Source organism: Pseudomonas zanjanensis (assembly GCF_014268745.2).
In the GTDB taxonomy this organism is placed as follows: Bacteria; Pseudomonadota; Gammaproteobacteria; order Pseudomonadales; family Pseudomonadaceae; genus Aquipseudomonas; species Aquipseudomonas zanjanensis.
This window is the reverse complement of record NZ_JABWRB020000002.1, coordinates 114,845-229,191: the sequence shown is the minus strand read 5'-3', so window position 1 is coordinate 229,191 and position 114,347 is coordinate 114,845. Positions and strand designations below refer to the sequence as shown.

The following is a 114,347-nucleotide window of genomic DNA, read 5'->3' as shown; positions in this document are numbered from 1 at the left end:
GCCCACGCCGGGCAGACCGATATCGTCGAGCGCATCAGCGTCGCCATCGTCGGCGCCGGCGCGACCGGGGTCGAACTGGCGGCAGAGCTGCACAATGCCGCCCACGAACTGCACGCCTATGGCCTGGACCGGATCAAACCGGAGAACATGCACATCACCCTGATCGAGGCCGGGCCACGGGTGTTGCCGGCACTGCCGGAACGCATCGGCGGACCGGTGCACAAGACGTTGGAAAAACTCGGCGTCAACGTGATGACCAACGCCGCTGTCAGCCAGGTGACCGCCGACAGCCTGATTACCGCGGACGGCAAAGTGATCGACGCGAGCTTGAAGGTCTGGGCGGCCGGGATTCGCGCGCCAGAATTCCTCAAGGATATCGACGGGCTGGAGACCAACCGGATCAACCAGCTGCAAGTGCTGCCGACGCTACAGACCACTCGCGACGAAAACATCTTTGCCTTCGGCGATTGCGCCGCCTGCCCGCAACCCGGCAGCGATCGTAACGTTCCGCCCCGCGCCCAGGCCGCGCACCAGCAAGCCTCGCTGCTGGCCAAATCGCTGAAACTGCGGATCGAAGGCAAGGCCCTGCCCGACTACAAATACACCGACTACGGCTCGCTGATCTCGCTGTCGCGCTTCTCGGCGGTGGGCAACCTGATGGGCAACCTGACCGGCAGCGTAATGCTCGAAGGCTGGCTGGCGCGGATGTTCTATGTGTCGTTGTACCGCATGCACCAGATGGCGCTGTACGGCATGTTCCGCACGGCCATGCTGATGCTGGGCAGCAAGATCGGACGCGGGACCGAGCCTCGGCTGAAGTTGCATTGAGGATAAAAAGCGAAGCGCCAACCGCTGGTGGTGGCGCTGAGTTTTAGAGGTGCATCGCCTGTTCCATCGTCTTCGCGAGCAAGCCCGCTCCCACAGGAGAGCGAGTACCACATGAGTACGCGATCTCCTGTGGGAGCGGGCTTGCTCGCGAAGACGCCAGTGCAGTCAATAGTTATCTAAACGATATCACTCGATCTGCGCAGCCAATCATTCAAACCTGAAACCGCTGCACCATCGTGCGCAGCGAATTCGCCAGTTGCGACAACTCATGGCTGGAAGCGCTGGTCTGATCCGCGCCGGAAGCCGAGCGCACCGACAAATCACGAATGTTCACCAGGTTGCGATCGACCTCGCGGGCCACTTGTGCTTGCTCCTCGGCAGCACTGGCGATGACCAGGTTGCGCTCATGGATCTCGCTGACCGACGCCGTAATGGTGTGCAGCGCTTCCCCTGCCCGCTCCGCCATCGCCAGGGTGCTTGCCGCACGACTGGAGCTGGCCTGCATGGAATCGAGTGCCTGGGTGGCACCGCTGCGCATGCCTTGGACCATCTGCTCGATTTCCTGGGTCGATTGCTGCGTGCGATAAGCCAGCGCCCGCACCTCGTCGGCCACCACCGCGAAGCCACGTCCACTCTCTCCCGCCCGGGCCGCTTCAATGGCCGCGTTGAGGGCCAGCAAGTTGGTCTGCTCGGCGATGGCGCGGATTACGTCCAGCACCTTGCCGATATCCTGCGACTGGTTGGCCAAGGATTGCACCAGGCCGCCGGTCACTTGCACATCGTTAGCCAGGGCGCCAATGGCCTCGACCGTGTCGCTGACCCGCTGCTGCCCCAGGGATGCCGACTCACTGGACTGACGCGTGGCATCGGAAGTGGAAACCGCATTGCGAGCAACCTCCTCCACAGCGGTGGTCATCTCGGTGACGGCGGTGGCAGCCTGTTCAATTTCGTTGTTCTGTTGCTGCAGGCTGTGGGTGCTGTCGAGCGTGACGGCGTTCAGCTCATCGGCTGCCGTGGCCAGTTGCGCGGCCGAGCCGCTGATGCCCTGCAACGTCTCGCGCAGATTCTGCTGCATGGCCGCCAACGCCTTGAGTAAACGGCTGACTTCGTCGTTGCCATGGGTTTCGATCGGTCGGGTCAAGTCACCCCGGGCGACGCTCTCCGCAGCATCCAGCGCCTCGCCCAGGGGCTTGACGATACTGCGCGTGAGCAACATGGCCAAGGCCACCGTGGCCAGGGCGGCAAGCACAATGAACAGGCTGACGATCATGCGGGAATTGGCGTAGTGCTCCTGGGACTTCTGGCTCTCGATGGACACCTGCTTGGAGAACAACTCCGCCAGATCGTTGAGCTGCTTGCCGGAACCGTCCACCACGGTCTTCATGTCCACCAGCAGCAACTTGATCAGATCATCCCGACGCCCCTGTTCCGCCAGGGTGAAGGATTGCGCGATACCGGTACGGTACGCAGCGAACGTCTGCTTGAACTGGTCGTAAAGGGCCTTGCCTTCAGGCGTCACGACGAGTTTTTCGTAAGCCGCGATTTTTTCGCCCAACTCCTTGTCGCGGGTGTCCATCTGGCCGCGGTACACCGGGATGTTCTTCGGATCCTGGTCCAGGGCCATACGCAGGGAGATCGTGCGGATCCGCAACATCCACTCGCGAATCTCGTCACCCCCGCGAATGCTAGGCAGCCATTGGGTTTCCACAGCGACTTCACTGTCACGAATGCTCGACATCTGCCCCAGCGCAAACACCCCGAGCAACGCCACCAACACGGCGATCAAGGCAAACCCCAGCGCGGCGCGGGGGGCGATATTCAACTGACGAAGAAACATAGGGGTGCCTTTTTTATTGTTGGCCCGAGGTGGGGCCGGGCCCCTGTCGGTGGGTTATCGGCAAGTTGTACGATGACTTAAGTCAATCCACTTTATTCCAGGCAAAAAAAAAAAATCCCCGTATCTTTCGATACGAGGATTTTTAATATGGTCGGGGTAAGGGGATTCGAACTCCTGACATCCTGCTCCCAAAGCAGGCGCGCTACCGGACTGCGCTATACCCCGGTAAAAAAAAGGCGACCTTTGCAAGTCGCCTTCCTCGATCAGTGCTTTTGGCCTCTGATCTTAAGATTCGATTCCAGCGAGCTGGTTTCAAAAATGGTGGGTCGTGTGGGATTCGAACCTACGACCAATTGGTTAAAAGCCAACTGCTCTACCAACTGAGCTAACGACCCAAATATGGTCGGGGTAAGGGGATTCGAACTCCTGACATCCTGCTCCCAAAGCAGGCGCGCTACCGGACTGCGCTATACCCCGATTGAAATGGCTCCGTGACCAGGACTCGAACCTGGGACCCAATGATTAACAGTCATTTGCTCTACCGACTGAGCTATCACGGAACTGATATTTCAAGTTACTGCAATTTGAAGCTACATCGTTGAATCTCGCTTCAACCTCTTTCACCGTCTGCATCGCTGCGTTCGTGTGTCTGAGGCGCGCTATTCTACAATTTTCAAAACCTCTGTCAACCCCTTAAATTGCTTTCAAGACAATGATTTGCAACTTATTTTGGATTCCTTCTCAGTGAGAAGTAACCCTTGGGGTGACGTACTGCGGGGCGCACTTTACAAGCCTTTTCCTTTGAGTTCAACGGCCTGATGAAAAAAATGGCCTCGCAAGGCAAGGCCATTTCAATCGCCAGCAGTCCCGGCTATCAGTTAAAGACGATTTCGTCGTTCTCCACCGTACCGGTCACGGTTTCGCCCGGCATGAAGCGACCCGACAGAATCAGCTGCGCCAGCGGGTTTTCGATCCAGCGCTGGATCGCCCGCTTCAGCGGCCGAGCGCCATAGACCGGGTCGTAACCCACCGCGATCAGCTTGTCCAACGCCTCATCGCTCAATTGCAGTTTCAGCTCGCGCTCGGTCAGGCGGCTGCGCAGGCGGCCCAACTGGATCTCGGTAATCCCGGCAATCTGATCCCTGGCCAACGGCTCGAAGATCACCACTTCGTCGACCCGGTTGATGAACTCCGGCCGGAAGTGGGTAGAGATTGCGTCCATCACCGCCGCGCGCTGCGCCTCGCGATCACCCACCAGCTCCTGGATCTGCGTCGAGCCCAGGTTGGAAGTCATCACGATCACCGTGTTGCGGAAGTCCACCGTGCGCCCGTGGCTGTCGGTCAGGCGACCATCCTCCAGCACTTGCAGCAGGATGTTGAACACATCCGGGTGCGCCTTCTCGACCTCATCGAGCAGGATCACCGAGTACGGCTTGCGACGCACGGCCTCGGTCAGGTAACCGCCCTCTTCATAACCGACATAACCCGGTGGTGCACCGATCAGCCGTGCCACGGAATGTTTCTCCATGAACTCGGACATGTCGATGCGCACCATCGCCTCCTCGGTATCGAAGAGGAACTCGGCCAGTGCCTTGCACAGCTCGGTTTTACCGACACCGGTCGGGCCGAGGAACATGAACGAGCCGCTCGGACGGTTAGGGTCCGACAACCCGGCTCGGGACCGGCGCACGGCGTTGGACACCGCCACCACCGCCTCTTCCTGACCGATCACGCGCTGGTGCAGCAGGCTTTCCATCTTCAGCAGCTTGTCGCGCTCGCCTTCGAGCATCTTCGAGACGGGAATGCCGGTCCACTTGGAAACCACTTCGGCGATCTCTTCCTCGGTCACCTTGCTGCGCAGCAACTGGTTTTCGCTCTTGCCGTGCTGGTCGACCATTTGCAGGCTGCGCTCCAGGTCCGGGATCACCCCGTACTGCAGCTCGGCCATGCGGTTGAGGTCGCCTTTGCGGCGAGCCGCTTCCAGTTCCTGGCGAGACTGTTCGATCTTCTGCTGAATCTGCGCAGACCCCTGAACCTCGGCTTTCTCCGAGTTCCAGATTTCCTCGAGGTCGGAATACTCACGCTCGTGACGCACGATTTCTTCCTGCAACCTCTCCAGACGTTTCTTCGCCGCTTCGTCGCTTTCTTTCTTCAGGGCCTGGGACTCGACCTTGAGTTGAATCAGGCGACGCTCCAAACGATCCAGCACTTCGGGCTTGGAGTCGATCTCCATGCGGATGCGGCTCGCGGCCTCGTCGATCAGGTCGATGGCCTTGTCCGGCAATTGCCGGTCGGTGATGTAGCGGTGGCTGAGCTTGGCCGCCGCGATGATCGCGCCGTCGGTGATCGCCACCTTGTGGTGAACTTCGTAGCGCTCTTTAAGGCCACGCAGGATGGCGATGGTGTCTTCTTCGCTCGGTTCCTCCACCAGCACTTTCTGGAAGCGCCGCTCGAGGGCCGCATCTTTCTCTATATATTGGCGGTACTCGTTGAGCGTGGTCGCGCCAACACAGTGCAACTCGCCACGGGCCAACGCTGGCTTGAGCATGTTGCCGGCGTCCATCGAGCCTTCGCCCTTGCCCGCACCGACCATGGTGTGCAGTTCGTCGATGAAAAGGATGATCTGCCCTTCCTGCTTGGACAGCTCATTGAGCAGGGACTTGAGCCGTTCTTCGAACTCGCCGCGGTACTTGGCACCGGCGATCAGAGCCCCCATGTCCAGGGACAACAGACGCTTGCCCTTGAGGCCGTCCGGCACTTCACCGTTGATGATGCGCTGGGCCAAGCCCTCGGCGATGGCGGTTTTACCCACGCCAGGCTCACCGATCAGCACCGGATTGTTCTTGGTACGGCGTTGCAGCACCTGGATCGTGCGGCGGATCTCATCGTCGCGACCGATCACCGGGTCGAGCTTGCCTTCCTCGGCACGCTTGGTCAGGTCGACGGTGTATTTGTCCAGCGCCTGGCGCGACTCTTCGTGGTTCGCGTCGTTGACCGCTTCGCCGCCACGCAGGTTGTTGATGGCGTTTTCCAGGGCTTTCTTGCTCACCCCTTGGCCAAGCAGCAACTTGCCGAGCTTGCTGTTCTCGTCCATGGCGGCGAGCAGCACCAGCTCGCTGGAAATGAACTGGTCGCCCTTCTGCTGGGCCAGGCGATCGGCCTGGTTGAGCAGCCGCGCCAAGTCCTGGGACATGTTCACGTCACCGGTCGGATTCTGGATCTTGGGCAACTGGTCGAGTTCTTTGGCCAACTCTTTGCGCAGGCTGTTGACGTCAAAGCCGACCTGCATCAACAGCGGCTTGATGGAGCCGCCCTGCTGTTCGAGCATGGCTTGCATCAAATGCGCCGGTTCGATACCGGGATGGTCCAGGCCGACGGCCAGGGACTGGGCATCGGACAGGGCCAATTGCAGTTTGCTGGTTAAACGATCAATACGCATGGGTCACCTTCCTAATGAGCAGGCCGGACCTAGAAAACATCCTGAATGAAGAAACCTGCCAGATACCGTTATAGATGTGGTCGATTCTGGAAGATTCAAGCCGGGCGCCCTTGATGCAGATCAGAGAAGTCTAGCGCTCGATCCAGATCAGCGAGGCGAAGCGACCGGTGCGCGGATTGCGCCGGTAGGAAAAGAAACGTGGGTCGGTCACGGTACAGAAACCGCCGCCGTAAACGGCCGTGACACCCCGTGCCGCCAGACGCAGCCGTGCCAATGCGTAGATGTCGGCCAGGAATTTTCCGGCGTTGGGGCTCGCGACGAAGGCTTGTGCCGCCTGGGGCAGCTGCGCGATGAAGGCTTCACGCACTTCCGGTCCGACTTCGAAGGCGTGCGGGCCGATGGCGGGGCCGAGCCAGGCCAGGATTTCATCCGCAGGCACGGCAAGGCTGTCGAGGGTGGCTTCCAGCACACCGTTCGCCAACCCGCGCCAACCGGCGTGGGCCGCCGCGACGCGGGTGCCGGCACGGTTGCAGAACAACACCGGCAAGCAATCGGCGGTCATCGCCGTGCACGCGATACCCGGCGTGGCGGTCCAACTGGCATCGGCGGTCGCCACCTGGGTCGGGTCAGCCTCGACCACGGCAATGCCGTGGACCTGCTGCAGCCAGGCCGGGGTGATGGCGAAGGGATCGGTGAGGCGGCGGCGGTTTTCGGCGACGGCCGTGGGGTCGTCGCCGACATGGTCGCCCAGGTTGAGGCTGTCGAACGGCGCCAGGCTGACGCCGCCCTCGCGGGTGGTGACGCAGGCCTTGACCCGGGCCGGCGCGGGCCAGTCGGGTGTCAGCCAGTCACTCATCCGATGAACGCCTCGCGGTCCTGCTTGAGCAACGTCAGCAACCAGACGAAATCATCCGGCAGTGGTGATTCCCAGCTCATGCGCTTGCCGGTCGTCGGGTGATCCAGCTCCAGGAAACGCGCGTGCAGCGCCTGGCGCGGGAAACTCTTCAGCGATTCGACCATGGTCTGGCTGGCGGCCGGCGGAATGCGGAAACGACCGCCGTAGGCCGGGTCGCCCACCAACGGGAAGTTGATGTGGGCCATGTGCACGCGAATCTGGTGGGTACGGCCGGTTTCCAGCTTGACCCGCACATGGGTGTGGGAACGGAAACGCTCCAGCACGCGGTAATGACTGACCGCCTGCTTGCCGCCTTCCATCACCGCCATGCGCTGGCGCTGCTGGCCGTGGCGACCGATCGGGGCGTTGATCTTGCCACCGGCGGTGACCACACCGATCACGATGCACTCATAGATGCGGCTGACGCTGCGGCTTTGCAGCTGTGTGACCAGCTGTGTCTGCGCCTGGATGGTCTTGGCCACCACCATCAGGCCGGTGGTGTCCTTGTCCAGGCGATGGACGATGCCGGCACGGGGCACATTGATGATGTCCGGCACGTGGTGCAACAAGGCGTTGAGCAGCGTGCCGTCGGCATGACCGGCCGCCGGGTGCACCACCAGGCCCGCGGGCTTGTTGATCACCAGGATGTCATCGTCTTCATAGACGATGTCCAGGGCAATGTCCTGGGCGACCCATTCTCCCTGGGCCTCCTGCTCGGCAGTCAGCTCGAGGATGGCACCGCCGTGGACGATGTCGCGCGGACGGATCACCGCCCCATCCACAGTCAGGCGGCCGTCCTTGATCCAGGCGGAAAGGCGCGAGCGAGAGTGCTCGGCAAAGAGTTGTGCGGCGACTTGATCGAGGCGTTGGCCGCCCAAATCGGACGGCACCTCTGCGCGAAGTTCTATTTTATCGGACATGCTCGGACTGGGCGTCGGCACAGCCTTTGGTTTCGGCTGCGCGCTTGTGGTTAAATACGGCGTCTTTTGCCCCGAGGCTTTCAACGGGGCGCTCATCATAACAGGACGGCCCCGCCCAAGACAGCGGCCGTCATAGGGACGCAAGCCGCCATGCAAGTGAAACACCTGCTGCTGATCGCCATCCTCGCATTGACTGCTGCTTGCTCGTCGAAGGAAGTCGTAGACGAAAACCTGAGCGAAGTCGAACTGTACCAACAGGCGCAGAACGACCTGGATAACAACAGCTACACCAGCGCCACCGCCAAGCTAAAGGCGCTGGAGTCGCGGTATCCGTTCGGTCGCTACGCCGATCAGGCCCAGTTGGAGCTGATCTACGCCAACTACAAGAACGCCGAGCCGGAAGCCGCCAAGTCCGCCGCCGAGCGCTTCATTCGCCTGCACCCACAGCACCCGAACGTCGATTACGCCTATTACCTCAAGGGCCTGACCTCCTTCGACCAGGACGTCGGCCTGCTGGCGCGCTTCCTGCCGCTGGACATGACCAAGCGTGACCCGGGCGCCGCGCGCGACTCCTACAACGAGTTCGCCCAGCTGACCAGCCGCTTCCCCAACAGCCGTTATTCGCCTGATGCCAAGCAGCGCATGATCTACCTGCGCAACCTGCTGGCTTCCTACGAAATCCACGTGGCCGACTACTACCTGACCCGTCAGGCCTACGTCGCCGCCGCCAACCGTGGCCGCTACGTGGTGGAAAACTTCCAGGAAACCCCTTCGGTGGGTGATGGCCTGGCGGTGATGACCGAAGCCTACCAGCGCCTGCACCTGGACGACCTGGCCGCCACCAGCCTGGAAACCCTCAAGCTGAACTACCCGGATCACCCTTCGCTGGTCGACGGCCAGTTCACCCCGCGCGTTGACGAAGCCGACAACCGTTCGTGGCTGAGCAAGGCCACCCTGGGCCTGATCGAGTCCCGTCCACCGCTGCCGCCGGGCGAAACCCGCGCCAACCAGGACGTACAGCGCCAGTTCCAGGATGCCAAGGAAGCCATCCCGAACGAACTCAAGCCCAAGGATGAAAATGGCGACGTGATCGAGGAAGAAGAGCCTGAGAGCGATTCCAGCGACCGCTCGTGGTTCAGCTACATGACCTTCGGCCTGTTCGACTGAGCCAAGGCACCTGCAAAAAGGGAGACCCGACGGTCTCCCTTTTTTGTGCCCGGGTTTTATTGCGCTGTGCGCCGTTCCTGTCCTTGGCTAAACTGCCTGATCTCTAGCCAAAAAGCCGCCCATCATGCTTCGTTTATTGATCTTGTTCGCAGTCGTTGCCTTCGCTATCTGGATCTTTCGCGGGGTGAAGAAGACCGGCGGCCGCGCGTCCCGCCCCACCCAGGAACAGGACGCACCGCCCATGGTCCGTTGCGCCCATTGCGGCGTACACCTGCCCCGTGACCGGGCACTGGCCCTCGAACAGCAATGGTATTGCAGCCAGGCTCATCTTGAGCAAGGCCCGGGCACTCGTGAGCGCTGAGGCTACAAGCCCACGCATCAAACAGGCGCAGCGCCTGCTGCGCCTCTACCACCTGTACCGCCTGAGTATCGGCATCACCCTGGTGCTGCTGATCTCCAGCAACATGGACAACCGCCTGCTGGAATACGCCAACGACGACCTGTTGCGCAGTGGCAGCTGGTTGTACCTGGTCTTGAATATCCTGCTGGTGGTGTTCCTGGAAAACACCCGCCGCCCTGCCCGGCTGTTCGGCCTGGCCCTGACCGACGTGCTGCTGCTCTCGTGGCTGTTCTTCGCCGCGGGCGGCGCCCCCAGCGCCATCGGCAACCTGATCATCGTCTCGGTGGCCATCGGCAATACGCTGCTGCGCGGCCGGATCGGCCTGTTGATCGCGGCCGTCGCCACCCTTGGCATCGTCGGTTCGAGTTTATTTCTTGGCTTGAGCGACTCGAACCGTCCCAGCAGTTACTTGCAAGCCGGCACCCTCGGGGCATTGTGTTTTGCCGCCGCGCTGCTGGTGCAGGGCCTGACCCGACGTTTGGAAGCCAGCGAAACCCTGGCCGAGCAGCGGGCCAGCGAAGTGGTCGGACTGGAAGCCCTCAATGCCCTGATCCTGCAACGCATGCGCACCGGCATCCTGGTGCTCGACCGCCAGCGTCGGGTCCAACTGGCCAACGAAAGCGCGCTGAACCTGCTGGGCATGCACGACCTGGTCGGCCAACCGATCGACGATTGCTCCAGCGCCCTGGTCGAGCGCCTGCAACTCTGGCTGAACAACCCCAGCCTGCGCCCGCCCAGCCTGACCATCAGCGGCACGGGCCTGACCCTGCAACCGAGCTTCATCGCCCTGGGCCACAACGACCAGCAGCAGATCCTGGTGTTTCTCGAAGACCTGGCCCAAGTGGCCCAACACGCCCAACAGCTCAAGCTCGCCTCCCTCGGGCGCCTGACCGCCGGTATCGCCCATGAAATCCGCAACCCCTTGGGCGCCATCAGCCACGCGGCGCAATTGCTGCGCGAATCCGAGGAACTGAACGACGCGGATCGGCGTCTGACGCAGATTATTCAAGATCACTCCCAACGAATGAATCGCGTCATTGAAAACGTCTTGCAGCTGTCTCGCCGCCAGCAAACCACACCCCAGCGCCTCGACCTGCGGACCTGGCTCGATCAGTTCGTCCGGCAGACCCGCGAAAGCATGGCCGACCACCAGCAATTGCACTTGAGCATCGACCCGGGCGACCACACCACGCTCATGGACCCCGACCAGCTCACCCAGGTGCTCGACAACCTGCTGCGCAACGCCTGGCGCCACAGCGCAATGGCCCACGAACAGGCCGAGGCCTGGCTGAAACTGTTCATCGACCCTCACAGCCAGCTGTCGACCCTGGACATCATCGACAACGGCCCCGGTGTCACGCCCGAGCAGCAGGCGCATCTGTTCGAACCCTTCTTTACCACCAGCAGCCAGGGCACCGGCCTTGGGCTCTATCTGTCCCGTGAGCTGTGCGAAAGCAACCAGGCCCGCCTAGACTTCAAACCACGCCAAGGCGGCGGCTGCTTTCGCATCACTTTTGCTCACGGACGGAAACAGATTTGAACAATCGCTCACGGCAACGAATCCTGATCGTCGATGACGAACCGGACATCCGCGAACTCCTGGACATCACCCTGGGCCGGATGAAACTCGACACCCGCAGCGCCAAGAACCTTGCCGAGGCCCAAGCCCTGCTGGCAGGGGATGCCTTCGACCTGTGCCTGACCGACATGCGCCTGCCCGACGGTACCGGCCTGGAACTGGTGCAGCACATCCAGCAACGTTATCCACAACTGCCCGTGGCGATGATCACCGCCTACGGCAGCCTGGAAACCGCCATCGACGCCCTCAAGGCCGGCGCCTTCGACTTCCTGACCAAACCGGTCGACCTGGGTCGGCTGCGGGAGCTGGTCACCAGCGCCCTGCGCCTGCCATCGGTCGCCATACCGACCAGCACCCTCGAACGCTGCCTGCTGGGCGACTCGCCCCCCATGCTCGGTGTGCGCAAGCAGATCGAGAAACTCGCTCGCAGCCAGGCCCCGGTGTACATCAGCGGAGAATCGGGCTGCGGCAAGGAACTGGTCGCCCGGTTGATCCACGAACAAGGCCCCCGTGCCAACCAGCGTTTTGTACCGGTCAACTGTGGGGCGATTCCCACGGAACTGATGGAAAGCGAGTTCTTCGGCCACCGAAAAGGCAGCTTCAGCGGCGCCATCGAAGACAAGCCTGGGCTGTTCCAGGCCGCCCATGGCGGAACCTTGTTCCTCGATGAGGTGGCCGACCTGCCCTTGGCGATGCAGGTCAAGCTGTTGCGAGCCATCCAGGAAAAGGCCGTGCGCGCCGTGGGCGGCCAGCAGGAAGAAGTGGTGGATGTGCGCATCCTCTGCGCCACCCACAAGGATCTCGACGCCGAAGTCGCCGCCGGGCGCTTTCGCCAGGATCTGTATTACCGGCTGAACGTCATCGAACTGCGCGTCCCGCCCTTGCGCGAACGCCGCGAAGACATCGAGCCCTTGGCCAACCACATGCTCCAGCGCCTGGCCAGCACCACCGGCAGCCCTGCGGCAAAGCTCCATCCGCGAGCCCTGGAAGCCCTGCAGAACTACCGTTTCCCGGGTAATGTGCGGGAATTGGAGAACATGCTTGAGCGGGCCTATACCTTGTGCGAACAGCAACTGATCGAAGCGGATGACCTGCGTCTGGCCGAGGGCAATGCGACTGAGGCGGGCAATCCCGATTTGATGCAGGTCGACAATCTCGAGGATTACCTGGAAGAGGTCGAGCGCAAGCTCATCCTCCAGGCGCTGGAGGAGACCCGCTGGAACCGCACGGCGGCGGCGCAGCGGTTGAAGTTGTCATTTCGGTCGATGCGGTATCGGTTGAAGAAGCTTGGGCTGGATTGAGCCACGGTTTCGAAGCCCACGTATTCCCCTGTGGCGAGGGAGCTTGCTCCCGCTGGGCTGCGCAGCAGCCCCAAAAGCAGCGACTCGATCACCTGATGCACCGAGGTCTCAGGTTGGGGGCCGCTTCGCGACCCAGCGGGAGCAAGCTCCCTCGCCACAGGTTCGGCGTTCGCCTTCGCAGCTCTTCTAGCCTTCCGCCACCGGCACCCGTTCGTCCAGCACTCGATTGGCCAGTAATGCACACAGTTCAATCAGCTGCTGTACCCCCAAGGCGACATGCCGTCGCGAGCCTTCAAGTTCGAAGGCCAGGTCGCTGATCGTGGCATTGGCGGAGGCCAGGGTTTCGCTGAGGTTGGTGAGGAGGCATTCGGTGTCGATGCCGTCCACTACCGTGAATAGCTGGTTTGAGGTGGGTTTCTTTTTGGGCTTCGGGTTTTGGGCCGAGGTAATAGTCGAGGGCGCGTTTGGCGGCTTCATCGAGCCCTTTCGTGTTATGGCTGGAGTCAGGAGAAGCGTTATTGGTTTCTGAAGGTGGTAGTGGTTTGTCACTCATTGCGGTACTCCAAAGAGGAAATGGATTACCAAGTTTTCGGGCCGCGACGCCCGGACGCTGAATTGGCAGCGACGGGGAAAGGTTAGCCAGGGTTCTTCCCACCCGGCAACCGCCAGAACTCGTCGGAAAATTCGGTTCGAATCGGGGTCTTGTCCGACCATTCTCACAAAGCTTGGTCGGCTGTGAGGGCGGTGTGTATATCCATTGCTGCGGTAACGGCGGCTTAGGGTTCCGCCCTTACGGCGGGTCACTTTTGAGAAGCGCAAAAGTAACCAAAACGCTTTTGCCCCACCACTCGGCACCTCGCCTAGGCTCGGTGTGCCCTCACTCCGGCATTGCTCCGTGGGCCGCCGCGAAGGGCCATCCATGGCCCAGAGTGTGTAAAAACTCCGAAGCCAACCCTTGCTATGATTTCCCCAGGACTTCATTGCAAGGGCTGCCCATGAAACGCTTCATCCAAGGTGAACACCGAGATCAAACTACCTTGCTCCCCGAGAGCTTGGACGACTACGTCAGCGATACCAATCCGGTGCGCGTTGTCGATGTCTTCGTGGATGAGCTCGACCTGATCAACTTGGGTTTTGAAAGCGCTGTCCCCGCTAAAACAGGCCGACCGGCTTATCATCCTGCAGTCATGCTGAAGATCTACATCTACGGCTATCTCAACCGTATCCAGTCAAGCCGGCGCCTTGAGCGCGAGGCGCAGCGCAACGTCGAGCTGATGTGGCTGACCGGTCGCCTGATGCCGGATTTCAAGACCATCGCCAACTTCCGCAAAGACAATGGGAAGGCCATTCGAGGAGTCTGTCGGCAGTTCGTCGTGTTGTGTCAACAACTGGGGCTCTTCTCGGAACACTTCGTTGCCATCGATGGCAGTAAATTCAAGGCGGTGAACAACCGCGACCGCAATTTTACCAGCGCCAAGCTGAAGCGTCGGATGGAAGACATCGAGTCAAGCATCGCCCGTTATCTGAAGGCCCTGGATGAGGCTGATCGGGAAGAGCCCAAGTCTTCAGGGCCCAAAGGCGGCCTGGAAGAAAAAATTGCCAAATTAAAGGAACAGATGAAGGCGCTCCAGGCGATTGAAATACAGCTTGAAGCATCGCCGGACAAACAGATCTCGCTGACCGACCCGGACGCGCGCTCGATGATGATGACGAGCGGTCATGGCATCGTGGGCTACAACGTGCAGACAGCAGTCGATACCAAACACCATTTAATCGTCGCGCACGAGGTGACCAATGTCGGTCACGACCGTGATCAGCTTAGCTCGATGGCCCAGCAAGCCCGTGAGGCGATGCAAATCGAATCGTTGTCGGTGGTGGCGGACCGAGGGTATTACAAAAGCGGAGAAATCCTGGCCTGTCACGAGGCAGGAATCACAGCTTATGTGCCGAAAACGCTGAGCTCGCGGGCCAAATTTGATGGCCGCTTCGGCAATGACGAGTTTGTTTACGACGCGGAAAAAAATGTGTACGTCTGCCCCGCCAAGCAAGTGCTGATCTGGCGCAACTTTTACGTCGACAAGGGCAAGAAGCTGGACGTTTACTGGCACTCCAACTGCAGAGCCTGCCCAACAAAGGCGCAATGCACACCGGCCAGAGAGAGAAAGATTCGGCGCTGGGAACACGAGGCGGTACTGGAGGAAATGCAGGCCCGCCTGAACAATGAGCCGCAGATGATGATCATCCGCAAGAGAACGGTCGAGCACCCCTTCGGGACGCTGAAGCAATGGATGGGGGCGACTCATTTTCTGACGCGACGGCTGGCTGGGGTGAGCACCGAAATGAGCTTGAATGTGCTCGCTTACAATTGGAAAAGAGTGATGGAAATCCTAGGTGCGCAAGGTCTGATGAAGGCGCTGACGGCCTGAAAGCCTGCGGTTTTGCCCCGTTAATCAAGCCTACTGAGCCTTGCTAGCGCTTGTAGGGGCCGTTTGGAGGTACAGGAGCGCTTTAGGTTTTTATCAGTTGGCCAACACCTGTCGGCACGACGTGCCGACGATGTTTTTATCGGTTTTTACACACTCTGGGCCCAGCGCGGCTATCCCGGCATCCATGCCGGGATGCCCACTCCACAATACCTACGTTCGGCCAGCGTGGTTTAACGGGGCGTCCGAGATCAAAGTCAAAAGCAGAGCAACAGCAACAGCAACAGCAACAGCAACAGCAACAGCAACAGCAACAGCAACAGCAACAGCAACAGCAACAGCAACAGCAACAGCAACAGAGGGATAGGCCCACATTGGTTCGAAGATGATTTACAAATTTTCTTGGCCACCTAAACCCTGTGGGAGCGAGCCTGCTCGCGAAGGCGATGTCATAGCCGATGAAGGTGCTGAATGTGCAGGCCTCTTCGCGAGCAGGCTCGCTCCCACAATTGGATCGGTGTACGAACGGAAGAATCAGGTCGGCTGTATGGCCGCCTCGCGAGCAAGCTTTGCTCCCACAGATCGGATGGGTGTACGAGCGGGAGAGCCAGGTCGGCTATAAGGCCGCCTCGGCCCGGCTTTTGATCTGGAGGCCCCTTTAACCACGATGGCCGAACGCAGGCATTGTGGAGTGGGCAACCCGGCATGGATGCCGGGTTAGCCGCGCTGGGCCATGGATGGCCCTTCGCGGCGGGCCCACGGAGCAATGCCGGAGTTGAGGGCATGCCGAGCCTAAGCGAGGCACCGAGTGGTGGGGCAAGCCTTTTTTGCTTACTTTTTTTGGCGTTTGAAAAAAAGTGAGCCGCCGTAAGGGCGGAACCCTAAGTAGCCGTTACCGCAGAAATGGATATGTACTCAATCAAACCGCCATCGCGAGCAGGCTCGCTCCCACAATTTGGATCGGATTATAAAACCTTACAACCGCCCCGCCGGCGCATACGGCGCAGGATCAATCACCGGCTCACGCCCCAACATCAAATCCGTAAACAACTGACACGAAGCCGGCGCCAACACCAACCCATTGCGATAATGCCCGCAGTTCAGCCAAAGCCCTGCAATCCCCGGCACCTCGCCGATATAGGGAATACCTTCAGGCGACCCAGGCCGCAGCCCAGCCCAATGCCCCACCACCTCGGCACCCGCCAACGCCGGAATCAGCTGCTGCGCCGAAGCCTTCAGGCTCTCCAACGCAACCTCGGTCGGGGTCTTGTCGAAGCCTTCACGCTCCAGCGTACTGCCGACCAGAATATGCCCATCACGCCGCGGGATTGCATAACGCCCCTTGGCCAGAACCATGCTCGACAGAAAATCCGACGCGCACTTGTACAAAATCATCTGGCCCTTGACCGGCTCGACCGGCAACTTCAAGCCCAAGCTCTTGAGCAACTCGCCACTCCAGGCACCGGCGGCCAGCACCACCTCATCGCCATGAATTTCACCGGCAGAACTGTGCACGCCCGCCACACGCCCACCGTCGCGAATGAACCCGCTGACTTCGCAATGCTCATGCAGCGTGACGTTCGGCATCGCCAGCAACGCAGCCTTGAGGGACTTCACCAACCGGGGATTACGCACGTTGGCCACGTCAGCCATGTAGATCGCCCGGGAAAAACCCGCGCCCAACACCGGCACCGCATCATGAACCGCCGAGATATCCACAGCCCGTAGCGGGCGCCCTTCCCGCTTGGCCCAGGCCAGCGCTTCGTCCTGGTCGTCCAGATCCAGCCAATAAAGCCCGGTCACATGCACTTGCGGGTCGATCCCGGTGGCCGCGAACAGACGCTCCCCCAACTGTGGATAAAAATCCTGTGACCAATGGGCCAGCGCCGTGACCGCCGGGCTATAGCGCCACGGGTACAACGGCGAAACGATACCGCCACCGGCCCAGGACGATTCCTGGCCGACATTGGAACGGTCCAGCAGCACCACACGTTGCCCTGCGGACGCCAGATTGAACGCCGTCAGCAGGCCGATGACTCCGCCACCGACAATCACCACTTGCTGTTGCCTGGTCATGTTCTGATTCGACTCACAAAACAAAGGGCGCAACGCGCGCCCGGATAAAAGAAACTCAGCGCCCCCAACAATCCTTGGCAGTCACCCCAGTAGCATTTTCCACGCTGCGTACGCCGGTATTGGTGATTTTGAAGTCACCGCATTTGTCCGTCGCCATGGACGAGCCGCTCTTGCGCACGGCGGTCAGGGTGAAGCTCTGGTCCGTTGGTACCAAGTTAATGGTGTAGAAATCGTTGCCGCTGCTCAGACCAGTCGCATCGGTGTAGCGGTTGTTCTTCGAATAGTAGCGCTCAAGAATTTGCGCCTGCTCCGACAAGAGCCCGGCAATTTCGGCCCGTCGGCCCTTCTTCATATACTCGGTCAGGCTCGGATAGCCGACGGTGATCACGATACCGATGATCGCGATCACGATCATGATTTCGATCAAGGTGAAACCGCGGTTGGATCTGCGCATGCCTTGCTCCCTCATTGTATTTGCCGCCACATGATACGGCGGCTGCCGCCGACGGTTTTGCCCAGCAGGTCGGTGATACCACCACCGGAGTCGTTCACGATCATATTGGTGGCCCCGTTGGCACTGACGACGGCGCTCAATGTCGGGATGCCGCCCGTGAACACCACACCAGCGGAAATGGTATCGAGGCTGGTGAGCGAACCATCGTTGTTGGTATCGAGTACCGCATAGTTGAGCATCTTACCGTTGAACGCATCCAATTCGATCAGTTTGCCGGTGCCGAAGCTGGCGCAAGGGTCAGTGGTGTCCACGGCGGCCGTGGTAAAGACCACACGCCCGAGCACCAGGCTGGCCGGGTTGATGACTCGCTCCCCGGTCAGCACGTTGTTGTACACCAAGGGCAGGTACCAGCCCTTTTGCGCAGGATACGTCACGTCGCTCTGGCTGGTGGTGACGAACTGCCCGGTGCTGCCGGAAAACACCCCGGTGATCGACTGGGCCTGCAGGCTCGACACGGTAATTTGCCCCGCGCCGCCCGTGGCGTCCCAGATCGAATAGAACGCCTGCAAATCCTTGTTGAGCTTGTCGGCTGCTTCGTTGAACTTGCCGGTTCCAAAAAACACCTGGGTGCCGCCCTGGGGATTGTCGGCCAGCAGAGGTTGCACAGTGATCGGCTGGGTCGCGCCGCCGGGGGCGGTGAACAACGGTTGCCCAGCAAACGCCAGGCCCCACGCGGTGGGTGAAGTGCCGCTGAGGTCAAACTTCCAGATCCGTCCCTTCAAGTCACCACCGTAGGCGGCCTGCACTATATTCTGCGAGTTGACCCGCAGCTTGACCGACGACAGGCCGTTATCGGTTTCGCTGCTGTTGATGACGATTTTGCGGATCAGCGAACCATCGCGGATATCCACCACGTACAACGCCGCCACACCCGTATTGCTGCCGTAGCCATTGGCGATGAACGCCGCCCAACGACCGTCCGCCAGGCGTGCGACTTCGGGGCGCGCGTAGGCATAGCCCAAGTCATTGAAGGCATTGGCCGTGTTGGCGACGGTTGGCGCACTGATTTGCCACAACGCCCGATACGCATTGCCGGCCGCCGCATCGAACAGTTGGACCGCATAGAACACCTTGCCCCCAGCCCCGGTGCCGCCCACGGCCACGGTCTTCCAGGCGCTCCCCGATTGCACGTCGAATACGCCGATCTGTCCATCCACGAGGAATTTGTGGCTCACGCCGTTGATGTAGTTGACGTCGGCAATGTCCTGCAACGAGGGCAGCACGTTCGAAGGCATGTAGGCGTAACGCCGCGTGCCGTTTGCGCTGTTGATGACACTGAAGAAACCATCGTTGCCATTCACCACCAGGCTGGTGCTCATGTTTGTCGCCTTGGTCGCCAGGTAGGCGCTGTAGCTGGTGTCGTTGAGCAGGTCCGCAGCGGTCTGGTCATTGGGCGATGCCAGCACCAACGGCGAATTGATGATGTCGCCCAATAATGCGCTGCGCACCTTCAGGCCGGTCTTGTTGACGCCCTTGCTCCACTCCACCAGGTCATTGCCGGTAATCCCCGTGGGCAGGTTCTGGCTGAGGCTGGTTTGCTGGGCCGGCGAAAAATTGCCGTAGGCCAGGGTCACCGGCACGTTGGTCGCGGTGTTCCAGGATTGATAGATCGGTGCCGTGGCACCCGGCACGATGGCGGTGTCGGTGGTCCATTGCACCGCTGCCGTATTGACCGTGCCCGCCGAGGTGAAGCCGAATGCCCGGATGGTCCCACGCCAGTCCTTGGGGTCATAGGTGGTCTGGTAGTAGCTGGACGTGCTGGACAACGTGGCGGCGTTAGTGGTGCCGCCGCCCCCGGAGCCAGCTTTGGAAGTGATATCACTCAGGGCTGACGACAGCGCCGAATTCAGGCCTTCGCTGTCGCTCGCCGGATAATACTTGCCCGCCCCGTAACGGGCTGCGTCGGACAACATCTGGTTGGTGACGGCAAATCCTACGGTATAGGTATTGAGATACTGCCGAGGAAAATCCACGCTGTTCCAGCTCTTGCCGGTGGTGTCGGTGCCGGTGGAGCGCATGTCGATGTCGAAGGCGAACTTGGCGATGTCGTCCAGGTAAAGCGTGTCGCCCTCCGCATTACCGAGAGGATCGGCGCCATCGTTGCTGCTGATGCCGTCCCAGTTCGGCAGCCGGGAAAGGCCCAGCGGGTCGTTGGTAGGAAACGTCCGGTCATAGGTGGGCAAGCCGTCGGTGACCACCACGCCGAAATTTTTCTGGCAACGGTACTGGATCGGGCTGGTGTAGGTGGCGGGCGTTCCATTGTAATAAGGCGCCATGCCCCTGAAGTAGCGGGTGACTTCGTAATAGCTCTCGGCCAAGGGGGTATTCGCAACCGCGCCCAGTCCATTGATGGCATTGATCAGGGCGCTGTAGTTGGCGTTGGCCTGGGTTTGGGTCACGCTGCCAGTGACCGGCGACAGGTCGCTGATGGCGCGAGCGATGTACCCGCCGGGGCCGGAGTTGCTGTAATTAGGTGGGTTGAAGGTAGCAAGTCCAATACGCAGGGCGCGGTTATTGGCGACCAAGTCATTGGAGACATCCCGCGCCACGTTGATTCGATAATCCGTGGGGATCGTACCTGTGGTGAAGTCGCGGCTCGAGCCGTTGGCCAGTGTCACCAGATACGCCAAGTATTTGCCGGTGTAACGGGTATCGCCGCCTCCCACAGGATCTGGCAAGCGCAGGCAGATTCGGCCGAGGCTGGGGCGATAGAAACCGTACCAGCCAGACGAGCAGCCGCCACGCAACAGGCTCAGCAACAGGATATTCGAGTCTTCCAGGTCCAGCTCATACCTGTCGTTGCAGTTGTTACTGGCGTTACATGCGTAAGTGCGCGTTTGCGTCGCCGCCGGATCGAACCCCGCCGCCCAAATGATGTTGTTCATGCTCCCCGAATCATCGATCAGCAGCATCACGTTCGGCGTGACGGCGGCCGCACTCAGCAAGGGCGAATCCGAAGGCGTGAACGCATAGGCCGGGGCCGCCAGGTAAAGGCTCAGCAACGCCCCCCACAACGCCTGCCACCTGCCGCGAAGCACCTTAGTATTTCGCATAGATGCTCTCCACCACGCTGCGCTGGTTATTGCCCACCACCGCTACCGCCGTGATCCGGTACAGCGTTGCCGACGTATTGACTGGCACATTGACCGCCGTGAGCGTCGTGCCGATGTTCTGCACGCCATAAAACCCTCCGGCGGCGGCAACCCAGAGTACTCCCGACCTTGAGTCGCGCCCCGCCACAGTCAGCGTCTTCGACTCGTCCGGTGGCGCGCACTGGGTCGCAGTGGTGCACATCGGCAATGAATACGTTTCGACCTGCACCGCGCTTTCCCCGACCCTCAGCGCCGCCTCGGCCATCTGGAAGGACTGGTTGCGCTGCATGACGCTGCTGGTCATTTTTTCCTGGAGGGTGGCGCTCTGCATCGACGACAGGCCGATCAGCGTCAGCAGCAACAGGAAAACCAGGCTGACCAGCAAGGCCATGCCACGCTGGCGATGCACGTGCCCCATCGAAGTCATCTCCTTCATAGCAGTCGGTTGCGCAAGGCGGCAACCACATTGAAGGTCTGCTCGCGCACCGTGTCCCTCGGATCAAAGAGCGTCAGGCTCAGGCGTACGCTGCGGATCAGCGCCGGGTCAGCCGGGTTGCTGGTGTAGCTCGACGCCGCGATGTCCGTCGCGCTGCCAGCCACGCCAAACATCACGTCGAACGCCCGCACATGGTCCACCAGCACGTACAGGGTCGGATTGCCGGTGCCGCTGCCCAGCATCAATTGGTTGTTATTGAAGCTGTAGATCAGTCGGCGAATCGGAAACGCCATCTGCCCCGTCGCTGGTAGCCGCGCATTGGAATAGGCCGTCGCCGAGGTACGGCAATCGGAGACGACGGTCCAGGTCGGCAAGCTACCGCCACTGCCTATGTCAGCGGTGACCAGGGTCAACCTCCGGTTGGCGTTATCCCAACGGATTGGCGTGGTCTGGCTGACAGCGAAACTGTTATCCGTTGAGGCATCGATGATGGTCGCCAAGCAACCGAACATCCCCACCATGCGAATTTCCTGGACCATTTTGCTCAAGGCAAACCGCGCGTCCTCCTGCATCACCGCGGCGGCATTCTGACTGACGTAGGTGTTTTTGGCGGCAATGAAAATCTGCACGACACCCAGGATGACGATCAGGCTGAGCACCAGCGCGATCATCAACTCGATCAGGCCAAAACCGCGACTGTGCCGGTTCATGGCGGCGTCCCCACCGGGTCAACGGCGACGCGGCTGGTCAGGACAAAGCTGCGTCGCGCCTCGGCCGCATCGGTGGTGTTGGCGGCCCGGGCGTCATCCCAGGAAATGGTGATGGTGTAGACCCGCTGGTTCAGCGCAACGGTGCCCGTGGCCGTGGCGCCGCCGAAGGCGACGATATTGGTCTGGAAATCATAAAGGTCCTGGTCGCGGGCTACGTTGAGATTCGGCGAGCTGGGCGGCGTGATGGTGTAGTCGGCGGCGGAATTGGCGCGAATGCGGTCCAGCAGGTCGTAGGCAATGAAACTGGCCTGGCTGGTCATGCGCGAGCTGTCGGTGTATTTGAGCGCATTGAGCTGGATCATCGCCGCCCCGAGCAAGCCGACGCCGAGAATCAGCACCGCCACCAGCACCTCGATCAGGGTCATGCCCCCCTGCGTCCTTTTACTGCAACCCTTCATCCGCAACTTCCCAATACGATTCGTCCATTGAGGCAAACACTCAGCGTCCTGCTCTGCGCCCCGCGTACATAATTGAAACTCACCGGCGTGGCCGGTGCCGATAGCCCGCCCAAATTGTTGAAATCAATGTTGGTCACGTCTGAGGTTAGCGTCAGAGTCGCGCCGCTGCTCATTGCTGGAACAACCCGCAATATATTGGGCGACGAGCCAGTACTGTCATACACCGTCAGGTCGCCGCTCCAGGCGCTGCCCTCGGCGGTGGGGCGAATTCGCGTGGTGATACCACGGTCGATCGCCGTCATCCGGGCAAAGTTCAGCGCCCGGCGCAAGTCGTCGATATCGGTGTCGGCCTTGGTGCTCTGCAGCGACCCGGTAAATGACGGCACCGCCATGGTGATCAGGATCAGCAGCACGCCAAGGGCCACCAGCACCTCGATCAGCGTGAAACCTTTTGTACGAAGATCCATCGGTGCCCTCCGTTGCCGTCGGCTATACCTGCTTCTACACGCTAGAACAAACCACCGCCTTTGTGTGCGGTTGTTTCGGTTTGCGGCGCCAGGAGCGCGTCGTTTTCGGACTCCAGGGAGGAGACGTCATGTATCAACAGGGCTTCAGCCTGATCGAACTGCTCATGGGACTGGCAATTGCCGCAATTGTTCTGTCGTGGGCCAGCGCGGGCTACAAAGAGCTGATCGAGTCTATCGAACGCGAGGATACCGCGCAGTTGCTGATCAGCGGGTTACGCAGCGCACGCAGCGAAGCCATCGCGCGCAACCGGACGGTCGTGCTCAGGGCGATAGACAACGATTGGGGCCGAGGCTGGCGCATCACCCTGGATGACAAGGAGAAGACCGTGCTGATGGAGCGCCGCGCAAACGTCCGGGTGGTTGGTAACCAGCCGATGAGACGCAGGGTGAGGTTCGGCAGCCAGGGGAAAGCCCTGCACCCCAGCGGCTCATTCCAGGCAGGCAGGTTGCATGTCTGCGCCAAAAGCGAGGCGATCAGCCATCATCAAGTGATATTGGCGCCCTCCGGCCGCGTCCGCCTGGAAAGCGTCGCAGTCGAAGAGCCCCTGTGCCAGAAAGGACTTAAAGCAAGGAGCGGACGCGCAACTCTTTCGGCATCGAAAACGTGATGTTCTCCTCGCGACCGGCCAACTCATCGGCACCGGTGGCACCCCAGGCCTGCAATTGCTGGATCACGCCGCGCACCAGGACTTCCGGCGCGGACGCACCTGCGGTGATGCCGATGCGCTCGACGCCCTCGAACCAGCTGCGCTGCATGTCCTCGGCACCGTCGATCAGGTAGGCCGGGGTGGACATGCGCTCGGCCAGCTCGCGCAAGCGGTTGGAGTTGGAGCTGTTCGGGCTGCCGACCACCAGCACCACATCGCATTCGTTGGCCAGTTGCTTGACCGCATCCTGGCGGTTCTGGGTGGCGTAGCAGATGTCATCCTTGCGCGGGCCGCCGATGGCCGGGAAGCGCGCACGCAGGGCGTCGATCACGCGGCTGGTGTCGTCCATGGACAGGGTCGTCTGGGTCACGAAGGCCAGGCTCTCGGGGTTGCGTACCCGCAAGGCCGCCACGTCTTCCTCGTCTTCGACCAGGTAGATCGCACCGCCGTTGCTGGCATCGTATTGGCCCATGGTGCCTTCGACTTCCGGGTGGCCTTCATGGCCGATCAGGATGCATTCGCGACCGTCACGGCTGTAGCGGGCCACTTCGATGTGCACCTTGGTCACCAATGGGCACGTCGCGTCGAACACCTTCAGGCCACGGCCGGCGGCTTCGCTGCGCACGGCCTGGGAAACCCCGTGGGCGCTGAAGATCACGATGACGTCGTCCGGCACCTGATCCAGTTCCTCGACAAAAATCGCCCCGCGACTGCGCAGGTCTTCGACGACGAATTTATTGTGGACCACTTCGTGGCGCACGTAGATCGGCGGCCCGAAGACTTCCAGGGCGCGGTTGACGATTTCGATCGCCCGGTCCACACCGGCGCAGAAGCCACGGGGGTTGGCGAGTTTGATTTGCATGCTGTGCCTCGTGTCTTGCGCGCAAGAATTGCCTGTTGATCGAACCAAGGGCTCGGAAAACAATGAAGATCCATGTGGGAGCGGGCTTGCTCGCGAAGAGGGCCTTACATTCAACATTAATGTTGGCTGACACTCCGCCTTCGCGAGCAAGCCCGCTCCCACACTAAACCGTATCCAGTCAGTTACAACGCCTTCACTTCGAGGATTTCCACCTCGAAGTTCAAGGTCTTGCCCGCCAGCGGATGGTTGAAGTCCACGGTCACCTGGGCGTCATCAAAAGCCTTCACCACGCCCGGCAATTCGGTATTGGCCGCGTCGTTGAAAATCACCAGCAGGCCCTCGGACAGCTCCATGTCCTGGAACTGGGAGCGTGGCATGGTCTGCATGTTTTGCGGGTTGGGCTGACCAAAGGCGTTTTCTGGTGGCACGACCACGGTGCGCTTGTCGCCGGCCTTGAAACCGAAGATCGCCGCTTCGAAGCCCGGCAGCAGGTTACCGTCACCGACCTTGAACACCGCCGGCGCCTTGTCGAAGGTGCTGTCGACGGTGTCGCCGTTTTCCAGGTGCAGGGCGAAGTGAAGCGTCACTTCGGTGTTTTGAGCGATACGCTGCTCAGTCATGGACGGCTTCTCCGGTTTTCTTGCTCTTGAACATATCCAGGGCGAGCATCACCGCGCCCACGCTGATGGCACTGTCGGCAAAGTTGAACGCCGGGAAATACCAGCGGTTCTGCCAATGCACCAGGATGAAATCGATGACGTGGCCCAGGGCGATGCGATCATAGAGATTGCCCAAGGCCCCACCGAGCACCAAGGCCAGCGCCACCGCCAGCCAAGTCTCATTGCGCCCCAGGCGCTTGAGCCAGACCACCAGCACGGCGCTGACCACAATGGCGATCAGGGCGAACAGCCAGCGCTGCCAGCCGGAGCTGTCGGCCAGGAAACTGAACGCCGCCCCGGTGTTGTAGGCCAGGGTCCAGCTGAAATAATCGGGAATGATCACGATCTGCTGGTACATCGTCAGCGAGTTCTCGAAGTGGTACTTGCTGGCCTGGTCGATGACCAGGACCAGCACGCTCAACCAGAGCCAGCCCAACCGCCCGAAGCGGCCCGCTGCGTTAGGCATAATGACGAACCTCGCCAGCACCACTGATGTTGTCCACGCAACGACCGCAGATTTCCGGATGCTCCGGGTTCACGCCGACGTCTTCGCGGCAGTGCCAGCAACGGGCGCACTTGGTGTGGTTCGACTTGACGATCTTCAGCTTCAGGCCGCTGACTTCAGTGGCCACCGCATCGGCCGGCGCCTGCACCAACGGCGCGACACTGGCGGTGGAGGTGATCAGCACGAAGCGCAGTTCGTTGCCCAGCTTCGCCAGGTCGGCGCCCAGGGCATCTTCGGCGTAGAGGGTCACTTCGGCCTGGAGGTTGCCGCCGACAGCCTTGGCTGCCCGCTGAATCTCCATTTCCTTGTTGACCGCAGCCTTGACTGCCATCACGCGATCCCAATACGCACGGTCCAGCTCGAAGCCTTGCGGCAGTTCGGTCAGGCCTTCATACCAGGTGTTGAGCATCACCGAGTCGTTGCGCTCGCCTGGCAGGTACTGCCACAGCTCGTCGGCGGTGAACGCCAGGATCGGCGCGATCCAGCGCACCAGGGCCTCGCTGATGTGGAACAGCGCGGTCTGGCACGAACGACGGGCCTTGCTGTTGGCGCCGGTGGTGTACTGGCGGTCCTTGATGATGTCGAGGTAGAAACCACCCAGCTCCTGCACGCAGAAGTTGTGGATCTTGGAATAGACGTTCCAGAAGCGGTATTCGCCGTAGTGCTCCTGCAATTCGCGTTGCAGCAACAGGGTACGGTCCACGGCCCACCGGTCCAGCGCGAGCATTTCTTCGGCCGGCAGCAGGTCGGTGGCCGGGTTGAAGCCGGTCAGGTTCGAAAGCAGGAAGCGCGCGGTGTTACGGATCCGCCGGTAGGCGTCCGCGCTGCGCTGCAGGATCTGCTCGGAAACGGCCATCTCGCCGGAATAGTCGGTGGACGCCACCCACAGGCGCATGATGTCGGCGCCCAGGGTGTCGTTGACCTTTTGCGGCGCGATCACGTTGCCCAGGGACTTGGACATCTTGCGGCCAGACTCATCGACGGTGAAGCCGTGGGTCAGCAGTTCGCGGTACGGCGCGTGATTGTCGATGGCGCAACCGGTCAGCAAGGACGAGTGGAACCAGCCACGGTGTTGGTCCGAGCCTTCCAGGTACAGGTCGGCGCGTGGGCCGGTCTCGTGGCCCATCGGGTGCGAACCGCGCAGCACGTGCCAGTGGGTGGTGCCGGAGTCGAACCAGACGTCCAGGGTGTCGCTGATCTTGTCGTACAGCGGTGCTTCGTCGCCCAGCAGCTCGGCGGCATCCATCTTGAACCAGGCCTCGATGCCTTCGGCTTCGACACGCTTGGCCACCGCTTCCATCAGTTCGACGGTACGCGGGTGCAACTCGCCGCTTTCCTTGTTCAGGAAGAACGGGATCGGCACGCCCCAGTTGCGCTGGCGGGAGATGCACCAGTCCGGACGGTTGGCGATCATCGAGTGCAGGCGCGCCTGGCCCCAGGCCGGCACGAACTGGGTTTCCTCGATGGCCTTGAGCGAACGCTGGCGCAGGGTGTCACCGCTGGTGGGCTGTTTGTCCATGCCGATGAACCACTGCGCGGTGGCGCGGTAGATCAGCGGGGTCTTGTGACGCCAGCAGTGCATGTAGCTGTGTTCGATGACCGTGGTGTGCAGCAGCGCACCCACTTCGGTCAGCTTGTCGACGATGGCCGGGTTGGCTTTCCAGATGAACTGGCCGCCAAAGAACTCCAGCGATGGCGCGTACACGCCATTGCTCTGCACCGGGTTGAGGATGTCGTCGTTGACCATGCCGTATTTCTTGCAGGTCACGAAGTCGTCGACGCCATAGGCCGGCGCGGAGTGAACCACGCCAGTGCCCGCGCCCAACTCCACGTAGTCGGCCAGGTACACTGGCGACAGGCGGTCATAGAACGGATGGCGGAAATTGATCAGCTCCAGCGCCGAACCCGGAGCGGTGGCGATCACCGAACCTTCGAGGTTGTAGCGGGCCAGGCAGGCTTCGACCAGTTCTTCGGCCAGCACCAGCAGCTTGTCGCCGACGTCGACCAAGGCGTAGTTGAATTCCGGGTGGACGTTCAGCGCCTGGTTGGCCGGGATGGTCCACGGGGTGGTGGTCCAGATCACGATCGATGCGGGCTTGGCCAGCTTGCCCAGGCCGAACGCGGCGGCGAGCTTGTCTTCATCGGCGATCGGGAACGCGACGTCGATGGTCGAGGACTTCTTGTTTTCGTACTCGACTTCCGCCTCGGCCAGGGCCGAACCGCAATCGAAGCACCAGTTCACCGGCTTGAGGCCCTTGAACACGAAGCCGCCCTCGACGATTTTCGCCAGGGCACGGATTTCACCGGCTTCGTTCTTGAAGTCCATGGTTTTGTACGGGTTGGCGAAGTCGCCCAGCACGCCGAGGCGGATGAATTCGGATTTCTGCCCTTCGATCTGCTCGGTGGCGTAGGCACGGCACAGCTCGCGGGTCTTGTCCGCGCCCAGGTTCTTGCCGTGGGTCACTTCGACCTTGTGCTCGATCGGCAGGCCATGGCAGTCCCAGCCCGGGACATACGGCGCATCAAAACCCGACAGGGTCTTGGAGCGGATGATCATGTCCTTGAGAATCTTGTTCAGCGCGTGACCGATGTGGATGGTGCCGTTGGCGTACGGAGGGCCGTCGTGCAGGACGAACTTCGGACGATCCTTGCCAATTTCGCGCAACTTTCCGTACAGGCCAATGCTGTCCCAACGCTGCAGAATCTGTGGTTCGCGCTGAGGCAGGCCGGCCTTCATTGGGAAGGCGGTGTCCGGAAGGTTTAGCGTGGCTTTATAGTCGGTCATTTAAGGCTCTTCATTAGCGATTGGCGCTGGTTGCGACAAGGGCACGGGCGGCGGCGATATCTGCATGGATCGCCGTCTTGAGCGCCTCCAGGGAGGCAAAACGCTGCTCTTCACGCAGCTTATGGTGGAAAACCACCGTCAAACGCCGGTCATACAGATCGCCGGCAAAATCCAGAACATGTACTTCAAGGTGGGCCTTGCCATCGCCCTGGACCGTGGGTCGCACGCCGATGTTGGCGACGCCGGGCCAGGTCTTGCCGTCGATCTCGACACTCACCAGGAACACCCCGGTCAGCGGCACACGACGGCGCTTGAGCTGCACGTTGGCCGTCGGCGTGCCCAATTGGCGCGCCAGTTTCTGCCCGTGCAGGATCCGCCCGGCAATCCGGTACGGCCGGCCGAGCAAGCGCTCGGCCAATTCGAAGTCAGCCGCCGCCAAGGCATTGCGGACCTGGGTGCTGCTGACGCGCAAGCCATCCATCTCGACGGTCTGCGCCGCTTCGACGGTGAACCCCTGGGCGATACCGGCCTGTTGCAGGTAATCGAAATCCCCGGACCGGTCGCAACCGAAACGGAAATCATCGCCGACTTCCAGATGTTTCACATCGAGACCGTCCACCAGGATGGTCTCGACGAATTCGGCGGCGCTGAGTTTGCTCAGGCGCTGGTTGAAGGCCAGGCACAGGACCCGGTCGACGCCTTCGGCGGCCAGCAGTTGCAGCTTGTCCCGCAACCGGGCCAAACGGGCCGGGGCCGTGTCCGGGGCGAAAAACTCCCGGGGCTGCGGCTCGAAGATCACCACGCAGCTGGGCACGCCCAATTCCAGCGCACGCTCGCGCAGCCGCGCCAGGATAGCCTGGTGGCCACGGTGAACACCGTCAAAGTTGCCAATAGTGGCGACACAGCCCCGATGCTGGGGGCGCAGGTTGTGGAGGCCTCGAACCAGCTGCATAACGCGCTTCTTGCTCATAAAGTGGCCGATTATAACCACACCCGGCGGCCGACGACAGGCAACACCGCACCCCAAAGTGATCGAACCGACAAAACCACTGCCCGGCCCGGGATTATCGAGGGCCCGCCCTCAGCTCAAGGCCTTGCGGTTGAAGTCGCGCAGACGGAACCCCATCAGCAGCAACATGCCGAAATACGCCACCACGCCGGCCACCACCAGGGCACCCAGGCGCAGGAAACGCTCGAGCATCTGCCCTTCGCCCCAGGCCGGCATGAAATGCATTGCCCCCAGCAACACCGCCGACATCACCGCCACGGCCACCAGCAGCTTGAGGCCGAACTTGGCCCAGCCCGGTTGTGGTTGATACATCTTCTGCTTGCGCAACTGATAGAACAGCAGCCCGGCGTTGAGGCAGGCACCGGCGCTGATCGCCAGGGCCAGGCCCGCGTGGGCCAATGGGCCGATGAGCAGCAGGTTGAACAGTTGCGTCATCACCAGGGTGAAAATGGCGATCTTCACCGGCGTGCGGATGTTCTGCTGGGCGTAGAACCCTGGGGCCAGCACCTTGATCACGATGATCCCGAGCAAGCCCACCGAGTAAGCGATCAGTGCCCGCTGAGTCATCAAGGCATCGAAGGCACTGAATTGGCCGTACTGGAACAACGAGACGGTCAACGGTTCGGCGAGGATCCCCAGCGCCAGCGCACACGGCAGCACCAGCACGAAACACAGGCGCAGGCCCCAATCGAGGATCCGCGAATATTCGTGGCGGTCCTGGCTGGCGTAGGTCTTGGCTAGGGTTGGCAGCAGGATCGTGCCCAAGGCCACGCCCAGCACACCGGATGGTAATTCCATCAAGCGATCGGCGTAGTACATCCACGACACCGAGCCGGCCACCAGGAACGAGGCAAAGATGGTGTTGATGATCAAGGAAATCTGGCTCACCGACACCCCGAGGATCGCCGGCAACATCTGCTTCATCACCCGCCACACGCCGCTGTCGCGCAGGTTCAGCCGCGGCAGCACCAGCATGCCGATCTTTTTCAGGTGCGGCAGTTGATACAACAGTTGCGCCAGGCCGCCGACCAGTACCGCCCAGCCCAGGGCCATTACCGGCGGATCGAAGTAAGGCGTCAGGAATACCGCGAACACGATCATGCTGACGTTGAGCAGGGTCGGCACAAAGGCCGGCACGGAAAAGCGGTTCCAGGTATTGAGGATCGCCCCGGCCAGGGACGACAGGGAAATCAGCAATATATAAGGAAAGGTCACCCGCAGCAGGTCAGCGGTGAGCTGGAATTTTTCCGGGGTATCGGTAAAGCCCGGCGCCGTGGCCCAGATCACCCAGGGCGCGGCGAGCATGCCGGCGGCCGTGACCAGCGCCAGCACCAAGGTCAGCAGGCCGGTGACGTAGGCAATGAATGTGCGAGTCGCCTCGTCGCCTTTCTGGCTTTTATATTCCGCCAGGATCGGCACGAAAGCCTGGGAGAACGCGCCTTCGGCGAAGATCCGCCGCAACAGGTTGGGCAGCTTGAAGGCGATGAAGAAGGCGTCGGTGGCCATCCCGGCGCCGAATATCCGTGCGATCAGCGTATCGCGAACGAACCCCAGGACGCGGGAAAGCATCGTGATAGAGCTGACGGCGGCCAACGATTTGAGCAGATTCATGAAAAGAGTTTTTGCCTGTCGATAAACAGCAGGCGAACAACGCGCCCACTTGTGCGATACTCCGCGCCGCTAAACAGTGCAGAGCCAAAGCCCGCGAGTTTACAGGTCGCACGCCGGAAAGAAATCCTTCGGTGCGCAGCACCTGCCATTCAGCGGAACGCGTCACCCGCCCTTGACAAGACTTCAACTCATCGGCATGATTCGCGGCCTATTTTGTTTGCTATTTCCCAAAAAGTCTTTCGAGGAGCTCGACGGTGGCCAACACACCTTCCGCCAAAAAACGTGCAAAACAGGCTGAGAAGCGTCGCAGCCACAACGCCAGCCTGCGTTCCATGGTCCGTACCTACATCAAGAACGTAGTCAAGGCCATCGACGCAAAAGACGCTGAAAAAGCTCAAGCTGCTTACGTTCTGGCTGTGCCAGTTATCGACCGCATGGCCGATAAAGGCATCATCCACAAGAACAAGGCTGCTCGCCATAAGAGCCGTTTGAATGGCCACGTAAAGGCCCTGAACGTTGCCGCTGCTGCCTAAGCGACGCGCTCGTTAAAAAACCGACCTCAGGGTCGGTTTTTTATTGCCTGCGATTTGCCCTCAACCAGACCACTGAACCCTGTGGGAGCGAGCTTGCTCGCGATGGCGGCGGATCAGCCAATGGAGAGGGGACGGTATCGCCGTCTTCGCGAGCAGGCTCGCTCCCACACTGGATCTGCAGCGGGCATGCATCTGGTGCCCACCACATCGATCAGGGAAGAATCAGAACCCTACTCGCCGAAATTGAACACCACCGGCTTCGGCGGAGGGCAACCTCCTGGTGGTGGGAAGTTCTGTACGCCCGCCTCGTCGTAGCCGGTGTAGCAGCCCACGATCTTGTCATCCTTGAAGGTCATGCGGCGCTCGACCACACCCGTTGGGTAGTAGTAGACCGTCTCGCCTTCGCGCTTGGCGTACGAATAGTCCTTGTGTTCGCGCCCATAGACCGTTATCAGCCGGAACCCCTGCCGAGCCTCGGAGGACTTCAACTGACCGCTGGGGTAGTACTCCTTGTGAGTCACACGATCATCAGGCCCCAGCAACACCTCCCGCACATTGCGCCCATCCTGGGTATGGCGGGCACTCTGCTCATTACCAAACAGGTAGTCACTCTCGGAATCGAAGTGGCCGTTATTGAACGCCCCGCGCTGCTTGCCGCACAGCTTGATGCGGGTGTACTTCCCATCCGGCACATGGCAATAGTTGCGGTCCGCGATCAACACCCCATTCGCGTCGAATGATTGCACGTTGCCAATGGGCTCATCCTTTTCGTACGTTGCCACCGTATCGGGCTGGCCATTGGGATGGTAGAGACGAAAGGCGCCCTCTCGCGAACCGTAACGCCAGGAGATATCCGACAGCAGCACGGCACCGTCGTCCGTGTAGGTCAGCGCCCGCCCTTCGATCTGGCCATTGGCGTAGTGGGCCGAATAGGTGAGCTTGCCATTCGCCGCATAGGTCTCTTTCAACCCATCCAACACACCCGCTCGGTAGTGCTCGACCCGCCGCAACACCCCGGCAGCATCCACTTCTCGCAACTCGCCGTGCATCTTGTCAGCGGCAAAGTCCACGGTCTGGACGCCGCCGCCCTCCACCTTCAAAGTCCAACGCCCCTCTCGGACGCCTTGCACGTAACGCCCCTCGCCCCACGGCATTTTCCAATCCCCGTGCTGTATGCCCGCCACGAAATCGCCGCGCTGGATCACCTCGCCCTGACGCACACGCTCGGAAGGCCCGTCAAAATCACCGTGCTTGTAAGTATCGAAGCCCGACATCAGCACCTCATCGTCGTACCCCTCGATCGTCCAGCGCCCCTCGTAGAAGTCATCGACGATCATGCCTTTGGAAACTGTCCCCCTATCACTGATAACCCACGGCCCCTGGCGCACCCCATCTACATAGGCGCCGGTAGACTCGTCGCCTGATGGGCCAAACTCCTTCCACTGACCCGACTTCTTGCCCTGGGCATACGAACCCAGCGCCCAGAGCTGCCTATCCCCCATGATCGCCCCCATCCCATCCTCAGAGCCTCGGTACAGCTGCGGACGGGTTTCCCAAGCCATCCGGCTGACGCTATACGCAGCCCCCACATCCTCATCCCCAGGCGACACGCGCTCATACGTCAGCGTGAGCCAGCGCCCTTCGCGCTGCTGGAAGGTCTTTTTGTAGGTGTCACGATGAGGGTCCTCTGCCGGCTGCCCCGCCGAGGCCGGGACACCGTCGACACCGAAGTAGCCCACCAGCGTACCGTCAGCGGGATTGAGCGTGTCGAATTCAACGATACCGGTCACAGGCACCACGGCGCCGTAAGCGTAAGGCGGCAACGCGCCCAGGGCCTTTTGGACAATGGCGGCATTGAGGACTTTGCGATTGGCAGCGATACGATCCAGCGCCGGCTGAAGCGTCTCGAGCCGGCGATACGTCCCGGTAGACGGCACGAACCGATAACCATGAAGGGCGTACTGCCCCTTCGCCCGGGACAGCACGACCAACGTCTGGAGATCACTGTCGAGGCTGGCATAGAACACCGACTCGACACTGGCATCGCCATACCGGTCGAGCACTTGCGGCGCGCCATCCGGCGAATCGCACAGGCATGAGTAGCCCACGACACCTTCGGCTTCGCGGATAAACGCCAGCGTCGCCCCACTCTCCTGGGAGCTTTTTATCAGGGGATGGGCCAGGGGCTTGGCGTTATAAAACGGCTCGGCCAGGGCTCCGACGGAAACAGAACAACTCAATACAAACAGCAGCAAAAACGAACGCATACGAATCCCTTCGCGCCAAAAGCACAACAACATCCATGGACATTAAAAAAGCGAGCCGATTGGCTTAATGCCCGTCAGTTAAGCGAAATAAAGCCGGGCAATCATCCCGTGGCTAGGGAGCTTGCTCCCGCTGGGCTGCGCAGCAGCCCCAAAACAGGGCCGCTTCGCGACCCAGCGGGAGCAAGCTCCCTCGCCACGGTCTGTGCGTTTCCTCGTGACATCCACTCAACTGATCGGCATTGGCCGACTGGCTCGCCCATCAGTCGATACTTAACGCCAAGGCAAGATCGGAATGGCGGTCACCGCATTTTGCGGACTGCCCTCGATCACCCGGTCGCTGTAGACCAGGTACACCAGCGTATTGCGCTTCTTATCGAGGAACCGCACCACTTGCATGGTCTTGAACACCAGCGAAGTGCGTTCGCGGAACACCTCTTCGCCGTCCTTGAGCTCACCCTTGAAGCTGATCGGCCCGACCTGGCGACAGGCGATGGACGCCTCGGCGCGATCCTCGGCCAGGCCCAGGCCGCCTTTTACACCCCCAGTCTTGGCTCGCGACAGGTAGCAGGTCACGCCATCCACCTTAGGATCGTCGAACGCCTCGACCACAATCCGGTCATTCGGCCCGACGAACTTGAACACGGTGGACACCTGACCGATTTCTTCGGCCGAAGCCAGCAGCGGCACTGCCAGCAGCAAGCCGATCAATCCTTTTGCCAAACCCATGATTTTTCCTTAGACGAGGATCAGGTTGTCACGGTGAACCAGTTCGGGCTCCGCCATGTAACCCAACAGACCGACAATCGCATCAGACGACTGACCGATGATTTTCTGCGCTTCCAGCGCGCTGTAGTTAGCCAGGCCGCGAGCGATCTCACGACCGTCCGGCGCCACGCAAACGACCATTTCGCCCCGGCGGAAACTGCCCTGGACCAACTTCACGCCCACCGGCAGCAGGCTCTTGTTGCCCTGGGACAGGGCCGATACGGCACCGGCGTCCAGCACCAGCGTGCCACGGGTTTGCAAGTGCCCAGCCAGCCACTGCTTGCGCGCCGCCAGCATGCCGCGCTCCGGGGAGAGCAAGGTGCCAATGCGTTCGCCCGACTTCAGACGATCCAGCACCCGCTCCAAGCGCCCGCCGACAATGATGGTGTGAGCGCCGGAGCGCGCCGCCAGACGCGCCGCACGCAACTTGGTCTGCATGCCGCCACGCCCCAGCGCACCGCCCGTGCCGCCCGCCACCGCATCCAGCGCCGGGTCGTCGGCACGGGCTTCGTAGATCAGCTTGGCATCGGGGTTGTTGCGCGGGTCGGCATCGAACATGCCGTCGCGATCCGTGAGGATCACCAGCAGGTCCGCCTCCACCAGGTTCGCCACCAGCGCGGCCAGGGTGTCGTTATCGCCGAAACGGATCTCGTCGGTGACCACCGTGTCGTTTTCGTTGATCACCGGGATGACTTTCAGCTCCACCAGCGCCCGCAAGGTACTGCGGGCATTGAGGTAGCGCTTGCGGTCGGACAGGTCGTCATGGGTCAGCAGGATCTGCGCCGTATGGCGGCCATGCTCGGCAAAGCTCGACTCCCAGGCCTGCACCAGGCCCATCTGGCCGATGGCGGCGGCAGCCTGCAGCTCATGCATCGCGCTGGGTCGCGACGTCCAGCCCAGGCGGCTCATACCGGCAGCCACCGCCCCGGAAGAGACCAATACCAGCTCGACGCCAGCCTCATGCAAGGCCACCATCTGCTCGACCCACACCGCCATCGCCTGGCGATCCAGGCCTTTGCCATCCGCTGTCAGCAGTGCACTGCCGATCTTCACGACCCAGCGCTGCGCACCCGTCACCTTGCTCCGCATCATCTTCAACCTTTGCCAGCGAACGGCGCGACCCAGCGCCGCCCATGGGATTATTCGTATTTGCGTTTTACAGATACCAAAACGCCGCTCGAATGAGCGGCGCCTTGGAAACCGGCTTGCCAGCGATGATAACACTGCGCCGAAACACTTGAACCTGTCCCCATGCCAGCCACTCGAGAATCCTTGTGGGAGCGAGCCTGCTCGCGATTGCATTGGGTCAGCAGCATGGATACCGACTGACACACCGCCATCGCGAGCAGGCTCGCTCCCACAGGTTTTGACCTCAAGCAGCTTGCATCAGCACACGATCAGTCGCGAACGTAGATGATTTCCGGGCCATCTTCGTCATCCACATCCTCTTCGTCCCAATCGTCGTCACCGATGTCATGGACCGACTTGACGCCACTGCGGCGCAAGGCACGCTGGTCGTCCAGCGCCTGCAGTTGGGCACGGGCCTCGTCTTCGATACGCTGATCGAGCTCGGCCAGTTCTTCCTTGTAGGCCGGGTCGTTGGCCAGGCGGTCGGCACGATCTTCCAGGTACCGCATGATGTCGTGGCACAGGCGTTCGGTGTTTTCCTTGGCAATGGCCGAGATCACGTAGACCGGACCTTCCCACTCCAGGCGATCGACGATTTCCTTGACCCGCTCCTCATGCTCTTCTTCAAGGATCTGGTCACACTTGTTCAGCACCAGCCAACGGTCGCGCTCGGCCAGGGCCGGGCTGAACTTGGTCAGCTCGTTGACGATGACTTCGGCAGCATCGGCAGCACTGGTTTCATCCAGCGGCGCCATGTCGACGAGGTGCAACAACAAACGGGTACGGGACAAGTGCTTGAGGAAACGAATCCCCAGGCCGGCGCCCTCGGAAGCCCCTTCGATCAATCCCGGAATGTCGGCGATCACGAAGCTCTTCCAGCGGTCGACACTGACCACGCCCAGGTTCGGCACCAGGGTGGTGAACGGGTAGTCGGCCACTTTCGGCTTGGCGGCGGATACCGAGCGAATGAAGGTACTTTTACCGGCGTTCGGCAGGCCCAGCAGGCCCACGTCGGCCAGCACCTTCATTTCCAGCTTCAGGTCACGCTGCTCGCCCGGCTTGCCAGGCGTAGTCTGGCGCGGCGCACGGTTGGTACTGGATTTGAAACGAGTGTTGCCCAGACCGTGCCAACCGCCATGGGCGACCAGCAGACGCTGGCCGGCCTTGGTCAAGTCGCCGATCACTTCCTGGGTGGCCGAATCGATCACCGTGGTGCCAACCGGCACACGCAGGATCAGGTCTTCGCCCTTCTTGCCGGTGCAGTCGGTGCTGCCGCCGTTGGAGCCACGCTCGGCATCGAAGTGCCGGGTGTAACGGTAGTCCACCAGGGTGTTGAGGTTTTCGTCGGCGAGCATGTAGATCGAGCCGCCATCACCCCCGTCACCGCCGTTCGGACCACCGTTTTCAATGAACTTTTCCCGACGGAAACTCATGCAACCATTGCCGCCGTCGCCGGCCTTCACTCGAATCGATACTTCATCAACAAACTTCATGACACACGCCTCTCGCCATACGGACGAGCCAAAAAAACAAGACATAAGACTCTTGCAAAAATGAGCGCAGCGACCCGATGAAACGCCCCAACCGCAGCGCCGGCAGCCCATACAAACAGTTTTGCAAGAGACTCACCCCACAAACGAAAAAGCCCCGTCGCAAGACAGGGCTTTTCCAGCGATCTCGCAATTAAGCTGCGACAACGCTCACGTAACGGCGGTTGAACGCGCCCTTTACTTCAAACTTGATCACGCCTTCGATTTTCGCGAAGAGGGTGTGATCCTTACCCATGCCAACACCGTAACCGGCGTGGAATTGGGTGCCGCGCTGACGCACGATGATGTTGCCCGGAATGATTTTCTGGCCGCCATACATCTTCACGCCAAGGCGTTTGGCTTCTGAGTCGCGACCGTTACGGGTACTACCACCAGCTTTTTTGTGTGCCATGAGTTCAATTCTCCTAGTGAGGAATTAGGCTGAAATTAAGCCTGAATACCGGTGATTTTGATCTCGGTGTACCACTGGCGGTGGCCCATACGCTTCATGTGGTGCTTACGGCGACGGAACTTGATGATGCGGACTTTATCGTGACGACCTTGGGAGATCACTTCAGCCACAACGGTAGCGCCAGCAACGACTGGAGCGCCGATATTCACGTCATCGCCATTGGCGACCAACAGAACGCGATCAAAAGTCACGGATTCGCCGGTAGCGATTTCCAGTTTTTCGATCTTCAGGTATTCACCTGGGGCGACCTTGTATTGCTTGCCACCAGTAACAATTACTGCGTACGACATGGTATTTCTCCGATAATCCTGCTCACCCAGCGCTTTATAAGAAGAGGTATTGGCTGGCATGGCTGCATGGGCTGGAAGGCCCGGATGCAATTGCGTAAGGCAGGTGCTGCCCAGGAAGTTCAGGGTGCGCGATTGTACGCAAACCGCAACAGCCTTGCAAGTAGCCGTCTATCGCGCCTTGACACCTGCGGACGTGGGTCCTAGCATGCCGCGCAACCCTTCTGGAGCGCCTGTCGCTGATGCAACCCCAAGCTTTCTACCGCGCAGTGGCGGACGATTTTAGTGCCGTCGACGGCATCATCAAGAAGCAACTGACTTCCCGCGTGCCGCTGGTATCGAAAATCGGCGACTACATCACTTCGGCCGGCGGCAAACGCCTGCGTCCTTTATTGGTACTGCTGTGCGGCAAGGCCCTGGGTCGTGAAGGCGACGACATGCGCCTGCTGGCCGCCACCATCGAATTCCTGCACACCGCGACCCTGCTGCATGACGACGTGGTCGACATGTCCGGCATGCGCCGTGGCCGTTCGACCGCCAACGCCATGTGGGGCAACGCCCCGAGCGTGCTGGTGGGCGACTTCCTGTATTCGCGCTCGTTCGAGATGATGGTCGAGCTGGGCTCGATGCCGGTGATGAAGATCCTGTCCCAGGCCACGCGCATCATCGCCGAAGGCGAAGTGCTGCAGCTATCCAAGGTGCGCGACGCCAGCACCACCGAAGAAACCTACATGGAAGTCATCCGCGGCAAGACCGCGATGCTCTTCGAAGCCTCGACCCACAGCGCCGCCGCCCTGGCCGGTGCCAGCGCCGAGCAGAGCGAAGCGCTGCGCACCTTCGGCGACCACCTGGGCGTGGCCTTCCAGCTAGTGGACGACCTGCTCGACTACAAGGGCGACGCCGAAACCCTGGGCAAGAACGTCGGTGACGACTTGGCCGAAGGCAAGCCGACCCTGCCGCTGATCTACACCATGCGCGAGGGCACGCCGGAACAGGCGGCGCTGGTACGCCAGGCGATCCAGAAAGGCGGGATCGAAGACCTCGAGAGCATCCGTGTCGCGGTCGAAGCCTCCGGCTCGCTGGAATACACCGCGAAACTGGCTCGGGACTACGTCGCCCGCGCAATCAAATGCCTCGATGCCCTGCCAGCCAGCGAATACCGCGATGCGCTGGTGGAACTGAGCGAGTTTGCGGTCGCCCGTACCCATTGATTGCATGAAAACGGCGAGCTTTTGTGGCGAGGGAGCTTGCTCCCGCTCGGCGGCGCAGCCGTCGTAAAACCGGCTGACGCGATCCATCTGAATGATCGCAGCAATCCAATTGGGGCTGCTTCGCAGCCCAGCGGGAGCAAGCTCCCTCGCCACAAAAGTCATGTATCACCCTCCTCGTAACAAAACCCTATACAATGTGCGCCCTTTTGTCCTCCTGATACCCAAGGAACCTTAGTGAGCACGTTGCCTCCCTGCCCGAAATGCAATTCCGAATACACTTACGAAGACGGCACCCAACTGGTCTGCCCGGAGTGTGCCCACGAGTGGTCCGCCAGCGGCGAAGTTGAAGCGGCGTCCGACGACACCGTGAAGAAAGATTCGGTCGGCAACGTCCTGCAGGACGGCGACACCATCACCGTGATCAAGGACCTCAAGGTCAAGGGCACCTCACTGGTGGTCAAGGTCGGCACCAAGGTCAAGAACATCCGCCTGTGCGACGGCGATCACGACATCGATTGCAAGATCGACGGCATCGGCCCGATGAAACTCAAATCCGAGTTCGTCAGAAAAGTCTGATCCTGCTGTATTCCATCCCATGCCCCGCGTGTGGGATGGAGCTTCACCCTCCCCGCTTCAGCCCTATTTCCCGGGCGTTAGCCAAGTGCCAGTCGTCTTGAGCTACCACAACCCATCGTCAGAAAAACAATCGGAACACCAATAGAGACTTGCTATTTAGCGAATAAGAATTATTCTCATCGAACCCATCAAGGAGATGAGAACCATGACTTATTTGATCGATGCCTGGCTGGACCGCCCACATCCCTACCTCAGGATCCTGCATCGGGAAACCGGGGAAGTCTGTGCGGTGCTTGAAGAAGAAGCCTTGAATGAGCTGCAGGACCAAGGAGACCTGGACCTCAACAGCCTCAATTCCAGTGAGCCACTGGTGCTCAAGGAGCTGGTGCGTAATCTATTCCTGTTCTGCTATGCCCGGGCGTTGCGCCCGACGGGTGATTTCAGCGGCAGGTTCCACGGATGAAGCACCAAACCCTATGTGGGAGCGGGCTTGCTCGCGAATGCGGACTGACAGTCGAATTTTTCGTTAACTGACACACCGCTTTCGCGAGCAAGCCCGCTCCCACATGTATTTGTCCGGCGGTAAACCGGACGGGGTCTTACAGCACGTCCAACAACTCGACGTCGAACACCAGCACGCTGTGCGGTGGAATGCTGCCAACGCCTTGAGCGCCGTAGGCCAGTTCGCTCGGCACGTACAGGCGCCATTTGCTGCCGGCGTTCATCAGTTGCAGGGCTTCGGTCCAGCCTGGGATCACGCCGCCTACCGGGAATTCGGCTGGCTGGCCGCGATCGTAGGAGCTGTCGAACACGGTGCCGTCGATCAGGGTGCCGTGGTAGTGGGTACGCACCTGGTCTTCACGGGTCGGCTTGGCGCCTTCACCCTGGGTCAGCACTTCGAATTGCAGGCCGGAAGCCAGGGTGGTGATGCCTTCACGCTTGGCGTTTTCCGCCAGGAACGCGCGGCCTTCGCCAGCAGCGGCTTCAGCCTTGGCGGCTGCTTCGGCTTGCATGATTTCACGAATGACCTTGAAGCTGGCGGACATCTCGTCCTGGCCCACACGGCTTGGCTTGCCGGCGAACGCGTCAGTCAGGCCGGCCAGGATCGCGTCCAGGTTGACACCCGGTGGTGGGTTGTCGCGCAGTTGGTCGCCCAACTGACGGCCAATGCCGTAGCTGACGCGGGTTTCGTCGGTGGACAGGTTAACTTCGGACATGATGCTGCTCCGCTGTGCGGACGGCTCGAGAAATTGCCATGTGTGCCACAGCGCCTCCCGGAGCGCCCGGAACCAAAAGGGCGAGCAGACTAGCACAGATGCCACGGCGGGTGACGAGCCCTCGCGCCAAAGTGCGGCGCCGGAAACGACAACGCCCGCCTGTGGCTCTACAGGCGGGCGTTGCATCAGCGCGGTCGACAGACCTTAGTGCTTGGTCAGTTTGTCCAGGTAGCCCATGGCAAACGCCGAGACCACGAAGGTCATGTGGATAATCACGTACCACATCAAGTGGTCGGGATCGACGTTCTTGGCATCCATGAAGATGCGCAGCAGGTGGATGGACGAGATGGCCACGATCGAGGCGGCGACTTTCATCTTCAGCGACGAAGAGTCCATGGTGCCCAGCCAGTTGAGCTTTTCCTTGTCGTCGGCGATATCCAGTTGCGAGACGAAGTTCTCGTAGCCGGAAATCATCACCATCACCAGCAGGCCGCCCACCAGCGCCATGTCGATCAGCGACAGCAGCACCAGGATCAGCTCTGACTCGGCCATGGAAAAGACGTTGGGGATGACGTGGAAGACTTCCTGGAAGAATTTCAACGCCAAGGCCAGCAGGCCGAGGGACAGCCCGAAGTAGATCGGCGCCAGCAGCCAACGGGAGGCGTACATTGCGTTTTCGATAAAGCGTTCCATTGAATCTCACACCTGGGCTGAAAAATCGCGGCGAGTATATCAGCCATGACCAGCCCCACAAATGCCGGGGCCGTCCCTGGCCCCCGCCTTGTGTCAAAACTTTACTGCCACTGCCCGTGCAGTGCTGGCTTTCAATGCAGCGGACGAAACTCGAAGCCGCCGACGTTGCGACAACGGCCTCCATTGATTTCACGCAGTTGGGCCTGCATGTGCAAGGACCAGATCTGCGGATCGTCGGCCAGCTCATAACCGTGCAAGGTCAGGCTTTGCACAATGGTATCGAGGATGGATTCGGCGGCAGTCGGGCCGGGGAATGGCCCTTGGGCCTTGATGGCGGAGGGTTGTTCGCCCGCCATCCCGGCGGCGAAGAGCAAGGTCCACATCCCGGTATCTCCCGCCAGGGGGCGGATGGCGCATTCGATACGGGTGACAAGGCCCAGGCATTGACGAGTGAGGCAAAGGTTGCGCGACATGGCGGCGCCCCTCGGTAGATCCGGTATTCAGCCTCGGGAGGAGACTGTTTCGATCCAATGATGACTCTCGTTATCCTTGAGCTGAGGATAGAAGAAAAGTTCCGGCCCCACGGGTTTTCGAGACCAGAATACGCCGAGCGGTCACAGTGTGAATATTGACGCCAGATCTGTGACTATTTACCGGCTTTTGTGGCGAGGGAGCTTGCTCCCGCTGGGTTGCGCAGCGACCCCCATTTGGATTGGGGGTGCTGCGCCCTCCAGCGGGAGCAAGCTCCCTCGCCACAACAGCTTATTGCCGCGACTATTGCCTCAAGCCGGCTTGGCCTCCGCCAAGGCCTGCTGCGCCAGTTCCTTTTCCGCTTCCTTGATGTCGTCTTCGCTGATCATCTCCGCGATCACCCGCAGCCGCTCCACCACCCGGGCGTTGACGCTGCCCTCCGGGAACTCACCGTTTTCATCCGGCTCGCCGGCAGGCTCGCCCACCAGCAGGCTCAGGGCTTCGTCGGCCTGACGCACCGCATAGACGTGGAACTGCCCGGCGCGCACGGCGGCCAGCACTTTTTCATCGAGCATCAGGGTCGCGACGTTGGCCTGGGGAATGATTGCCCCCTGCTCACCGGTCAAACCCCGGGCTTCGCAAAGGCGGAAGAAACCTTCGATCTTCTCGTTGACTCCGCCCACCGCCTGCACTTCCCCGAACTGGTTGATCGAGCCGGTGATGGCGAAGCACTGCTTCAATGGCGTCTTCGACAGGGCCGAGATCAGCGTGCACGCCTCGCCCAGGGACGCACTGTCGCCGTCCACATAACCGTAGGATTGCTCCAGGGCGATGCTGGCCGAAATCGCCAGCGGGAATTCCTGGGCATAACGACTCCCCAGGTAGCCAGTGAGAATCATCACGCCCTTGGAGTGGATCGGCTGGCCAAGGTTGACCTCCCGCTCGATGTCGACGATGCCGCTGCCGCCCGGGTACACCGTGGCGGAAATCCGTGCCGGCACGCCAAACGCCGAATCACCAACCTCGAGCACCGTCAGCCCGTTGCATTTGCCCACCGCCGCGCCAGCGGTGTCGATCAGGATGATCCCGGCCAGCATGTCGTCGAGGATTCGGGCCGAAACACGCCCGGTGCGGGTGGCCTTGGCCTTGAGCGCACGTTCGATGTGGCCGGCGTCGGTCATTTCGTCACCGGCCAATTGGCGAATGAAATCCGCCTCGCTGACCAGTTGAAATAAATCACCGATGCGCGCCGACAAACGCCCCTGGTGTTCAGCCAGGCGGGCGCTGTAGGTCGCCAGGCGCGCCACCGCGTCGGCGGTCAGGGGCGCCATGCCTTCTTCCGAAGTGCGGGTCTTGAGCAACTGGGCGAACTGCTCCAGGCTCTCGTCGCCCATCGGGATGTCTTCGTCGAAATCCACCAGCACGCGAAACATTTCCTGGAAGTCCGAATCCAGGTCCTGCAAGGCGTAATAGAGCTGGCGGGCGCCGATGATCACGACCTTGACCTGCAACGGGATGTGTTGCGGCGTCAGGGTCACCGTGGCCAGGCGTCCCATTTCACCCAGGGGCGATTCCATCTTCAGCTTGCGCGATTGCAGGGCGCGCTTGAGCGCATCCCATACGAACGGTTCGCTGAGCATTTTTTCCGCTTCCAGGATCAGGAAGCCGCCATTGGCCCGGTGCAAGGCGCCCGGACGCAGTTGTCGGTAGGTGGTGTAGAGCGCGCCCTGGTCGGTGCTGTATTCAATCCGGCCGAACAGGTTGTCGTAGGTCGGGTGCGGTTCGAACACCACCGGCGCGCCACCGCTGGACGGATGCCCGACCACCAGGCTCGGGGCGTATTGTTCCTCCAGCAGTTTGCGGGCGATGGCGTCGCTCTTGCTGTCGTCCACCAGTTGCTCGACCACGGTCTTGAGCAGATACACCTGCATGGCCTGCAGATAGCCACAGACCGCGGCGTTCTCCGCGTACTTTTCCGACAGCGGCGCCAGCAACGGTTGCAGGGCCAGGGTGATGGTTTCTTCGTTGAGGTGGCGCAACTGGTTGCTGGACTCGCGCTTCCATTGCGGCAGGCTGGCGAGCTCTTCGTTCAAGCGCTCCTCAAGGCCAGAGATGTCCTCGTGGAAACGCTCACGCTCGGCTTCCGGCAACTGGGCGAACTCCGCCTCGTCCAGGGCCTTGCCTTCGCTCATCGGCGTGAAGGCAATGTTGCTGCTGTCACGGTACAGCGCGACGTCCTTCTCCAGCGCCAGGCGCTCGATCACATCCAGGGCTCGGTCATAGCGCTGGTTGAAGGCGCGGTCGATGGCGCTTTTCTTCTGTTGGTAGGACGGGTGCTCGAACACCGCCGGAAAGGTCGCCAGCAGGTTGTCGATCAAGCCGTTGATGTCACCGATGAACGCACCCGCCGTGCCCGACGGCAGCTCCAGGGCGCGGGGTTCGCGGGGCTCATCGAAATTGTTGACGTAGACCCAGTCCGCCGGGGTCTGCAGGCGCTTGCCTTCGGCCTTGAGGTAGCGTTTGACGAACGAAAACCGGCCGGTGCCCGGCTCGCCCATGACGAATACGTTGTAACCGGGGCGTGGCATGGCCACGCCGAACTGCAAGGCTTCGACCGCACGTTCCTGGCCAAGCACACCGCGGAAGGGCTCCAGATCATTGGTGGTAGAGAAGCTGAACTGTTCAGCGGAAAACGGACGGGTCAGCGCTTCGGGCGCTAGACGCAAGCTGGCAGCAACAGGATCAGGCATCGGGCTTCCTTACATCAGGCGGGGCAGATAGCGGCATTCTGGCGCCGCCTGTACCTGACTGGCAAGGAGCGCCTCTGACCAAAGCATAGCCAACGGCAAAACCCCGGGCAGGGCCCCGTAAAACATTGATCACGTGTAATGTTTTTGCAAAATGTCACGGAACCCTCGGATCGTGCCTAAACTCCAAACTGCGCGGCTGGAACAATAACCGGCCCACTGGCTGCTGTAGGGGCCAGACCCTGTCCATCGGTATGCACATAAAGAGAACATAGCTATGAAACGGATTCTTCTTGGTACTCTCTTCACCGCTGTATCCATCAACGCCATGGCTCAAGCGCCGGGCGGCCCGGATTGCGGCTGGGGCAACATGCTGTTCGAAGGTCAGCGTGGCACTCCGGCACACTTCCTGGCATCCACCACCAACGGCACGTCCGGTAACGCCACCTTCGGCATGACCTCCGGCACCAACGGCTGCTCGACCAACGCGGCACTGACCTACGGCGGCAAGTCCTGGCTGGCCATGAATGGGATGATGAACGAGCTGTCCGAAGACATGGCCAAGGGTCAGGGCGAAGCGCTGACTACCTACGCCGTGGTACTGGGCGTGGCGCCGGAAGACCGCGCGCATTTCTCCGCTGTGACCCACGAGCACTTCCAGCAGATCTTCAGCAAAGCTGACGTAACTGCCGAAGACGTGCATACCAACACCCTGGCCGTGCTGAAAAACGACCCACGCCTGGCCAAGTACGCCACTCAAGCTTAAGCTCGGCAGCACTCGCTCCTCTCGGGGAGCGGGTTTTCTTTTTGGGGCCCTTCGGTCTTTATTTTTCGACTTTCCAAGTAGCCGACTATGCTCAAACGCCTTGCCTGGCTGGCGCTCTGTGTGTGCGCCCCGCTGTCCGCCGCACCTCATGTCGACCCTCAACGTTTGCAGCAACTGGCCAATGACCACTTCTGGATTTCCCTGGGCCACTACGAAACCGCCAAGCTCGGCGGTTGGCGCAGCTATATCAGCGAGAAAAAATTCTTCCTCGCCCCCGATGGCAACGAACATCCCGACCGTGAACTGACCGCCACGCTGCAAGCCTTGTATGGCCCAGCCAACGCCGGCCAGCAACATGCCCAGTGCGTCTACCCGGCGCGAACCCGCTGGCTCAAGGCACAGCTCAACCTGGCAGACCTGCCGGCAGTCGATTGCAGCGACTTCACCCAATGGTTCAAGGACGTCTCGCCCCACAGCGCGGTGATGATTTTCCCGGCCGCGTACCTCAACAGCCCATCCTCGATGTTCGGCCACACCCTGTTGCGCATCGACCAGGCCGACGTACAAAGCGACAAGACTGCCCTGCTCAGCTACGCAATCAACTTCGGTGCCTATATCGAAGGCTCCGACAATAGCCTCCTCTATGCCTGGAAAGGCCTGATGGGCGGTTACCCCGGCCTGTTCGCCCTGGTGCCGTACCAGGAAAAACTCTCCGAGTACCGTAGCCTGGAAAACCGCGACCTGTGGGAATACCGCCTCAACCTGAGCCAGGCGGAAACCGAGCGCATGGTCGAGCATGTCTGGGAACTCAAGCAGATCCAGTTCGACTATTTCTTCTTCGACGAAAACTGCTCCTATCGCTTGCTCGAGCTGTTGCAAGTGGCCCGCCCCAGCCTGCGCCTGACCGAACAATTCCCGCTGACAGCGATTCCCACCGACACCGTCAAGGCGGTGAAGGAAGCCGGCTTGGTGGAAAGCATCCAGTATCGGCCGTCCCGGGAACGGGAACTGCTCAGCCGCGCCGAACCGCTGAGCGATGATGAGCAGCAATGGGTGCTGAAGGTCAGCGCCGACCAGCAGCAGTTGCAAACGCCGGCCTTCAAGGCGCTGCCGCGTGAGCGCCAAGCGCTGATCATCGATGCGGCCTATCGCCTGGAGCGCTATCGCGCCAACGGCCAGGAACGTGATCCGCAACGGGCCCAGCGCAGCTTCGAACTGTTGCGGGCGATCAACCAGAACCCCGCACCGGAACTCGAGATCCCGCAACCGGGCCTGCCCGAAGATGGTCACCAATCGCGCACCTGGCAGGCCGGCCTCGGCACGCGGGGCGACCGGGCATTCGGCGAATATGGCTTGCGCATGGCCTATCACGATCTCAACGACAATGCAGAGAGCTTTCCGCTGGGGGCACAGATCGAAATCCTCCAATTGAAGCTGCGCCAATACGAGGGCAACGACTGGCAGGTGCAGCAACTGGACCTGGCGACCATTCGCTCCCTGACCCCGCGCAACGAGTTGCTGCAACCGCTGTCCTGGCAGGTCACCGGCGGCCTGGAGCGGGTGCCGGGCAAACACGACGATGAAACCTTGGTCAGCCACGTCAACGGCGGCGCGGGCGGCACCTGGGCGCTGGGCGACGATGTGCTTGGCTTTGCCCTGGGCACGGTGCGGGTGGAACACAACAACGATTTCGCCCAGTTCATCGCCCCGGCCGCCGGTTTCAATAGCGGTGTGCTGTGGAAAAACCCGCTGGGCAACCTGAGCCTGGAAGCCAAGGGCGATTATTTCGTCAACGGCGAAGTGCGCCGTAGCCTGAGCCTCAATCAGCAATGGGAACTGTCCCGCAACCTCGGCCTGCGCCTGAGTGCCCAACGGGAGTTCAGCCAATTGGCCTCGCCGGAGAACGAGGTGATGCTTGAGGTGAAGTGGTATCACTACTGACCCTGGCCTGCGCAACCAACGGATTGATCACCGCGCTTTCACGCCTTTCTGACGAATCCACTTCTAGACTTATTGAAGGTGGGATTTGCAGGAAACGAAAATGAAGCGCGCGGCGATGGTACTGGGTGTGCTGATGTTGCTCGGTGGTTGTGAAACCACCCACGAAGACCTGATCGCGCGAGGTTATCCACCGGCCTTCGCCGATGGCTACGACGATGGCTGCAGCAGTGGCCGGCAAGCGGCTGGGGTGATCACCGGCCAATTCAGGAAAGACGTGCCGCGTTACCTCAAGGATGCACGCTACGCCGAGGGCTGGAGCGACGGCTTCCGCCAATGCCAGGCGATGCGTGAGAGTGAAGAGCGTAACGCCTACCGCGAGCGCCATTGGGACGAACGCGAACGGGCCTGGCAGCAGCAGAAGGACCTGGACGCGGCCCGGGCTTATCGCTCGCAGTGAGTCGCATATAGGCACTCACCGAAACCAAGCCCCTCAAGCTTCGACAGAGGAGAACTTCATGAGCCGCGCCTTCGTCAATGAAGACAACGCCGCTGCCCAGGCCGACCAGCCGGTCGAGCGCCAGGTCAGCGCGCAACCCAACTACGTCACACCGGCAGGGCTTGCTCAATTGCAGGCGCGGGTCGCCGAGTTGCAGCAAATGCATAGCCAACAGACTGCCCAGGGCGAGCGGGCGGATAAACAGCGTATCGCCGACATCGAACGAGACCTGCGGTATTTCAACCAACGCCTGCAAAGCGCCCAGGTCGTGGCATCGAACGCTACTGATCAGGTGCGGATCGGGCATTGGGTCACCTTTGCCGATGAGCAGGATCGGGAGCAGCAAGTGCAATTGGTCGGTGAAGACCAGGCCGATGCAGCCAGTGGCTTAATCAACTGGGGCTCGCCACTGGGGCGGGCGCTGCTGGGGGCCAAGGTTGGGGATGAGGTGGTCTGGCAGCGACCGGCGGGCGACCTTGTCATTGAAGTTGTTGCGATAAAGACTGGATGACCAAGGCATCATAAGAATCTTTTCCGACGATAAATTTTTGTCCCGGGACAGACAATTGTCGAGCAAAGCACGTCAAACACCTAACGACAACCAGGCACACCCACCTACTTGTAGCAATATATAACAGCAACATAAGGTCACAACAACGAACTTGTACCGAATCAGCGCTGTGCTAGTGTTTTCCTCGCACCTACCGGTGCATCACGACAATACAAAGGAGATGTATGATGAGTGAGCAACTGTTAGCAATGTCTGGAAATTTCGATAGCGACTTCAAGGCATACTGCCAGGTAGAGGATACCGGTGAGTTAACCTCATGGCGCCGTAACTTCTTGTAAGCCCAGCACTCGGAGTCGTAAATCGAGTAGACGGCGGCGTCATGGCCGCCGTTCTGTCATACAACCGCATGTACAGCTCCGTATACGGCGGTTCCTGCCTACTGACAAACAACATCGTCGAACTTGTTTCCGTTGATGTATCGCCTTGGGTATCTAAGCGCCCAGACCAGCATCGGAGCTTCCGGCTTCTCTCCTAATATCTCCCCCCGATGCGGAGCTTCTGTTTTACGTCCCAACAGAGGTCGTCCGATCTATCCCCAGGCCCCAGGGCCATGCACGGCCGGCAGGCGACCCGATGGGGTCAAGCAAACAGCGGATCGCCGATCCTTGCAGGACACAACTAATTAACAGCCTGTAACTTCATGTAGTCATATGTAACCGCAACATGAAGTCATCACAACAAATTTGCGTTAGGTCAGGACCGTGCTAATGTTTTTCCGCGCCGTAATCGGCGCACTGCAACAACAAAGGAGATACAACAATGAGCGAAAAAATACTGGCCATGTCGGGCGACTTCGACGCCGACTTTAAGTCTTACAAACAGGTAACCGACCTCGGCACCGAATCAGCGGCAGTGACCATTGTAGAGTGCGGCACTGTAAACTGCACTGCGCTTCTCTGCTAAATCCTTTGCCATCGAAGTAGACCTGCCCAACAGGTCTTTGCGACTCCCTAATCCCAGCTATAACACAACTTCATTTACACACTACAGTTCGGATGCGTTTAATCGCACCCAATAGACCGTGGTCGCTGTATGTGTTTTTGATAACCATGAGGAAAAAACATGAGCGAAAAAATCCTGAACATGTCCGGCGACTTCTATAGCGAATTCGACGCTTACCAAACCCCTGCGAACAACACGGCGTCGATTCTGTCGACGACGCTGGAGTGCAACACCTTCGGAACGTGCACCAATCTGGAATGTTCGACACTCGGGTGCTAAGCCTGTCAACCGATCGTAAGAACAGGCAACACCTATAAACATAGAGCAGGCATTGCCTGCTCTATCCATGTCTGGAGCAACGGCATGCTTGTTAACGCTTTGAAGATGAATCAGCGAGGCCAGTATCGATTCTCTTCCGACGGCGACATCGCCCTTTTTGAAAACAACCTGACCCGCCTGCATAACGATGATCAAGCCTTGCTGAATCACTTTGGGCTGGACAGGGCGCAACTGGCTGCCTATGCCAAGGAGCCTATCAACGACTGGCACCTGCCTAGCGACGGGGAAGCCGTCTTGATGACCTTGAAAGGAAAAATCACTCGGCTCGACAGCATTTCCATTGACCCACAGGCCTCGAGCGGCAAAGACAATTTCTATTGGTTTGGCTATCGTTTTTTTCTTTATTTCCTCGACATGTTCAAGGCAGATGGGCGCTACAGCAAAGCCGCCATGCACATCGATGCACCCGCCCTGTTTGCAAGCCTCGAGCGCTACGTCCTGGCCCGAGTCGGACGCACGTCAGAACAAAGTCTGGTCCATTATCTGAATACACGGATTGCCGATGGCGACGACATTGACCTGGATGGCTTCAGCGAGCACCTGCGCACCTTGCCTCTGCTTGATTTTTTCGAAGCCTATCCTGTGTTGGCGACGTTGCTGTTTGATTTGCTGGAAGACACACTCAACTATCTTTACGCGATCATTCTCGACTTCGCCGATGATATTGAGGCGCTGGAGACCGCATTTTCGATTCCGTCTCGGACAATCGATGCCATTGAGTTCGGCCTGGGCGATCCCCACGGTCGCGGTGAAACGGTCTGCCAGGTCAAGTTCCGCACAACCTCGTTGGTCTACAAGCCACGAGCAAGCCGAGAAGCACTTTTTTTCAATCAACTGCTTGGACAACTACGTGAGTGGACAGGCGCTGATTGTTTTGCCATCCACGCGCCAAGAATCCTCAGCCGCGGGCGGCATAGCTGGGTAGAAAAGATCGACAATACGCCTTGTGCCAGCGCAGCGGACGTGGCGCTGTTCTACAGAAAGATGGGCGCACAAATCGCCGTCATCCACGCACTCAACGGCATTGACTTTCATTACGAAAATATCATCGCGTGTGGCAGCAGCCCGGTCATGATTGATCTCGAATGCTTGTTCACCGCGTCCACCAGCGACCTGTTACTCGAACTGCCTGCCGATTGTGCACTGTCCAATACCTTCAAGTTGGTCCAACAGTCGGTGTGTTCCAGCGGCTTTGTACCCTTCTCACAAGGTTCCAATAACGACCAGAGCGGACTGACTCGCCAGGAGCTATTCATCTCCACCCGCCACGCCTTGGTTTTCGAAGAAGGCTTCTACCATTTACGCAAAACCGAATTCGAACACTTCCCAGAGCAAAAACATCTGCCGCTTCTCCACGGCGTACACAAGGGACCTGAGGCATATAAAGCGGAGCTGCTCCATGGCTTTGAATACGCCTACGAGGAGTTGATGACCCATCGGCAGGCGATGATGCAACTACTGGAACAAGCCGCCGGCGAACTATCAACCCGCGTATTGCTTAAAAATTCACAGCGTTATGCCGACTTTATCGGATTGAGCCGCCACCCACGCTTCATGAAGAACATGCTGGACCGGGAACTTCTGCTTGCAACCCTGTGGAAGGACTTGAAGGAACCCTACCGGGAAAAGGCTATCCCGCGTCATGAAATAGCCGACCTGCAAAGAGCCGCCATCCCATGCTTCACCCTGTCGCTCAGCTCCAACCAGCTGACGAGCGCACAAGGTGAAACAATCGAAATGACGCAGCTCCAGCCCCCCATAAAAAGTTGCCTACAAAAAATAGCCAACCTGTCCAAAGCCGACAGGGCCTTACAACTCACGCTGCTCGAAATGTGCTTGTATCCAGGACCCAATGGGCAGCCATCACCCCGTGCCACGCCTGAAAAAGCGGCCCCAGAGAATCGACTCGATGGCATTCTGAGCATCAGCTCCCGCCTCGAAGCGCTTGCACTCAAGGGAACGGCAACGGACGTCTGTTGGTTGGCTTTCCATAAGCACCCCACGACTCACAGGAAATACCCCTCCCCAATGGATCACGGGCTTTACTCCGGTATTGCCGGGATTGGGTTGTTTTACCTGAGCCTGTTCAAGGTCAGCGGCAAACCGCACTTGCTGTCACTCCTGGACCAGGTACTGGACTCATTGGAACAACATTTTGGTTTCTTCAAAGCCGACCTGACCGTCAGTGCTTACCATGGCCTGGGTTCTTACATCTATCTGCTCATCAATCGTCGTCAAATCACCGGCGACCCGAAACACGACGAGAAAATTGCCAGCCTGCTGACCCAATTGATTGAAGTACCGCCTGAACACTACGACTTCGACTTCTTGGGCGGTTGTTGTGGCACGGTAACGCTACTGGCCAACATCCACGCATTATCGGCGCACGCGGATGTGCTGCCGGCCATTCGGCGCATGGTCGACTACATAAAGGATCAAGTCCTGATTGAAGACGGCCAGCTTCTGCGACGCGATGATCGCTCCGTCATTCTGACCGGCCTGTCCCATGGTCTCTCGGGCGTCATCCATGCGTTGTGCAAAGCCTATGACGTGACTGGCGATGAAATGTTGGTGCCCTTGGCCATCCAGATCCTGGAGGGTGAAAACCGCTTGAGCCGGGAAGGTTTCTGGCTCGACCTGAGAGAGCTGGGCCCCCTGGACCATGCCTCGAAGTGGTGCCACGGAGACGGCGGCATTCTCATCGCCAGGCGACAACTCATGAAGTCGATGGGAGCTGCCTTGGATGAAACAACCCGGCAGACGGTGCTCGACGACATACAGCGCTGCGAGAACAACCTGTGGCAGCACGGCTTGGGTGACGGTTATAACTTGTGCCATGGCGATTTTGGCAACCTGATCTGCCTGTATGACTTGTATCGGCATTCGGACAATCCCGAAGGCATCAGCAGGGTCAAACAGGCCCTTGGCGAAGTCGCCCGGCAGTTTTTCGAAGGCCCCGTCCTCGACAGCGATCGGGTTCCCGACGTCAGCCTGCTGACGGGCATTACGGGCGCCGGTTATGCCCTGCTGTATGAAATCGATCCGACGATTCCCAACATACTCTCGCTCGATTTCGCAATGCCCGCTCAAGTGGGCTCCCACACTTCTGATCTGTGGTGAAGGCAGTATTGCGCCCATAAAAAACGGAGCCTTAAAAGGCTCCGTTTTTTATACAACCGACCGAATCAGGCCAGTTTCTTGTGCCGTACGCGATGGGGCTGGGCGGCCGCTTCGCCGAGGCGTTTCTTGCGATCGGCTTCGTACTCGGTGTAGTTGCCCTCGAAGAACACCGCCTGGGAGTCGTCTTCGTACGCCAGGATGTGGGTCGCCACGCGGTCGAGGAACCACCGATCGTGAGAGATCACAATGGCGGCGCCCGGGAAGTCCAGCAAGGCTTCTTCCAAGGAACGCAGGGTTTCGACGTCGAGGTCGTTGGACGGTTCGTCGAGCAGCAGGACGTTGCCGCCCTCCTTCAGGGTCAACGCCAGGTGCAAGCGACCGCGCTCACCACCGGACAGGTCCTTGACGAACTTTTGCTGGTCGCCGCCCTTGAAGTTGAAGCGGCCCACGTAAGTGCGCGACGGGATTTCATAATTGCCGATGCGGATCTGGTCGGAACCGTCGGAGATCTGCTGGAACACGGTCTTGCTGCCGTCCAGGTCTTCGCGGCTCTGGTCAACGCAGGCCAGTTGCACGGTTTCGCCGATCTCGATGCTGCCCGAATCCGGGGTTTCCTTGCCCATCAACATGCGGAACAGCGTGGATTTACCCGCGCCGTTACCACCGATCACACCGACGATGGCGCCTTTGGGCATGGAGAACGACAGGTTGTCGATCAGCACGCGGTCGCCGTAGCCCTTGCTGACGTTCTTGAACTCGATGACCTTGTCACCCAGGCGCGGACCGGCCGGGATGTAGATCTCGTTGGTTTCGCTGCGCTTCTGGAATTCCTGGGACTGCATTTCCTCGAAGCGTTGCAGACGTGCCTTGGATTTGGACTGGCGGGCCTTGGCGCCTTTGCGCACCCACTCCAGTTCTTCCTTCATGGCTTTTTCGTGGGCCGACTGCTGCTTGGATTCCTGGGCCAGACGATCGGACTTGGCTTCCAGCCAACCCGAGTAGTTGCCCTCGTACGGAATGCCCGCGCCGCGGTCGAGTTCGAGGATCCAGCCGGCGACGTTGTCCAGGAAGTAACGGTCGTGCGTGATCGCCACCACGGTGCCTGGGAAATCGTGCAGGAAGTGTTCGAGCCAGGCGACGGAATCGGCGTCCAGGTGGTTGGTCGGTTCGTCGAGCAGCAGCATGTCCGGTGCCGACAGCAGCAGGCGGCACAAGGCCACGCGGCGCTTCTCACCACCGGAGAGGTGTTCGACCTTCGCGTCCCACGCCGGCAGGCGCAGCGCATCGGCGGCGACTTCCAGCTGGCGATCGAGGTTGTGGCCGTCGCTGGCCTGCAGGATCGCTTCGAGCTTGGCCTGTTCGGCGGCCAGCTTGTCGAAATCGGCATCCGGGTCGGCGTAGGCGGCGTAGACCTCGTCGAGACGCGCTTGGGCGTCCTTGATCACGCTGACCGCTTCCTCGACCACTTCACGCACGGTCTTGGTTGGGTCCAGCTGTGGCTCTTGCGGCAAGTAGCCGATGTTAAGGTCCGGCATCGGACGGGCTTCGCCGTCGAATTCGTTATCGACGCCGGCCATGATTTTCAACAGCGTGGACTTACCCGAACCGTTGAGGCCCAGCACGCCGATCTTGGCGCCAGGGAAGAAGGACAGAGAAATGTTTTTCAGGATTTCCCGCTTCGGCGGAACAACTTTGCTCAGCCGATGCATGGTGAAGACGTATTGAGCCATGGTGAACCTAGCGTCAGTGACAGGTGAAAAGAACGAGCCAGGCCATGCGCGGCGCGGGCTCTTGACGATCATCAATGCCTGCGGGCGAATAGAGCCTGGGAATCTGGAGCTGGACCGCTCTTGTTTGACCGGCAAAGCTACCTCAACCGTCGGTCAAGGTCCAGCCGCCCAGGGCTGGCACTTTGCCACAAGTCAAGGCATGCTAGCCGCCCTTCGGGCGTCCGGCTTATAGTGCACGTCGCGCCAGTCCAGCAAAACGCAGGATTACAGCTTGTCCAACGTCACTCCGCCCCTGTCCCCTCGCGCACCCGCTGTCGTGCCCGGCTCGCCCCTGCGCGGGACATTGAAGGGTGCGCTGGCCACGCTGGTGCTGCTGTTGCTCGGCTTGCTGTTCTGGCAACTGCTCGACCAACTGCGCGAAACCCAGCAGCAACAGCGCCAGTACACCATCGACTACACCGCCGATCTCGCCGCGCAGGTCAGCCTGAACATGGCCTTGAACGCGCAAATCGCCCTCAATCTGCTACCGATCGTCGAACAACCGCAAAGTATCGACGAGCAGCAGGCCCTGGTTCACAAACTCCAGCAGTCGCTCCCCGAGCTGCGCAGCTTGGCATTGCTGAGCCCTTCCGGCCGGGTGCTCAGTGACAGTGATGCCAACAGCCACGATGCCGACTACCTGAGCGAACTGGTGCGACGCAGCCGGGCCCAGGCCCATTATTTCAGCAATGCCGAAGACGGCTCCGTGGTGCATCTATTGTTGCACCAGGCCAGCGGTAGCGGCCGTGGCTATTGGGCCCTGCGCTTGACCCCGAACTTTTTCGCCACCCTGACCAAGCAAGCCGATGTGGGGCTGCGCCCCCTATGGCTGGTGGAGAACCGTCTCAACCAGCAAATTATCAGCCGCGACGAGAGCCTGCCTTCGAGCAGCCCGACCCATCTGTCGCCGGATGACCTGAAAAGCACCGTACTGACCGTGCCCCTGAGCAGCAGCGACTGGCAACTGCGGGGGCTGTTCGACCGCCGCCAGGTGATCGAACAACTGTTGCCGGCCTTCATCGGCAAATGCCTGCTGGGCCTGGCGTTTTCGTTGTTGCCGGTGATCGCGCTGTTGAACATGCGTCGGCGCCAGCGGCAGTTGCACGAGGGGCGGCGACGTTACCAGGATATTTTCGAAGGCACCGGCGTAGCCCTGTGCGTACTTGACCTGTCGGGGCTCAAGGCCTTTTTCGAGCGAGCCGGCCTGCACACGGGCGAGCAATTGCGCGCCTGGCTACAAACCACTCACCAACTCGAACAGCTGCGCCAGGAAGTTCACGTCACCGAAGTCAACCAGATGGCGTTGAAATTGCTCAACGTCGATTCCTGCGACCAGGCTTGGCAGTTGCTGGTCGGCAAGGGTGCGCAGGACAACAACCCCGTCGGCTCGAAGCTGCTCGAAGCGCTGCTCGATCAACACAAGCAACTGGAACTGGAGATCAAGCTCCAGGACGCCCACGGTCGCGACCAGCACCTGTGGCTGGTGCTGCGCCTGCCGGAAAAACAGCACGACTACAACGCGGTCATCCTGAGCATCAGCGACATCACCAGCCGCAAGCTGATCGAGCTCTCGCTGCTCGAACGCGAGGGGTTCTGGTCCGACGTGGTGCGCACCGTGCCGGACCATCTCTATGTGCAGGACGTCATCAGCCAGCGGATGATCTTCAGCAACCATCACCTGGGCCAGACCCTGGGATACGACCGCACCGAACTGCACCAGATGGGCGAGTACTTCTGGGAAATCCTGCTGCACAGCGACGACGCCGATCACTACCACAACCTGCGCCAGGAACAACGGCGGGGCGGTTACACGCAGTTGCTGCAATGCCAGTTGCGCTTTCGTCATCGCAATGGCAAGTGGCGCTGTTTCGACATCCGCGAACAGGCCCTGGCCCGCGACCGGCATAACCAGGTGACGCGAATCATCGGCGTGGCCAAGGACGTCACCGAGCAGATCGAGGCCAGCGAATCGCTGCGCGACAGCGAGCAACGCTACCGGATGCTCGCCGAAAGCATCAGCGACGTGATTTTCTCCACCGACAACAAGCTTTCGCTCAACTATGTCAGCCCGTCGGTGCAAGCGGTGCTGGGCTACACCGCCGATTGGATTTTCCAGAACGGCTGGCAATCGATCATCGCCAACCCGCAACAACTGACCGGCATCTACAGCCTGATGGACCGGGTCAGCAAGGCCCTCGACAAGCCCGCGCAACTGGCCGAGCTGCGCAACCAGATGCAGACCCAGTTGTTCCTGTTCGACTGCCTGCGTGCCGACGGGCGCAAGATCCCCATCGAGCTGCGGTTGGTGCTGGTGTGGGATGAACATGGCGCGTTCGAAGGCGTACTGGGTGTGGGCCGTGACATCAGCCAGCAACGTCGCGCCGAAAAAGACCTGCGCATGGCCGCCACGGTCTTCGAGCATTCGACCTCGGCGATCCTGATCACCGACCCGGCTGGCTACATTGTCCAGGCCAACGAAGCCTTCAGTCGCGTCAGCGGTTATGCCGTGTCGCAAGTGCTGGACCAATTGCCCAACATGCTGACCGTGGACGACCAGCAGGAAGCCCACCTGCGCTACGTGCTCAAGCAACTGCAACAGCACAGCACCTGGGAAGGCGAAGTCTGGCTCAAGCGCCGCAATGGCGAACACTACCCTGCCTGGGTCGGCATCACCGCGGTGCTGGATGACGAAGGCGACCTGGCCAGCTATGTGTGTTTCTTCAGCGACATCAGCGAACGCAAGGCCAGCGAGCAGCGCATTCATCGCCTGGCCTATTACGATGCCCTGACCCACCTGCCCAACCGCACGCTGTTCCAGGATCGCCTGCACACCGCGCTGCAATCGGCCGAACGGCAGAAGACCTGGGTCGTGCTGATGTTCCTCGACCTGGACCGGTTCAAGCCGATCAACGACTCCCTCGGCCATGCCGCCGGCGACCGGATGCTCAAGGAAATGGCCACGCGCCTGCTCGGCTGTGTCGCCGACGACGACACCGTGGCGCGCATGGGCGGCGACGAGTTCACCCTGCTGCTGCAACCACGCGCCAGCCGTGAAATGGCGCTGAACCGGGCCATCAACGTGGCCGAGCAGATCCTCGCCAGTCTGGTCCGCCCCTTCGTGCTTGAAGGCCGTGAGTTCTTCGTCACCGCCAGTATCGGCATCGCCCTGAGTCCCCAGGACGGCAACGAGCTGAGCCAGTTGATGAAGAACGCCGACACGGCCATGTATCACGCCAAGGAACGCGGCAAGAACAACTTCCAGTTCTACCAGGCCGACATGAACGCCAGCGCCCTGGAGCGCCTGGAACTGGAAAGTGACCTGCGTCATGCCCTGGAGCAGAACGAGTTCGTGCTGTATTACCAGCCGCAGTTCAGCGGCGATGGCAAACGTTTGACTGGCGCCGAAGCCCTACTGCGCTGGCGCCATCCGCGACGCGGGTTGGTGCCGCCGGGGGATTTCATCCCGGTGCTCGAAGAACTCGGTTTAGTGGTAGACGTCGGCGACTGGGTCATCACCGAAGCCTGCCGGCAGCTCAGGACCTGGCACCAGGCCAAGGTCCGGGTGCCGAAAGTCTCGGTCAACATTTCCGCCCGGCAGTTCTCCGACGGCCAGTTGGGCACGCGCATCGCCAATATCCTGCACAGCACTGGCCTGCCGCCGGCCTGCCTGGAGCTGGAACTGACGGAAAGTATCCTGATGCGCGAAGTCAGCGAGGCGATGCAGATCCTCGCCGGGTTGAAGAACCTGGGCCTGAGCATTGCCGTCGATGATTTCGGCACCGGTTATTCGTCGCTCAACTACCTCAAGCAATTCCCCATCGACGTGCTGAAGATCGACCGCACCTTCGTCGACGGCCTACCCTCCGGCGAGCAGGATGCGCAGATCGCCCGGGCGATCATCGCCATGGCCCACAGCCTCAACCTGGCGGTGATCGCCGAGGGCGTCGAGACCCACGAGCAATTGGACTTCCTGCGCGAACACGGCTGCGACGAAGTCCAGGGTTACCTGTTCGGCCGGCCGATGCCGGCCAATCGGTTCGAAGCGCAGTTCAGCAATGATGCGTTGTTCATGCTCGACTGAGATTTTTAGTGTCTGGACTGGCCTCATCGCGAGCAGGCTCGCTCCCACAGGTTATGTGTACGCAGGGTCCAATGTGGGAGCGAGCCTGCTCGCGATGAGGCTGGTACAGGCGACGCTGAGCCCTGCGTGAAACCCATTCGTCCAAGACATGACGCCCTTTCATATGCCTTCCAAAACCGGTTGAGGTAGAATGCCCCCCTTTTCTGCCCCGATCCTTGAGGACCGCCATGTTCAGCCGTGATTTGACTATTGCCAAGTACGACGCCGATCTCTTTGCCGCCATGGAGCAAGAAGCTCAGCGCCAGGAAGAGCACATCGAGCTGATCGCTTCGGAAAACTACACCAGCCCCGCGGTGATGGAAGCTCAAGGCTCGGTACTGACCAACAAGTACGCCGAAGGCTACCCAGGCAAGCGCTACTACGGTGGTTGCGAGTACGTCGACGTGGTCGAGCAACTGGCCATCGACCGCGCCAAGCAACTGTTCGGCGCCGATTACGCCAACGTCCAGCCACACGCAGGCTCCCAAGCCAACGCCGCCGTGTACCTGGCGCTGCTGTCGGCCGGCGACACCATCCTGGGCATGAGCCTGGCCCACGGCGGTCACCTGACCCACGGCGCCAGCGTTTCCTCCTCCGGCAAGCTGTACAACGCCGTCCAGTACGGCATCGACGGCAACGGCCTGATCGACTACGACGAAGTCGAGCGCCTGGCCCTCGAGCACAAGCCGAAAATGATCGTGGCCGGTTTCTCCGCCTACTCCCAGGTCCTGGACTTCCCGCGTTTCCGCGAGATCGCCGACAAGGTCGGTGCCTACCTGTTCGTCGACATGGCCCACGTTGCCGGCCTGGTCGCCGCAGGCGTCTACCCGAACCCGGTGCCGTTCGCCGACGTGGTCACCACCACCACCCACAAGACCCTGCGCGGTCCACGTGGTGGCCTGATCCTGGCCCGTGCCAACGCCGACATCGAGAAGAAGCTGAACTCCGCCGTCTTCCCGGGCGCCCAGGGTGGCCCGCTGGAGCACGTGATCGCAGCCAAGGCGATCTGCTTCAAGGAAGCCCTGCAACCTGAGTTCAAGGCTTACCAGCAGCAAGTGGTGAAGAATGCCAAGGCCATGGCCGGCGTGTTCATCGAGCGCGGCTTCGACGTGGTGTCCGGCGGCACTGAAAACCACTTGTTCCTGCTCTCGCTGATCAAGCAGGAAATCTCCGGCAAAGACGCCGACGCGGCGCTGGGCAAGGCGTTCATCACCGTCAACAAGAACTCGGTACCCAACGACCCACGCTCGCCGTTCGTCACTTCGGGCCTGCGCTTCGGCACCCCGGCCGTGACCACTCGCGGCTTCAAGGAAGCCGAGTGCAAGGAACTGGCCGGCTGGATCTGCGACATCCTGGCGGACCTGAACAACGAAGCGGTCATCGACGCCGTGCGTGAGAAGGTCAAGGCGATCTGCAAGAAGCTGCCGGTATACGGCGCTTAATTAGCTCGCCAACGCGTAGCCAAAAAGGCCCGCATCGAAAGATGCGGGCCTTTTTTATTGGCGTGTAAAACTCACGATCAAACAACTAACACCAGTAAGCAATTAACGCCCTGTAATACAGATAATCCCACAAGCCATTAATAACTCAATAAGATCCAGCTCGCCGCACCCCGAACTTCATTAATCAATACAGGAGTCAATATTCACATGGACAGTGAACATTCTTTTCATGCAACCCTTGATATGTTCAGCGCTCACGTCAATCTGCTGGGGAGGCTGCATGGCAACCCCGCAATGGCGACCATCAGTGCTTTCAGCGGTGGCTTTTTTACCGGCAGACCCCAGACCCAAGATCACTCACACCTGCTTGGCATGCGCGCCGAAGACCCCAGGACCCGCGGCGAACCCTTGCGATTGCATTTCCGGCATACGGCGGGTGGCTATCTCCTGACCATAAAAAACACTGGCGATCACTACAACAAATTGATTGGCAAAAGTTTACTCGAAGTGCTTGGCGCAAAAGACCCAAATACTCAGGAGCCGACGCTTTTCACCCTTATCGACGTTCAACAGAATGTCATCTCGCCGGAAAACATTAAATCCGGCCACACCCGCGTTTCGCTCATGACCGCCAATAAAAAATATGTAGGGGGCTTAAGACTGCGCGGTTCGCCTTATCTCTATCTTGCCGAGACGGAAGAACAATCAAAAGTAACGTTCATTCTAAGTATTCTCTGACCCATTATCCCCTGTGGCGAGGGAGCTTGCTCCCGCTGGGCTGCGCAGCAGCCCCAAGATTTTTGCGGTCGCTGCGCAACCGAGCGGGAGCAAGCTCCCTCGCCACAGTCTTGTGTATCGCCTCGTTATCCATTTAGGCATCTGGCGGCAAAATTTTTTCCAACCTGGGAATGGCTCAAGCACAGGGCTTTCATCGCAACTGGTAAGACCGGTCAAGCCAAACCATCACCATCGGGCTTGCATACCCGCGAAAACAGCGCCTAGACTGCGCCTGCACTGGACAAACCGGTAAGACCACAATAATGAAGTCCCGACGCCAGCTCCTCTGGCGAACAAGGACACCGAACCAGGAATCCCTCCCATGCTCAAATGGTGCTCGCGGTCGATCTTCCTTCAAGTTGTCCTCGGACTGGTGCTCGGCATCGTCTGTGGGCTTACCCTTCCCGAATACTCTGCACAGCTCAAACCCCTCGGCGACGGCTTTATCAAGCTGATCAAGATGCTCATCGGCCTGATCGTGTTCTGCGTGGTGGTCAGCGGCATCTCCGGCGCCGGTGATCTCAAGAAGGTCGGACGCATCGGCCTCAAGTCGGTCATCTACTTCGAAGTCCTTACCACCATCGCCCTGGTCATCGGCCTGGTCCTTGCCTTCAGCACCGGCATTGGCAGCGGCGCGAACATCCACCTGGAGCAGCTCTCCAGCACGGACGTGAACGATATCGCCCAGCGTGGCCAGCACCTGGTCACCACTACGCAGTTCCTGATGAACCTGATCCCGACCTCAGTGATCGGAGCGTTCGCGGAAAACAATATCCTGCAGGTGCTGCTGTTCGCCGTGCTGTTCGGCAGTGCATTGAACCTCGTCGGTGACGCCGCTTCTGGTATTTCACGGCTGATCAACGAACTCAGCCACGTGATCTTCCGCATCATGGGCATGATCGTGCGCCTGGCCCCTATCGGCGTGTTTGGCGCCATTGCCTTCACCACCAGCAAATATGGCCTGGACTCGCTGCAGCACCTGGGCAGCCTCGTCGGCCTGTTCTACCTGACCTGCATCGCGTTTGTCGCCGTGATCCTCGGTCTGGTGATGCGCGCATCGGGCCTGCCGATGCTGCCGTTTCTTAAATACCTGCGCGAAGAGCTGCTGATCGTCCTCGGTACCGCTTCGTCCGATGCCGTGCTGCCACAGATCATGCGCAAGCTCGAACACCTGGGGATCGGCAGCTCCACCGTGGGCTTGGTGATTCCAACCGGTTACTCGTTCAACCTGGATGGCTTTTCGATCTACCTGACCCTGGCGATTGTCTTCATTGCCAACGCCACCGGTACACCCCTGGCCCTGAGCGATCTGTTGACCATCCTGCTGGTGTCGCTGATCACTTCCAAGGGCGCCCATGGCATTCCCGGCTCGGCCTTGGTAATCCTGGCGGCGACGCTGACCGCGATCCCGGCGATCCCGGTGGTGGGCCTGGTGCTGGTGTTGGCCGTGGATTGGTTCATGGGTATTGGCCGGGCCCTGACCAACCTGATTGGCAACTGCGTGGCCACCGTGGCGATTGCCCGCTGGGAGAAAGACATCGATGTTCCTCGCGCGCGCAAGGTGCTGTCCGGCCAACAAGGCTATACCTTCCAACCCAGAAAACCGGTGGGCAGCGCCCATCACCAGCAATTCTGAAAGACGGCGATGCCGGCCCGCGAGCCGGCATCGCCTGTTGATTTCCAAGGAGTCACATGTGATCAGCTCATCGACTGTCGTCAATTCCGTGGTGGAGAAACTCCGCGCCGCCCTCGCCCGGGGCCAGTGGCGCTCGGGGGACATGCTGCCCGGCCAGCGCGAACTGGCCGAGCAACTGGGCATCAGCCGGCCCAGCCTGCGTGAAGCGGTGATCGTCCTGGAGACGCTGGGCCTGGTGCGCTCGATGCCCGGCAAAGGCGTCGTGGTATTGGAGGCCAATCTCAACGATACCGTCAGTGAAGGCAGCGCCATGGCCGGCGCGAGCCTGGAAGACTTGTTGCAACTGCGCTACACCCTGGAGCCCTTCATCGTCGGCCTCGTGGCCCAGTCCATCAGCAGCAAGGAAGTCGGCCAGTTGCGCCTGACCCTCATGGACATGCGCGAAGCCCTGGAAGCCAATGACAGCGACGCCTGTGCCAACGCCTACATCGCTTTCCATGAAGAACTGTTTGCCTTGACGTCCAACCCGATCTTCCAGAGCGTGGTCCAGCAGACCAGCAACGCCCTCAAGCAAAGCGCCGATGTGTTGCGCAACTCGCCCGAACACCTGGCCGAACGCCTGGAAGAAAACGAAGCCGTGGTCCGTGCCATCCGTGGCAAGAACAGCGCCCAGGCCAGCGCCGAAATGCGTCGGCACATTCTCCGGGAAGGCCAGCGCATGGGCATCGAATTGAATATTCCGGACGACAGCCTCGGCACTTGAGCCTGGGCCTGCGGAGACCGCCATGAACACTCTCGTTTCCCATCAACATAACCGCAACGTACTTGCCGCCCTGCCCCTGCCCGACCGGATCGGCAAACCGTCGGTGGACGATATCTACCCGCGGATCTTCGACGCCATCCTCGAACAACGCATTGCCCCGGCCAGCCGCTTCACCGAGGAAAGCCTGGGAGATGTGTTCGGCGTCAGCCGAAGCATCATTCGCCGCGTCCTGGCTCGCCTGTCCCACCAGCAAGTGGTGATACTGCGCCCCAACCACCGCCCCCAGGTCGCCGCGCCAGATCTGGAGCAGACCCGGCAGATCCTCCACGCTCGCCGCCTGGCCGAGCAGACGCTGGTGCGCCTGGCCTGCCAGGCGCCACGACCGCAGGATCTACGACGTCTTCGGGATCTGGTGAAACAGGAACAGCACTGCCTGGACCGCGGCGAGCGTGGCCCGGCGATACGCCTGTCCGGCGAGTTTCACCTGCAACTGGCCGCCATGGCCGGTAACGCGCCGTTGCTGCAATTTCTCGGCAGCCTGGTGCCGTTGACCTCGTTGGCCCTGGCGCGACACGAGGTCAAGTCGCGCCGACATTGCGCCTGGCAGGAACACTTGGCGATCGTCGACGCCGTGGAAGGTCGCAACGTCAACGAAGCCGTGCGGCTGATGGACGAGCACCTGGACCATCTGGAGCAAAAACTGCTGATCAAATAGCGGTGGTGGCGAGGGAGCTTGCTCTCGCTGGGGGGCGTAGCCGCCCTCGCTTTTTGGCGGTTGCTGCGCAACCGAGCGGGAGCAAGCTCCCTCGCCACGAAAAGCGCTTCAGGCAGACGTTTTGACGAACGCAGGCATAGTCAAAGTAGCGCCGCTTCGAATCCGGCGCGGATCTTCTCTTCAGGCAGTTCGTCGGCGATGAACACGATCACGCTTTCCCGGGCTTCGTCGGGGGCCCATTCGGTGTCCCAATCGAAACCGTACAACTTGAGCACGCCCTGGAACACCAGTCGACGGGGTTCGCCCGCGATGTTCAGCACGCCTTTGTAGCGCAGCAGTTGCTTGCCGTGCTCTTCCAGCAGTTGGTTCATGAACTCGCTGAGCTTGTCGATATCCAGCGCCTTGTCGGTGCGCAACACCAGGCTGCTGATGCGATCGCCCGGGGTGGCCTTGCCCACCGGTCGCAGGCTGAACCCTGCGCCCAGGTCCGCATTGAGGTTGAAGCCGCGAATGTCGAGCAACTCGGCCAAGTCGATCTGGCCGTGCTCGACCACCCGGATCGGCGCCCGCCGATTGATGCGTGTCAGGCGGTCGCCAAGGGCCTGGACTTGGGCGGCGTCCACCAGGTCGGTCTTGCTCAGCAGCAGGCGATCGGCAAACCCGACCTGAGCCTGGGCGATGGCCTGGGTCAGGTGGATATCGGCGTGAGCGGCATCCACCAACGTCAGAATGCCGTCGAGGATATAACGCTCGCGCAGGTCCTCGTCGATGAAAAAAGTCTGCGCCACCGGGGCCGGGTCGGCCAATCCGGTGCATTCGATCACCAGGCGATCGAAAGCGATTTCGCCGCTGTCCAGCCGCTCGAGCAACAGGTACAGGGCTTTTGTCAGGTCGGTGTGAATGGTGCAGCACACGCACCCGTTGGCCAGGGTCATGACTTGCACCGGCTCGTTGCCCAGCAGTTGGGTGTCGATACCGGCATCGCTGAACTCGTTCTCGATCACGGCGATTTTCAGGCCGTGTTCGGCCTTGAGCAGATGGCGCAACAGCGTGGTCTTGCCGGCGCCCAGGAAGCCGCTGAGGATGGTGACCGGGATGGGAGAGGACAACATGATTCTCCTGTTTCGAAATTAAAGAAAAGCACAAACCAATGTGGGAGCGGGCTTGCTCGCGAAGGCGTCGGGTCAGTCGCCATTGATGTGGCTGACACACCGCCTTCGCGAGCAAGCCCGCTCCCACAAGGGGGTTGGGTTCAGCTCAAGTCAACAGCACTTGGGCCCACCCTTGCCGCCGTAACGGGCCTCCTGGCGTTCCCGGAAGAACGCCTCGTAGTCCATCATCGGCTTGTCCGGGTGCTTGGTTTGCATGTGCTCGACGTAGTTGTCGTAGTCGGGCATGCCGACCATCAGGCGCGCGGCCTGACCGAGGTATTTACCCAGGCGACTCAAGTCATTGAACATCGTTGCAATCCTCTATCAAGCGTCCGGCAGGGCCTGGAATGGTGCTTCTTTGTCCGTGCGTTCTTTCGTGCCCCAGGCGGCGATGCCAACCTTGAGCGCGTAGAACAAGATGCTGAAGACCACGAACAGGAACAACACCGTCAGCGTTGCGTTGGTGTAGGCGTTGAACACCACGTGCTGCATCTGCTCGATGCTCTTGGCCGGGGCCAGGATCTGGCCGGCGGCCAGGGCATCGTTGTATTTGCGCGCCAGGGCCAGGAAGCCGATCGCCGGGTTGGCGTCGAACAGCTTGATCAGGCCCGCGGTGGTGGTGCAGATCAGCAGCCAGCTGGCCGGCAGCAGCGTGACCCAGACGTAGCGCTGGCGCTTCATCTTGATCAGTACCACGGTGGCGAGCATCAGGGCGATCCCTGCCAGCATCTGGTTGGAGATGCCGAACAGCGGCCACAAGGTGTTGATGCCGCCCAGCGGATCGATCACGCCCTGGTACAGCAGATAACCCCACAGCGCCACGCAGCCGGCGGTGGCGATCAGGTTGGCGGTCCACGATTCGGTGCGCTTGAGGGCCGGCACGAACGAGCCAAGCAGGTCCTGCAGCATGAACCGTCCGGCACGGGTGCCGGCGTCCACGGCGGTGAGAATGAACAGCGCTTCGAACAGGATCGCGAAGTGGTACCAGAACGCCATGGTGTTCTCACCCGGCAGCACCGAGTGCAGGATCTGCGCGATCCCGACCGCCAGGGTCGGCGCACCGCCGGCACGGGCCAGGATGGTGGTCTCGCCGATGTCCTTGGCCACCGCTTGCAGCGCGTCGGGGGTGATTGCAAAGCCCCAACTGCTGACAGTCTGGGCCACGGCCACCACATCGGTACCGACGATCGCCGCCGGGCTGTTCATGGCGAAGTACACGCCCGGCTCGATCACCGAGGCCGCGACCATGGCCATGATCGCCACGAAGGATTCCATCAGCATGCCGCCGTAACCGATGTAGCGGGCGTTGGTTTCGTTATCCAGCAGCTTGGGCGTGGTCCCCGAGGAGATCAGCGCATGGAAACCCGAAACCGCGCCGCAGGCGATGGTGATGAACAGGAACGGGAACAGACCGCCCTTCCACACCGGCCCGGTACCGTCGGTAAACTGGGTCAGTGCCGGCATTTTCAGCTCGGGCATGGTGACCAGGATGCCGATCGCCAGGGCGACGATGGTGCCGATCTTGAGGAACGTGGACAGGTAGTCCCGTGGCGCCAGGATCAGCCACACCGGCAGCACCGCCGCGACAAAACCGTAGCCGATCAGCATCCAGGTGATCTGGATCCCGGTGAAGGTGAAGGCCTTGGCCCAGACCGGGTCGGCGGCGATCTGCCCGCCCAGCCAGATCGAGCCCAGCAGCAACAGCACGCCGATGATCGAGATCTCGCCGATGCGGCCCGGGCGGATGTAGCGCATGTAGATGCCCATGAACATCGCGATCGGGATGGTCGCCATCACCGTGAAGATGCCCCACGGGCTCTCGGCCAGGGCCTTGACCACGATCAGCGCCAGCACCGCGAGGATGATGATCATGATCAGGAAGCAGCCGAACAGCGCGATGGTGCCAGGAATGCGGCCCATTTCCTCGCGCACCATGTCGCCCAGGGAGCGACCGTTGCGGCGGGTGGACAGGAACAGGACCATGAAGTCCTGCACCGCACCGGCCAGCACCACGCCGGCGATCAGCCAGAGCGTGCCGGGCAAATAGCCCATCTGCGCCGCCAGCACCGGCCCGACCAACGGCCCCGCGCCGGCAATGGCCGCAAAGTGGTGGCCGAAAAGGATGTGTTTGTTGGTCGGGACGTAGTCCAGGCCATCGTTGTTGAGCACGGCGGGGGTGGCCCGGCGCGCGTCGAGTTGCATCACGTTGTTGGCGATGAAGAGGCTGTAGTAGCGGTAGGCGACCAGGTAGATGGCCACGGCGGCGACGACGATCCAGAGGGCGTTGATGGGTTCGCCGCGGCGCAAGGCCACGACGCCCAGGGCGCTCGCGCCTATGACGGCCAGCAGTAGCCAGGGCAGATGGCGTAGCAGGCTATTATTGTTTTTCATTTTTATATTCCAGCCAGGGTGGACAAGAAAGACAGCCACTGGAGTTTAGCGCTAACCCGGGCAAAGGCCATACCCGACATTCGTCTGTCTGTTGCCGAACGGTGACGATGCGCTCCCAGTTCGGTCTATAGTCAGTGAATCTCCAGAGGGAATGCGTAATGAGCGAACGTCGCCGCTTCGTACGAGTTGAATTCCATGCCAGGACCGAACTGAGCCAGGGCCCGTTTATCTGGCCGGTGGAGTTATTGGATTTATCCCTCAAGGGGCTGCTGATCACAAAACCCGAACCCTGGCTTGGCGATCCCGACCAACCCTTCATGGCCGATATCCATTTGAGCCCTGACGCGGAGATCAAAATGGAAGTTCGGTTGGCCCATGATGACCATGGTCACCTGGGCTTCGTCTGCGAACATATCGACCTGGCTTCCATCGCACATTTACGCCGGTTGATAGAGCTGAACCTGGGCGACCCTAAGGAGCTGGAGCGGGAGTTCAAGGCTTTGATCCATATTTGAAAAGCCCCGCCGCAGCCCCCGTGTGCACAGCCCCCGCCCTGTGCACGATCCCCCGTGGCGAGGGAGCTTGCTCCCGCTGGGCTGCGTAGCAGCCCCAAAAGCAGCGACTCCACCAACCTGACACATCGCAATGCATATTTGAGGGGCTGCTGCGCACCCCAGCGGGAGCAAGCTCCCTCGCCACGGAGGCCTGCATCCGCCTCGACATTATTCGAACAACGCATCCAACGCCTGTTCCAGGCGTGTCACCGCAATGATCTGCAACCCCGCCGGCGCTTCCTTCGGCGCGTTCCCCTTGGGCACGATGGCGCGTTTGAAGCCATGCTTGGCGGCTTCCTTGAGCCGCTCCTGCCCGCTGGGCACCGGTCGCACTTCCCCCGACAACCCGACTTCACCAAACACCAACAGATCATGGGGCAGCGGCCGGTTGCGCAGGCTGGACATCACCGCCGCCATCAACGCCAGGTCGGATGCGGTCTCCAGCACCTTGACCCCGCCCACGACGTTGAGGAACACGTCCTGATCGTGTGTCGGGATCCCACCGTGTCGATGCAACACCGCCAGCAGCATGGCCAGCCGGTTCTGATCCAGGCCCAGGGTGACCCGTCGTGGGTTCGCCAAGTGACTGTCGTCCACCAGCGCCTGCACCTCGACCAACATCGGCCGGGTCCCTTCCCACGTTGCCATGACCACGCTACCGGGGACTTCTTCCTGGGCACGTGTCAGAAAGATCGCCGACGGGTTCGAGACTTCTTTCAGGCCCCTGTCGGTCATGCCGAACACCCCCAGTTCGTTGACCGCGCCAAAGCGATTCTTCACCGCCCGTAGCAAACGCAGGCGCCCATCGGATTCGCCTTCGAAATACAACACGGTGTCGACCATGTGCTCCAACACCCGCGGTCCCGCCAACGCACCTTCCTTGGTGACGTGGCCCACCAGGAAAATCGCCGTGCCGCTCTGCTTGGCGTAGCGCACCAGCAACGCCGCGCTTTCACGCACTTGCGATACGCCGCCCGGGGCCGACTGCAGTTGTTCGGTGAAAATGGTCTGGATCGAGTCGATCACCATCACCTTGGGTTTTTCCAGGCGCGCCGTGGCGATGATGGTTTCGATGCAGGTCTCGGTCATGACCCGCAACTGGTCCTGGGGCAAGCCCAGGCGCCGGGCGCGCATGGCAACCTGTTGCTGGGACTCTTCGCCCGTAACGTACAACGCCGGCATGCGCGTGGCGAGGTTGCACAAGGTTTGCAACAGGATGGTGGATTTACCAATGCCCGGATCGCCACCGATCAGCACCACCGAGCCGTCCACCAAGCCGCCCCCCAGCACCCGGTCCAACTCACCGGACGCGGTGGAGAAACGCGGGATTTCTTCAACGCTGACTTCGGCCAGGGTCTTGATCTGCGCCTGTTGGCCGGCCCAGCCCGTGCGCCCGGTAGGAGCCGCCGCGCCGCCGCTTTCCACCATGGTTTCGGTCAGGGTGTTCCAGGCTCCGCATTCACTGCATTGGCCGGCCCACTTGGGGAAGGTCGAGCCGCACTCGGTGCAGCCGTACATGCGCTTTGCCTTGGCCATCTCAACTCCGGGGTAAAAACCGCGATGATAGCAGTCGGGCTTTATTGCGGGGCCGGCATTCTGATTTCACCGTTGGCCAGATTCGTCGCGGTATTGCCCAACGGATCCCTGGCCTCCAGGTCGGCGCCCTTGGCCTTCAAGGCATCGAGCAACTCGCCACGCTTGAACAGGCCGGCATACATCGCGGCGGTCTGCCCCGCGCCATTGCGTTGGTCCGGGCTGCAGTCGGTGGACAATAAACGACGCGCAATCTGCACTTCGCCTTTAAAAATGGCGCCCATCAGTGCGGTATTGCCACGCTTGTCCTGGGCACAGGCATCGGCCCCCGCGGCCAGCAACCGCTCCACCGCCGGACCGTGGCCGTGGTAGGCCGCCAGAATCAGCGCGGTGTAGCCCTTCTCATCCCGGGTATCCAGCGAGTAACCGGCTTCGATAAACGTATCGAGCATCGGCACGTCGCCTCGGCGAGCGGCGTCGAAATAGTAACTTTGCAGTTGCTCCTGCACCGCCGCCGGTTCGGTGGCTATTGGTTGATCGGCCAGTACATTCACTGACCAGGCCACAAGCATCGATAAAAGCAATTTACCCATCATGACGTCTCCTCTGGCATATGACCGTGGGCATGACTGTTGTAGCCAGGCTGTGGGAGCAAGGCTTGCCCGCGATGCAAACGACTCGGTCTGATTCCAGACCCAACGCCGCTTCGCGAGCAAGCTTTGCTCCCACAGGTCATGCACCTGCCTGACTGTGGATCAGTCGCTCAGTTTTTCCGCCAGCGCCTTGACCCGGGCCAGGTCGCCTTTGGCAACACGGGCCACGCCAGTGCCGTATTCAGGATCGGCCTTGTAGAGGAACGACAGGATGATGTGCTTGCTCTCGTCATCGGTGGTCGCCAGCGAGCCACCAAAGCTTTCGATCAAGTCATCACGCTCTTTCTTGTTGAACGAACGATACAGATCACCGGCCTGCTTGAAGTTCTGCTCGCGCTGGATCTTCGCCTGCTGGGTGCTGCCGCTCAGCGCGGCCTGGCTGTAGCGTGCCGCTTGCGGTTCGTCGCGAGGCGTCAGGCGGCTCGGTTGGTAGTTCACGCCGGTGCTGGTGCTGCCCGGGTTCATCGCGCCGTCCTGGTTGCCGTTGTTCACCGCCACCTTGGGGGCGTTGATCGGCAATTGCAGGGCATTGGCGCCTATCCGGTACATCTGTGTGTCGGCGTAGGAAAACACCCGTCCCTGAAGCAAACGGTCCTCGGAAGGCTCGATGCCCGGCACCAGATTGGCCGGCGCCATGGCCACCTGCTCGGTTTCCTGGAAGACATTCGCCGGATTACGGTTCAAGACCATTTGCCCGACTTTTCGCTCAGGCACGCCCGGCCAGATCTTGGTCGCATCGAGTGGGTCGAAGTCAAACTTGGCAAGGTCCTGTGGGTTCAGTACCTGGACGTACAAGTCCCACTTCGGGAAGTCGCCCTTATTAATATGAGTCACCAGATCATTTGTCATATGGCTGTAATCTTGACCCTGAACTTTCACAACTTCTTTCGGATCGAGGTTTTTCAACCCCTGCAAACTTTTCCAATGAAACTTCACGTAGTGAACTTCACCCTTGGCGTTAACCAATTTGTAGGCATGTACACCATTGCCGTCCATCTCGCGGTAACTGGCCGGTGTCCCGGAGTTGGAATACAACTCGGTCAGGGTGCGGGTCGATTCTGGAACATGGGAGAAGAAGTCGAACCGGCGCGAATCATCATCCAGGTTGGTCCGCGGGTCGGGTTTGAAGGCATGAACCATGTCTGGAAACTTGATGGCATCACGAATGAAAAAGGTCGGGAAGTTGTTGCCCACCAAGTCCCAGTTACCGTCGGCGGTGTAGAACTTCGTGGCGAAGCCACGGGGGTCGCGCAGGGTTTCCGGTGAATGATTACCGTGCACCACGGCCGAAAACCGCACGAACACCGGGGTCACCTGGCCTGCGGCGAACACCTTGGCCTTGGTCAAGTCGCTGAGGTCGTCGGACACCGTGAAGGTGCCGTGGGCACCGGTACCGCGGGCATGCACCACGCGCTCGGGGATGCGTTCACGGTCGAAGCGTTGGAGCTTCTGGATCAACTGCACGTCTTGCAGCAGGGTCGGACCGTTGGGACCCGCCGTTTGCGAATTCTGGTTATCACCGACCGCCGCACCGTTGTCCCGGGTCAGGGTGGCCGCATTGACAGACAAGGATAGAAGGCTCGCGGTCAGCACAAAAAAAGCGCGGCGATGGGAATAAGCCCCGTGGCCAAGGGAAGTGTTCATAGCATGTTCCTCTGATGTTATAGAGCGCATCCATGTGCGCCATCCAGAGGCTAGTGCCGGAAAAAAGAAAACCTAAATAGAAATGCCGTACCGTGCCGATAGAAAAAACGTTATAGGGCTCGGGCCTGAAACCGCGTATCGCGCGCGATTGATGGCACTTTGTAAACTTTTCCTCCCCGCTCAGGTCGATAACGGAAGCTTTGTAAGCAAGCGTTTCGAGCAAGACCCGTTGGGCTGACTTACACTGCCACTCATCTTTCATCTGTCACAAGGAATAACTCATGGGCGTGCTAAGCGAGTTCAAGGCCTTCGCGGTCAAAGGCAATGTCGTCGACATGGCCGTCGGGATCATCATCGGGGCCGCTTTTGGCAAAATCGTTTCGTCATTCGTTGGCGACGTGGTCATGCCGCCAATTGGCCTGTTGATCGGTGGCGTGGACTTCAGTGACCTGGCCATCACCCTCAAGGCCGCCCAGGGTGATGCGCCTGCGGTGGTACTGGCCTACGGTAAATTCATCCAGAGCACCATTGACTTCATCATCGTCGCGTTCGCCATCTTCATGGGCGTCAAGGCCATCAACCGCCTTAAGCGTGAAGAGGCCGTGGCTCCCAGCGCCCCGCCGGTCCCGACCAAGGAAGAGCTGCTGCTGAGTGAGATCCGCGATCTGCTCAAGGCTCAGAACGAGCGGCCCTGAGCCTACCAGTAGTTTTCCACCGCCACCTGGCCCGGACGACGGGTCAGGCTCAGTTGCAGGCCCCTGGTCTTGAGCAGCTTGCGCGTGTCGTCGATCATTTGCGGGTTGCCGCATAGCATCACCCGTGAATGCTCCGGCGTCAGCGCTACGCCGGCCGCGCGCTCCAACTCGCCATTTTCGATCAGCGTAGTAATCCGCCCGTTGAGCGCTCCCGGATGCTGCTCACGGGTGATGGTCGCTACGAAACGAAACTTGTGAGCGTACTCGGCCAAGTAGTCACGCTGAGGCAGTTCCTTGATGAGCTCCTGATAGGCCAGCTCCCGTGCCTCGCGCACGCTGTAGACCAGGATGATCCGCTCGAATTTTTCCCAGACCTCGAAATCCTGGAGGATCGAAAGAAACGGCGCCACGCCCGTCCCCGTGGACAGCAACCACAAATCCCGACCATCGACGAAACGGTCAAGCGTCAGGTAGCCAAAAGCCTGGCGATCCACCAACAATTCATCGCCCGGTTGCAAACGGCTGAGTTCGCTGGTGAATTCGCCATCGGGGACTACGATGGAAAAGAATTCGAGGAACTCGTCGAACGGCGACGACACCATGGAGTACGCCCGCCAGACGGTGGTGCCGTCGGCCTTGGCGACACCCAACCGGGCAAACTGGCCCGCCCGGAAGCGAAAGCCGCGATCCCGGGTCGTGCGCAAGGTAAACAAATGAGACGTCAACGGCTGGACATCGAGCAGGGTCTGGCGGGTGAACTTCTCTGCGCTGTCGGTCATGGGCCACTCCTATGAGACAAGACGTGCAGTGTCCCGCAAAGTGAACCTTTTCACCACCGACGGGCGAGTGATAGCACTTTGCTGCACTCACCAACTTATAACTTTTACCAAAACTGTACAAAGTTAGAGACACTGCAAAAGAAACAAATCTACAGAAAGATCACATTACAATTTTGTAAGCTAGTTAAAAAATCTCACTCCAAAGTTAGGGAATAGTCCTACACTAAAAATTCGCATCATGGATTGGATCCGCACGGACGAATCAAACCCAGGAGAAAGCGATGGACAGGTGGAAGGACTTGTTGCTGAAAAAGTTATCCTGTGAAAAGGACCTGCAGACGGCCTATCGTCTAGTATTGAATTTCTTTAATAATCAAGGATTTGAATACTGTGCATTTGCAGCCTATATCGGAAGCCCCGACAAACACACCAGCAAGGTAAACCTGAATAACTACCCTTATGGATGGGACAGGCTTTATGAACAAAACGGTTATGCGTCGAACGATCCACTAGTAGCACATTGCAATCAATCATCACTCCCTATCTTGTGGAATGAGACTGTTTTCGCTCAGGCCCCCAAGTTATGGCGAGAACTTAATCGGCTGGGACTCAAGTACGGCTGGACCCAGGCCGTTCATGACGAACAAGGGGCCCAGTGCAGTCTGTTCAGCCTTGTACGAACCCATTGTCCTATTGATATCGAGGAGCATTATGACAATCTCGGCTACGCCATCTACGCCAGTCAAAAGCTGCATGCTCTGGCCAACAAAAAACTGGCGGACGCCATCGCAGCCCAACCCAAATGTCACTTGTCGCCAAGAGAAATCGAAGTGTTGAGGTGGTCAGCCGAAGGCAAGACGGCGTCGGAAGTGGGCAGGATCCTTTGTCTTTCCGAACGAACCGTGAATTTTCATGTGTGCAGTTGCATGCGAAAGCTGAACGTCAGCAATAAGATTTCAGCGGTGGCCAAAGCCGCCCAGATCCATGTGATCTAACCCTTGGCCCGGCGTTGCCGAGCTGAAAAACCCGCGAGTAATGTGCAACAAAAAAACGTACCATTTGCGGTCCCTCTTGAATGATGCCGCTGCTTGCACGCGACGCCTTTCATTCAGGTGGTCCCGCACAGACACCTACCTCCAGGCAGCGGGACATTCGTTGATCTCCAGAGTCCCCAGCCATGCCCCTGCTTGACAGCCCTTTCGCTCAACTTGACCTGATCCGCCAACCCGAACAGCAGAACGAACCGCTGCAAGCCTTCGATGCGGCCGATGAATACCTGCTCGCGTACCTGGCCGAACAACAACCGGTCGCGCAGACTCGGGTCCTGGTGCTCAATGACGGCTTCGGCGCCCTGGCGGCCAGCCTGGCCGGCAACGTCCTGGTGACCAGCAGCGGTGATTCCTTCCTGGCTTTGCAGGCACTGGAGAAAAACCTGGTGCGCAATGGCCGGCCCTTCGATGCGGTGCCCACGTTGCCCGCCAGCGAGCCGTTGAGCGGCCCGTTCGATCGCGTCCTGATCAAAGTACCGAAAACCCTGGCCCTGCTGGAGGAACAACTGATTCGCCTGCAAGGCCAATTGGCGCCGGGCGCCCAAGTGATTGCCGGAGCGATGATCAAACACCTGCCCCGGGCCGCCGGCGATTTGCTGGAGCGTTACATCGGCCCGGTGCAGGCCTCACTGGCGGTGAAAAAGGCGCGGCTGCTGATCGCCACGCCAGCCGCCTCCCCACCAGGCAGTACCCCGGCCGTATCGCCCTACCCCACGCGCTACCGGCTGGACGAGCCAAAGATCGAACTGCTCAACCACGCCAACGTGTTCTGTCGCGAAGGCCTGGACATCGGCACCCGTGCGTTCCTGCCCCATCTGCCAAAAAATCTCGGGACGGCCCGGGTCGCCGACCTGGGCTGCGGCAATGGCGTGCTGGCCATCGCCAGTGCCCTGCAAAACCCCGAGGCCCACTACACCTTGGTGGACGAGTCGTACATGGCTGTGCAATCGGCTGCCGAGAACTGGCGCGCGGCCTTGGGCGAGCGCGAAGTGACCGTCCGGGCCGGTGATGGCCTGGCCGGACAAGAGGCGCAGTCATTGGATGTGGTGCTGTGCAACCCGCCCTTTCACCAGCAGCAGGTGGTGGGCGATTTCCTCGCCTGGCGGATGTTCCAGCAGGCTCGCGAAGCGTTGGTGGTAGGCGGCGCGCTGTACATCGTCGGCAACCGGCACCTGGGCTACCACAGCAAACTGGCGCGGTTGTTCCGAGGCGTCGAGCAAGTGGCCGCCACGCCGAAATTCGTGATCCTCAAGGCCCGCAAATAATGATTGCCCTGTGGGAGCAAAGCTTGCCCTCACAGAAGAATCAGTGGGTGGTCAGCCCGGCGGCATTCATGAACATCCGCATCAAACTGGCGACGATGAACAACGCCAGCACGCTGCCAGCCCAGATCAGCGCCAGCCAGCCGAGCCGCTGCCAGAGTGGCTTGCGTTCGGCGGCCTCGATGTCTTTCAAGTCAGGTTTGGCCATGTTCACGCCCTCAATGGTAGCCGTCGTCATGGGTCACCTTGCCGCGGAACACGTAGTAGCTCCAGAAGGTGTACACCAGGATCAACGGAATGATGAACAGCGTGCCCACCAGCATGAAGCCTTGGCTCTGGGGCGGTGACGAGGCGTCCCAGATCGAGATGGACGGCGGCACGATGTTCGGCCAAAGGCTGATGCCCAGGCCGCTGTAGCCGAGGAAAATCAGCACCAGGGTCAGGATGAAAGGCGTGTAGTTGGCATTGCGGGCCACCGCGCGGAACAACCCGTACATGGTCACCAATACCAGGATCGGCACCGGCAGGAACCAGAACAGGTTCGGCAACGTGAACCAGCGGGCGGCAATGTCGGCGTGGGCCAGCGGCGTCCAGATGCTGACGATACCGATCACGGCCAGCACCACGAACGCCAGCGGCCGGGCCAGGTCATGCATCTGCTCTTGCAGCTTGCCCTCGGTCTTCATGATCAGCCACGTGCAGCCGAGCAACGCGTACGCCGCGATCAACGCCAGGCCACAGAACACCGTGAACGGCGTGAACCAGTCCAGGGAGCCGCCGGCGAACTGGCGATTGACCACCTCGAAACCGTCGATGAACGCCCCCAGCGCCACACCCTGGAAGAAGGTGGCCGTCAGCGAACCGCCAATGAACGCTTTGTCCCAGAGGTGGCGCTTCTCAGCCTTGGCCTTGAAACGGAACTCAAAAGCCACGCCGCGGAAGATCAGGCCGATGAGCATCAGGATCAACGGCAGGTACAGGGCCGAAAGCACCACCGAATAGGCCAGCGGAAACGCCCCGAACAATCCGGCACCGCCCAGCACTAGCCAGGTTTCGTTACCATCCCAGACCGGCGCCACGGTGTTCATCATCACGTCGCGGTCGCGCTCGCCCTTGACGAAGGGGAAGAGGATGCCAATCCCCAGGTCGAAGCCGTCCATGATCACGTACATCATGATGCCGAAGATGATGACCACGGCCCAGATCAGCGGAAGATCAATACCCATGACTCAATTCCCCTTGTTCGAGCGGTCGTTGTGGTCCACGTCGTCGTCGCCTTCGTTGGCGGCCGACAATGGCCGGGCCGGGGTGCGTTTCTGGCCCGGGCCGCCATCGCTCGGTTCGTCTTCGTGGGCCACCGGCCCTTTGCGCACCAGGCGCATCATGTAGCTCAGGCCCGCACCGAACAGCGCGAAATACACCACGACGAACAGCACCAGGGTGATGCTCATCTGGGCGAAGCTGTGGCCGGACGACGCATCGGCCGTGCGCATCAAGCCGTAGACCACCCAAGGTTGGCGGCCGATCTCCGTGGTAAACCAGCCGGCCAGGATCGCAACCAGCCCGGACGGCCCCATCCACAACACCAGGTGGAGGAACGGCCGGGACTGATAGATCCGATCGTTGCGGCGCAGCCACAGGCTGCACAGGCCGGTAAAAATCATTAGCAACCCAAGGCCGACCATGACCCGGAACGACCAGAACACGATGGTCGAGTTGGGTCGATCTTCAGGCGGGAACTCCTTGAGGGCCGGCACCTGCTCGGTCAACGAGTGCGTCAGGATCAGGCTGCCCAGGTAGGGAATTTCCACGGCGTATTTGGTTTTTTCCGCTTGCATGTCGGGCCAGCCGAACAGGATCAGCGGGGTCGGCTCATTGCCGACGTTTTCCCAATGGCCCTCGATGGCGGCGATCTTCGCCGGTTGATGCTTGAGGGTGTTCAGGCCATGGAAGTCGCCGATGACCGCTTGTATCGGCGCTACCAGCAACGCCATCCACATCGCCATCGACAGCATTCGGCGGATGGCCGGGTTGTCGCGGCCGCGCAGCAAATGCCAGGCCGCCGACGAGCCGACGAAGAACGCCGTGGCAACAAACGCCGCGGTGGACATGTGCAACAAGCGATAAGGAAACGAGGGGTTGAACACCACCGCCAGCCAGTCCACCGGGATCACCCGGCCGTCGATGATTTCGTAGCCCTGGGGGGTCTGCATCCAGCTGTTGGACGACAGGATCCAGAAGGTCGAGATCAGGGTGCCGATCGCCACCATGACCGTGGAAAAGAAATGCAGGCCACGGCCGACGCGGTTCCAGCCAAACAGCATCACGCCCAGGAAACCCGCCTCGAGGAAGAACGCCGTGAGCACCTCGTAGGTCAGCAGGGGCCCGGTCACCGCACCGGCGAAGTCTGAAAAGCGGCTCCAGTTGGTCCCGAACTGATAGGCCATGACCAACCCGGACACCACCCCCATGCCGAAGTTGACGGCAAAGATCTTCGACCAGAAATGGTACAGGTCACGGTAGGTGTCATCGCGGGTCTTGAGCCACAAGCCCTCGAGCACCGCCAGGTAACTCGCCAGGCCGATGGTGATGGCCGGGAACAGGATGTGGAACGAGATTGTGAACGCGAATTGGATTCGGGCGAGATCGAGCGCCTCCAAACCGAACATAAGTCTTCCTCTGTCAGGTAAAACCGGCTGCGGGTGGGGCTTGCACCAACCCCCAGGGATATGGAGTGCAGTGCTTTTCAAATCGTTCTTTTTTTAACCGTCACAACGCAGGACGCAGGCCGGATGGCCGCCAGCCCAACACCCCGAAAGGTATTGATCTGGATCAAGCAATGCTCAAAGAGTAGTCGCATTATTGCCGATGGACGGCGTGGTCTTTTGTCGCGTGACAGGTTGTCTCAGTGTCGTAATCCTGCTTCAAGCTGTGATTTTCCAAACCCACACGGCCCCCGTGGCGAGGGAGCTTGCTCCCGCTCGGTTGCGCAGCGACCGCAAAATCGAGGGGCCGCTGCGCAGCCCAGCGGGAGCAAGCTCCCTCGCCACAGAGGCCCGCATGTTCCCGGGAACAACCGCTTCCGCCAGTGAAAGTAGATGTTTGGCTAACTATTTTTTCCCGCTACCGCAACTTCCAGTTACAGCTCGGTGATAATCTCAAAGCCTTCATCACCGGACCCGTCATAGATGCCCAGCCAAGCACCGCTGCTGCTCCGTCACCACCGTCCCTTCATCGCCTTCTGGCTGGCCCGGATCTTCACCGCCAGCGGCTTCCAGATGCTCACCGTGGCTATCGGCTGGAACCTCTATCAACTGACCGGCAACGTTCTCGACTTGGGCCTGGTGGGCCTGGTGGAATTTGCCCCGCGCGTGCTGTTCATGCTCCACACCGGGCATGTGGCGGACCGCTACGATCGGCGCAAGGTCGCAGCGATTTGCCAGTCATTGCAGGCGATGATTGCCCTGGCGCTGGCGATCGGCAGCGCCACCGACCATGTCACGCGGGAGATGATCTTCATCCTTGCCTTCCTGCTGGGCGCCGCCCGCTCCTTCGAAATGCCGACCACCCAGGCGTTGCTGCCCAGCATCGTTCCGGCCGGCCTGTTTCCCCGCGCCGTGGCCGCCGCGCAATCGGCCCAGCAGTCGGCCACCATCGTCGCCCCGGCGCTGGGCGGCTTGCTCTACGCCTTCGGTAGCGTCTGGGTCTATGGGCCCACCGTGGTGCTTTACCTCATTGCCTGCTGCCTGATGCTCAACCTGCCCGCCCGGCAGACGCCGCTGAATAAAGGCAAGGCGACCCTGGATTCGTTGCTGGCCGGGGTTCGCTTCATTCGCAGCCGCCCGGACATCCTCGGGGCGATCTCCCTGGACCTGTTCGCCGTGCTGCTCGGCGGCGCGACGGCGCTGCTGCCGGTGTTCGCCAAGGACATCCTGCTCACCGGCCCCTGGGGCCTGGGCCTGCTGCGTTCGGCGCCAGCGGTCGGGGCCTTGCTGATGTCGCTGTGGCTGGCGCGGTTTGCCGTGGAGCGCAAGGTTGGCCGGGTGATGTTCACCGCAGTGGGCGTGTTCGGCGTCGCCACCATTGCCTTCGGCCTTTCCACCTCGTTCTGGTTTTCCTTGGCAGTGCTGGTGGTGCTGGGCGCGGCAGACATGATCAGCATGGTGATCCGCGCCTCGTTCGTGCAATTGGAAACGCCGGATGAAATGCGCGGCCGGGTCAGCGCGGTGAACGGGCTGTTCATCGGCGCTTCGAACCAGTTGGGCGAGTTCGAATCCGGCCTCACCGCCCACTGGTTCGGCACGGTGCCGGCGGTGGTCATGGGCGGTGTAGGCACGTTGCTGGTGACCGGGACCTGGATCAAGCTGTTCCCGACCCTGGCCAACCGCGACCGGATGCACGAACCGGTGGACGAAGCGAAGGCCTAGAGCAATTTGTCGAGGGTGATGGGGAAGTCCCGCACCCGCTTGCCAGTGGCATGGTAGATCGCATTGGCCACCGCCGCGGCCACCCCGACGATGCCGATCTCACCGACGCCCTTGGACCCGAGCGCATTGACGATATCGTCCTGTTCCTCGACGAAAATCACCTCGACGTCACCGATGTCGGCACTGACCGGCACGTGATACTCGGCCAGGTTGTGGTTCATGTGGCGACCGAGGGCGTGGTCGGTCAGGGTCTCTTCGTGCAGGGCCATGCCGACGCCCCACACCACACCCCCGAGAATCTGGCTGCGGGCGGTTTTCGGGTTGACGACCCGGCCGGCGGCGATGGCACTGACCACTCGATTGACCTTCACCGTCCCCAAATCCTCGTCCACCCACACTTCGACAAACACCGCCGAGTGAGTGGCCGTGGCGTAGGCCTGGCGTTTTTTGTCCGGCTCGGCGGTGACCTGGGCCTGCAGCGGTGTCTCGCCGCTTTTCTGCGCCAGCTCTGCCAATGCCACACTCGCTTCGCCCAGCCGCAAATGGCCATCGGCAAACGTCACCTGCTCAAGGGTCGCGCCGCTGAACGCCGGACACGCCTGGCGGGCCACGGCCAGGAGTTTTTCCTTCAGCGCTTCACAGGCCTGCTGCACGGCGGTGCCCACCGACGAGACGGTGAACGAACCGCCCTGCAACGGCGCGGTGGGCAGCGACGAATCACCCAGGATAAACCTGACGTTCTGAAGGGAAACCCCTGACGCCTCGGCGGCGATCTGGGTCATGACCGTGTAGGTGCCGGTGCCGATGTCGGTGGTGGCGCTGCTGACGGTCAGCTTGCCATCCGTATCCAGCGAGGCCCGGGCACTGGCCTTCTGCTGCATAGCCTCCCACACGCCACCGGCCATGCCCCAGCCGACCAGTTGCCGACCTTCACGCATGCTGCGCGGTTCCGGGTTGCGTTTGTCCCAGCCGAAACGACGGGCGCCTTGGGCATAACATTCACGCAGTTCCTTGCTGGAATAGGGCTTGCCTTCGTTCTCGTTGCGTTCGGCGTAGTTGATCAACCGCAGTTGCACCGGATCGATCGCCAGGGCACAGGCCAGTTCATCCATGGCGCATTCCAGGCCGATCAGCCCGAGGGCCGCGCCGGGCGCACGCATGTCCAGGGGCGTGTAGACGTCCAGCGGCACCAACTTATAGGTCAATGTCACGTTGTCGCAGTGATAGAGCATGCCGCTCCACTCCACCACGTGCTCGGTGAAGTCTTCGAAACGCGAGGTCTGGCCGACGGCGGTGTGCGCCACGGCCAGCAAGCGGCCGTTGGCCGCCGCCCCCAGCTGCACGCGCTGGAACGTGCGTGGCCGATAGCCAAAGGTGAACATCTGCTGGCGTGTCAGGCTGACCCGCACCGAACGCTTGAGGGCGAGTGCCGCCATCACCGCCAACGGCAATTGATATTGCGGGCGCAGTCCGGAACCGAAGGCGCCGCCGACAAACGCGGCAAACACGCGCACCTGCTCTTTCTCAAGGCCGAAGACCTTTTGCACATAGGCTTGGCAATTTTGCGTGCCTTGGGTCTTGTCGTGGATGTGCAGGCTGCCGTCAGGCTGATACAGCACGGTGGAGGCGTGTGGCTCCATCGGGTTGTGGTGTTCCACCGGCGTGCTGTAGGACACATCCACGCTGAGCGCGGAACTGGCGTACTCGCCCTGAAAATTCCCACGAGGCTTGGGCAATTCAGCGGGTGCCGGATGGGCCTCGTTTTGCAGGATTTTCAGATCGGTCTGGTGATCCTCGGCCGCGTATTCGATTTCAACCAGCGAACCGGCATACCGCGCCAGCTCAAGGTTTTCCGCCACCACCAAGGCCAACGGCTGGCCGCTGTAGAGCACTTGGTCGTTGTACAACGGCCGGAACGGCGAGCCTTCCGCCGCATCGGCATCCTGGTAGGGCTCGTCGTAGCTGGCGATTCTCGGCCGGTTGGTGTGGTCGATGACCGCGACTACGCCGGGCAGGGCCAAGGCTCGGGACGCATCGATGCGCAGCACACGGCCACGGGCGACCGTACCGGACACGACGCTGCCATGCAGCAGGCCGTCCTCGGGATATTCACCGGCGTAACGTGCCTGGCCCGTCACCTTGAGCAGGCCATCGACCCGGTCGAGTGGCTGCCCTATGGATTTGCTCGAAGCGTTCATCAGGCGTGTCCTCCCTGCGGTGCGCTACCCAACGCGGCATTGCTCAAGGCGCGGACAATCGCCCGCCGCGCCAGTCTGACCTTGAAGCCGTTGTGCTCCAGCGGCTCGGCGTGTTGCAGCAGCGCATCGGCGGCGGCGGTGAACGTTTCGCGGCTGACAGTCTGCCCGGTCAGCCAGCTCTCCACCGCCCGGTCGCGCCAGGGTTTGTGCGCCACGCCCCCCAGGGCCAGGCGGGCCTGGCGAATCACCGGCCCGTCCAGCTCCAGCGCCGCCGCCACCGAAACCAGGGCAAAGGCGTAGGAGGCACGGTCACGGATCTTCAGGTAGTGGCTATGGTCGGCAAAACCGGCGGCAGGCAATTCGATGGCGGTGACCAATTCATCGTCAGCCAATTGGTTATCACGTTCCGGGGCATCGCCGGGCAGACGATGGAAGTCGGCGAACTCGATGGTCCGCGCCCCGCCCCGTCCCAGGACATGGACCACCGCTTCCAGGGCGGCCAAGGCCACGCACATGTCGGAGGGATGGGTGGCGACACATTGATCGCTGGCACCGAAAATCGCGTGGATGCGGTTCAAACCGTTCCGGGCCGGGCACCCGCTGCCGGGCCGGCGCTTGTTGCACGGCACGCTCGCGTCATAGAAGTAATAGCAGCGGGTACGTTGCAGCAGATTGCCGCCGGTGCTGGCCATGTTGCGCAACTGCGGCGAGGCGCCCGCCAGGATGGCCTGGGCCAGCAGCGGATAACGGCGCTCGATCCACGGATGCCAGGCCAGGTCGGCGTTGCTCACCAAGGCGCCGATCATCACTCCGCCAGACGGGGTTTCACTGAGGTCTGCCAGGGGCAAACCGGTGATGTCGATCAAGTGTTCAGGGCGGGTGAGGTTCTCTTTCATCAGGTCCAGCAGGTTGGTGCCGCCGGCGATGAAGCGGGACACCGGGCTCGACAGATCGACGGCCGCCTGCACCGTGTCCGGCTTGCTGTATTGGAAAGGGTTCATCGGTCACCCCCTTGTTCCTGACGGCAACGAGGCAAGGCGTCTTCAATGGCATCGCGAATGTTGTTGTAGGCCCCGCACCGGCACAGGTTGCCGCTCATCAGTTCACTGATCTGTGCGCGGGTCTGCGCCCTGCCCTCGTTGGCCAGCCCCACCGCCGAACAGATCTGCCCCGGCGTGCAGTAGCCGCACTGGAACGCGTCATGGGTGATGAACGCCTGCTGCATGGGATGCAAAGCCTCATCACTGGCCAGGCCTTCGATGGTGGTCAGCTCGGCACCGTCGCACATCACCGCCAGGGTCAGGCAGGCATTGATCCGCTTGCCGTCGCGCAGCACGGTGCAGGCCCCGCACTGGCCGTGGTCGCAGCCTTTCTTGCTGCCCACCAGGTCCAGTTGCTCACGCAGCAGGTCCAGCAAGGTGGTCCAGGCCAGCACTTGCAACTCTCGCACCTGGCCATTGAGGGTCAGGCGAATCGGATGACGGACGAAGGACGCCGACGTCGCTTCGGACAGGGTCGCGCTCATGGAACACCTCACGGTTGGTCGTACTCGCGGCGTTTTGGGAAACCGCCGTCATAAGGGGTACGACTTCAGGGTGGGGTGAAGCGTTCAAGGCAATTGCGATGCTGCGGGCAGCCCAAGCAACATGAATTTAGCGGGCCTGTGCGGTATATATGTACCGCACCGAGTGTAATGTATCGCCTTACACTCTGTTCCATGATTAAATCCTTCCAGCACAAAGGCCTCAGGCTCTTTTATGAGACGGGGTCGACCCGTGGTATCCGGGCGGACCACGGAAAACGCCTGGCCCGCATGCTCCAGTTCATGGACAGGGCGCAGGCCGCCAACGACTTGGATATCCCGGGATGGCGATTGCATCCGCTCAAGGGTGAGCTGGATGGGTACTGGTCGCTGGGGGTTTCGGGAAACTGGCGGGTTATTTTTCGTTTCATCGGGTCCGATATCGAACTGGTCGATTATCTGGACTACCACTGATCAGGAGGCTGGAACATGCCCATGCACAATCCGCCGCACCCTGGCGAAACCTTGCGGATGGACGTGTTGCCCGAGCTGGGCATCACGGTCACCGAACTGGCGCGACACCTGGGCTTCGCCCGGCCTCATCTCTCCCGGGTATTGCATGGCCATGCGCCCATCAGCCCCGATCTGGCGGTGCGCCTGGAACGTGCCGGGATCGGCAAGGCCAGGGTGTGGTTGGGCGTCCAGGCCGACTATGACTTGTGGCAAGCCGAGCGCCGTGAGCAACCCGCGATCGAACCTTTCCCCCAACACGCTTGACCTCCGTCAGGCCAGCAACTCCGCCGCCACCACGCTCCTCACGCCCTTGCCGCTGAGTTGCTCCACCAGCATCAAGGCAAACGCCAGGGCGGCGGCCGAGCCTTGGGCGGTGATGCAGTTGCCGTCCACCACCACGGGCTGATCCACGAAGCTGCAACCGGACAGTTGCTGGCTTACCGCTGGCAGGCAGGTCATGCGGCGCTGGCGCAGGACGCCGAAGGCCTGTAGCGCCAGGGCCGGGGCTTCGGCGATGGCGGCAAAGAAACGCCCGGCGGCGGCCTGGTCCTTGATCAGTTGTTGCAGCGGCTGATGGGCCGCCAAGTGCTGAGCGCCGATAATGCCGCCCGGCAGGACAACGAGGTCGAAATCCTGCACGAGCATGTCCACCAGCATGCCATCGGCCGTCAGGCGCGTGCCGCGGGCGCAGGTGAGCATGCGCCGTCCTTCGATGCTCGCCACCACGGTTTCGATCTGCGCGCGCCGCAGCACATCGATCAAGGTGACCGTCTGCAAGTCGTCGACGCCCTCGGCGACGGCGATCAGGGCTCGGGGGATCTTGGTTCCAGGAATCATGGGCGCTCTCTCCACTGGGTGATGCCTGTAGTGTAGGAGCTGCCGAAGGCTGCGATCTTTTTACAGGCGCTTGAGACTCAAGCGTCTGGGGAAAGATCGCAGCCTCGCTGCGCTCGGCAGCTCCTACACAGCGTTTATGCAGTTCCCACGCGGGAGCCGGGCTATTTGATGTACAACTGGGTCGACATCCGGTTGCCCGGGGCGTTGATCGACTGGTTGCTGAAGCTGAAGGTGCCCTCTTGCTTGCCCTTCAGGTCGAAGATGTACACATAGCCGACGACTTTGGTCCGCACCGAGCAGTCATTGAGATTGCCGTTGCTGTAGGCACATACCGGCGAGCGGGTGCCGTCGACTTCAAAGCCGTCCAGGGTGACATGGGGCTGACGGCCATAGCCGACCTCCAGCACGTAGACCTTGATCGTCGGGCCGTGATCGCAACGCGTCTGTGCCTGCCCTTGGACGATGTCCTCGAAGCCACAGGCCGGCGACTCGACCTTGAGCACCTTGACCTCACTCAAGGGCGGGGCCGACGCGGCATTGACGGCCTGGCCGGGCAACCACAGGCCCAGCGCGCAGCCCACGACCGCTAGCAGCTTTTTATTCATGTGAAGCATAGAGACCTCCCGGAACCGCGGGCAGTATGGCCCACTTGGCGCGTTGGCAAAACATCGACGACGATCGCAGCCACAACGCTACGCTGCTGGTATGATGCGCGGCTTTTTCCGACCCGCAGAAAATTCCCGGGCGCCGCTGGCGACCTGTGCTTTGCTGTTGAGGTCGATACATTCACGGCGCCGGGCGCGCCACGGGGAGCAGACATGCTGGAAAGGCTGTTTCAACTCAAGGCACACAACACCAACGTGCGGACCGAGATCCTGGCGGGCGTCACGACGTTCCTGGCCATGGCCTACATTCTGTTCGTCAACCCGAGCATCCTCGGCGAAACCGGCATGGACAAGGGCGCGGTGTTCGTCGCCACCTGCCTGGCGGCGGCCATTGGCTCCACGGTCATGGGCCTGATCGCCAACTACCCGATCGCCCTCGCGCCGGGCATGGGCCTGAACGCCTTCTTCACCTACACCGTGGTCCTGCACATGGGCCACACCTGGCAAGTGGCCCTGGGCGCGGTGTTCGTCTCCGCCGTGCTGTTTTTCCTGTTGTCGATCTTCCGCATCCGCGAGTGGATCATCAACAGCATCCCGCTGCCGCTGCGTTCGGCCATTGCCGCCGGTATCGGCCTGTTCCTGGCGCTGATCGCCCTGAACAATGCCGGCATCGTGGTGAAAAACCCGGCGACCATGGTGGGCCTCGGCGACTTGAAGCAACCGGCGCCGATCCTCGCGACCCTCGGTTTTGTCCTGATCGTCGCCCTCGAAGCCTTGAAAGTACGCGGCGCGGTGCTGATCGGCATCCTGGCGGTCACCATCGTTTCGATCCTGATGGGCTTCACCCCGTTCAACGGCGTCATCTCCGCGCCACCGTCCCTGGCCCCGACCTTCTTGCAACTGGACATCAAGGGCGCCCTGGACATCGGCCTGGTGAGCGTGATCTTCGCCTTCCTGTTCGTCGACCTGTTCGACAACTCCGGCACCCTGATCGGCGTCGCCAAGCGCGCCGGACTCATGGGCAAGGACGGCCACATGCCGAAGATGGGCCGTGCGCTGATCGCCGACAGCACCGCCGCCATGGCCGGTTCGCTGCTGGGCACCTCCACCACCACCAGCTACATCGAATCGGCGGCGGGCGTCAGCGCCGGTGGCCGCACTGGGTTGACCGCCATCGTGGTGGCGATCCTGTTCCTGCTGGCGCTGTTCTTCTCGCCACTGGCCGCCAGCGTCCCGGCCTTCGCCACCGCGCCTGCCCTGTTGTTCGTCGCCGTGCTGATGACCTCGGGCCTGGCGGAAATCGACTGGGATGACATCACCGTCGCCGCGCCCGTGGTGGTGACCGCCCTGGCGATGCCATTCACGTATTCCATCGCCAACGGCATCGCTTTCGGTTTCATCGCCTGGACCGCCATCAAACTGGTGTCTGGCCGTGGCCGTGAGCTGAACCCGGCGCTGGTTATTCTGTCGATCCTGTTCGTGATCAAGTTGGGTTGGTTCAACGCATGACTTTTGATTCCCAGGCCTACGCCGCCCAGTTACAGGACAAGGTCACCCGCTTGCGTGACCTGTTGGCGCCGTTCGACGCACCGGAACCTGCGGTGTTCGATTCGCCCCTGAAAAACTTTCGCCTGCGGGCCGAATTCCGCCTCTGGCGCGAGGCCGGCGAACGGCATTACGCAATGTTCTCCCAGGACGACAAACGCACACCGATCCTCATCGAGGAGTTTCCCATTGCCAGCCTGCGCATCAACCAATTGATGCCGCAGCTCAAGGCCGCCTGGCAAGCCAGTGCGCCCCTGAGCCACAAGCTGTTCCAGGTGGAATTCCTGACCACCCTCGCGGGCGATGCGATGATCACCCTGTGTTATCACCGCCCGCTGGACGAGCACTGGCACGCGGCCGCGTCAAAATTGGCGGCCGACCTGGGCGTCAGCATTATTGGTCGCTCCAAGGGCAAGCGGGAAGTGATCGGCCACGATTACGTGGTGGAGAAACTTGAAGTGGGCGGCCGCACCTTCAGCTATCGCCAACCCGAGGGCGCCTTCACCCAGCCCAACGGCACGGTGAATCAGAAGATGCTCAACTGGGCCTATGAAGCGCTGGGCGATCGCAGCGACGATCTGCTGGAGTTGTACTGCGGCAACGGCAACTTCACCCTGCCCCTGGCCACCCGCGTGCGCAAAGTCCTGGCCACCGAAATCAGCAAGACGTCGGTGAACGCCGCGCTGAGCAACCTCAGCGAAAACGCCGTGGATAACGTCACCCTGGTGCGCCTGTCCGCCGAAGAACTGACCGAAGCCTTGAACGAAGTCCGGCCGTTCCGTCGTCTGCAGGGCATCGACCTGAAAAGCTACGAGTTCGGCAGTGTCTTCGTCGACCCGCCGCGTGCCGGCATGGACCCGGACACCTGCGAGTTGACTCGGCGGTTCGACAACATCCTCTACATCTCCTGCAATCCGGAGACCCTCGCCGCGAACATCGCACAGCTGAACGACACCCACCGCATCACGCGTTGTGCGTTGTTCGATCAATTTCCTTGGACCCATCACATGGAATCCGGGGTGTTGTTGACTCGGCGTTAAGCCAACACATACCTATTGTGGCGAGGGAGCTTGCTCCCGCTCGGTTGCGCAGCAACCGCAAAAAGCTTGGGGCTGCTACGCCCGAAGCGTCGGACCGGCCCAGCGGGAGCAAGCTCCCTCGCCACAATTGCTCTCCCTCCCCTTTCGGCCGGCAATGTTCGATCATCGAACACTTATTGCCCAACGACCGCTGCTTTATTTGACCAAATTAACCATCTAGTACAATTTATCTCCACCGGCTGAAACCCCGCCGACACCAACAATAAAAATGTGGAGAAACTGCGATGCCTCCGATCGTTCTGGTGCTCAACGGCCCGAACCTGAACCTGCTCGGCACCCGCGAGCCGGCCACCTACGGCCATGAAACCCTGGCCGACATCTCTGCACTGTGCGGGCGCGCCGCCGACGAATTCGGCTTGGCGGTAGAGTTCCGCCAGACCAACCAGGAAAGCGAATTGCTGGACTGGATTCACGGTGCCCGGGGCCGGTGCGCCGGTATCGTCATCAACCCGGCGGCCTGGACCCACACTTCCGTGGCGATCCGCGACGCCCTGGTGGCCAGCGAAGTGCCGGTCATCGAAGTCCACCTGTCCAACGTTCATGCCCGTGAAACCTTCCGCCACCACTCCTTTGTCTCATCCGTCGCCATTGGCGTGATGTGCGGGTTTGGCAGCCATGGTTATCGCCTGGCCCTTGAACATTTCAGTCAGCGGTTGAAGGGTTGATGGGCATGTCGAATATCACTGTGCTGGCCGGCCTGATCGGCGCGGGTATCCAGGCGTCCCGCACGCCAGCGCTGCATGAGCGCGAAGGCGATGCCCAAGGCATGCGTTATCTCTATCGACTGATCGACCTGGACGCGTTGAAGCTCGACAGCGGTGCCCTGGCCGATTTGCTGGTGGCCGCCGAACGCATGGACTTCACCGGCCTGAACATCACTTTCCCCTGCAAGCAGGCGATCATCCCGCTGCTGGACGAGCTATCGCCCGAGGCCCGTGGCATCGGCGCGGTCAATACGGTGGTGCTCAAGGACGGCAAGCGCATCGGCCACAACACCGACTGCCTGGGGTTCGCCGAAGGTTTTCGCCGAGGCCTGGGGGAAGTGGCGCGCAAGCGCGTGGTCCAGATGGGCGCGGGGGGCGCCGGCGCGGCGGTGGCCCATGCGCTGTTGCTAGAGAACGTGGAAACCTTGAGCATCTTTGACGTCGAAGTCAGCCGCGCCGAGGCACTGGCCGATAACTTGAATCAACACTTCGGCACCGGCCGCGCTCGCGCCGGGCATGACCTGCCAACGGCCATGGCCGAGGCCGACGGTCTGGTGAACACCACGCCCATGGGCATGGCGAAACTGCCGGGCATGCCGGTGCCGGTCGAGCTGTTGCGGAGCGCTTTGTGGGTCGCGGAAATCGTTTACTTCCCATTGGAAACCGAGCTGCTGCGCAACGCCCGCGCCATCGGCTGCCGCACGCTGGATGGCGGCAACATGGCGGTGTTCCAGGCGGTAAAGGCGTTCGAACTGTTCAGTGGCGTGGCGCCGGACGCGCAACGGATGCTGGCGCATTTCCAGAGCATGAACCACTAAGACCTGAAGCATCCCCTGTGGGAGCGGGCTTGCTCGCGAATGCGGTGTGTCAGTCACACATTTGCCTACTGACACACCGCATTCGCGAACAAGCCCGCTCCCACACTAGGTTCGGTGTCAGGCCTGCAAGTACCGCAACACCGATTCACACACCATCTGCCGATGCCGCTGCTTCACCGCTTCATCCGACAAATCGATCTGAAAGATCTCACCGAATGTCTGGCGATTGGACACCCGGTAGAAACAGAACGAGCTGATCAGCAGATGCACATCCAGCGGTTCGAGGCCGGCACGGAACACGCCCTCTTCGGCGCCGCGCCGCAGGATCACCCCCAGGGAATCGAGGATGGTATTGGTCATCGCCTTGATCGCGCCTGACTGCTTCACGTACTCGGCGTTGTGAATGTTCTCGATGCAGACGATGCGCACGAAATCCACATTGCGGTCGTGGTGGTCGAAGGTGAATTCCACCAGGCGCCGGATCGCGTCCACCGGGGCCAGTTCCGCCAGGTGCAGGCGGCTCTCGGTGGTGCGGATATCACCGTAGAGTTTTTCCAGCACCTCGACGTACAACTGCTCCTTGCTGCCGAAGTAGTAATAGATCATGCGCTTGGAGGTGTGGATGCGCTCGGCGATGGCGTCGACCCGGGCACCCGCCAGGCCTTGCTGGACGAATTCGACGATGGCTTCCTGAAGAATGTTTTCCCGGGTCTTCTCCGGGTTGTTCTTGCGACTCTTGCGCGGCGGGGCGACAGGTTCGTCGAGCGCTGCGGAAAGCTCTGGATTCATAGTCATTGCGGGCTCACGGCCATCACTGCACAGGCTGGCGATTATGGGCCGCACCGTGCACTGAAGGAAGCCACGACACCGCCCATTACCGCCACGTTTACGATTTCCCTACAACTTGGCGTGCCGCAAGCCACCGCTCCGGGACTTGGCCATGGCCGCCAGGCGCACCGCGACGTTGGCGGCGCCATAACCGGCATAACCGTTCTTGCGCTGGATGATCTCAAAGAAAAACCGCCCCTCGAACGGCTCGGTGTAGACGTGGAACAGCTCGCCACCCTGGGCGTCACGGTCGTACAGCACGTTGAAGTACGCCAGTTCGCTGAGGAACTCGTCATCGAAATCGAAACGCGCCGCCAAGTCGTCGTAGTAGTTGAGCGGGATGTCGAGCAACGGCACGCCCGCCTCCTTGGCCCGACTGACCTGGGCGAAGATGTCGTCGCAGTCGAAGGCGATGTGATGCACGCCGGAACCGCGATAACTCGACAGCGCGTGTGAGATCGCGGTGTTGCGGTTCTCGGAAATGTTCAGCGGCAAGCGGATCGAACTGCAGCGGCTGCGCAACGCACGGCTTTTTACCAGGCCATAAGGGTCGGGCAGGACCACTTCGTCGTCGGCCTCGAAATCCAGCAGGCTCTTGTAGAACAGCACCCAACTGTCGAGGCTGTCGGCCGGTAGCGCCATCGCCATGTGGTCGATGCGCTTGAGCCCGGCCCCAATGACCGCACCCGGCTGCAGATTGAAATCGGTGCCATAGACGTCGGCCTGCTGGTCCACCAGGTAAATCAGGCTACCGTCCGGTGCACGCACCGCCGCCAGCTCCAGTTCATTGGGGCCCACCAACCCACGATAGGGCTGGCCTTTGTAGGCAACGGCCCGCTCCAGGGCGCTGGCGCTGTTTTTCACCCGCACGGCGGTGGCGCACAACGATGGCCCGTGGGCTTCGAAAAAGCTGTGGGCGAAGGAATACGGTTCACTGTTGAGGATCAGGTTGATGTCGCCCTGGCGCAGCAGGCTGACATTCTTCGAGCGATGCTGACCCGCCTTGACGAACCCCAACCGCTCCAACCAGTGGGAGAGCTTGGCGCCGAGGTTATCGTCCACGGCGAACTCGAGGAATTCGATGCCGTCGTATTCGCTGGCCGGTGGTGTGGCGAACAGGATGTCGGCATTGCCAGCGGCGCTCGCTTCTTCGGCCAGGCGCTGGCGGGTCTTTTCTTCCAGGTACAGCAGCGAACGCAGGCCGTCGGCGGCATTGGCCCGTGGCGGCGCGGCACGAAAACCGTCGTTGAAGATCTCCAGCGACAGCGGCCCCGTATAACCACTCTTGATGATCGGCGCCAGGAAACCCGGCAAGTCGAATTCGCCCTGGCCCGGGAAACAACGAAAATGCCGGCTCCACTCCAGGACGTCCATGGCCAGGATCGGTGCGTCGGCCATTTGCACAAAAAAGATCTTATCGCCCGGGATCTGAGCAATGGCGCTCGGGTCGCCCTTGAGGGACAAGGTATGGAAGCTGTCGAGCAACACGCCGAGGTTGGGGTGATCGGCCTGGCGCACGATGTTCCAGACCTGTTGATAAGTATTCACATGGCGGCCCCAGGCCAGCGCCTCGTAACCGATGCGCAAGCCGCGGGCACCGGCCCGTTCGGCCAGCAGGCGCAAGTCATCGATCAGGATCTGTTCATCGCCGACGCTGTCGGCCGAGGCATTGCTGCACACCAACACCAGATCGGTGCCCAGCTCCTGCATCAAGTCGAACTTGCGCTCGGCCCGCTCCAGGTTGCGCGGCAGACGATCGCGGCGGCAGCCTTCAAAATCACGAAACGGTTGGAACAAGGTGATAGCGATGCCCAGGTCAGCGCACATCTGCCTGATTTCCCGAGGGCTGCCATCGTAGTAAAGAAGGTCGTTCTCGAAAATTTCCACCCCATCAAAGCCGGCGGCGGCAATGGCGTCGAGTTTCTCCGGCAAAGTACCGCTCAAGGACACGGTGGCAATGGAACGCTGCATGACTTCGGCTCCCGGGACAGGCATCGGCTACAAAGGTGCGCCGCTTTTTAAAGAGTCAGCCGATTATTGAGCTGCCGGTTTCTTTCAGCAATTCAATATGTACCATCCGGTTAGTTTTTTGGGCGATTATCGAACACAATGCCCATGGCTGAATTGACGATTTTTTGCTCACTGCGCACCATCGCTTCCACATTGACACCGGCTCTGATCGCCAATCTCGATGGACAGACCCAGACCAACCATAAGAATTTCAAAAACGGGTACACGTTATGATTCCCTCTCAAAGTTCCCGCCTGGCCCCTGGCCTGGGTGCCTCCACCGGCAGCGTCGGTGACAAGATCCGCGGCGCCATGGCCGTGGGCAAGACCCGTTGGGGCATGCTCGCCCTGGTATTTTTCGCCACCACGCTGAACTACATCGACCGTGCCGCCCTGGGCGTCATGCAGCCGATCCTGGCCAAGGAAATGAGCTGGACGGCGATGGATTACGCCAACATCAACTTCTGGTTCCAGGTCGGGTATGCCATCGGCTTCGTGTTGCAGGGGCGATTGATCGACCGGATCGGCGTCAAGCGCGTGTTCTTCTGCGCCGTGCTGCTCTGGAGCCTGGCGACCGGCGCCCACGGCCTGGCCACGTCGGCGGTGGGCTTCATGGTTTGCCGTTTCATTCTCGGCCTCACCGAAGCCGCCAACTACCCGGCCTGCGTGAAGACCACCCGGCTGTGGTTTCCGGCGGGCGAACGGGCGGTCGCCACCGGTATTTTCAACGCCGGAACCAACGTCGGAGCGATGTTCACGCCGATGCTGCTGCCACTGGTCCTGCACGTATGGGGCTGGCAGGCGGCGTTCCTGTGCATGGCCGCGCTGGGCGGGATCTGGCTGCTGTTCTGGGGCCTGAAATACTTCAACCCCGAAGACCATCCCACCGTCAAACAGTCGGAGCTGGACTACATCCAGGCCCAGGACGAACCGGACCCGGTCCGCGTACCGTTCTCGCGCATCCTGCGCATGCGCGGCACTTGGGCGTTCGCCCTGGCCTACTCGATCACCGCGCCGGTGTTCTGGTTCTACCTCTACTGGTTGCCGCCGTTCCTGAACCAGCAATACAACCTGGGCATCAACGTGACCCAGATGGGCATCCCGCTGATCATCATCTACCTCACCGCCGACTTCGGCAGCGTCGGCGGCGGGATCCTGTCGTCGTTCCTGATCGGCCGCGGCCTCGACCCGATCAAGGCGCGCCTGGTGTCCATGCTGCTGTTCGCCTGCTGCATCATCGGCGTGATCATGGCCGCGGGTTCCAGCAGCCTGTGGATGGCGGTGTTCGCCATTTCCCTGGCCATCGGCGCGCACCAGGCCTGGACCGCCAACATCTGGAGCCTGGTGATGGACTACACGCCCAAGCACATGATGAGCACGGTGTTCGGCTTCGGCGGCATGTGCGCGGCCATCGGCGGGATGTTCATGACCCAACTGGTGGGCCACATTCTCACGATCACCAATAACAATTACACGGTGCTGTTCACCTTGATTCCGGCGATGTACTTCATTGCCCTGACCTGGCTGTACTTCATGGCGCCGCGCAAGGTGCCAACCCTGGAAAATTGACTGTCCACACGCTAACGGGCAGCGATTCACCTGTGGCGAGGGAGCTTGCTCCCGCTCGATTGCGCAGCAATCGCATAAAAGCGAGGGCCGCTTCGCAGCCCAGCGGGAGCAAGCTCCCTCGCCACTGGGGGCTGTACTAGCCCACAGAGGACTGTGCTGGCCATAAGGGGCTGTGTGTTAGCCCAAAGAGGACTGTGCTGGCCACAGGGGCTGTGCTAGCCCAGAGAGTGCTGTGCTAGCCACAAAAGGGTTTGTTAGCGGTTACGCCCGCCGCTGTTGCCACGCCGCCGCCAACCCACTCAAGCAGATCAAGACGATGCCCACCACGGTGGTCAGCGTCGGCGTGTGGTTGAACAACAACCAGCCCAGCAGGCCGGCAAACACGATCTGGCAATACCCGAACGGCGCGAGCAGCGCCGGGGCGGCAAAGCGGAAGGCCTGGGTCAGCATCAGGTGCGCCGTCATCCCGCAGGCCCCCAGTGCCAACATCATCGCCCCGTGCGTCAGGCTCGGTACTTGCCAGAAGAACGGCACCAGTGCGCTCATCACCAAGGTGTTGCACAGGCCGGCGAAGAAATTGCTGGTGGTCGGGCTGTCGATCTCGCTGAGCTTGCGCGTGAGCAGTTGGTAGAAGCAGAAAAACAGTGCCGAACAGAACGGTAACAGCACCGCCGGGGTGAACAGATCGCCGCCGGGATGGACGATGATCAACACCCCGATGAAACCGAAGATCACCGCGATCCATTGACCGCGCGTCACCCGTTCGCCCAGCAATGGCACCGACAGCGCGGTCACCAGTACGGGCGCGAGGAAGTTGACCGCCGTCGCCTCCGCCAGAGGTATGAACATCAACGCGGTGGTGAAAAACAGACTGGTGCCCAGCAGGCACAACGCCCGGGCCAACTGCCACAACGGGCGCTTGGTACGCAGTACCCGTAGCCCCGAGCGAGGCAGGAAAATCCCCGCCATCAACAACGTGTGCACCACGTAACGCGCCCAGACCACCATGACGATCGGATAAAAACCGGACAAGTATTTGGACAACGCGTCATGACTGGAGAACAGGAACGTTGCGGCCAGGATTAGCACGATGCCCTTGAAAGCCTGATTGACGCCGGAGAGCGGTGTGCTGACGGTCATGAGGGAAACCTGCGTTGCTTGATGTAAGGGCCGTGACGCACGATGCAGTTGTTGGGCCAGCGAGCATGCCGATAAGTTCTGAATCGGCAGTGTAATGAAAATTCCGGCGCAGGGCAGGATCGGCTCACCGCTGAACCAAAACCCGTGTTCGTTGCCTGACAGCACAAGCGCGGCGCGCACCTTGGGCGCCTAAAAGCTAGACTCACCGCCACAGCAGTCATTTCTCGCAGCGTCATTCAGAGGATCTCCCACATGTTATGGAAAAAAGGTCGCCGCAGTGACAACGTGGTGGACGCCCGTGGTGATGGTGGGGGCGGTGGCGGAATGCGTTTTGGCGGCGGCAAGGGATTGAGCCTGACGGCCATTCTCCTGATCGTCGGCATCGGCTGGATCACCGGCCAGGACCCGATGCAGATTCTCGGGCAACTGGCCGGGCAGATGGACACGTCCGCACCCGCCACGTCACAAACCCGCCAGGCGCCACCGGCCAACGATGAACAGGCCGAGTTCGTGCGCTCGATCCTCGGCGATACCGAAGACACCTGGGGCCAAGTCTTCCAGCAGGCCGGACGCCAGTACCAGCAGCCCAAACTGGTGTTGTTCAGCGGCCGGGTCAATTCGGCCTGCGGCCTGGCCTCTTCGGCGACCGGGCCGTTCTATTGCCCGGCGGACCGGCAGGTCTACCTGGACATGAGTTTCTTCAAGGAAATGTCCCAACGCTTTGCCGCCGCCGGCGACTTTGCCCAGGCCTACGTCATTGCCCACGAAGTCGGCCACCATGTGCAGACGCTGCTCGGCGTGTCGGCGAAAATCCAGGAAGCACGCCAGCAAGGCCGGCAGATGGAAGGCGACGGTGGCTTGTTGGTGCGCCAGGAGTTGCAGGCCGATTGCCTGGCCGGGGTCTGGGCCAACCATGCGCAGAAACGCTTGAACTGGCTGGAGCCGGGCGACATCGAAGAGGCCTTGACCGCCGCCAATGCGATCGGTGACGACCGCTTGCAGCAGCAAGGCCAGGGCCGCGTGGTGCCGGACTCCTTCACCCACGGTACGTCGGCGCAGCGGGTGCGTTGGTTCAAGACCGGCTTCGCCCAGGGCCAGGTCAGTCAGTGCGACACCTTCGCGGCGAAAACCCTGTAGATGAAGGGGTGGGCGTTGATCGGGCTGGTGCTGTGCTGCGCCGCTGCCCAAGCCGAGGAACACGGCGTCAACGTGGTCGCCCAGGGACGCCTGCAACTCAAGGGCGGTGCCATGGCCGTCGCCGTCAGCCCGCCCCCGGCGTCCATTCAACGCGTGCTGATCATCCTTCATGGTCGGCTGCGCAACGCCGACACCTACCTGCACAGCGCCGAAAAGGCGGCCGAACAGGCCGGGCAACAGGGCACGACGCTGGTCATCGCCCCGCAATTTCTCAACGAGCAGGACGTGGCTCGCCACACGTTGCCCAATGATCTACTGCGCTGGCAGGGCAATGATTGGATGGCCGCAGGCCTGTCCACGGGGCCCAACCCGGTCAGCTCCTTCCAAGTCCTCGACGACATCGTCGCGCGGGTCAGTGACCGGCAGCAATTTCCCGAAGTAAAGGAAATCGTCATCGCCGGTCATTCCGGCGGCGCCCAGGTCGTGCAGCGCTATGCCCTGCTCGCCCAAGGCCAGTACCGGATCAACCCGCGTTTCGTCATCGCCAACCCCTCGTCTTATGCCTATTTCGATGCGCAACGGCCCATGGCCTTCGACGCCGCCAGTTGCCCGGGCTTCAACCGCTGGAAATACGGCCTGCAGGACCTGCCCGCCTATGCCGCTGGGCGAACGCCCGCCCAACTGGAGGAACACTACGTCAAGCGCGATATCGTTTATCTGCTCGGGCAGCAGGACATCGACCCGGAGCATCCGGCGTTGGACAAGGGTTGTGAAGCACAGACCCAGGGGGCGTATCGGTTACTGCGTGGGCATTTCTTTTTCGACTACCTGACCCGGCGCCATCCCGAGGGGCTGAACCAGCGGCTGATCGAGGTGCCCGGGGTCGGGCACGATGGGGATGGGATGTTCAATTCGCCGGAGGGGCTGAGGGTGTTGTTTGGGCAGTGAGCCTCGTTGCGACTGGGGAGGCCCTTTCGCGAGCAAGCCCGCTCCCACAGGGATCTCTGTCGATTACAAAATCCATGTCCACCGCAGATCCATTGTGGGAGCGGGCTTGCTCGCGAAAGCGATTAACCCGTCACACAAATCTCAAGCCGACAACATCCGCCGCAACTCAAGGCAATCCCGCGCATGCCAATCCGTCAGCTCCGGCCATGGATTGTCCGGCAAGTTCACCAACACCGTCCGTGCCCCCGCCGCACGCCCGCAATCCAGGTCGAAGCGGTAGTCGCCCACCATCACCATCGTGTCGGGCGCCACGTTCCAGGCCTCGGCCAGTTTCAACAGGCCACCGGGATGCGGCTTGGGCGGTGCTTCGTCGCGACCCAGCACATCGTCCACCGCGAAACAGTCCGCCAGGCCAATGGCCTCCAGGGTCACGTGGGCCAGCTCACGGGCGTTGCGGGTCAGGATCCCCAGGCGATAGCCGCGCCCGGCCAGCTCGCGCACCAATTCGACCGCGCCCGGCGCAGGCTTGGAGCCCAGCGCCAGGTCCCGCTCGTGTTCCAGCAACCAGGCATGCTTGGCCGTGGCCTCCTCAGCGGGCAACCCTGCCAGGTGAGTGAGGATGTCATCTTCGGCCGGAATCGCCAGGGCCACGCGGATCGCCGCGAAATCATGCACGGCGATGGTCAGCGTGCCATCCATGTCGAACACCCAGTGACGAACCTCGGCCAGGCTCATGCCCAGTCCTTGCGGTGGCGAATCAGGCCTTCCTGGGTGACCGACGCCACCAGTTGCCCAGCGCGATTGAACACGCTGCCACGGGAGAAACCACGGGAATTGCCGGCCCACGGGCTGTCCATGGCGTAGAGCAACCAGTCATCGGCCCGCAGGTCAGCGTGGAACCACAACGCGTGATCGAGGCTGGCGACCTGCATGTCCTTCTGCCACACCGATTTGCCGTGGGGCAGCATCGAGGTGGTCAGCAGGCCGAAGTCCGACGCGTAGGCCAGCAGGTATTTGTGCAGGGCCGGGATGTCGGCCAAGGCGCCATCGGCACGGAACCACACGTATTTCACCGGGTCGGCCGGTTGCGGGTTGTACGGATCTTTCTCGGTGACCGGGCGGACTTCGATCGGCTTGGGGCACAGCAGTTTTTCACGCATGTGCTCGGGCAGCAGGTGCGCGCGCTGCTGGGTCAGCTCCAGCTCGGACGGCAGGTTCTCCGGGCCGACGACTTGCGGCATGGTGCTCTGGTGCTCGAAACCCTGCTCGTCATACTGGAACGAGGCGCTGCAGGTGAAGATCGGGTTGCCCTTCTGGATCGCCGTCACCCGGCGGGTGCTGAAACTGCCACCGTCACGCACCCGGTCCACCTGGTAGACCACCGGCAGCGCGGCATCGCCCGGACGCAGGAAATAACCGTGCATCGAATGCACATGGCGCGCCTCTTCCACGGTCTGGCTGGCCGCTGACAACGACTGGCCCAGTACCTGGCCGCCGAATAGCTGGCGAAACCCCAGGTCCTGGCTGCGACCGCGAAACAGGTTCTCTTCGATCGGTTCCAGGGTCAGCAGGTCGACCAGATCTTCCAACACGTGGCTCATTCAGACTTTCCTCACACAGCGCAAAAACCGCGCAGTCTACGCTGCGGCGGTGGATCGATTGTTGGCCCAGGCCATTGTGGCGGGCATTGTAAACGTCCGTGTCGGCTAACCGTGAAGGGTCTGCAACCATTGCTCACGATTGATGCGATAAAGCACATGGTGACGCAATGGATGATCGACCGCGAGTTTTGGGTGTTCAAAGTCGTCGGTAGGATCATGCTGCATGCCGATGGCCTGCATGACTTTCTGCGACGGCAGGTTATCCACAGCGGTAAACGCCACCACTTCATCCAGCCCCAGACGGTCGAAGGCACAGCGCAGCGCGGTCCACGCCGCTTCGCTGGCATAACCGAGCCCCCAATGCTCGCGCGCCAGGCGCCAGCCGATTTCCACCGCTGGCGTGAACGGCGCGTCGAACCCGACCACGCCCAGCCCGGTAAAGCCAATGAAAGCCCCGGTGTCCTTGCGCTCCAACGCCCACAAGCCAAAACCATGCTCGGCAAAATGCCCGCGCACACGGCCGATCAACGCTGCGCTTTCCAGGCGACTCAAGGGTGCCGGAAAATAACGCATCACTTGCGGATCGGCAGACATGGCCGCAAACGCCGGCAAATCATCGTCGCGCCACTGCCGCAATATCAGCCGTGCGCTTTCCAGTTCCAGTATCGGCTCCATCTTCACTCCCCTCCATGCCCTCAGAGTCTACATCGCTGGTAGGATTCGTGGCTCAATCACCACTGAAAACACCATGCCGCTACCGCTGATCTATCACGAAGACTACAGCCCCGAATTCCCGGCGGAACACCGCTTCCCCATGGACAAGTTTCGCCTGTTGCGCGACCACCTGGTGGAGAGCGGCCTGACCCGCGATGCGGACCTGTTGCGCCCCTCACTGTGTCCGCCGGACATTCTCGCCCTGGCTCACGACCGCGCGTATATCGAGCGCTACATGGGCGGCGAGCTGTCCCGTGAAGACCAACGGCGACTGGGCCTGCCCTGGAGCGAGGCCCTGGCCCGCCGGACGGTGCGCGCCGTCGGCGGTTCGCTCCTGGCCGCCGAGCAAGCCCTCGCACACGGCCTGGCCTGTCATCTGGCCGGCGGTACCCACCACGCCCACTACGACCACCCGGCCGGGTTCTGCATTTTCAACGACCTGGCAGTGATCAGCCGTTATTTCCTGGCCAGCGGCCGGGTGTCGCGGGTGCTGATTTTCGATTGCGATGTGCATCAAGGCGACGGCACCGCTCGAATACTCCATGACACCCCGGACGCCGTGACAGTTTCCTTGCATTGCGAAAAGAATTTTCCCGCACGCAAGGCGCAAAGTGACTGGGACATCCCGCTGCCGATGGGCATGGGCGACGCCGCTTACCTGAACGTGGTGGACGATGCGCTCAACTACCTGCTGCCGCTCTATCAACCGGACCTGGTGTTGTATGACGCCGGCGTCGATGTGCACAAGGATGACGCCCTCGGTTACCTGAAGCTGACGGACGAAGGCCTCGCCGCCCGGGACGAGAGCGTCATGCGCCATTGCCTGGGGCGCGACATCCCGGTGGTTGGAGTGATCGGCGGTGGCTACAGCAAGGATCGCCAGGCCCTGGCCCGCCGCCACGGGATCCTGCACCACAGCGCACAAAGGGTCTGGACGTCATCAGGTTGTCACTGAAACCTGGGCTTTACCCACAATGCCTGTGGAGCGGCCTGTGGATAACCTGAGCGAAACGGCCTACAGGCTATGTTGCCTATAGCTTGCAGAGGCTTGGCTGTTTTTTGATCAGAGTTCTCAAAAACACCTGCATTCCCTTGTGGGAGCGGGCTTGCTCGCGAAGGCGGTGCGCCAGTCGATATTTATGTCACTGGCACACCGCATTCGCGAGCAAGCCCGCTCCCACAGGAATGTGTGCTGGTAGAATGCCTCGCCAATTCCAGCCCCGCAGCCCAGATCATGACCGCGACCGTCCAGCCTTCTACCCCAAACATCGCCATCATCGGCGGCGGCCCCGCCGGCCTGATGGCGGCCGAGGTCTTGAGCCAGGCCGGCCTGAAAGTCGATCTGTACGATGGCATGCCATCGGTAGGCCGCAAATTCCTGCTGGCCGGCGTGGGCGGCATGAACATCACCCACTCCGAAGCCTTCCCGGCCTTCCTGTCCCGCTACGCCGAACGCGCGCCCAACCTCGCGCCACTGCTGCGAACATTCGGGGCGGACGCGTTGTGCACCTGGATCCACGGGCTGGGCATCGACACCTTCGTCGGCAGCTCCGGGCGGGTATTTCCCACCGACATGAAGGCCGCTCCGCTATTGCGCGCCTGGCTCAAGCGCCTGCGCGATGCGGGCGTGGCGATCCACACCCGTCATCGCTGGCTCGGCTGGAACCCCGACGGCAGCTTGCGCATCGCCTCGCCGGAAAGCGAAACAACCTTGCGCCCCCAGGCGACCTTGCTGGCGTTGGGCGGCGGCAGTTGGGCGCGCCTGGGCTCCGATGGCGCCTGGATGCTACCGCTGGAACAACGCGGCGTGGCGCTGGCGCCGTTGCAACCAAGCAACTGCGGGTTCGAGGTCGAGGCCTGGAGCGACTTGATGATCAGCAAATTCGCCGGCGCCCCGCTGAAAAACATCGCCATGGGCCTGAACGACGATGTGCCGCGCCTCGGCGAATGCGTGATCACCGTCACCGGCCTCGAAGGTAGCCTGGTCTATGCCCTGTCGGCGCCCATTCGTGAAGCCATCAACCAGCATGGCCACGCGACTGTTCATCTGGACCTATTGCCGGGCCGGCCTGTGGATAAAATCCTCCAGGCCTTGAACAAACCGCGCGGCTCACGCTCGATGGCCAAGCATTTGCACAGCCAGTTGGGGATCGACGGCGTCAAGGCGGCGCTGCTGCGCGAGCTCACGCCGGCCGAGTGTTTCACTGACCCGGCGCAACTGGCCCAGGCGATCAAGGCCCTGCCGGTCACCCTGGTGAAGCCTCGCCCCCTGGACGAAGCCATCAGCAGCGCCGGTGGCGTGACCTTCGAGGCCCTGGATGAACGCCTGATGCTCAAGCACCTGCCCGGTGTGTTCTGCGCCGGGGAAATGCTCGACTGGGAAGCGCCGACCGGCGGCTACCTGCTCACGGCGTGCTTTGCCAGCGGCCGGGCGGCGGGGTTGGGGATGGTGGAGTGGTTACAGCGCCTGGATTGAAACCTAGGCGCGGCCATCGCGAGCAGGCTCGCTCCCACATTGACGGCGTACACCTATCAACTGTGGGAGCGAGCCTGCTCGCGATAGCGGTTTATCAGATAGAGCAGACCATCAAGGCTTACGCTTACGCGGCCCGGTATTGAACACCGGCACTTTTCGCACAGGCTTGACCGAAGGTTCCACAGGCGCAGCGTCGCCACTGTCCACCCACTTGCCCAGGTTGCGCTTGCCGCCACCCCCGGAGGTTTTCGGTTTCTTCGGCTTTTTCGGCTTCTTGATCACCTGGCCGCTGGCATCGGTGTCCGGCACCCGATGCTCGGGTTCGAAGTCCTGTTCCATCTGCCGAGTCAGCGTCTGACGGGTCAGCATCTCGATGGCCGACAGCAGATTCACTTCGTCGGCGCAGACCAGGGAAATCGCCTGCCCGGTGGCGCCCGCCCGACCGGTACGGCCGATACGGTGGATGTAATCTTCGGCGACGATCGGCAGGTCGAAGTTCACCACCAACGGCAAATCCTCGATGTCCAAGCCACGAGCAGCGACGTCGGTGGCGACCAGTATCTGCACTTCGCTGGCCTTGAAGCGGTCAAGCGCCCGCTGGCGGGTGGCCTGGGGCTTGTCCCCGTGGATGCCGTCGGCGTTGACGCCCAGGCCCTGGAGTTTTTCCACCAGCGCATCGACGCCGTTGCGGGTCTTGGCGAAGACCAGCACCTGCTTCCACTTGTTCTTGCGCATCAGGTGCACGAACAATTCCGCCTTGCGCTTCTTGTCCACCGTCACCACCCATTGCTTGACGGTGTTGGCGGCGACGTTGCGCGGGCTCACTTCGATGCTCAGCGGATCGTTGAGCATCTGCCCGGCCAACAGGCGGATCGCATCGGAAAAGGTCGCCGAGAACAACAGAGTCTGGCGTTTCTTCGGCAGCGCCTTGTAGATATTCGCCAGTTCCTCGGAGAAGCCCAGGTCGAGCATGCGGTCGGCTTCGTCCAGCACCAGGGTCTGCAACTGGTTGAACTTCAGCGCGTTCTGGCGGAACAGATCGAGCAAGCGACCCGGCGTGGCAACCAGCAGGTCGACACCCTTGCGCAACTTCATCATCTGCGGGTTGATGCTGACGCCGCCGTAGACCGCGTAGGTGCTCAGCGGCAGGTTCTGCGCGTACTGACGCACGCTTTCATGGACCTGCTCAGCCAGTTCACGGGTCGGCACCAGGATCAGCGCCCGCACCGAGTTGGCCGCGACCTTCGGCCCTTCAGTGGTCAGCAACTGCAACAGCGGCACCGCAAAACCGGCGGTCTTGCCGGTGCCGGTCTGGGCCGCGGCCATCAGGTCGCGACCGGCGAGTACCGCCGGCATGGCTTGGGCCTGAACCGGGGTCGGGGTCTGGTAGCCGAGCGTCTCGAGGGCGCGCAACAAGGGTTCGATCAGGCCAAGGGTGGCGAAAGTCATGGAAGTACCGTAGGAAAAATCAGCGCAAGGTGTGCAATGCGCGGCAGTTTACCCTAAATCAGGCGGCGGCCGGCGCGGGCTTGGGCTTGCGCCACTGCGGCAAGCCGATCAACACCACGGCACTGATGATCACCAACATCGCCAGGGCCTCCTCCATGCCGATGGTTTCACCGGCAAACACGATGCCCAACAGCACCGCCACGGCCGGGTTGACATAGGCATAACTGGTGGCCGCCGCCGGGCGCACATGCTTGAGCAGGTACATGTAGGCGTTGAAGGCGATGATCGAACCGAAGCCGATCAGGTAGAACAAGGCCAACCAACCTTCCAGCGGCGGCATGCTGTCCAGGTGTTCGCCGCTGGCGAAGCTGCCGATCAACAGCACCACACCGCCTACCAGCATTTCCACGGCACTGGCCATCGCCCCGGCCGGTAACGGCAAATGTTTGCTCAGCACCGAGCCAAAGGCCCAGGACGCCGCCGCGAACACCAGCAGGGTCGCGCCCAACGGGCTGGACTGCAGGTTGGAACCGAGGTTGAGCATGGCGATGCCGATCAATCCCAGCACAATGCCCGCCCATTCCAGACGCGTATTACGCGCGCCCCAGAAATAGCCGCACAACAGAGTAAACAAAGGCACCGTCGCCACCGCCAATGCCGCGACCCCGGACGCCACGCCCGTGTGCTCGGCGACACTCACCGCGCCATTGCCAAAACTGAGCAGCAGCACGCCAATGATCGCCCCGGCCTTCCACTGCGCCCAGGTCGGTGCCGGCGCCCCACGCCAGCGCAGGAAGCCGTACATCAGCGAACCGGCCAGCACAAAACGAATCCCGGCCAGCAGCAACGGCGGCCAATGCTCTACACCGATACGAATCACCAGGTAGGTCGAACCCCAGATGACGTACAAGGCAAAGAAGGCAGCGATCAAGGGCAGGGGAAAACGGCGTGTGCCAGGCATGTTCAACTCGAAGTCAGGACAATGAGAGACGTTATTCTAGAAAGGCGACAGACGGAATTTAAGTTACAAAACCTGTTTATCCAAGCCATACACTTTTCAAAACACGGCGTTCGGCGCTATAAATCGCGCTTTCGAAAGTCACGTCATTTGGAAGCCTACCTGTGGATAAATACGACCGCATGCTGCTCAGTGCCTTGTTGGAAAACGGTCGTGCGTCCTACGCTGAACTGGCCCGCAAAGTGAACCTGTCAGCCCCGGCCGTGGCCGAGCGGGTCAGCAAACTGGAAACCAGCGGCGTCATCACCGGCTATCAAGCCAAGGTCGACATGGCCAAGATCGGCCTGCCGGTGCAGTGCGTCATCGAACTGCGCATGAACCAGCACGGCAACCAGAAGACCTACGACGAACTGTGCAAGATCCCACAACTGACCGAATGCCATCGGGTCACCGGGGACCCGTGCGTGATCATGCAAGCGGCAGTCGGCTCGATGCCCGAGCTGGAAGAATTGATCAACCGCATCGCCAAGTTCGGCTTCAGCAAGACCTCGATCGTGCTGTCCAGCGCCATTGAAAAGCGCGTGCCGTTGGGGCAGTTGGAAGGGAATGGCAAATAGACGGCCCAACACAAGTCAAAACTGTGGGAGCGGGCTTGCTCGCGAATGCGGTGTGTCAGTACGTAAACATGCGACTGACACACCGCATTCGCGAGCAAGCCCGCTCCCACAAGGGTTCTGTGGTGTGTTTAGAACCCGCGATGCCGCTTGAGGTGCTCGCTGATCTTCGCCGCCGGCACCTTCTGCAAACTGCACAGCAGATCATGGGACAACGCCCGCAGCCCGTGCTTTTGCCGCAGCTCCGCAGCCAGGTGCGCGGTGAGGTTGGCGGCCATTTCGGCGTCGGCCATGGCCCGGTGAGCCTGGCCGGTGTGGGGCAAGCCGGCAAACACGTTGAGTGTGCCGAGCTTGTGGTTCGGCGCCGCCGGCATCAAGCGCCGGGCCAGCAACAGTGAGCAGGCAAAACTCTGCAAGCGGGTGCGCTTGATGCGTCCCAGCTCGAAATCCCAGAACTTCTGGTCGAACGCAGCGTTGTGGGCCAGCAGCGGCGTGGTGCCGACAAACTCGTTGACCTCGTTCATGACCTTTTCCGCCGACGGTGCGCTGCGCAACATGGCGTTGCTGATGCCGGTCAGTTGTTCGATGAAGGCTGGGACGCGTACACCGGCATTCATCAGGCTCTGGTAGCGGTCGACGATCCGGCCTTGTTCGAGCATCACCACTGCGATTTCAGTGGCCCGGCAGCTGCTGCTCGGGGTGATGCCGGTGGTTTCAAAGTCGATGACTGCGATGCGTTCCAAACCTTTTGAACTCCGTGAAAATCAATTCTTGAGCAACAACGCGCCTTCGATGGGCACATAGCGACTGGCGGCGCGGATCAGCGAGTTGGCGGTCAACCCCGGCACGCCATAGGCCACGGCCTGGATGCCGTGCTTGTTGATGATGCGTTCGAGCAGCATGTCGAAATCGCCATCGCCGGAGGCCAGCACCACTTCATCGACGTGGTCGGCGGCGTCCATGATGTCCAGCGTGATGCCCACGTCCCAGTCGCCCTTGGCCGAGCCGTCGCTGCGTTGGATGTAGGGCTTGAGCTTCACGATGAAACCCAGGTTGCGCAGGATCTGCTGGAACTGCTGCTGCTTGCTGTCACCGCGATCGATCGCATAGGCGTAGGCCTCGACGATCTGCCCCTGTTTGCTGACATCGGCCCACAGCGCGGCGTAGTTGAAATGGCAACCATAAGCCTGGCGCACGGTGTAATAGAGGTTCTGGACATCGGCGAACACTGCAATTTTTTTCACCGCGTTTCCTCTTGGATGCACACGCAGGCAGACCACCAGGGCCGAAAAGTCGCCCAGTATGCCAGCCAGAGGGATTGTTCCGCGAATAATCGGCCCGAGGCGCCAGGGCGCCCCGGACGAATGGCAGCTCAGACGAAGGAGTCGTCGTCGCCGAAGGAAGATGAATCGTCGGTGTAGTCCGCGTCGCTGAACCCACCCGGGTCATTACCGTAGGCGTCGTTATCGGCCATACGCTGGTCATCGCCCCAACCGCTGTCTGTGGTGTCGCTGACCGGTTGCGCCGGTTCTTCCTTGAGAATCTCGACGATTTCCTGCGGTTGCTGGTTGCTGTGGAACAGGCTGCTGATGCCCTGGGCCAGCATCACGCCACCGGCCACGCCCGCCGCGGTTTTCAGCGCGCCGCCGAGGAAGCTGCCCGCTGCCGGGGCCTGCTGCTGCGGCGCGCCATAATTGCCGGGCGGCGCGCCGAAACCCTGTTGCGCCGGGGCATTGAAGGACGACGGCGCCGGTTCGCGCCAACCACCGCCGCTGGAGGCCGGTGCGCTCGCCGGGCGCGAGTCCCGTGGGCTACCGCCGAAAATACTCGAGAGGAAACCACCGCCACCGCTGGACGCCGGCGCTTGCTTGCGAGCCTGTTGCAGCTCGGCCTGCAACTGCTCGACCTGTTGGGAGAGCTGCCTGTTCTGCTCATCGAGGCGCTTGATCGCGGCCTCCTGCACCAGGATCGCCTGGGCCATGAAATAGCCCGCCGCTGGCTGGCTCGCCAGGTGTTCCTTGATCCGCGCCTCGGCCTGGGCATCGCGCGGGGCTGAATCCTTTTCGGCCTGATGCAGCCGTGAAAACAGTCCATCGATCAGGGTTTGTTCTTCGCTGTTCATGGCGACCTCATTCGATTGCCGGGTAGAAACCATTCCGATCCCGAAGACCGGTGCCCATCAGTAATGGGGCGCGTCGAAAAGCTTTCAATGGTCTTTACCTGATGTTTACGTTTGTTTCTGCGGTCACCTGATGGGTAAAGTGTCGGACCGCTTTTTTTGAACTGCGATACCGACCCATGAATCCGTTAGAAGTACTGCGTGACTCCTTGTATTTTTTCAAGCGCCATCTGGGCCGGATCGCCCAGTTGTGCCTGCCGCTGGTGATACTTGAAGCCGTGCTGCAACAAGGGGTGGACAACGCCCTGGGGGCCGACGGTTTTTCCGGCTACAGCGTAATCGTTGGGTTATTGGTCTATCCGCTGTACACCGCGGCGCTGATTCTGTTCCTCGATGCCCGCAGCCGTGGTGAAGCGCCACGCACGCGAGACCTGCTTGCCGCCGCCCTGCTCCAGTGGCCGCGCTTTGCCTTGCTGACCGCTCTCAACACGTTGCTGATCCTGATCGGCATTTCCTTGTACTTCCTGCCTGGGCTGTGGCTGATGGTCGTCCTGGCCTTCGGTGAATACCTGTTGGTGTTGAAAGGCCTGGCGCCACTGGCCGCCATGAAGGAAAGCGCGCGCCTGAGTCGAGGCCATTTCTGGCGAATCCTGCTCTGCATCCTGGCCGTCATGGTCCCGCTGTGGTTGCTCAAGGGCGCCAGCGTCTCGGTGTATCCGCCGCCGCAGAATCCGTTGATCAGCTTGTTGGTCGACAGCCTCCACAGTTTCCTGCAATTGTTCACCACCGTGGTGTTGTTCCGAATGTTCATGCTGATTGCAGAAAAACCCAAGCCATGACCCGTCTACTGCGCCACGCCTTGCTGGGCCTGCTGTTGGTTGTCGGCATCGGTGCCTTTGCAACCTATGGCCTGACCTGGCGCCCCCAGGCCCGGGAAGCACTGCCCGTCAGTTGCACTGCCAACGCAGCAGCGCTGGCGCCTGGCCAGGCCTTGAAGGTGATGACCTGGAACGTCCAGTTCCTCGCTGGCAAGCGCTACGTGTTCTGGCACGACCTGGCCCAGGGCGACGATGAAAGCCCGACCTTGGAGGACATGGCCTTCAGCCTCGACGAAGTGGCCCGGGTCATACGCGACGAACAACCGGACATCGTCTTGCTCCAGGAACTGGACAAGGGCGCCAAGGCCAGCGATTACCAGGACCAGCTCAAGCTGCTACAGGAACGCTTGGCCGACCTCTATCCGTGCGGCACCAGCGCCTTCGACTGGAAAGCCGACTTCATCCCCAACCCGCGCATCTTCGGCAGTGTCGGCCGGCAACTGGCGACCCTGAGTCGCTACCGCATCGACCATGCCGAACGGGTGCAACTGCCGGTGGCCGACGCCAACTTCATCAGCCGTCAGTTCCAGCCAAAAAACGCTTTGTTGGTGAGTTATCTGGCGCTGAGCGACGGCGGCCAACTGGCGGTGCTCAACACCCATCTGGAACGGGCCACCGAGCCGGACGACACCCTGCCCAAGCAAATCGCCGCCGTCACCAAGGCAGTGGATAAATTCGAATCCGCGGGCACGCCCTGGCTGATCGGTGGCGATTTCAACCTGCTGCCTCTGGGCCAGTACCGGCGCCTGCCGTCCGAGCAGCGCACGCCCTACGCCGCCGACAGCCCGCTGCACCTGCTGTGGGACAAATACCCGATGATCCCCACCAACAACGAAGCCAGCGGCATCGACCGCGAACATTGGCTGACCCACTACCCGAACGACCCCGGCCTCAACGGCCCCGACCGCACCGTCGACTACCTGTTCTACAGCCCGCGGATCAAGCGGGTTGAAGCCCAGGTAAGGCAGGACGATACCTTGCGCATCTCCGATCACTTGCCGGTGATTGCGCGGTTCCTGTTGCCGGCGATGCCGTGATTTGAGCCCCATCACCGAACAACTGTGGGAGCGGGCTTGCTCGCGAATACGGTGGGTCAGTTACATAAATTATTGACTGACACTCCGCATTCGCGAGCAAGCCCGCTCCCACAAAGGTTTTGTCTCGGCCCCAATTACTTGCGCGGCTTGACCCGCGCCGTCGCCTCGGCCACCAGCGGGTCGTCCGGCCAGTAATGCTTGGGATAACGCCCCTTGAGATCCTTTTTCACCTCGGCATAGGTGCTGCGCCAGAAGTTCGCCAAATCCTGGGTCACCTGCACCGGCCGCCGCGCTGGCGACAGCAGGTGCAACTTGACCACCTGCCGGCCGCCGGCAATGCGCGGGGTGTCGGCCAGGCCGAAGAGTTCCTGCAGGCGCACCGCGAGGATCGGTGGATGCTCGCTGTAGTCCAGGCGGATCGACGAACCCGAGGGCACGTTCAAATGGTGCGGCGCCAGTTCATCCAAGCGTTGCGGCAGGGGCCAGGGCAACAGGTTGTGAACGAAGCTCGACACGTCCAGGTTGGCGAAATGGCTGAGGCGCGAGACGCGGCCCAGATACGGCATCAACCAATGCTCGAGGCTGTCCAGCAAGGCGCCGTCGCTGACGTCTGGCCATTCGCTCTCGCCCTTGGCGCCCAGGTCCATGCGCCGCAGCAGCGCCACCCGCGCCTGCCATTGCCGCAGTTCCGGGGTCCAGGGCAATAATTCCAGGCCCTTGCGCCGCACCAGGTTCACCAAGGCCTGGCTACGGGCTGACTCATCCAGGCCGGTCAGCGGTTCGCGGCTGAGCACCAGCTCGCCGACCTTGCGCTGGCGCTCGGCCCGCAGCACGCCTTCGCGCTCGTCCCAATCCAGTTGGTCCACGGTGCGCACTTGCTCGGCCAGCACCGAATCGAACAGCGTCGGGTCGAAATCCGTCGCCAGATAGATTCGCTCTTCGCGCTGGCCCTGGCGGCTGCCCAGGTCGGCGATCACCAGCCACGCTTGTTTCATCAGGCTGTCAGCCTCGGCAAACAGCGCCGCACGACCATTGGCCAAACGATATTCCGCGCCGCCGGGCCGGCGCTGCTGGGCGACACGGTCCGGGTAGGCCAATGCCAGCAAGGCGCCGAGCCAGCGCGGATGATCGGGATCGGCCACGGCTTCTTCGGCCTTGCCCCGCAGGTAGCCGCGATACTGCCGAGCCAATTGCCGGGCCCGTTGCACCCCACCTTGGGCGCCCCGCGCGGCGCGTTCTTCGCCCGACAGCAAGGCCAGGCGACTGTGCAAGTCCGCGCCGGCACCACGGAGAATGTCGCGCTCGCCCAACAGTGCGGCGACATTGCAGGCCATGTCTGCCAGGCCCAGCGCCTGGCCGCGCAACAGCAGATGGGCGATACGTGGGTGGGCCGGCAGTTCGGCCATGGCCTGGCCGTGGCGGGTCAGTTGCTCCCCCTCCAGCGCGCCCAGGCGTTGCAGCAGGTCTTGGGCCTGGGCATACGCAGCGGCAGGCGGAACGTCGAGCCAGACCAGTTGCTGCGGCGTCACGCCCCAGCGCCCCAGTTGCAGGGCCAACCCGGCCAGGTCCGCCGACAGAATCTCCGCGCTGCCGTAAGCGGCCAATTGTTCATGCTGGTCTTCGGACCACAACCGGTAACACACACCCGGTTCCAGGCGCCCAGCACGACCGGCCCGCTGGGTGGCGCTGGCCCGGGAAATGCGCTGGGTGTCGAGACGGGTCATGCCGCTGCCCGGGTCGAAACGCGGCACGCGGGCCAGTCCGGCGTCGATCACCACCCGCACGCCGTTGATGGTCAGGCTGGTCTCGGCGATGTTGGTGGCCAACACCACTTTGCGCTGGCCGGGGGGCGCCGGGTCGATGGCGGCGCGTTGGGCGGCGAGGTCCAGTTCGCCGTGCAACGGACAGAGCAACACATTGCCGCCCTCACCCAAGGCCTCGGCCAGTTGCTGATGCACCCGGCGAATCTCCGCCTGCCCGGGCAAGAACACCAGGACGCTGCCGGTTTCATCGTGCAGGGCGTCGAGCACGGTCTGCACCAGGCGCGGCTCGATGAACTCGCCGGGCTGGAACGGCCGCCCCCAGCGCACCGTCACCGCAAACATGCGGCCTTCGCTGCGCAGGATCGGCGCGTCGCCCAGCAACCCGGCCAGGCGCTCGCCTTCCAGGGTGGCGGACATCAACAGGATCTTCAGCGGCTGGTCGTCGCGAAACAACTCCCGACCGTTGAGGCTCAAGGCCAGGGCCAGGTCGGCGTCGAGGCTGCGTTCATGGAATTCATCGAAAATCAGCAGCCCCACGCCTTCCAGCGCCGGGTCGTCCTGCAAGCGGCGGGTGAGAATGCCTTCGGTGACCACTTCGATGCGGGTCTTGGGCCCGACCTTGCTGTCGAGGCGAATCCGGTAGCCGACCGTCTCGCCGACCTTTTCCCCCAGTTCGCTGGCCAGCCGTTCGGCCGCCGCCCGTGCCGCCAGGCGCCGGGGTTCGAGCATCAGGATGGTCTGTCCGGCCAGCCACGGCTCGTTCAGCAAGGCCAGGGGAACACGGGTGGTTTTACCGGCACCGGGCGGCGCTTCGAGCACGGCTTCGTGGCGCGAGGCCAAGGCTTGGCGCAGGGCGGGTAAAACTTCATCAATCGGCAAAGAAATCATGCTGGCTCCAAAACAGAGGGCCGAGTATAACGGCGAACTGTTTAGCGTGGTCTGGACTCCAACCAGCAACGCCCCTACCTGTTCAGGAGATTGCTATGCGTATTCCCTTTCGCGTGATCGGTGGCGTCCTGGTCGCCACCCTGCTGACCCAGATCAGCGCCTGTGGCTCGATCTTCTACCCGGACCGTCGCGGCCAGATCGACGGCAAGATCGACCCGGCCATCGCCGCCCTCGATGCCGTCGGCCTGCTGTTCTACATCATCCCCGGCCTGATCGCGTTCGCCGTGGACTTTGCCACCGGTGCCATTTATTTCGAACCGGGCCGCAGCGTCCAGATCGAGCCCGAGAAGCTCAAGCCGGCCATCAACCCCGATGGCACCGTCAATAACCAAAAACTGCAGGCGATCCTGGAACGCGAACTGGGCCGCAGCTTTCCGTTGGACGATCCGCGCCTGATCCAACACAAGGGCAGCGCACAACAACTGGCTGCCCTCGGTCTCAAACCGGCCGCATGACCGACGCGACTGAAGGAACGACCGCGCCATGACCACCAGCACCGAACACGCTCGCCTGTTGCGCCTGGCCACCCGGGCGTCGGTGGCCGTGGCACTGACATTGATTGTCGCCAAGGCCTTCGCCTGGTGGCTCAGCGGTTCGGTGAGCATGCTTGCCGGCCTGACCGACTCGGCGCTGGACGGCGTCACCTCGCTGCTCAATCTGCTGGCGGTGCATTACGCCTTGCGTCCCGCCGACGATGACCATCGCTACGGTCACGGCAAGGCCGAATCCCTGGCGGGCATGGCCCAGGCGCTGTTTATCGGCGGCAGTGCGGTACTGATCGCCTTGCAGGCCTTCGAACGCCTGAAGGAGCCGGTGCCGGTGGACGCGCCCTGGCTCAGCGTCGGTGTGATCGTGTTTTCCCTGGTGCTGACCTTGGCGCTGCTGGCGTTGCAGCATCGGGTCATCCGCGCCACCGGCTCCAACGCCGTGCGCGCCGACTCGCTGCACTATCGCTCGGACCTGTTGCTCAACGGCAGCATCCTGGTGGCGCTGGTACTGGCAGGGTTGGGCTGGTATCAACTCGACGCCTGGTTCGGCCTGGGGATCGCGGCGTACATCCTGTGGAGCGCCATCCAGATCGCCCGGGAAAGCTTCGCCGTGCTGATGGATGAAGAACTGCCGCCCGACGTCAGCCAGCGCATGCTGGAACTGGCCTGCGCGGTGCCCGGCGTGCTCGGCGCCCATGACCTGCGCACGCGGGTCTCCGGCAACCACTGGTTCGTGCAGCTGCACTTGGAGCTGCCGGGGGAACTGACCCTGTCAGTGGCCCACGGCATCAGCGACCAGGCCGCCGATGCGATCCACCGCGCTTATCCGAAAGCCGAAGTGCTGGTGCATGCCGATCCGTCGGAAGTGGTGAAACGCGCCAGCGCTTGATGTCGAACACCGTGGCGAGGGAGCTTGCTCCCGCTGGCCTGCGCAGCAGGCCCAGGATTTTGCGGTCGCTGCGCAACCGAGCGGGAGCAAGCTCCCTCGCCACAAGAGCGGCCTCCCAACAGAACTCAGTACGTCACCTGATACCCACGACTGCTCAAGCAACTGCCTTGGGCTTGGCGATAGGTCTGCACCACTTCCGGTGCCGGTGGGTAGGTGTAGTTGCGCGGGTCGAAACCACTCTGCTGCACTGCCCAGCGATAGCAGTCGTAGCCATCCTGATTGACCTGTTCGGGCGGCTGGCCGTTGGCGGGATAGGCCACTACGTCGAAACTGTTGCCCTGGGGTTGCGGCTGCGGGTTGGCGGCCGGCGCATCGACCACGACGTAATCCTGGGTGTTGGCTTCGTAGATGTAATAAGCGCCGGCAGCGAGGAAGAACAGCGAGCTGCCGATCCACACTTCCCTGGCGTAATCGGGCAAGTAACGGGTACGGATGCCCCGCGGTGGCGCGACCACGACATAACGCGGCCCTTGCGGGCGATACCAGTAGCCGCCCGAGTAGAAATAATCCTGGCCGCGATAGGGCACACGGTAGTTGCGATCCGGGAAACGGTCGATCACATAACCCGGACGGTACTGCGGCCCAGGGCCCCAACCGTTGCCATGCCCACCCGGCCGACCGGGCCAAGGCTGATCGGGACGGCCGTCATGGTCGGGTCGCGGACCTGCGTTCGGATAACCATCATTGCGCCGTGGGATATCGCGATAGTAGCCCGGTTGCGGTTCACGGGTCTGGGTCACGCTGTCGGGCCGACCCTGGATCGGCAGGT

General features: G+C 61.3%; 101 protein-coding genes, 4 tRNA genes and 1 pseudogene (2 of these 106 running past the window's edge). 45 read left to right on the top strand and 61 right to left on the bottom strand.

The genetic code is table 11. The annotated features are described in order from the left end of the window. Positions 1-828 carry the 3' portion of an NAD(P)/FAD-dependent oxidoreductase gene (locus tag HU715_RS16815; RefSeq protein ID WP_186709009.1) on the top strand. The gene continues 471 nt to the left of window position 1, outside the view, so 828 of the gene's 1,299 nt are visible here — the last part of the coding sequence; its start codon lies off the left edge, out of view; it ends in the stop codon at positions 826-828. Positions 829-1,039: 211 nt separating this feature from the next. On the opposite strand, the gene HU715_RS16810 is transcribed toward HU715_RS16815, so the two are convergent. The 8 genes from HU715_RS16810 to rluD all read right to left on the bottom strand — a co-directional run bounded on the left by HU715_RS16810 (position 1,040) and on the right by rluD (position 7,919). Beyond that, a complete protein-coding gene (locus tag HU715_RS16810; protein WP_186709002.1) occupies positions 1,040-2,665 on the bottom strand; it encodes a methyl-accepting chemotaxis protein in 1,626 nt (541 codons plus the stop codon). A 148-nt stretch (positions 2,666-2,813) separates the two neighbouring features. After that, positions 2,814-2,890 (bottom strand) — tRNA-Pro (locus tag HU715_RS16805). A 94-nt stretch (positions 2,891-2,984) separates the two neighbouring features. Then, positions 2,985-3,060: transfer RNA gene (locus tag HU715_RS16800), tRNA-Lys, on the bottom strand. A 5-nt stretch (positions 3,061-3,065) separates the two neighbouring features. Beyond that, positions 3,066-3,142 (bottom strand) — tRNA-Pro (locus HU715_RS16795). A gap of 7 nt (positions 3,143-3,149) precedes the next feature. Then, positions 3,150-3,225, bottom strand: a tRNA-Asn gene (locus tag HU715_RS16790). 314 nt (positions 3,226-3,539) lie between these two features. Continuing rightward, positions 3,540-6,104, bottom strand: a complete 2,565-nt coding sequence (clpB, locus tag HU715_RS16785; protein ID WP_186708990.1) for an ATP-dependent chaperone ClpB — start codon at positions 6,102-6,104, stop codon at positions 3,540-3,542. 130 nt (positions 6,105-6,234) lie between these two features. Then, entirely contained in the window at positions 6,235-6,960 is a 726-nt protein-coding gene (pgeF, locus tag HU715_RS16780) for a peptidoglycan editing factor PgeF (RefSeq protein ID WP_186708987.1), read from the bottom strand. Further along, positions 6,957-7,919, bottom strand: a complete 963-nt coding sequence (gene rluD / locus HU715_RS16775; protein ID WP_186708981.1) for a 23S rRNA pseudouridine(1911/1915/1917) synthase RluD — start codon at positions 7,917-7,919, stop codon at positions 6,957-6,959. The genes pgeF and rluD overlap by 4 nt, the downstream gene beginning before the upstream one ends. A gap of 150 nt (positions 7,920-8,069) precedes the next feature. Here rluD and HU715_RS16770 point away from each other — a divergent pair, with 150 nt between their 5' ends. The 4 genes from HU715_RS16770 to HU715_RS16755 all read left to right on the top strand — a co-directional run bounded on the left by HU715_RS16770 (position 8,070) and on the right by HU715_RS16755 (position 12,366). Beyond that, positions 8,070-9,086: an outer membrane protein assembly factor BamD gene (locus HU715_RS16770; protein ID WP_186708980.1), complete on the top strand. Its 1,017-nt coding sequence runs from the start codon at positions 8,070-8,072 to the stop codon at positions 9,084-9,086. Positions 9,087-9,210: 124 nt separating this feature from the next. Next, positions 9,211-9,447 carry a PP0621 family protein gene (locus HU715_RS16765; RefSeq protein WP_186708979.1) on the top strand — a complete coding sequence of 79 codons (237 nt, stop codon included), beginning with the start codon at positions 9,211-9,213 and terminating at the stop codon, positions 9,445-9,447. Further along, the gene (locus tag HU715_RS16760) at positions 9,437-11,026 is read left to right on the top strand and encodes a two-component system sensor histidine kinase NtrB (RefSeq protein WP_186708978.1); all 1,590 of its coding nucleotides are present in this window, start codon (positions 9,437-9,439) and stop codon (positions 11,024-11,026) included. The genes HU715_RS16765 and HU715_RS16760 overlap by 11 nt, the downstream gene beginning before the upstream one ends. Then, positions 11,023-12,366, top strand: a complete 1,344-nt coding sequence (locus HU715_RS16755) for a sigma-54-dependent transcriptional regulator (protein WP_186708976.1) — start codon at positions 11,023-11,025, stop codon at positions 12,364-12,366. Before HU715_RS16760 ends, HU715_RS16755 begins: the two co-directional genes overlap by 4 nt. Before the next feature lie 186 nt (positions 12,367-12,552). Here the strand turns inward: HU715_RS16755 and HU715_RS16750 are convergent. After that, positions 12,553-12,919: pseudogene (locus HU715_RS16750) on the bottom strand (DUF6124 family protein). Between the two features lie 442 nt (positions 12,920-13,361). Between HU715_RS16750 and HU715_RS16745 the strand changes: the two are divergent. Further along, the gene (locus HU715_RS16745) at positions 13,362-14,792 is read left to right on the top strand and encodes an IS1182 family transposase (protein ID WP_186710878.1); all 1,431 of its coding nucleotides are present in this window, start codon (positions 13,362-13,364) and stop codon (positions 14,790-14,792) included. Between the two features lie 972 nt (positions 14,793-15,764). Here the strand turns inward: HU715_RS16745 and thiO are convergent. The 7 genes from thiO to HU715_RS16710 are packed head-to-tail and all read right to left on the bottom strand — an operon-like array spanning position 15,765 to position 22,542. Continuing rightward, positions 15,765-16,865, bottom strand: a complete 1,101-nt coding sequence (gene thiO / locus HU715_RS16740) for a glycine oxidase ThiO (protein ID WP_186709854.1) — start codon at positions 16,863-16,865, stop codon at positions 15,765-15,767. Positions 16,866-16,920: 55 nt separating this feature from the next. Beyond that, positions 16,921-17,319 carry a type IV pilin protein gene (locus HU715_RS16735; protein ID WP_186709852.1) on the bottom strand — a complete coding sequence of 133 codons (399 nt, stop codon included), beginning with the start codon at positions 17,317-17,319 and terminating at the stop codon, positions 16,921-16,923. A gap of 11 nt (positions 17,320-17,330) precedes the next feature. Beyond that, positions 17,331-20,432 (bottom strand): pilus assembly protein, encoded by a 3,102-nt coding sequence (locus tag HU715_RS16730; RefSeq protein WP_186709850.1) that lies wholly within the window; start codon positions 20,430-20,432, stop codon positions 17,331-17,333. Then, positions 20,419-20,898 (bottom strand): pilus assembly PilX family protein, encoded by a 480-nt coding sequence (locus HU715_RS16725; protein ID WP_437182514.1) that lies wholly within the window; start codon positions 20,896-20,898, stop codon positions 20,419-20,421. Before HU715_RS16725 ends, HU715_RS16730 begins: the two co-directional genes overlap by 14 nt. Positions 20,899-20,903: 5 nt before the next feature. Further along, on the bottom strand, positions 20,904-21,617 hold the full coding sequence (locus tag HU715_RS16720) for a PilW family protein (protein WP_186709846.1): 714 nt from the start codon (positions 21,615-21,617) through the stop codon (positions 20,904-20,906). Next, positions 21,614-22,075 carry a type IV pilus modification protein PilV gene (pilV, locus tag HU715_RS16715; RefSeq protein WP_186709844.1) on the bottom strand — a complete coding sequence of 154 codons (462 nt, stop codon included), beginning with the start codon at positions 22,073-22,075 and terminating at the stop codon, positions 21,614-21,616. Before pilV ends, HU715_RS16720 begins: the two co-directional genes overlap by 4 nt. Further along, entirely contained in the window at positions 22,072-22,542 is a 471-nt protein-coding gene (locus HU715_RS16710; RefSeq protein WP_186709842.1) for a GspH/FimT family pseudopilin, read from the bottom strand. Before HU715_RS16710 ends, pilV begins: the two co-directional genes overlap by 4 nt. A gap of 128 nt (positions 22,543-22,670) precedes the next feature. On the opposite strand from HU715_RS16710, the gene HU715_RS16705 reads away from it, so the two are divergent. Further along, positions 22,671-23,210, top strand: a complete 540-nt coding sequence (locus HU715_RS16705) for a GspH/FimT family pseudopilin (RefSeq protein WP_186709858.1) — start codon at positions 22,671-22,673, stop codon at positions 23,208-23,210. On the opposite strand, the gene ispH is transcribed toward HU715_RS16705, so the two are convergent. From ispH to murJ, 6 genes are all read right to left on the bottom strand, one after another. Next, entirely contained in the window at positions 23,164-24,111 is a 948-nt protein-coding gene (gene ispH, locus HU715_RS16700; RefSeq protein WP_186709841.1) for a 4-hydroxy-3-methylbut-2-enyl diphosphate reductase, read from the bottom strand. The two genes, HU715_RS16705 and ispH, sit on opposite strands and share 47 nt — an antisense overlap. 182 nt (positions 24,112-24,293) lie before the next feature. Next, entirely contained in the window at positions 24,294-24,731 is a 438-nt protein-coding gene (gene fkpB, locus HU715_RS16695) for an FKBP-type peptidyl-prolyl cis-trans isomerase (protein WP_186709838.1), read from the bottom strand. Continuing rightward, positions 24,724-25,236: a signal peptidase II gene (gene lspA, locus HU715_RS16690; RefSeq protein WP_186709836.1), complete on the bottom strand. Its 513-nt coding sequence runs from the start codon at positions 25,234-25,236 to the stop codon at positions 24,724-24,726. The genes fkpB and lspA overlap by 8 nt, the downstream gene beginning before the upstream one ends. Further along, positions 25,229-28,060: an isoleucine--tRNA ligase gene (ileS, locus tag HU715_RS16685; RefSeq protein ID WP_186709834.1), complete on the bottom strand. Its 2,832-nt coding sequence runs from the start codon at positions 28,058-28,060 to the stop codon at positions 25,229-25,231. Before ileS ends, lspA begins: the two co-directional genes overlap by 8 nt. Before the next feature lie 13 nt (positions 28,061-28,073). Continuing rightward, positions 28,074-29,012 (bottom strand): bifunctional riboflavin kinase/FAD synthetase, encoded by a 939-nt coding sequence (ribF, locus tag HU715_RS16680; protein WP_186709827.1) that lies wholly within the window; start codon positions 29,010-29,012, stop codon positions 28,074-28,076. 129 nt (positions 29,013-29,141) lie between these two features. Continuing rightward, positions 29,142-30,680, bottom strand: a complete 1,539-nt coding sequence (murJ, locus tag HU715_RS16675) for a murein biosynthesis integral membrane protein MurJ (protein ID WP_186709825.1) — start codon at positions 30,678-30,680, stop codon at positions 29,142-29,144. A gap of 254 nt (positions 30,681-30,934) precedes the next feature. On the opposite strand from murJ, the gene rpsT reads away from it, so the two are divergent. Further along, positions 30,935-31,213 carry a 30S ribosomal protein S20 gene (gene rpsT / locus HU715_RS16670; RefSeq protein ID WP_003185593.1) on the top strand — a complete coding sequence of 93 codons (279 nt, stop codon included), beginning with the start codon at positions 30,935-30,937 and terminating at the stop codon, positions 31,211-31,213. 230 nt (positions 31,214-31,443) lie between these two features. Here rpsT and HU715_RS16665 read toward each other — a convergent pair whose 3' ends face one another. The 6 genes from HU715_RS16665 to rplU all read right to left on the bottom strand — a co-directional run bounded on the left by HU715_RS16665 (position 31,444) and on the right by rplU (position 37,664). Continuing rightward, the gene (locus tag HU715_RS16665; RefSeq protein WP_186709821.1) at positions 31,444-33,480 is read right to left on the bottom strand and encodes a toxin-antitoxin system YwqK family antitoxin; all 2,037 of its coding nucleotides are present in this window, start codon (positions 33,478-33,480) and stop codon (positions 31,444-31,446) included. Between the two features lie 270 nt (positions 33,481-33,750). Next, complete coding sequence (locus tag HU715_RS16660; protein ID WP_003205733.1) at positions 33,751-34,206, bottom strand: CreA family protein; 456 nt, start codon at positions 34,204-34,206, stop codon at positions 33,751-33,753. A 9-nt stretch (positions 34,207-34,215) separates the two neighbouring features. After that, entirely contained in the window at positions 34,216-35,334 is a 1,119-nt protein-coding gene (gene proB / locus HU715_RS16655; protein ID WP_030140287.1) for a glutamate 5-kinase, read from the bottom strand. Between the two features lie 308 nt (positions 35,335-35,642). Further along, complete coding sequence (cgtA, locus tag HU715_RS16650) at positions 35,643-36,866, bottom strand: Obg family GTPase CgtA (RefSeq protein ID WP_039593902.1); 1,224 nt, start codon at positions 36,864-36,866, stop codon at positions 35,643-35,645. Between the two features lie 190 nt (positions 36,867-37,056). Next, complete coding sequence (gene rpmA, locus HU715_RS16645) at positions 37,057-37,314, bottom strand: 50S ribosomal protein L27 (RefSeq protein WP_003176049.1); 258 nt, start codon at positions 37,312-37,314, stop codon at positions 37,057-37,059. 35 nt (positions 37,315-37,349) lie between these two features. Then, positions 37,350-37,664 (bottom strand): 50S ribosomal protein L21, encoded by a 315-nt coding sequence (gene rplU / locus HU715_RS16640; protein WP_003176051.1) that lies wholly within the window; start codon positions 37,662-37,664, stop codon positions 37,350-37,352. Positions 37,665-37,903: 239 nt separating this feature from the next. Between rplU and HU715_RS16635 the strand changes: the two genes are divergently transcribed. The 3 genes from HU715_RS16635 (at position 37,904) to HU715_RS16625 (ending at position 39,911) form a co-directional block, all read left to right on the top strand. After that, the gene (locus HU715_RS16635) at positions 37,904-38,872 is read left to right on the top strand and encodes a polyprenyl synthetase family protein (RefSeq protein WP_072346139.1); all 969 of its coding nucleotides are present in this window, start codon (positions 37,904-37,906) and stop codon (positions 38,870-38,872) included. A 234-nt stretch (positions 38,873-39,106) separates the two neighbouring features. Beyond that, positions 39,107-39,448: a zinc ribbon domain-containing protein YjdM gene (locus HU715_RS16630; protein ID WP_139649853.1), complete on the top strand. Its 342-nt coding sequence runs from the start codon at positions 39,107-39,109 to the stop codon at positions 39,446-39,448. A 205-nt stretch (positions 39,449-39,653) separates the two neighbouring features. Then, the gene (locus HU715_RS16625) at positions 39,654-39,911 is read left to right on the top strand and encodes a PA4570 family protein (protein WP_003205743.1); all 258 of its coding nucleotides are present in this window, start codon (positions 39,654-39,656) and stop codon (positions 39,909-39,911) included. 136 nt (positions 39,912-40,047) lie between these two features. Here the strand turns inward: HU715_RS16625 and bamJ are convergent, their stop codons facing one another. The 4 genes from bamJ to HU715_RS16605 form a co-directional block, all read right to left on the bottom strand. Then, positions 40,048-40,665: a BamJ family beta-barrel-assembly machinery protein gene (gene bamJ / locus HU715_RS16620; RefSeq protein WP_186709820.1), complete on the bottom strand. Its 618-nt coding sequence runs from the start codon at positions 40,663-40,665 to the stop codon at positions 40,048-40,050. Between the two features lie 204 nt (positions 40,666-40,869). After that, positions 40,870-41,358, bottom strand: coding sequence for a TIGR00645 family protein (locus HU715_RS16615; protein WP_186709819.1), 489 nt, complete (start codon positions 41,356-41,358; stop codon positions 40,870-40,872). A gap of 131 nt (positions 41,359-41,489) precedes the next feature. Further along, positions 41,490-41,831, bottom strand: a complete 342-nt coding sequence (locus HU715_RS16610; protein WP_013694243.1) for a PA4575 family protein — start codon at positions 41,829-41,831, stop codon at positions 41,490-41,492. A 309-nt stretch (positions 41,832-42,140) separates the two neighbouring features. Further along, entirely contained in the window at positions 42,141-44,579 is a 2,439-nt protein-coding gene (locus HU715_RS16605; RefSeq protein WP_186709818.1) for a Lon protease family protein, read from the bottom strand. A gap of 274 nt (positions 44,580-44,853) precedes the next feature. On the opposite strand from HU715_RS16605, the gene HU715_RS16600 reads away from it, so the two are divergent. The 7 genes from HU715_RS16600 to lanM all read left to right on the top strand — a co-directional run bounded on the left by HU715_RS16600 (position 44,854) and on the right by lanM (position 52,751). Then, positions 44,854-45,342, top strand: a complete 489-nt coding sequence (locus tag HU715_RS16600) for a DUF3015 domain-containing protein (RefSeq protein WP_030140293.1) — start codon at positions 44,854-44,856, stop codon at positions 45,340-45,342. 87 nt (positions 45,343-45,429) lie between these two features. After that, positions 45,430-47,283, top strand: a complete 1,854-nt coding sequence (locus HU715_RS16595) for an Lnb N-terminal periplasmic domain-containing protein (protein ID WP_186709817.1) — start codon at positions 45,430-45,432, stop codon at positions 47,281-47,283. Positions 47,284-47,383: 100 nt separating this feature from the next. Further along, positions 47,384-47,740: a hypothetical protein gene (locus HU715_RS16590; RefSeq protein WP_186709815.1), complete on the top strand. Its 357-nt coding sequence runs from the start codon at positions 47,384-47,386 to the stop codon at positions 47,738-47,740. Between the two features lie 58 nt (positions 47,741-47,798). Continuing rightward, the gene (locus tag HU715_RS16585; RefSeq protein ID WP_186709812.1) at positions 47,799-48,290 is read left to right on the top strand and encodes a GreA/GreB family elongation factor; all 492 of its coding nucleotides are present in this window, start codon (positions 47,799-47,801) and stop codon (positions 48,288-48,290) included. An 819-nt stretch (positions 48,291-49,109) separates the two neighbouring features. Then, a complete protein-coding gene (locus HU715_RS16580; protein WP_186709809.1) occupies positions 49,110-49,253 on the top strand; it encodes a hypothetical protein in 144 nt (47 codons plus the stop codon). Positions 49,254-49,412: 159 nt separating this feature from the next. Then, positions 49,413-49,571: a hypothetical protein gene (locus tag HU715_RS16575; RefSeq protein ID WP_186709807.1), complete on the top strand. Its 159-nt coding sequence runs from the start codon at positions 49,413-49,415 to the stop codon at positions 49,569-49,571. 84 nt (positions 49,572-49,655) lie between these two features. Beyond that, complete coding sequence (gene lanM / locus HU715_RS16570; protein WP_186709805.1) at positions 49,656-52,751, top strand: type 2 lanthipeptide synthetase LanM; 3,096 nt, start codon at positions 49,656-49,658, stop codon at positions 52,749-52,751. Positions 52,752-52,816: 65 nt separating this feature from the next. Here lanM and ettA read toward each other — a convergent pair whose 3' ends face one another. Then, a complete protein-coding gene (gene ettA, locus HU715_RS16565) occupies positions 52,817-54,481 on the bottom strand; it encodes an energy-dependent translational throttle protein EttA (RefSeq protein WP_186613001.1) in 1,665 nt (554 codons plus the stop codon). Positions 54,482-54,752: 271 nt separating this feature from the next. Between ettA and HU715_RS16560 the strand changes: the two genes are divergently transcribed. From HU715_RS16560 to HU715_RS16535, 6 genes are all read left to right on the top strand, one after another. Next, positions 54,753-58,601: a sensor domain-containing protein gene (locus HU715_RS16560; protein WP_186709792.1), complete on the top strand. Its 3,849-nt coding sequence runs from the start codon at positions 54,753-54,755 to the stop codon at positions 58,599-58,601. Positions 58,602-58,828: 227 nt separating this feature from the next. Further along, a complete protein-coding gene (glyA, locus tag HU715_RS16555; protein ID WP_039593914.1) occupies positions 58,829-60,082 on the top strand; it encodes a serine hydroxymethyltransferase in 1,254 nt (417 codons plus the stop codon). Positions 60,083-60,289: 207 nt separating this feature from the next. Beyond that, a complete protein-coding gene (locus tag HU715_RS16550; RefSeq protein WP_186709790.1) occupies positions 60,290-60,820 on the top strand; it encodes a hypothetical protein in 531 nt (176 codons plus the stop codon). A gap of 361 nt (positions 60,821-61,181) precedes the next feature. Beyond that, positions 61,182-62,495 (top strand): C4-dicarboxylate transporter DctA, encoded by a 1,314-nt coding sequence (locus tag HU715_RS16545; RefSeq protein ID WP_186709788.1) that lies wholly within the window; start codon positions 61,182-61,184, stop codon positions 62,493-62,495. A 58-nt stretch (positions 62,496-62,553) separates the two neighbouring features. After that, positions 62,554-63,258 carry a FadR/GntR family transcriptional regulator gene (locus HU715_RS16540; RefSeq protein ID WP_186709786.1) on the top strand — a complete coding sequence of 235 codons (705 nt, stop codon included), beginning with the start codon at positions 62,554-62,556 and terminating at the stop codon, positions 63,256-63,258. A gap of 22 nt (positions 63,259-63,280) precedes the next feature. Beyond that, entirely contained in the window at positions 63,281-63,973 is a 693-nt protein-coding gene (locus tag HU715_RS16535) for a GntR family transcriptional regulator (protein WP_186709784.1), read from the top strand. Between the two features lie 140 nt (positions 63,974-64,113). Here HU715_RS16535 and yjiA read toward each other — a convergent pair whose 3' ends face one another. The 3 genes from yjiA to HU715_RS16520 all read right to left on the bottom strand — a co-directional run bounded on the left by yjiA (position 64,114) and on the right by HU715_RS16520 (position 67,515). Next, on the bottom strand, positions 64,114-65,082 hold the full coding sequence (yjiA, locus tag HU715_RS16530) for a GTPase (RefSeq protein WP_186709856.1): 969 nt from the start codon (positions 65,080-65,082) through the stop codon (positions 64,114-64,116). 153 nt (positions 65,083-65,235) lie between these two features. Further along, a complete protein-coding gene (locus HU715_RS16525) occupies positions 65,236-65,433 on the bottom strand; it encodes a YbdD/YjiX family protein (protein ID WP_003182142.1) in 198 nt (65 codons plus the stop codon). 15 nt (positions 65,434-65,448) lie between these two features. Beyond that, positions 65,449-67,515, bottom strand: a complete 2,067-nt coding sequence (locus tag HU715_RS16520) for a carbon starvation CstA family protein (RefSeq protein ID WP_217884328.1) — start codon at positions 67,513-67,515, stop codon at positions 65,449-65,451. A 158-nt stretch (positions 67,516-67,673) separates the two neighbouring features. On the opposite strand from HU715_RS16520, the gene HU715_RS16515 reads away from it, so the two are divergent. Beyond that, the gene (locus HU715_RS16515; protein WP_186706514.1) at positions 67,674-68,030 is read left to right on the top strand and encodes a PilZ domain-containing protein; all 357 of its coding nucleotides are present in this window, start codon (positions 67,674-67,676) and stop codon (positions 68,028-68,030) included. 207 nt (positions 68,031-68,237) lie between these two features. Here the strand turns inward: HU715_RS16515 and radA are convergent, their stop codons facing one another. The 3 genes from radA to katB all read right to left on the bottom strand — a co-directional run bounded on the left by radA (position 68,238) and on the right by katB (position 71,899). Next, on the bottom strand, positions 68,238-69,605 hold the full coding sequence (gene radA, locus HU715_RS16510; RefSeq protein WP_030140305.1) for a DNA repair protein RadA: 1,368 nt from the start codon (positions 69,603-69,605) through the stop codon (positions 68,238-68,240). A 41-nt stretch (positions 69,606-69,646) separates the two neighbouring features. Further along, positions 69,647-70,174: an ankyrin repeat domain-containing protein gene (locus HU715_RS16505; RefSeq protein WP_225917659.1), complete on the bottom strand. Its 528-nt coding sequence runs from the start codon at positions 70,172-70,174 to the stop codon at positions 69,647-69,649. A gap of 183 nt (positions 70,175-70,357) precedes the next feature. Next, positions 70,358-71,899, bottom strand: a complete 1,542-nt coding sequence (gene katB / locus HU715_RS16500) for a catalase KatB (protein ID WP_186706516.1) — start codon at positions 71,897-71,899, stop codon at positions 70,358-70,360. Between the two features lie 281 nt (positions 71,900-72,180). On the opposite strand from katB, the gene mscL reads away from it, so the two are divergent. Beyond that, positions 72,181-72,594, top strand: coding sequence for a large-conductance mechanosensitive channel protein MscL (gene mscL, locus HU715_RS16495; protein WP_003205779.1), 414 nt, complete (start codon positions 72,181-72,183; stop codon positions 72,592-72,594). Positions 72,595-72,596: 2 nt separating this feature from the next. On the opposite strand, the gene HU715_RS16490 is transcribed toward mscL, so the two are convergent. Further along, the gene (locus HU715_RS16490; RefSeq protein ID WP_186706517.1) at positions 72,597-73,373 is read right to left on the bottom strand and encodes a ferredoxin--NADP reductase; all 777 of its coding nucleotides are present in this window, start codon (positions 73,371-73,373) and stop codon (positions 72,597-72,599) included. A gap of 281 nt (positions 73,374-73,654) precedes the next feature. Between HU715_RS16490 and HU715_RS16485 the strand changes: the two genes are divergently transcribed. Both HU715_RS16485 and HU715_RS16480 read left to right on the top strand, forming a co-directional pair. Continuing rightward, positions 73,655-74,368 (top strand): autoinducer binding domain-containing protein, encoded by a 714-nt coding sequence (locus HU715_RS16485; protein WP_186706518.1) that lies wholly within the window; start codon positions 73,655-73,657, stop codon positions 74,366-74,368. A gap of 182 nt (positions 74,369-74,550) precedes the next feature. Beyond that, positions 74,551-75,687, top strand: a complete 1,137-nt coding sequence (locus HU715_RS16480; RefSeq protein WP_186706519.1) for a methyltransferase — start codon at positions 74,551-74,553, stop codon at positions 75,685-75,687. 40 nt (positions 75,688-75,727) lie between these two features. Here the strand turns inward: HU715_RS16480 and HU715_RS16475 are convergent, their stop codons facing one another. Genes HU715_RS16475 through HU715_RS16465 form a run of 3 tightly spaced genes read right to left on the bottom strand, consistent with a single transcriptional unit; the run spans position 75,728 to position 78,353 of the window. Next, positions 75,728-75,892, bottom strand: coding sequence for a DUF2474 domain-containing protein (locus HU715_RS16475; RefSeq protein WP_003205785.1), 165 nt, complete (start codon positions 75,890-75,892; stop codon positions 75,728-75,730). A 10-nt stretch (positions 75,893-75,902) separates the two neighbouring features. After that, positions 75,903-76,910, bottom strand: a complete 1,008-nt coding sequence (gene cydB / locus HU715_RS16470; RefSeq protein ID WP_053125566.1) for a cytochrome d ubiquinol oxidase subunit II — start codon at positions 76,908-76,910, stop codon at positions 75,903-75,905. 3 nt (positions 76,911-76,913) lie between these two features. After that, complete coding sequence (locus HU715_RS16465) at positions 76,914-78,353, bottom strand: cytochrome ubiquinol oxidase subunit I (protein WP_186706520.1); 1,440 nt, start codon at positions 78,351-78,353, stop codon at positions 76,914-76,916. Positions 78,354-78,872: 519 nt separating this feature from the next. Between HU715_RS16465 and HU715_RS16460 the strand changes: the two genes are divergently transcribed. Further along, on the top strand, positions 78,873-80,111 hold the full coding sequence (locus HU715_RS16460; RefSeq protein WP_186706521.1) for an MFS transporter: 1,239 nt from the start codon (positions 78,873-78,875) through the stop codon (positions 80,109-80,111). Here the strand turns inward: HU715_RS16460 and HU715_RS16455 are convergent. Genes HU715_RS16455 through HU715_RS16445 form a run of 3 tightly spaced genes read right to left on the bottom strand, consistent with a single transcriptional unit; the run spans position 80,108 to position 83,834 of the window. Beyond that, on the bottom strand, positions 80,108-82,309 hold the full coding sequence (locus HU715_RS16455; protein ID WP_186706522.1) for a xanthine dehydrogenase family protein molybdopterin-binding subunit: 2,202 nt from the start codon (positions 82,307-82,309) through the stop codon (positions 80,108-80,110). The genes HU715_RS16460 and HU715_RS16455 overlap by 4 nt on opposite strands. Continuing rightward, on the bottom strand, positions 82,309-83,310 hold the full coding sequence (locus HU715_RS16450; protein ID WP_186706523.1) for an FAD binding domain-containing protein: 1,002 nt from the start codon (positions 83,308-83,310) through the stop codon (positions 82,309-82,311). The genes HU715_RS16455 and HU715_RS16450 overlap by 1 nt, the downstream gene beginning before the upstream one ends. Continuing rightward, entirely contained in the window at positions 83,307-83,834 is a 528-nt protein-coding gene (locus HU715_RS16445; protein ID WP_186706524.1) for a (2Fe-2S)-binding protein, read from the bottom strand. The genes HU715_RS16450 and HU715_RS16445 overlap by 4 nt, the downstream gene beginning before the upstream one ends. A gap of 192 nt (positions 83,835-84,026) precedes the next feature. Here HU715_RS16445 and HU715_RS16440 point away from each other — a divergent pair, with 192 nt between their 5' ends. Further along, on the top strand, positions 84,027-84,305 hold the full coding sequence (locus HU715_RS16440) for a type II toxin-antitoxin system RelE/ParE family toxin (protein WP_186706609.1): 279 nt from the start codon (positions 84,027-84,029) through the stop codon (positions 84,303-84,305). Positions 84,306-84,320: 15 nt separating this feature from the next. After that, positions 84,321-84,608 carry a HigA family addiction module antitoxin gene (locus HU715_RS16435; RefSeq protein ID WP_186706525.1) on the top strand — a complete coding sequence of 96 codons (288 nt, stop codon included), beginning with the start codon at positions 84,321-84,323 and terminating at the stop codon, positions 84,606-84,608. A gap of 6 nt (positions 84,609-84,614) precedes the next feature. On the opposite strand, the gene HU715_RS16430 is transcribed toward HU715_RS16435, so the two are convergent. Together HU715_RS16430 and HU715_RS16425 are read right to left on the bottom strand one after the other, a co-directional pair. Then, positions 84,615-85,181, bottom strand: a complete 567-nt coding sequence (locus HU715_RS16430; protein ID WP_186706526.1) for a DJ-1 family glyoxalase III — start codon at positions 85,179-85,181, stop codon at positions 84,615-84,617. Between the two features lie 161 nt (positions 85,182-85,342). Next, positions 85,343-85,795, bottom strand: a complete 453-nt coding sequence (locus HU715_RS16425) for a DUF4879 domain-containing protein (RefSeq protein WP_186706527.1) — start codon at positions 85,793-85,795, stop codon at positions 85,343-85,345. A gap of 204 nt (positions 85,796-85,999) precedes the next feature. On the opposite strand from HU715_RS16425, the gene HU715_RS16420 reads away from it, so the two are divergent. The 4 genes from HU715_RS16420 (at position 86,000) to HU715_RS16405 (ending at position 89,953) form a co-directional block, all read left to right on the top strand. Then, complete coding sequence (locus HU715_RS16420; RefSeq protein WP_186706528.1) at positions 86,000-87,295, top strand: NCS2 family permease; 1,296 nt, start codon at positions 86,000-86,002, stop codon at positions 87,293-87,295. Next, positions 87,292-88,371 (top strand): tRNA (uridine(54)-C5)-methyltransferase TrmA, encoded by a 1,080-nt coding sequence (trmA, locus tag HU715_RS16415; RefSeq protein WP_186706529.1) that lies wholly within the window; start codon positions 87,292-87,294, stop codon positions 88,369-88,371. Before HU715_RS16420 ends, trmA begins: the two co-directional genes overlap by 4 nt. A 284-nt stretch (positions 88,372-88,655) precedes the next feature. After that, positions 88,656-89,096 carry a type II 3-dehydroquinate dehydratase gene (gene aroQ, locus HU715_RS16410; protein WP_186706530.1) on the top strand — a complete coding sequence of 147 codons (441 nt, stop codon included), beginning with the start codon at positions 88,656-88,658 and terminating at the stop codon, positions 89,094-89,096. Positions 89,097-89,101: 5 nt separating this feature from the next. Further along, positions 89,102-89,953 carry a shikimate dehydrogenase gene (locus HU715_RS16405; RefSeq protein WP_186706531.1) on the top strand — a complete coding sequence of 284 codons (852 nt, stop codon included), beginning with the start codon at positions 89,102-89,104 and terminating at the stop codon, positions 89,951-89,953. A 117-nt stretch (positions 89,954-90,070) separates the two neighbouring features. Here the strand turns inward: HU715_RS16405 and HU715_RS16400 are convergent, their stop codons facing one another. After that, positions 90,071-90,748: a TetR/AcrR family transcriptional regulator gene (locus HU715_RS16400; protein WP_186706532.1), complete on the bottom strand. Its 678-nt coding sequence runs from the start codon at positions 90,746-90,748 to the stop codon at positions 90,071-90,073. Positions 90,749-90,850: 102 nt separating this feature from the next. Further along, positions 90,851-92,752: a 3-dehydroshikimate dehydratase QuiC gene (quiC, locus tag HU715_RS16395; protein ID WP_186706533.1), complete on the bottom strand. Its 1,902-nt coding sequence runs from the start codon at positions 92,750-92,752 to the stop codon at positions 90,851-90,853. A gap of 269 nt (positions 92,753-93,021) precedes the next feature. Here quiC and HU715_RS16390 point away from each other — a divergent pair, with 269 nt between their 5' ends. Next, the gene (locus tag HU715_RS16390) at positions 93,022-94,359 is read left to right on the top strand and encodes an MFS transporter (protein WP_186706534.1); all 1,338 of its coding nucleotides are present in this window, start codon (positions 93,022-93,024) and stop codon (positions 94,357-94,359) included. Positions 94,360-94,620: 261 nt separating this feature from the next. Here HU715_RS16390 and HU715_RS16385 read toward each other — a convergent pair whose 3' ends face one another. Beyond that, a complete protein-coding gene (locus tag HU715_RS16385) occupies positions 94,621-95,499 on the bottom strand; it encodes a DMT family transporter (RefSeq protein WP_186706535.1) in 879 nt (292 codons plus the stop codon). A 252-nt stretch (positions 95,500-95,751) separates the two neighbouring features. Between HU715_RS16385 and ypfJ the strand changes: the two genes are divergently transcribed. Together ypfJ and HU715_RS16375 are read left to right on the top strand one after the other, a co-directional pair. Further along, positions 95,752-96,636: a KPN_02809 family neutral zinc metallopeptidase gene (gene ypfJ / locus HU715_RS16380; protein WP_186706536.1), complete on the top strand. Its 885-nt coding sequence runs from the start codon at positions 95,752-95,754 to the stop codon at positions 96,634-96,636. Beyond that, on the top strand, positions 96,637-97,584 hold the full coding sequence (locus HU715_RS16375; protein ID WP_186706537.1) for an alpha/beta fold hydrolase: 948 nt from the start codon (positions 96,637-96,639) through the stop codon (positions 97,582-97,584). A 141-nt stretch (positions 97,585-97,725) separates the two neighbouring features. Here HU715_RS16375 and HU715_RS16370 read toward each other — a convergent pair whose 3' ends face one another. The 3 genes from HU715_RS16370 to HU715_RS16360 form a co-directional block, all read right to left on the bottom strand. Then, positions 97,726-98,319 (bottom strand): HAD family hydrolase, encoded by a 594-nt coding sequence (locus tag HU715_RS16370; protein ID WP_186706538.1) that lies wholly within the window; start codon positions 98,317-98,319, stop codon positions 97,726-97,728. Continuing rightward, a complete protein-coding gene (gene tesB / locus HU715_RS16365; RefSeq protein WP_039594097.1) occupies positions 98,316-99,185 on the bottom strand; it encodes an acyl-CoA thioesterase II in 870 nt (289 codons plus the stop codon). Before tesB ends, HU715_RS16370 begins: the two co-directional genes overlap by 4 nt. Positions 99,186-99,290: 105 nt before the next feature. Further along, on the bottom strand, positions 99,291-99,860 hold the full coding sequence (locus HU715_RS16360) for a GNAT family N-acetyltransferase (protein WP_186706539.1): 570 nt from the start codon (positions 99,858-99,860) through the stop codon (positions 99,291-99,293). Positions 99,861-99,933: 73 nt separating this feature from the next. Between HU715_RS16360 and HU715_RS16355 the strand changes: the two genes are divergently transcribed. Together HU715_RS16355 and HU715_RS16350 are read left to right on the top strand one after the other, a co-directional pair. Further along, positions 99,934-100,854 carry a histone deacetylase family protein gene (locus HU715_RS16355; protein WP_186706540.1) on the top strand — a complete coding sequence of 307 codons (921 nt, stop codon included), beginning with the start codon at positions 99,934-99,936 and terminating at the stop codon, positions 100,852-100,854. Positions 100,855-101,133: 279 nt separating this feature from the next. After that, entirely contained in the window at positions 101,134-102,375 is a 1,242-nt protein-coding gene (locus HU715_RS16350; RefSeq protein ID WP_186706541.1) for a TIGR03862 family flavoprotein, read from the top strand. A gap of 111 nt (positions 102,376-102,486) precedes the next feature. On the opposite strand, the gene rhlE1 is transcribed toward HU715_RS16350, so the two are convergent. Further along, entirely contained in the window at positions 102,487-103,824 is a 1,338-nt protein-coding gene (rhlE1, locus tag HU715_RS16345) for an RNA helicase RhlE1 (protein WP_186706542.1), read from the bottom strand. 58 nt (positions 103,825-103,882) lie between these two features. Next, a complete protein-coding gene (yedA, locus tag HU715_RS16340) occupies positions 103,883-104,785 on the bottom strand; it encodes a drug/metabolite exporter YedA (RefSeq protein ID WP_186706543.1) in 903 nt (300 codons plus the stop codon). Positions 104,786-104,946: 161 nt separating this feature from the next. Between yedA and HU715_RS16335 the strand changes: the two genes are divergently transcribed. Then, positions 104,947-105,399 carry an Lrp/AsnC family transcriptional regulator gene (locus tag HU715_RS16335; RefSeq protein ID WP_053125600.1) on the top strand — a complete coding sequence of 151 codons (453 nt, stop codon included), beginning with the start codon at positions 104,947-104,949 and terminating at the stop codon, positions 105,397-105,399. Between the two features lie 128 nt (positions 105,400-105,527). Here the strand turns inward: HU715_RS16335 and HU715_RS16330 are convergent, their stop codons facing one another. The 3 genes from HU715_RS16330 to HU715_RS16320 form a co-directional block, all read right to left on the bottom strand. Then, positions 105,528-106,139, bottom strand: coding sequence for a 3'-5' exonuclease (locus HU715_RS16330; protein WP_186706544.1), 612 nt, complete (start codon positions 106,137-106,139; stop codon positions 105,528-105,530). Between the two features lie 21 nt (positions 106,140-106,160). After that, positions 106,161-106,640: a LabA-like NYN domain-containing protein gene (locus HU715_RS16325; protein WP_053125603.1), complete on the bottom strand. Its 480-nt coding sequence runs from the start codon at positions 106,638-106,640 to the stop codon at positions 106,161-106,163. Positions 106,641-106,768: 128 nt separating this feature from the next. Continuing rightward, complete coding sequence (locus HU715_RS16320) at positions 106,769-107,518, bottom strand: DUF2076 domain-containing protein (RefSeq protein ID WP_186706545.1); 750 nt, start codon at positions 107,516-107,518, stop codon at positions 106,769-106,771. Positions 107,519-107,694: 176 nt separating this feature from the next. On the opposite strand from HU715_RS16320, the gene HU715_RS16315 reads away from it, so the two are divergent. After that, positions 107,695-108,354 carry a YciC family protein gene (locus tag HU715_RS16315; protein ID WP_186706546.1) on the top strand — a complete coding sequence of 220 codons (660 nt, stop codon included), beginning with the start codon at positions 107,695-107,697 and terminating at the stop codon, positions 108,352-108,354. Continuing rightward, positions 108,351-109,430 (top strand): endonuclease/exonuclease/phosphatase family protein, encoded by a 1,080-nt coding sequence (locus HU715_RS16310; RefSeq protein WP_186706547.1) that lies wholly within the window; start codon positions 108,351-108,353, stop codon positions 109,428-109,430. The genes HU715_RS16315 and HU715_RS16310 overlap by 4 nt, the downstream gene beginning before the upstream one ends. Before the next feature lie 134 nt (positions 109,431-109,564). Here HU715_RS16310 and hrpB read toward each other — a convergent pair whose 3' ends face one another. Further along, positions 109,565-112,081, bottom strand: a complete 2,517-nt coding sequence (gene hrpB, locus HU715_RS16305) for an ATP-dependent helicase HrpB (protein ID WP_186706548.1) — start codon at positions 112,079-112,081, stop codon at positions 109,565-109,567. A 95-nt stretch (positions 112,082-112,176) separates the two neighbouring features. Here hrpB and pmcY point away from each other — a divergent pair, with 95 nt between their 5' ends. Together pmcY and HU715_RS16295 are read left to right on the top strand one after the other, a co-directional pair. After that, positions 112,177-112,596 carry a periplasmic Zn2+ metallochaperone PmcY gene (pmcY, locus tag HU715_RS16300; RefSeq protein WP_053125612.1) on the top strand — a complete coding sequence of 140 codons (420 nt, stop codon included), beginning with the start codon at positions 112,177-112,179 and terminating at the stop codon, positions 112,594-112,596. Between the two features lie 28 nt (positions 112,597-112,624). Further along, the gene (locus HU715_RS16295; protein WP_186706549.1) at positions 112,625-113,518 is read left to right on the top strand and encodes a cation diffusion facilitator family transporter; all 894 of its coding nucleotides are present in this window, start codon (positions 112,625-112,627) and stop codon (positions 113,516-113,518) included. A 125-nt stretch (positions 113,519-113,643) separates the two neighbouring features. On the opposite strand, the gene HU715_RS16290 is transcribed toward HU715_RS16295, so the two are convergent. Next, positions 113,644-114,347 carry the 3' portion of a DUF6515 family protein gene (locus HU715_RS16290; protein WP_186706550.1) on the bottom strand. Its footprint extends 304 nt past the window's final position, so only the last 704 of its 1,008 coding nucleotides appear in the window; the start codon falls outside the window, past its right edge — the gene reads right to left on this strand; its stop codon occupies positions 113,644-113,646.

Bases quoted from the DNA above. Each gene is read 5' to 3' on its own strand.
- HU715_RS16810 (WP_186709002.1), bottom strand. From the start codon at position 2,665: ATGTTTCTTCGTCAGTTGAATATCGCCCCCCGCGCCGCGCTGGGGTTT.
- clpB (WP_186708990.1), bottom strand. From the start codon at position 6,104: ATGCGTATTGATCGTTTAACCAGCAAACTGCAATTGGCCCTGTCCGAT.
- pgeF (WP_186708987.1), bottom strand. From the start codon at position 6,960: ATGAGTGACTGGCTGACACCCGACTGGCCCGCGCCGGCCCGGGTCAAG.
- rluD (WP_186708981.1), bottom strand. From the start codon at position 7,919: ATGTCCGATAAAATAGAACTTCGCGCAGAGGTGCCGTCCGATTTGGGC.
- HU715_RS16770 (WP_186708980.1), top strand. From the start codon at position 8,070: ATGCAAGTGAAACACCTGCTGCTGATCGCCATCCTCGCATTGACTGCT.
- HU715_RS16765 (WP_186708979.1), top strand. From the start codon at position 9,211: ATGCTTCGTTTATTGATCTTGTTCGCAGTCGTTGCCTTCGCTATCTGG.
- HU715_RS16745 (WP_186710878.1), top strand. From the start codon at position 13,362: ATGAAACGCTTCATCCAAGGTGAACACCGAGATCAAACTACCTTGCTC.
- thiO (WP_186709854.1), bottom strand. From the start codon at position 16,865: ATGACCAGGCAACAGCAAGTGGTGATTGTCGGTGGCGGAGTCATCGGC.
- HU715_RS16735 (WP_186709852.1), bottom strand. From the start codon at position 17,319: ATGCGCAGATCCAACCGCGGTTTCACCTTGATCGAAATCATGATCGTG.
- HU715_RS16730 (WP_186709850.1), bottom strand. From the start codon at position 20,432: ATGCGAAATACTAAGGTGCTTCGCGGCAGGTGGCAGGCGTTGTGGGGG.
- HU715_RS16725 (WP_437182514.1), bottom strand. From the start codon at position 20,898: ATGACTTCGATGGGGCACGTGCATCGCCAGCGTGGCATGGCCTTGCTG.
- HU715_RS16720 (WP_186709846.1), bottom strand. From the start codon at position 21,617: ATGAACCGGCACAGTCGCGGTTTTGGCCTGATCGAGTTGATGATCGCG.
- pilV (WP_186709844.1), bottom strand. From the start codon at position 22,075: ATGAAGGGTTGCAGTAAAAGGACGCAGGGGGGCATGACCCTGATCGAG.
- HU715_RS16710 (WP_186709842.1), bottom strand. From the start codon at position 22,542: ATGGATCTTCGTACAAAAGGTTTCACGCTGATCGAGGTGCTGGTGGCC.
- HU715_RS16705 (WP_186709858.1), top strand. From the start codon at position 22,671: ATGTATCAACAGGGCTTCAGCCTGATCGAACTGCTCATGGGACTGGCA.
- ispH (WP_186709841.1), bottom strand. From the start codon at position 24,111: ATGCAAATCAAACTCGCCAACCCCCGTGGCTTCTGCGCCGGTGTGGAC.
- fkpB (WP_186709838.1), bottom strand. From the start codon at position 24,731: ATGACTGAGCAGCGTATCGCTCAAAACACCGAAGTGACGCTTCACTTC.
- lspA (WP_186709836.1), bottom strand. From the start codon at position 25,236: ATGCCTAACGCAGCGGGCCGCTTCGGGCGGTTGGGCTGGCTCTGGTTG.
- ileS (WP_186709834.1), bottom strand. From the start codon at position 28,060: ATGACCGACTATAAAGCCACGCTAAACCTTCCGGACACCGCCTTCCCA.
- ribF (WP_186709827.1), bottom strand. From the start codon at position 29,012: ATGCAGCTGGTTCGAGGCCTCCACAACCTGCGCCCCCAGCATCGGGGC.
- murJ (WP_186709825.1), bottom strand. From the start codon at position 30,680: ATGAATCTGCTCAAATCGTTGGCCGCCGTCAGCTCTATCACGATGCTT.
- HU715_RS16665 (WP_186709821.1), bottom strand. From the start codon at position 33,480: ATGCGTTCGTTTTTGCTGCTGTTTGTATTGAGTTGTTCTGTTTCCGTC.
- HU715_RS16660 (WP_003205733.1), bottom strand. From the start codon at position 34,206: ATGGGTTTGGCAAAAGGATTGATCGGCTTGCTGCTGGCAGTGCCGCTG.
- proB (WP_030140287.1), bottom strand. From the start codon at position 35,334: ATGCGGAGCAAGGTGACGGGTGCGCAGCGCTGGGTCGTGAAGATCGGC.
- cgtA (WP_039593902.1), bottom strand. From the start codon at position 36,866: ATGAAGTTTGTTGATGAAGTATCGATTCGAGTGAAGGCCGGCGACGGC.
- rpmA (WP_003176049.1), bottom strand. From the start codon at position 37,314: ATGGCACACAAAAAAGCTGGTGGTAGTACCCGTAACGGTCGCGACTCA.
- rplU (WP_003176051.1), bottom strand. From the start codon at position 37,664: ATGTCGTACGCAGTAATTGTTACTGGTGGCAAGCAATACAAGGTCGCC.
- HU715_RS16635 (WP_072346139.1), top strand. From the start codon at position 37,904: ATGCAACCCCAAGCTTTCTACCGCGCAGTGGCGGACGATTTTAGTGCC.
- HU715_RS16625 (WP_003205743.1), top strand. From the start codon at position 39,654: ATGACTTATTTGATCGATGCCTGGCTGGACCGCCCACATCCCTACCTC.
- bamJ (WP_186709820.1), bottom strand. From the start codon at position 40,665: ATGTCCGAAGTTAACCTGTCCACCGACGAAACCCGCGTCAGCTACGGC.
- HU715_RS16615 (WP_186709819.1), bottom strand. From the start codon at position 41,358: ATGGAACGCTTTATCGAAAACGCAATGTACGCCTCCCGTTGGCTGCTG.
- HU715_RS16610 (WP_013694243.1), bottom strand. From the start codon at position 41,831: ATGTCGCGCAACCTTTGCCTCACTCGTCAATGCCTGGGCCTTGTCACC.
- HU715_RS16605 (WP_186709818.1), bottom strand. From the start codon at position 44,579: ATGCCTGATCCTGTTGCTGCCAGCTTGCGTCTAGCGCCCGAAGCGCTG.
- HU715_RS16600 (WP_030140293.1), top strand. From the start codon at position 44,854: ATGAAACGGATTCTTCTTGGTACTCTCTTCACCGCTGTATCCATCAAC.
- HU715_RS16595 (WP_186709817.1), top strand. From the start codon at position 45,430: ATGCTCAAACGCCTTGCCTGGCTGGCGCTCTGTGTGTGCGCCCCGCTG.
- HU715_RS16590 (WP_186709815.1), top strand. From the start codon at position 47,384: ATGAAGCGCGCGGCGATGGTACTGGGTGTGCTGATGTTGCTCGGTGGT.
- HU715_RS16585 (WP_186709812.1), top strand. From the start codon at position 47,799: ATGAGCCGCGCCTTCGTCAATGAAGACAACGCCGCTGCCCAGGCCGAC.
- HU715_RS16580 (WP_186709809.1), top strand. From the start codon at position 49,110: ATGAGCGAAAAAATACTGGCCATGTCGGGCGACTTCGACGCCGACTTT.
- HU715_RS16575 (WP_186709807.1), top strand. From the start codon at position 49,413: ATGAGCGAAAAAATCCTGAACATGTCCGGCGACTTCTATAGCGAATTC.
- lanM (WP_186709805.1), top strand. From the start codon at position 49,656: ATGCTTGTTAACGCTTTGAAGATGAATCAGCGAGGCCAGTATCGATTC.
- ettA (WP_186613001.1), bottom strand. From the start codon at position 54,481: ATGGCTCAATACGTCTTCACCATGCATCGGCTGAGCAAAGTTGTTCCG.
- glyA (WP_039593914.1), top strand. From the start codon at position 58,829: ATGTTCAGCCGTGATTTGACTATTGCCAAGTACGACGCCGATCTCTTT.
- HU715_RS16550 (WP_186709790.1), top strand. From the start codon at position 60,290: ATGGACAGTGAACATTCTTTTCATGCAACCCTTGATATGTTCAGCGCT.
- HU715_RS16545 (WP_186709788.1), top strand. From the start codon at position 61,182: ATGCTCAAATGGTGCTCGCGGTCGATCTTCCTTCAAGTTGTCCTCGGA.
- HU715_RS16535 (WP_186709784.1), top strand. From the start codon at position 63,281: ATGAACACTCTCGTTTCCCATCAACATAACCGCAACGTACTTGCCGCC.
- HU715_RS16525 (WP_003182142.1), bottom strand. From the start codon at position 65,433: ATGTTCAATGACTTGAGTCGCCTGGGTAAATACCTCGGTCAGGCCGCG.
- HU715_RS16520 (WP_217884328.1), bottom strand. From the start codon at position 67,515: ATGAAAAACAATAATAGCCTGCTACGCCATCTGCCCTGGCTACTGCTG.
- HU715_RS16515 (WP_186706514.1), top strand. From the start codon at position 67,674: ATGAGCGAACGTCGCCGCTTCGTACGAGTTGAATTCCATGCCAGGACC.
- radA (WP_030140305.1), bottom strand. From the start codon at position 69,605: ATGGCCAAGGCAAAGCGCATGTACGGCTGCACCGAGTGCGGCTCGACC.
- HU715_RS16505 (WP_225917659.1), bottom strand. From the start codon at position 70,174: ATGCTTGTGGCCTGGTCAGTGAATGTACTGGCCGATCAACCAATAGCC.
- katB (WP_186706516.1), bottom strand. From the start codon at position 71,899: ATGAACACTTCCCTTGGCCACGGGGCTTATTCCCATCGCCGCGCTTTT.
- mscL (WP_003205779.1), top strand. From the start codon at position 72,181: ATGGGCGTGCTAAGCGAGTTCAAGGCCTTCGCGGTCAAAGGCAATGTC.
- HU715_RS16490 (WP_186706517.1), bottom strand. From the start codon at position 73,373: ATGACCGACAGCGCAGAGAAGTTCACCCGCCAGACCCTGCTCGATGTC.
- HU715_RS16485 (WP_186706518.1), top strand. From the start codon at position 73,655: ATGGACAGGTGGAAGGACTTGTTGCTGAAAAAGTTATCCTGTGAAAAG.
- HU715_RS16480 (WP_186706519.1), top strand. From the start codon at position 74,551: ATGCCCCTGCTTGACAGCCCTTTCGCTCAACTTGACCTGATCCGCCAA.
- HU715_RS16475 (WP_003205785.1), bottom strand. From the start codon at position 75,892: ATGGCCAAACCTGACTTGAAAGACATCGAGGCCGCCGAACGCAAGCCA.
- cydB (WP_053125566.1), bottom strand. From the start codon at position 76,910: ATGGGTATTGATCTTCCGCTGATCTGGGCCGTGGTCATCATCTTCGGC.
- HU715_RS16465 (WP_186706520.1), bottom strand. From the start codon at position 78,353: ATGTTCGGTTTGGAGGCGCTCGATCTCGCCCGAATCCAATTCGCGTTC.
- HU715_RS16460 (WP_186706521.1), top strand. From the start codon at position 78,873: ATGCCCAGCCAAGCACCGCTGCTGCTCCGTCACCACCGTCCCTTCATC.
- HU715_RS16455 (WP_186706522.1), bottom strand. From the start codon at position 82,309: ATGAACGCTTCGAGCAAATCCATAGGGCAGCCACTCGACCGGGTCGAT.
- HU715_RS16450 (WP_186706523.1), bottom strand. From the start codon at position 83,310: ATGAACCCTTTCCAATACAGCAAGCCGGACACGGTGCAGGCGGCCGTC.
- HU715_RS16445 (WP_186706524.1), bottom strand. From the start codon at position 83,834: ATGAGCGCGACCCTGTCCGAAGCGACGTCGGCGTCCTTCGTCCGTCAT.
- HU715_RS16440 (WP_186706609.1), top strand. From the start codon at position 84,027: ATGATTAAATCCTTCCAGCACAAAGGCCTCAGGCTCTTTTATGAGACG.
- HU715_RS16435 (WP_186706525.1), top strand. From the start codon at position 84,321: ATGCCCATGCACAATCCGCCGCACCCTGGCGAAACCTTGCGGATGGAC.
- HU715_RS16430 (WP_186706526.1), bottom strand. From the start codon at position 85,181: ATGATTCCTGGAACCAAGATCCCCCGAGCCCTGATCGCCGTCGCCGAG.
- HU715_RS16425 (WP_186706527.1), bottom strand. From the start codon at position 85,795: ATGCTTCACATGAATAAAAAGCTGCTAGCGGTCGTGGGCTGCGCGCTG.
- HU715_RS16420 (WP_186706528.1), top strand. From the start codon at position 86,000: ATGCTGGAAAGGCTGTTTCAACTCAAGGCACACAACACCAACGTGCGG.
- trmA (WP_186706529.1), top strand. From the start codon at position 87,292: ATGACTTTTGATTCCCAGGCCTACGCCGCCCAGTTACAGGACAAGGTC.
- aroQ (WP_186706530.1), top strand. From the start codon at position 88,656: ATGCCTCCGATCGTTCTGGTGCTCAACGGCCCGAACCTGAACCTGCTC.
- HU715_RS16405 (WP_186706531.1), top strand. From the start codon at position 89,102: ATGTCGAATATCACTGTGCTGGCCGGCCTGATCGGCGCGGGTATCCAG.
- HU715_RS16400 (WP_186706532.1), bottom strand. From the start codon at position 90,748: ATGACTATGAATCCAGAGCTTTCCGCAGCGCTCGACGAACCTGTCGCC.
- quiC (WP_186706533.1), bottom strand. From the start codon at position 92,752: ATGCAGCGTTCCATTGCCACCGTGTCCTTGAGCGGTACTTTGCCGGAG.
- HU715_RS16390 (WP_186706534.1), top strand. From the start codon at position 93,022: ATGATTCCCTCTCAAAGTTCCCGCCTGGCCCCTGGCCTGGGTGCCTCC.
- HU715_RS16385 (WP_186706535.1), bottom strand. From the start codon at position 95,499: ATGACCGTCAGCACACCGCTCTCCGGCGTCAATCAGGCTTTCAAGGGC.
- ypfJ (WP_186706536.1), top strand. From the start codon at position 95,752: ATGTTATGGAAAAAAGGTCGCCGCAGTGACAACGTGGTGGACGCCCGT.
- HU715_RS16375 (WP_186706537.1), top strand. From the start codon at position 96,637: ATGAAGGGGTGGGCGTTGATCGGGCTGGTGCTGTGCTGCGCCGCTGCC.
- HU715_RS16370 (WP_186706538.1), bottom strand. From the start codon at position 98,319: ATGAGCCTGGCCGAGGTTCGTCACTGGGTGTTCGACATGGATGGCACG.
- tesB (WP_039594097.1), bottom strand. From the start codon at position 99,185: ATGAGCCACGTGTTGGAAGATCTGGTCGACCTGCTGACCCTGGAACCG.
- HU715_RS16360 (WP_186706539.1), bottom strand. From the start codon at position 99,860: ATGGAGCCGATACTGGAACTGGAAAGCGCACGGCTGATATTGCGGCAG.
- HU715_RS16355 (WP_186706540.1), top strand. From the start codon at position 99,934: ATGCCGCTACCGCTGATCTATCACGAAGACTACAGCCCCGAATTCCCG.
- HU715_RS16350 (WP_186706541.1), top strand. From the start codon at position 101,134: ATGACCGCGACCGTCCAGCCTTCTACCCCAAACATCGCCATCATCGGC.
- rhlE1 (WP_186706542.1), bottom strand. From the start codon at position 103,824: ATGACTTTCGCCACCCTTGGCCTGATCGAACCCTTGTTGCGCGCCCTC.
- yedA (WP_186706543.1), bottom strand. From the start codon at position 104,785: ATGCCTGGCACACGCCGTTTTCCCCTGCCCTTGATCGCTGCCTTCTTT.
- HU715_RS16320 (WP_186706545.1), bottom strand. From the start codon at position 107,518: ATGAACAGCGAAGAACAAACCCTGATCGATGGACTGTTTTCACGGCTG.
- HU715_RS16315 (WP_186706546.1), top strand. From the start codon at position 107,695: ATGAATCCGTTAGAAGTACTGCGTGACTCCTTGTATTTTTTCAAGCGC.
- HU715_RS16310 (WP_186706547.1), top strand. From the start codon at position 108,351: ATGACCCGTCTACTGCGCCACGCCTTGCTGGGCCTGCTGTTGGTTGTC.
- hrpB (WP_186706548.1), bottom strand. From the start codon at position 112,081: ATGATTTCTTTGCCGATTGATGAAGTTTTACCCGCCCTGCGCCAAGCC.
- pmcY (WP_053125612.1), top strand. From the start codon at position 112,177: ATGCGTATTCCCTTTCGCGTGATCGGTGGCGTCCTGGTCGCCACCCTG.
- HU715_RS16295 (WP_186706549.1), top strand. From the start codon at position 112,625: ATGACCACCAGCACCGAACACGCTCGCCTGTTGCGCCTGGCCACCCGG.